Here is a 115343-nt window from a genome sequence, read left to right as displayed (position 1 = left end):
TTTCGCTTCGGGCACCGCCTGACCAGGCTAGAAGAGGCCCCCCACACGGTCAATGCCGCACGGGAAAGGGCGACAGCATGGCGCAATCCCTACGGTGGAAGACGGATGGATCCGGGCACGAGTTCCCGGCCGCCGACCTGCTCGCGGAAACCGCAGCGGTCACACAAAACGCTTCGCGCGCTACGCAAGTGACACCGGCAAAGAAATGATGCCGCGATTGACGGCCCACGATGGCCGGGAAGTCTGCTTCAATACCTGGCATGGTATGGCCACCTCGTCTCGTCATGGCTGATTCGACCGGTGCCGCACTGGCCGACTTCAGTTCGGCCTGGCGGACAGATGAGCTGAAGAGCGAGCACACCCAGCAGGCGGCTCTTCGCCGTGCCCGCACGGAAATTCCCGAACTGCGCGGCCTGCTGGACGAGGCCGTCGCCGCGCTCCACGCATCGCTCGCCCTGGTCATCGAAGGCTTCCCGCTCGACACCGCCGCGCTGGCCATCGCCGCCGGCGCTCTCGGCAGGGTCGATCCGAGCCACAACGGCCCGAACCCGGACACGCTCGTGCACGACGTGGTCGACAGCGAAGCCCGGCCCTACCGGGACCCGGATCCGTTCCACACCGACTCCCCCCTGCTGGCACACCCGCATGCCTACCTCGGGCTGCTGTGCGTCCGCCCGAGCCCCGCGGGCGACGGACACACCGTCCTGGTGAGCGCGGCGGATATCGCTGCCGAAATCGCCGACCGCAGCCACCTGCGCGCACTCCAGGACCCCTATCCCTTCGCACTTCCCCGCACGCCCGGGAATGACGAGCCATCCATCACGGCCCACCCGATCCTCACGATGTCCGACGGAGACGTCACCGTGCGGTACTGCCCCGTACGGGTCGCCGCAGGCGCAGAGCTGGCCGGGCATACCCTGGATGCAGAACACGCCGACGCACTCGGCGCATTCGAGCGCGCACTGGATACGCAGCACCTGCCCACGACTTTTCTGCTGCGAGCAGGCGAACTCCTCTTGCTCGACAATCGACGTTTGCTGCACGGTCGCACCGATGTCGGGCCGGCAGGCGTCGGCAGACACCTCAAGCGCGTCAAGGTGCACCACGCGCATGTACAGGCACCGGCCTGTTGATTGCGCTCCCGGCCTGGCCAGCTCAGGAGTGGTGTGGCCCCGCCCACGCGGCACCGGAGAAATCTCGCGCGCGGCGATCCGACTTGGTGGCTCTCGCCCGTGTGGTGCTGTTTCTCTCAGCACCTCCGCCGGCAGGCTCTCCGCCCCAGGCGCCCCGGGTCGGCCTTCGGCCAGCTCGGCGACGTGCGACCGCCCGCCGTCCGGCCAGCGCTCCGTCGCCCGTCTCCTCCTCACTGCCGGCGCCCCCGGCGCGAGCACGTTTCGTGCGAGAACCGCTCCAACCCGCCGCGGCAGAACTGGGCCTCGAAGCCCCTGACCGCCTTGCGCACCAGCCCCCGGCTTGCCCCGGCGCCGGCGGCTCGATGCACTCGTTACGGCACCGGGCCACCGCCGCCACCGGCCGAAACCCTCACCTGCCGGGCCACGTGCTCCACCACCGCCACGGGCATCTGTGCTTGACCCACGGGCACGCGGCCGGGTCACAAGAAGGAGTGAAGGCGCAGTGTGGGATCCCGTCGTGCGCCGCCATCGCCCGGACCATCCAGTGCGAGGGCGGCCCCTGACCGCGGGGACAGCCCTGGGCGCTGCTCGCGTCCCCGATGCCGACCAGGAAGAGCCATGACACGCCGACACACCTGGGCGTCGTCTTCTTCCTGCGGTAGGGCACGAGACGGTGCTCGCGCCGGTCAGTTCTGCCGCAGGAGGCGTCCGCCGAACCTCGATGCACCGTTCCGGTTGGGCGCCGCGCCACCGGCATCGGCGTACAGACCGAAAGAGAGAGAACATGGCCAAGATCGCCAAGCTCGTTGCCGGACTCAGCGGAGAAGCGAAGGAAAGGGCGCTGTTCACCCTGGGCAGTCTCCAAAAGCTCGGCAACGCGCATCTGGATGAGTTCACGACCGAGATGAACACGCTCCCGGACGGGCCGATCGGCACGGTAAAAGTAAAGGCTCACACGCTGAACACCGTGCAGCGGTGCTACTTCGCCGTGAAGGAGCAGCCCGACGACACACTCAACAACATCATCAATGGCCTTCTCGGCGAGAGCGATGACGGCTTCAAGAAGGTCATCGGAAACCTTCTCAAGGGCGCCCTCAACTCGCTTCTCGGCAACGTCGCCGTGGCAGACAACAAGGACCGGGAGAGCTATGTAACCATCGGCGGGCCCGGAATCATCCTGCGCATCGACGTACTGCTGTGGAGATACCAGTTCGATTCCCACGGGCTGACCGCGGAAGCACAGAACGCGTTCGTTTACGGCTTCAACAGCGCCGTCGTCGATCCGGCCGAGGTGCCCGAGTACATGCTCCGGTACCTGGTCTGGAAAATGATCTCCGCCGACACGACGATCCCGGCCGACAAGAAGAAAGAGGAATTCGACAAACTGTGGAAGAAGTTCAAGCCCGAGGGAAGAGACGGTGAAGGGGAGCTGCAGCGCGCCCGTGAGCGGCACAAGCGCCTCAACACGCTGACTGCAAAAGTCAACGCGAAGGTCCATGACCCCAGCGGCATGGCTGTGGGAAACGAATTCATCTACTTCGCCTGCCCCACCGAGGGCAAGATCTGGCGGGTGGACCCTTCCCTCTACGAGCCGGAAGTCGCAGCCGGCGGCGGGACGAGCACGGAAGACGACGTGGAGCCGACCCAGGCCAAGCTGGCCAAGCCCACCGATGTCGCAGTCGACGATCGGGGAGACTATCTCATCGCGGACTACGGCGCCGCACGGGTCCGCCTGGTCAAGGTCGGCGAAAACAAGATCACTACGGTCTTCGACGGAACCAAGAGCCCGGGAAGCGAGGACGACCCGATCCGCCCGGCCCACATCAACGGCCAGCCCTCACGCGGTTTCCACGTGGTGGCCTACCAAGAAGGCGACAAAGCCGCACCGCTGCGTTTCGTGGACATCGACAAGCAGTACAACGCCATCGTCGTGAAGCAGAGCGACCTCAAGCTGCCGAACGGTATCGCCAAGCTCTCCCCCGAGGTCCACGGCGTCGTCACCCTGGACGACAGCTTGACGAAACTTGTGGCGTTCTCCGGCAACGGCTTCGTCGGCTCCATCCCCTGGGGCGGCACCGAGGTAACGCGGGTGTACGGAGGCGGCGAGGAGATCAGCGACAACGTGCCGGCGAAGGACCTCAAGCTCCGTTACCCGTGCGGGCTGACCTACGACAGCAGTACGGGCTACTTGTACATCGCCGAAGGGCACGGCGGGGTGCCGCCGTATCACTCACGGGTACGCAGGATCAACACCAAGACCGGCTCTGCGACGTCCGTCGCTTCCGGTCCCAACGTGCATGCCGCGGACTACCACGGGGGCCATGAGCAGATCTACACGCTCTCCGACAGCCGGGACAGCGACGCACGCGTCTTCCGCGCCCACATCCAGCCGGTTCACCTGAAGTAGACCGCTTCCACCGGCACACGGTCGTGGGCCTGGCCTCAGCCCTACCCACGACCGTGCACCGCGCAGGACCACGTAATCGGCTCAACGGCAAGGACGGACCAGCAGTGGCCACGATCAAGGACATCCTTGACAACTTCCAGGGCCCGCCCGACGAAAAACAGCGGCTGACGTTCGTGCTGGACGTCCTCGGACGCCTCGCCCGGGCCACCACCGACGTATTCCAGACCTCCTTGCGTGCGCTCCCCACCGCCCCGCTCGGCCTCAACCGGATCAAGGCGGACCCCTACCGGATACACACCGGCACATTCGTCAAGGTGGACACGGTCAGCCCGGAACACATCACCAAGACCCTTCAGGCAGCGCTCGCCGACACCGATCCGGAACTACGCAAGACGATCGGGCACGTCCTCGGCGCAAGCCTCGCCGATTTCCTCGGCAACACCGCTCCGGACGAGCACCGCCGGGACGAGACAGTGGTGACCTTCGACCGCGAGAACATCATCCGCGTGGACGTGATGCTGTGGCGCTACGTCTTCGACAGCCACAAACTGACCGCCGGCATCACCAATGTCTTCGCCTACGGCATCGGCCTGTCCTCGGTCAGAACCGACGAGACCAGCGACGCCATACTGTGGCTGTGGGTCTACCAGATGGTCAACAAGATGACCTGGCTGACCGAGGCCGAGAAGGACAGCAAGCGCAAAGAAATCTACGGCAGGCTCAATAAACGCAAGGACCCGAACGAGAGGAAAAGAAAACAACTGGCCGCCCTGACCAAAGAGGTCAATACACAGGTCACCTCCCCGTACGGGATCTCTGTCACCGCCGACGGCACTCTCTACCTCGCCTCCCCGCGCGGCGGCACCGTCTGGAGGGCACGGCCCGGGACCCGGGTTGCCCGGGTCGCCGGCGGCGGCACCGGCTACACCGACGGCATCCCGGCCACCGAGGCCAAACTCGACTGTCCCACCGATGTCGCGGTCAACCACACCACCGGGGAATACTTCATCGCCGACATCGGCGATGACACACATGGCCGCCGCGGGCGGCTGCTCCGGGTGACAGTCGACGGAACCATCCACACCCTCGCCGACGGGGCCACGCTGCCCGGCGGCAGCAAGGACAGCCCCGTCATCCCCGCCCGCCTGGCCGTGGACGACGACGGCAACCTGCACGTCATCGCCTTCCAGTACGACACGCCCCAGCACCCCCTGCGCCTGCTGCGCCTCGCGCCGGACGGCCACGGCTCGGCCATCCGCCAGGACGACCTCCAGACGCCCTGCTCCAACTACTGGCGAGACCTCTCGTTCGGCGTGACCGCCCGTCACAAGGACCAGACGCTGTTCAGCCTCACCGGGTGTGGCACCGTCAACGTCCTGCCGACGGGCAGCACCGAGCTGACCATCGTGGCCGGCGGCGGCGAACGGACCGATGACGGCGTACCGGCGGACCAGGCCAAGCTGTTCTGGCCGTGCGGCCTCGACCTCGACGACGTTGGCAACCTGTACATCGCGGACTCCTCCAGCTCCTACAGCCGGGTCCGCAAGGTCACCCCCGGAAAACAGATCACCACCGTCTTCTGGGGCCGCGCCCTGTACGCCGTCGCCGCGGACAGCAACCACAACGTTCTGTACACCGTGGATATCAGCGACAACTCCGATACCCGAATGCTGACCGCCTCCATCCTCCCTGCCGACCCCGCATGAGCCACCGCCGCGCCTCGCAGGCTTGCCGTACCCGGACGTCCCGCAGGCATCCGTATGGCCGGCCCAGGCAACCGCCTGGCCGGGCGGCTAAGGCTCCTTCGATCACTGGCCGGACGACCACGTCAGCCCGAGGAGACCGGCCGGGCAGGTCCGGGCGGGGGAAGAGGCGCCCGTCATCGTGCGCCGCCCTGCTCGTGCTGGTGCCCGCTGTATGCGTGACGTTTCGGGCCGGGCACAGGACCAGGTTCTGGCTCGCCGCGTTACTGGGAAGCACGAACGAGGCACGACGGGCCCGGGCCGGCGATGACCAGAGGCCGGTGACAACCCGGCCCGGCCCGCCCACGCCTCGAAACCGTCCTCGCAGCGGCCATCCCCTCCCGGAGGATCTCCACGACCCGGCGCGCGGCACGGACGACGGCCCGGTCCGGTAGCGGCGTCGCTAGCTGATGAATTCGATGCTGGCGAAGCGGCTGTGGAAGACCTGCCGGCCGGCTTCGATCCTGGCGTTCGGTGTGCCGGTGCAGCCGGGACGGCTGAACAGCAGCACGGTCTTGTCGGTGCGGTTGGCGGCATGGCCCTCGCCCCGGACGTCGATGCAGTGGTCGGCCTGCGGATTCTCCAAGTACTCCGCGGGAGCGAGGAAGGTGTAGGAGAAGTATCCGGTGGCCGGGCCGTGGCCGAGGAAGCGGGCGCTGCGGAAAACCGCGTTGGGGTGGCTCTGGCCTGGTTGCAGGGGCAGCACCGTGCCGGAGCAGTTGGGGGCGCTGAAGAGCTGCGCGGTGTGGTTGGTGCGGTTTTCGGCGGAGCCGTTGCCGTCCAGGTAGGTGTAGCAGCGTGGTTCGGGGTTGCGCAGGGCTTGCTGGATGGGCGGGGGCGTGTAGGTGAAGATGCCCTGGGCGGCCCGGGCGGTGGCCGGCTGCAGGGCCAGGGCGGCGGCCGCGGCCGCGCTCATGGCGAGGGAGTAGCGGTTCATGCGGTGCCTTTCCGGGCGCCGGGCTCCCGGCAGGGACAGGGCTGGTCAGGCCGGGAGGCGGGTGCCGGGTCGCTGGCCGGTGCTGAAGGGTGCGGACGAACAGGGGTGGTGGACCCCGGGGCGGGGCCCACCACTGCCGGGTCAGCTAATGAATTCCACGCTGTCGAAGGCGATGTCGAAGGCGTGGTCGCCCGCCTTGATCTTCTGCGGGTTGCCGACGCATCCGGCGCGCTTGAAGACCAAGACGACCTTGTTGGTGCGGTTCACGGCGTGTCCGTCACCGGAGATGTTGAAGCAGTAGTTCGCCAGAGGGTTGTCCAGGGTCTCCTGTTCACCGCCCACGGCGGTGTAGAGGAAGACGCCGGTGGCGGCGTAGGAGCTGCCGGTCGAGCCCAGGGCCAGGGCGAGTGCGGTACCGGCCGAGGCCAGGGCCATCGTGATGCGCTTCATCGGTTCTCCTCGATCGAGAGTGGAACGGCCGCACGGCTTGAGCACGTGCGGGGAACAGGCCGGCGTCTTGCCCGCCGGGGCTGGTGTGCGGCACCGGCGACGCCGGTGATGCGCAGTCAGGTAAGGAGTGGGGTTGGATGCCGGGCCGCCGGTGCCCGGGGACGGGCGGTGGACATTTCGCAGAGGTCTCCGAGCGGCCGGTAAGACCAGCTTGCCCACCCCGAAAAAGAGTGATCGTTTCCGCACGTGCCGAGATCGGAGCACCGGGGGCACACCACCCCGCCGCCTCCGCTTCCCACGCCCCGCGCGCACTCCAGCGGATGCCAGGATTCCGGTCTCATCGTGAGAAGGAGCGAATGACGGCGTCGACAGTCAGATCCGCGCAGACACCACGAGCACGGCCGCTCCGGAAAGCCCACTGCCGTCATGACAGCCACAGTGAGAGCAAAGCGGCGTTGGGCTGATTGCTCCGCCAAGAAACGCCTGCCGCCCCGATGGCTGCTGTAGCTACGACTTCTTCGCGAAGTGCCCACCACCAGGCGTACCAACCGGTTTCCCGATGCGTGGACAACCTCATTGGATTTGCCGCAGTACCGGGCCGGCGGCCATCGCCCCCCCCGTTTGATGAGCCATCGCGCCATGCTCACACCACACTGGCCGGCCTCGCGGTGTTTCCTTTTGAAACAGCCGTCGTTGACAGACCGGCGTCGTGGCATGGGATTTCCCGCCCCATCGGCAGGCATCAGGAGGAGCAGCGTGGCAGAGCAGCGGATCAGCGTCACGGCGCAGGGTGAGAAGGAGACAGGCGGCAGTGTGTGGGGCCGCCGGGGCCGCTACCTGCGCAGGCGGGTGCTGTGCGTGGTCATTGCCGCCGGAGGCGCGGTGCTCGGAGCGCCAGGTTCGGCGTACGCCGCCAACGTGATCGCGGTCGGCAATGCCGCCTTCGGCAACACGTGCGCTTCCCCGTCGGCGAACGCACAGGCCAGGAGCGCAACGACGCATGGCGGCGGTCTCTTGGGCGGCAACGCGCTACAGGCCCCGCTGGAACTTCAGCGGCAGACCTGTGGCAACAGCGGCATCATCTGTCCCTGGTGAGAAATCCTGTGCAAACCGAACTCGACGGGGCCGTACTACGGGCTGTGCTGGCCGACACCGGCCAGGCCCACACCCTGCTGCAAGAAACCGTGGCACGCGATCCGCAGGACGGGCTGGCACGTGCCCTGCTGGCCTGGCACACCGGTGACCAGCTCTGCGACGCCCGGTTGCGGGAGCAGATGGTGCGGGCGCAGACCGACGCCGCGCAGGCCGCGTCGCGCGTGCGCAGCATCGTCCATGGGCTGAACCTGTTCGCACACCGGCACTACACGAACGCGGCCTCGCATCTGGTGGTGCACCTGGCCCAGTTTCCGGCCGACGCTCTGGTCACGCCGATGATCTGGGCTTTCACCCTGACCGAGGACAGCGACTACATCAAGCACGGCTACCTCCTGGCCGAGCGGCAGTACGCCCTCGCGGGCCCCGAAAGCTGGCCCTGGGCCGCTGCCTTGGCTGCGGCCTGCGCCGAACAGGACCGCACCGTCGAAGCCGACCGGCTGGCCCGCCATGCCCTCACGCTGGAACCGCGCTCGGCCCCCGCCGCCCACGCACTGGCCCATGCCGCGCACGAACAAGGTAGCGGGACGCAGTACCTGAACTTCGTCGACGGGTGGCTGGCCGCCGACCCCCAGGTGCCCCAGCGCAGCCACCTTCAGTGGCATGCCGCCTTGCAGTGCCTGGCCGCCGGGGACCTGGACGGCGCCCGCCGCCGGGCCGATACCGAACTGGCCCATAAGGACGTCGGGGCGCGCTCTGCGGTCAACTGGCGTCTGCTGCTGGCCGGACAGGCCCCCGCTCGCCTCGTCGAAGCCGACCATGCCCGTGCCCTGCTGGCCGAGCCCGGCGGTATGGTCAGCATCTTCCACACCTTCCAGCTCGCCCTCGCCCTCACCGTCGTCGGCGACACCCCCGCACTCGAAGATCTCGCCCGCGCCGCCGCCTCCGACTCCCGCCCCGCCTACGCCGAGGTGCTCGCCCCCGTGGTGCGGGCCCTGGCCCACGTCACCGACGGCCGGCCGGGCCCGGCGATCGACCTGCTGGAGAAGACCGGCACACAGCTCACGCGCCTGGGAGGCGTCGGCGTGGAGCGAGAGATCATCCAGGACACCCTCGCCCGCGCCCTCATCGACGCCGACCAGCCCGACAAGGCCGCTCACCTGCTCCACCATCGCCGCACCACCCGCCGTCACCACGCCTACGAGGACCTCCTTCTCGCCACCGCACAGGCTGCCCCGCTCTTCCCGCCCCGCGGGCAAGCCGCCTCCGGCCCATGTGTTGCCCAGCGCTGCGAGACCCAGGGGTTCTTCAGAGAGCTGGGAGCTTGTGGGTGAGGATCATTCGGTGAGCGAGCTGGGCCGTCGCACGGTCGCGGTATACCCCGTGGACACGGCCGGCTCCGTGGCCATGAGGTCAACGGCCGTCAAGTGCCCGATCCCCTCCCAGGTCACCACCCACCCCCGCGACAGCCGGGGCTCGGCCTTCTTCGTCTCCGCGGGCATGTGCAGCCAGGTCCGTGGCGCGGTCACCGCGACGGCGGCGCTGCGGACCAACGGTTCATCGGCTTCCGGCAGAACATGGCGTCCGGCTTCACGTGCGGCATCGGGAGCGATTCCGGGCGACACCGCCATCAGGTGCCCTCAAGCCGAGCGGGATGGGCTCTGGGTGCCTGGCGGAATCCAGATACCGGTGTCCGGCCGGCCTGGGTAGGCGGACGTGAGATGGCCGGTCAGGGCGGCGAGGGCGGGGTGGGGGTTGTCGGTGCGTCGGATGAGGGAGTGGGGGTAGAGCGGGGTGGGGTTGCGCAGGGGGATGCGGCGTAGGTCGTGGCCGGCGGGCCAGACGAGTGGGGTCTGTTCGCTCAGGAAGGTGGCCAGTGTCGAGGAGTCCGCGATGGTGTCGAGCAGGGGCTCGATGCCGAAGTCGGGCCCGATGGCGTCGATGGTGAGGCCGAACGCGGCGGCGAGGGCGTCGTAGTAGGCGGCCCACTCGGTCCCGGGGGCGTTGCCGGGCATCCAGATCCGGCGTCCGGCGAGCTGTGCGGGGGCGATGGAGCGGGCGGCCGCGAACTCGTGCGCGGGCCCGGTGAACAGGTGGAGGGGTTCGTCGAAGACCGGGGTGGCTTCGACGCCGTCCGGCAGGTGCCCGCCCGGCGTGATCAAGGCGCGGAAGGTGGCGTCGATCGTGCCGGCCTGAACGGCGGCGATGGCTTCGTCGCAGGTGAACAGGGTCACGACGTCGAGTTCGGTCGCGGGGTGCGCCTGGTGGAAGGTGCGGAGCAGGCCCGCCGTGGCGAGACGCCGGCCGACCACGTCGACGCGCAGTGCCCGGTGCCCGGGACGTACGGATGCGGCCGCCCGCTCCTCGGCCCGCAGCAGTGCCCTGGCGTAGGGCAGGAAGGCCTGCCCGTCGATGGTGAGCCCGGCCCCCCGGACCGGCCGGCCGAACAGCCGTACGCCGAGGTCCTTCTCCAGCGTGGCGACGCGCTTGGACACCGCCTGCTGGGTGACCGAGAGCGCGGCGGCTGCTTCCTGGAACTGTCCCGTGTCGACGACGGCGACGAAGGTACGTACGGCGGTGAGGTCCACGCCGCCATCCTACGAGGTGCACACACAACCATTCGTTGTCCGGAGTGGCGGGTTGGTTGTTTGATCGCGCAGCGTACCGGCCGCTTTCATGTCCAGGGTCAACGAACGGTTGTACGCAGCCGTCGAGCGCCCCGTCGCATCGGGGCTTTCCCCGCCCTCTGGAGGTGGCCTCGCCCGTGCCGGATTCCTTCGTCCACCTGCACAACCACACCGAGTACTCGATGCTCGACGGCGCCCAGAAGCTGAAGCCGATGTTCGCCGAGGCGGCGCGCCAGGGCATGCCCGCGATCGCCATGAGTGATCACGGCAACATGTTCGGCGCGTACGAGTTCGCACAGGTCGCGAAGGGCTTCGACGGCCTCAGGCCGATCATCGGCATCGAGGCGTATGTGGCGCCGTCCTCCCGCTTCGCCCGGAAGCAGGAGTTCTGGGGGCCGGGCGGCCGGCGCGCCGTGAGCGAGGACGGCGAGGGCTCCAAGGACGTCTCCGGTGGCGGCCGCTTCACTCACATGACCATGTGGGCGCGGAACGTCCAGGGGCTGCGGAACCTGTTCCGGCTCGGTACGCGGGCCAGCTACGAGGGCCAGTTCCCGGCCGGCAAGCCGCGTATGGACCGGGAGCTGATCGCCGAGCGGCCGGACGGCATCATCGCCACCACCGGCTGCCCCTCGGGGGAGATCCAGACCCGGCTGCGGCTGAACCAGTACGACGAGGCGAAGGCGGCCGCGGCGGCGTACCAGGACATCTTCGGCCGGGAGAACTACTTCCTGGAGCTGATGGACCACGGCCTGGACATCGAGCGCGACGTCCGTCAGGGGCTGCTGCGGCTGGCCAAGGATCTCGGCATCCCGCTGCTGGCCACCAACGACGCGCACTACGTCACCGAGGACCAGGCCGACGCCCACGACAGCCTGCTGTGCATCGGCGTCGGCAAGAGCAAGGACGCCCCGAACCGCTTCCGCTTCAACGGGTCCGGCTACTACCTCAAGACCGCCGCGCAGATGCGCGGCCTCTTCTCCGAGCTGCCGCAAGCCTGTGACAACACCCTGCTGATCGCCGAGCGCGTCGAGTCCTACGACGAGGTCTTCGACCACGTCGACGAGATGCCGCGGTTTCCGGACGTGCCCGAGGGCGAGACCCAGGAGTCGTGGCTGCGCCGGGAGGTGCTCAGGGGGCTGGCCCTGCGCTACGGCGATCCGGTGCCCCCGCACATCCTGGAGCGCTTCGAGACCGAGATGTCGGTGATCGGTCCCATGGGCTTCAGCTCGTACTTCCTCGTCGTGGCGGACATCTGCCGCCACGCCCGGGAGAACAGGGTCCCGCTCGGCCCCGGGCGCGGCTCGGCGACCGGCTCGATCGTCGCCTACGCCACGCGGATCACCGAACTGTGCCCGCTGGAGCACGGCCTGCTCTTCGAACGGTTCCTGAATCCCGAGCGCATCAACCCGCCCGACGTGGACCTCGACTTCGACGACCGGCAGCGCGACCGGATGGTCCGCTATGTCACCGAGAAGTACGGCGAGGAGTACACCGCCATGGTGAACACCTTCGGCAGGATCAAGGCCAAGAACGCGATCAAGGACTCCTCGCGCATCCTCGGCTATCCGTTCTCCCACGGAGAGCGGATCACCAAGGCGCTCCCGCCGGACCAGAACGGGAAGCCCGCTCCCCTGGCCGTCCTCTTCGACTCCTCCCACGAACGGTACGGGGAGGCCGCGGAAATCCGGCAGATGTACGAGAGCGAGCGGGACGTGCGGCGCGTCATCGACACCGCCCGCGGGGTGGAGGGCCTCACCCGCGGGACCGGTGTGCACGCCGCCGCGGTGATCCTGTCCAAGACGCCCCTCACGGACCGGATCCCGCTGCACATGCGCGCGTCGGACGGCGTGAAGATCACCGGCTTCGACTACCCGTCCTGCGAGGCCATGGGCCTGGTCAAGATGGACTTCCTCGGGCTGCGCAACCTCGGCGTCATCGACCAGGCCATCGAGAACATCCGCGAGAACCGCGGCATCAGCCTGACCACCGTCGCTCCCCGGGACGGGGACTCCTCCGCCACCGTCATCCCGCTCGACGACGCCAGGACCTACCGGCTGCTGGCCGAAGGCAACACCTTCGGTGTCTTCCAGCTCGACGGCGGCGGCATGCGGGTCCTGCTCCGGCAGATGGAACCCACCCGGTTCGAGGACATCGCCGCGGTCAACGCCCTCTACCGCCCCGGCCCGATGGCGGCCAACGCGCACACCGACTACGCCCACCGCAAGACCGGCCGCCAGGCGATCACCCCCATCCACCCCGAGCTGAAGGACGCTCTGGAGCCCATCCTCGGCACCACCTTCCACCTGCTCGTCTACCAGGAGCAGATCATGGCCATCGCCCGGGAGCTGGCCGGTTACACCCTCGGCGGTGCCGACCTGCTGCGCCGCGCGATGGGCAAGAAGAAGCCGGAGGTGCTGGCCGCCGAGTGGGACACGTTCCACGCCGGTATGCGGGGCAACGGCTACAGCGAGGAGGCCGTCAAGGCGCTGTGGGACGTCATGCTCCCGTTCTCCGGCTACGCGTTCAACAAGTCCCACACCGCCGGTTACGGCCTGGTCTCGTACTGGACCGCCTACCTGAAGGCCAACTACCCGGCCGAGTACATGGCCGCCCTGCTCACCTCCGTCGGCGACGACAAGGACAAGGCCGCCGTCTACCTCGCCGACGCCCGCAGGAACGGTGTACGGGTCCTCCAGCCCGACGTGAACGCATCCGTCGCCGCGTTCACCGCCGTCGGCGACGACGTGCGCTTCGGGCTGCGGTCCGTGCGCAACGTCGGTGACAGCGTCATCGACGCGATCGTCGACGCCCGCCGCAGGAAGGGCACGTTCCGCTCCTTCGCCGACTTCCTCGACAAGGCCGACCTGCCCGCGCTGAACAAGCGGGCCGTGGAGTCCCTGATCAAGGCCGGCACCTTCGACTCCCTGCACCACACCCGCAAGGGCCTCACCGCCGTCCACGAAGCAGCCATCGACGCGATCACCCCGGTGAAGAAGGCGGCGGGCTTCGGGCAGGACGACCTCTTCGCCGGGCCGGCAGCGCAAGACGGCACACCCGCCTTCGGGCTCGACTTCCCCATCGACACGACGGAGTGGCCCCGCCGGCAACTTCTGGCCACCGAACGCGAGATGCTCGGCCTCTACGTCTCCGCGCATCCGCTGGACGGCGCCGAGCACGTCCTCTCCGGCGCGCGCGACTGCGCCATCGCCGACCTGCTCGCCTCCGGCCGCACCACCGGAGACGTACGGCTCTCCGGCCTGATCACCGGCATCCAGCGCAAGATGACCAGACAGGGCAACGTCTGGGCCGTCGTCAGCCTCGCGGACCGCGACGCCGCCATCGAGGTCCTGTTCTTCCCCGCCGCCTACCAGCTCGTCCAGCACGCCCTGGCCGAGGACGACGTCGTCTCCGTCAAGGGCAAGATCGAGGACCGGGACGGAACGATGAACCTCTTCGGCCGCGAACTGGCCGTCCTCGACGTGTCCTCCGCCGAACACGGCGGCAGGCCCCCCGTACGGCTCGCGCTGCCCGCGTACCGCGTCACCGAACAGTCCGTCAAAGAGCTCCAGCGCATCCTCGCGGACCACCCGGGCGACAGCCCCGTACACCTCAGCGTGCGTGGCACCCGCAAGACCACCGTCTACGCCCTCCGCGCCACGGTGAACCCCGCGACCATCGCCTCCGACGTCAAAGGCGCCTTCGGCGCCGACGCCTGGGAGGGGACCGCATGAGGCCGAGAGCGCCCCGGGGAGTCGGGGTGGCCGGACCGCAAGCACAGCGGGACGAACGGCCGGACGTTCAGCCGGGCCGATTCGGAAGCCAGAAAGGCGGTGCCGGGCAGACCGTGGTCAGCACCATCGGCAGGGCAACGAATACCCGCGTGACTTGGCGATGAGGCCGACCGGAACGGCCGGCAGGACGGCGATGGTCACGAACGCCGGAACGGGGCCGGGCACCGCACCGACCGATGCTTCAATCACCGATGACGTCTTTCGTCGGGACGGGTGATGGGAAATCAGCCCGTGCTCGTGCACCGGAATTCCGTGGGGTGCGCGAAGTGTCGCTACCGGGCGAGGTTTTCGGTGGTGCGGCGTGGGGCCATCGAGCCGGAAGTGGGGTCAATGCGCCAGGCGCTGGTACAGAGCCATGGGGGTCACATAGCCGGGCCAGCGGCCGTCGTCGAAGAGGTGGGTACCGGCGTCCAGGTAGCTCTGGTCGACGAGTTGGGAGCAGATCATGTGGCCGGTGGCGGCGACGTACCGCCGCAGTCCCGGGAAGGGCAGGCGGAGCCGGTGTACGGCGATGGCCAGGTAGTCGAGGAAGCTGTACGGGACCCCCTCGTAACGGCGGCCCGCGGCACATATCGCGTCGCGCCGGTCGTCGGTGAGTCCTTCCGGGCAGACGTACAGGACGTGCACGCCGTCGTAGGCCGACAGGGAACGGATCGCCGCGCCGCCGGGTTCGGCTTCGATGAGCATGTCGCCGGGGAGTACGAGGAAGGCGTGCTGATATTCGCCGAATCCGTTTCCGTTCAGCCACTGGCCGATACGGATCAAGCGGCCGACATTGCCGTTGATCCGGGTGAGACCTATGTCTCCGGGCATGGGCAGGGCATGTCGCATCCGCGGCTCCGAGGCACACAGTGGGGTGGGTTTTCTGTGTGATACCCGTTTCGGAGCCGTTGAAAGAAGGCGGGGCGGGGAATTACCCGGACTTCCGTCCGGGCCGGAGTCCGGGGCGTTTCAGCGCAGTTCGTAGTGCCAACTGCCGTCGGAGGGTTCGTACCGCATGTGTACGCGGGCGACGGCGCGCAGGCGGTCGCGGTCCTGCCGGGTGATGGTCACCGCGCCGCCCGCCTTGTCGAGCACGTACTTCAGCGCGGATTCGAGTTCGTCACCCCTGCGGGCGAGTTGTGCGAACTCGAACTGCAGGTGCTGCAACCGCGCGCGCAGCAGAGCGGCCTGCTGCTCGGGAGTGTCGTCGTCGTTCGCCATGACATCGGCGTCCTTGGCCGCGGATCGGCGGGCGAGGCGGGAGAGGCGCCTCGCCCGGACCTTTCGCGGGCCGGCAGGCACACCCGGTGGGATGCCGGATGTGCCCGCCATCAAGGAGCTGGGGCAATCAGTCCTGCTCCAGGTCCCCGAATCGGGCGGCCGAGTTCCAGTTGCCGCTGCCCCAGTTGTGCGAGGCGTGGCTCGGCGCGTTGGTGTACTTGCTGATGTTGACCTCGTCGTCGTCGTGACCGTGAGCCTGGGCCGCGACGACGCCGGCGGCGGACAGGCCGACCACCGCGAGGCCGACGAAGAGCGGACGCATGACAGAACGCATACCAACATCCTCCTTTTGAGGCGTGCTGAGAGTGACTGACGCTTCGATTCAACCCTCGACGTTCGGTCATATGAAAGGAGAAACGCGCCTTTTCCCCCGATTTACCCGGTTGGCCTAAGGGTGGCCGGGGGGGGCGGAGACGCGCGCGTGGCGGTCGCTCAGGAGTGGAGAGGCGGACAGGAGTTGCCGGATGCTGCCGGGTGGTCGCGAACGGGCTCCGGAGGCCGCCCGGGGCTCGGGTGACGGAATCGGCCGTGCCGCCGGGGCCGTTGAGGCCATCCGAGCGGAATTCGTGTGGTGCGGGACGTGGACGAAGGGCGGGCAGAGGGTGTGGGTCTGGACACATATGGAGCTTCCCGCACCCCGGGCACGTAACGGTCATAGCAGGTCAGCCGCGTGTGGGCGGCGCACGTGGCCGCGCCCGCGCACCGGTGCGGCGGCCAGGGCCACTTCGGCACGGGCGCGTTGTCAGTGGCCGCCCCTAGCATGGACGGCATGCCCCCAACCCCTCCCCCATCCATGGGTGCGCCCCTCACCGCCGCCGACGCGAACGAAGCGATCCGGCGGTTCGTGCGCGCCCGCCGCGGCCGGTCGTGGACGGCTGAGGACCGCGCGGAGTACGCGCGCCTGTTGGAGATATGGACGCTCGCGGTGCGCGGGGCCGTCGCCGAGACCGTCTGAGCGGCCGCGCGGGCGCAGGAGGACGCGACGGAGAGCCGCGACGGCGGGTGATCGGACGCCGCCGGCGGTAAGTGCTCGACAAACCGCTGGCGGTGAGCGGCGCACCACTGCTTGTATGCGCGCGTGAACGCTGCCGAGACTGACCACGACCAGCACGCCGACCTGCTGCTGGAGCAGTTGCTCGACCGGATCGAGGAGTACTACGACGCCGTGCCCCGCAGTGCCGCCCGGGCCGAGGGCTTCGGGGCACTGACCCTTTTCGTACGCGACGGCCGCGGCTGGCCGTACTACGCGCGGCCCACCCGGGGATGGGCCGGTGACGCGGCGAGCGCCGCCGAGGTGACGAGGGTGCGGGACCGGCAGCGGGAGCTGGGCGCACCCGAGAGCTTCGAGTGGGTCGCCGAGAACACCCCACGCCTGCGCGCCGCGATCGAGGAATCGGGGCTGGTGGTGCATGAGCACCCGCTGCTCGCCCTGGACCTGGACGGGAGCCGGGCGGAGGGGGACGGTACGGACGCCGGAGCGGGAGCGGCAGCCGGGGCAGGAGCGGCAGCCGGGGCCGGCGCCGGCGCGACGGTGCGGGTCCGGTTGGTGGAGGACGGCGACCCGGCGTTGCCGTACGCCGTCGCCGTACCGCACGTCGCCTTCGGGCAGCCCGACACCCAGGTCGGCCCGGCGGGGGCCCGCGAGCTGGCGGAGGCGGTGCGGCAGCTCGTCGAGGACGGGTCGGTGGACGCCGTGGCGGACCGCGTACGGAACGGGTACACCGCCGTGGCCGTCGCGGAGGCGGACGGCGCCGCGCTGTGCGCCGGTCAGCATCAGCCGGTCGGCACGGTCAGCGAGGTCGTCGGCGTGGGAACGCTGCCCAGCGCCCGCCGCCGTGGCCTGGGGCTCGCGGTCACCGCCGCGCTGGTGGCCGACGCCCGCGAGCGGGGCGTCCGTACGGTGTTCCTGTCGGCGAACAACGACGACGTGGCACGGATCTATGAACGGCTCGGCTTCCGGCGGGTCGCCACCGCGCTGATCGCGGAGCCGGCGGAGTAGCCGAAAGCGCAGGTGGGGGGAAGATGGAGCGGTAAGGGGTGGCGGTGCGCACGCCCTGCCGCCCGCGGGCGACCCGGACCGGGAGTGAGGTTGTTGTGAGCATGCCCCTGCCCGGCTTCGGCGGCCCGGAGCGCGTACGGTCCCGGCCCGCGCCGGGCGCGGTGCACGTGCCCGGCTGGCTGTCCCTGGAGCGGCAGCGGGAACTGGTCGCCGCCTGCCGCGACTGGGCACGGGGGCCGGTCCCGATCCGGCACACCCGGCTGCCGCGCGGCGGCGTCATGTCCGTACAGACGGTGTGCCTCGGCTGGCACTGGCAGCCGTACACCTACCTGCGCACCGCGGACGACGTGAACGGTGCCCGCGTCGCCGCCTTTCCCGACTGGCTGGTGGAGCTGGGGCGGGCGGCGCTGGCCGACGCGTACGAGGACGCGGCCGCCGGAGACGGCTACACACCGGACACCGCCCTGATCAACTTCTACGACGGCCGGGCCACCATGGGAATGCACCAGGACAAGGACGAACGGTCCAGCGACCCGGTCGTCTCGCTCAGCGTCGGTGACACCTGTGTCTTCCGCTTCGGGAACACCGAGTCCCGCGGCCGCCCCTACACCGACATCGAGCTGGCCTCCGGCGACCTGTTCGTCTTCGGCGGGCCGTCGCGGTTCGCCTACCACGGGGTGACGAAGGTGCGTCCGGGGACCGGCGACCCGGCGACGGGGCTGGCGAGCGGGCGCCTCAACATCACGCTCCGGGTCACCGGACTGGAGTAGGGCCGGACTGCGGGGGCGGGAAACCGAGGGGCGGGACGCCGGGGCGTCGCTACTGGGCCGTGCCCGCCAGCAGCCAGCGGCCGACCGGGACCTCGAAGAGCACCCGGCCCGCCGCCGGCGGAGACGTGGCGGTGACGTCCCAGTCGTACTTCGTGAGGAAGGCGGCGACGACGTCGGGCGGCACGTCGAGGGCGGGCGGCGCACCGGTGCCCGGCGGTATGTGCCACACCCTGGCGCGCCCCTCGGCGACGACGGGCGCCTCGCCGCCCTCCAGGGCCAGCGAGACCCGCGGGTCGTTCTCGATGTTGCGCCGCTTCACCGAGGCGCGCTCCGCGCCGATCCACCAGGTGCCGCGTACGAAGACGAACCAGACGGGTGTGACGTGCGGCGAGCCGTCCGGGCGCAGCGTGCACAGCCAGGCGATCCGCTCGTCGGCCAGCCGGTCACGGAGGTGCGCGTATTCCTGATCATTCATGTCGGCATTTCAACAGAGGAGGAGAGGAGCATGGACAACGCGGCCACCATTCGAGCGCATGTTTGATTGGGTGCGGTGAAACGCCTGCCACGGCCCGAACGGCGAGGCACACTGGAGATATGTGCCGCAGCATCAAGACGCTCAGGCCCCCTGCCACGCCCGCCGTGACCGAGGACGACATACGGGCCGCCGCCCTGCAGTACGTCCGCAAGGTCTCCGGATTCCGCGCGCCGGCCGCGCACAACCGAGAGGTGTTCGAGCAGGCCGTGGACGCGGTGGCGGCCGCGACGCACGACCTGCTGGCCGGACTCCGGGTGCGGGGCGGGGGCGGTACCGCTCAGGACCCGGGTGTCCCGGGCAGCTCCAGCAGCGCGCGCACCGGCAGGTGATCGCTGGGGAACTGCCCGTTCTCGGAGTATGTGTCGATCACGGCGCGGTGGGTCCGGACCGTCGGTGACGTGAGGATCCAGTCGATCCGTTCGCCGTCCCGTACCAGCGGCCGGTAGCCGTGGTACGTGGCGTACAGGGTGCTGCGCGAGTCCGCCGTGTCCCAACTGTCCACGAGTGTGCCCCGGTTGAGCATGGTGTCGTACACGGGGTTGTTGTGGGCGGGGACGTTGAAGTCGCCGGTGACGATGCGCGGGAGCGCCGGGTCGAGCGCGCGCAGCCGGTCGGTGATCAGGGCCGCGGAGCGCTCGCGCGAGTACTGGTTGAGGTGGTCGAGGTGGGTGTTGAGGGCGTAGAACTCACCGCCCGTGCGCAGGTCCCGGAAGCGCACCCAGGTCACCATCCGGATGACCGTGTTACCCCACGTCGCCGAACCGATCAGATACGGGGTGTCGGAGAGCCAGAAGTGGTCGTACTCGACCGGGGCCAGTCGGCGGATGTCGTAGAAGAGGGTGGCGAACTCGTCGCGGCTGCCCCCGGCCCGGCCGGTGCCCAGCCAGGCGTAGTCGTCGCCGAGGTCGTCCGCGATGTCCTGGAGCTGGCGGTAGAGGCCCTCCTGGGTGCCGAGCAGGTGCGGTGCGGCCCGGCCCAGCAACTCCCGCATGACCGGGCGGCGTTCGGCCCAGGAATGGGGCCGCTGGTCCGAGGCGTAGCGGAGGTTGAACGTCATGGTGCGCAGCCGGCGGTCGCCCCGGGCGGCGTGCGCGGTGCCGCCTCCGTAGGCCAGGGCAGGCGTACCGGCCGCCGTCGCCGCGACGGCCCGCAGTGCGGTACGGCGGCTGAACGGCCCCGCGGAGGCGCGAGCGGCGCCGGTGGGGTCCGGCGCCGACGCCGCGGCGGAGCAGCTCGTCGGTCTCGTCATCGCATCTCCAGTGGCCGGGGCCCGCTACGCCTGCGGGCCGGGTCACTGAAGAGTCCCGGAGACCGGGGTGATGCGGAAGTGGACACGAGAGGGAGGGGACCGAAATGCGCTGCCCCCCGGCGCCCGCGCGTCCCCGCTCAGACGCCCGTTGCCGGTCCCTGCCAGTCCGCGTACCGGATGCGGGAGATCTCCCGTACGTCGCCGGTCGTCCCCCACTCGTCCTTGCCCAGACGGGACAGCGGCCGCAGCTTCCGGATCTCCGGGTGGCCGTCGGTCATGACCTCCTCCGACACGGCGGCGTGCACCACCCGGCCGAAGACGACGGTCGAGTCGCCGAACCGCGTCGTGCTGTGCAGTTCGCATTCGAAGGCCACCGGTGAGGCGGCGACCCGCGGCGGCTTGACCCGCAGACTCGGTTCGGCGGCCACCCCCACCTCGTCGAACTCGCTCACTCCGGGCGGGAAGTCGGTCGCCGTCTCGTTGATCTGTGCGGCGAGTTCCTCCGGCGCGAAGTTCACCACGAACTGGCCGGTCTCCTCGATGTTGCGGAGGGAGTCCTTCCGCCCGACAGCCGAGAACTGCAGGACGGGCGGCGCGACGCAGGCGATGTTGAAGAACGAGTGCGGGGCCAGGTTGGCCACCCCCGCGCCGGATATGGTGGACACCCAGGCGATGGGCCGCGGGACCACACTCGCCGTGAGCAGCCGGTAGAAGCCTTGCCGGTCGAACTGTCCGGGATCGAAGTCGATACGCATGAAGATCAGTATCCATCCCTGCCCGAACGGCCCCCGCCGGGGTACGGCCCGGGAGGGTGGACGCGTGGTGGGCGCGCCGGGCGCGGTGTGGCATGGAGCGGCCCGGTGCGTGTCAGGTACCCGGCCGCTCGTTCGGCGACCGTCGAGGGGGCACGCCGGGCCGTGACGATGATCGTCAGCGGCTGCTCGCCCTACTCGCTTGCCAGGTGGAACGTGCAGGTCAGGCCGCGCGCAGTGCCTGCGAGAGCGCGTCAACGGTCACGTCCACCACGGCCAGGAGCTGTGCCGGGCCCGCCCCGGCTCTGCTCATCACAGCGAGCGACTGGTTCACGGCCGCCGCGTGTACAGCGAAGTCCTCGGCGTCCCGGTCGGCCATCCGGCCGGCCTTCAGCGCGGCGCGCAGGCGCAGGCGCTGGAAGCCGAGCGCCTGCCTGGCGTGCGCCGCGACGGCCGGGCTCAGCACGGGAATCGCCATGGCCGTCTGGGTGATCAGGCATCCGTCGGGCACTTCGGGGTCGGCGATGCGCTTGAGGGTGACGTCGAAGAACGCGCGGACCGAGGCAAGGGGATCGGAGGCCGCACCCGACAGGGCGGCGTCGTACTTGTGCCCGTAGCGCGCCGCGTAGCGATCCAGGCAGCGCAGGAACAGCGCGTCCTTGTCGCCGAGCGAGGAGTAGATCGAGCTGCGGTTCAGGCCGGTGACCCGGGACAAGTCGCCGACCGAGGTGTCGGCGTAGCCGACGCGCCAGAACTGGATCATCGCGGCGTCGAGCGCCGCGTCCATGTCGAACTGCTTCTTGCCTGCCACGTGGACTTCCTTGCCGGTGTGTCGGTGTTCCGGATGCTGTCCGTCACCCTATCTTGAACCGACCGGTTCAAGATGTGCTAGCCTCCGGACATGATCGCGACTGGGCGCCCCCCGAACCGAAACAGCGCGGAAGGCACACCACGCAACCCGGGCACCGGCGCGCTGCCCGACACGCTCGGGCGCCGTCCCGCCCTCGCGCTCGCAGCACTCGACACCCTCGGACCGCGATCCCCGCAACCGGGCTGAACTCAGCTCGACGTCTTGCCTGTTCACCCATTCCGGGCACGCCGTCCCCGTCCTGCTGCCGGCCTTGTCGAGCAGGCCGCCGGGACCCGGATGTCGAGCACCACGCCGACCGCCCGCGTCATCTGCATCGCCCTCGGGGGCCCGGCCCCCGGGCGCACCGCCGGACCAGCGCACCCCGACACCGATGGAGGATCCCATGACCGTCTCCGAACGCAACCCCGTCCGCGACCTGCCCCTGCACGACCTGGCCGGATTCACCCACCGCTGGGTCGACGCGGACGGCATCCGCCTCCACGCCGTCGAAGGCGGCCGGCCGGCCGGTCCTGCTGTCGTCCTGCTCGCCGGGTTCCCGCAAACCTGGCGGGCCTGGCGAAAGGTCATGCCCAGCCTCGCCGACCGGTTCCGCGTCATCGCGATCGACCTGCCGGGCCAGGGCCACTCCGAGCGCCCGGAGCGCAGCTACGACACCCACACGGTCGCCGCCCACGTCCACGCCGCCGTCCAGGCACTCGGAGCGCCGGACTACTGGCTGGCCGCCCACGACATCGGCGCCTGGGTCGCCTTCTCCCTCGCCCTCAACCACGGGAGCCAACTGCGCGGGGTCGCGCTGCTCGACGCCGGAATCCCCGGCATCACCCTCCCGGAAACAATTTCCACCGACCCGGACCGGGCGTGGAAGACCTGGCACTTCGCGTTCCACCTCGTACCCGACCTGCCCGAGACCCTGCTCGCCGGCCGCGAACGGGAGTACGTCGGCTGGTTCCTGAAGACGAAGGCCCTCGCTCCCGGCACATTCGACGCCGCCGACCTCGACCACTACGCGGCGGCCCTCGCCGCCGACGGCGGCCTCCGCGCCTCCCTCGCCTACTACCGAGACGCCGCCGAGTCGGCGCGCAAGAACCACCAGGCGCTCGACCGGCAGCACCTGACCGTGCCCGTCCTCGGAATATCCAGCAGCCACGGCTCCATCCCGGACATGGCGGCCTCCATCAGCCCATGGGCCGACAACACCACCGGCGTCATCGTGCCCGACGCCGGGCACTTCATCCCCGATGAGCAGCCCGAAGCCGTCGCTGCCGCGATAGCCGACTTCATCGCCGGCGGCAACTGACGCCGCTCAGACCTGCCCGGCTGGGCGCCCGCCCAGGCGCACCGCCGCCAGGGACGCCCTTGCCCCGGCCGTCCTCAGGGCTGAAACGGCTGTCCTGCCGTCGGCCGCATCGTTCGAACTGCCCGGGTCCCTGGCCGCGCCTGCCCCGGATGCGCCTGCCGCTGCGGCGGGTCCATGACTGCCGGTCCCTGAGCCCGCTCCGGGCGGAGGCAAGGCGCTTGACCGCGGGAAGGGCCTGGCTCGCCGGCCCGGCCGGCGAGCACGCACCCGCGGACGCGCTCCCGGAAGCGGGAGCGACGTCCGTGCCGGGTGGCAGCCGCCCGCTGGTCACACCCCGACCATCGCGAGCTTCTCCGGATTGCGGACGCAGTAGACGGCCGTCACGAGGCCGTCGCGGATCTCGACCGAGGTCACCTGGTCGAGTACGCCGTCGATGAGCGCCACGACGGAGGGCATTCCGTTGTGGGTGCCGGTGCGGATGTCGAGTTCGCCCATGTGGGCGGTCTTGGCCAGGAGTCCGAGCAGCAGCCTGGCCACCTTGTCGGGCCCGGTCACGGGGCGCCGCGCCGCGTTCACGACCCCGCCGCCGTCCGCCAGGAACACCACGTCGGGCGCGAGCAGGTCCATGAGACCTTGGACGTCGCCGGTCGCGGCCGCCGTCAGGAACCGTTCGGCGACCGGCCGAGCCTCCGCGGGGGTGGCGACCGCGGCGTGCCGCCTCGCGCGCACGCTGGTACGGGCGCGCTGGTTCAACTGCCGCACCGCGGCCTCGGACTTGTCCACGGCGGCGGCGATCTCCCCGTAGTCGAAGCCGAACACCTCGCGCAGCACGAACACCGCGCGCTGGGCCGGGGACAGGGCCTCCAGGACCAGCAGCATCGCGGTGGTCACGGCCTCGCCGGTGAGCACGTGGTCGATGCCGTCGGGTGCGGCGGCGTCGGTCTCCAGCGGCTCGGGCAGCCACGGCCCGACGTACCGCTCCCGGCGGCGGACCGCCGACCGCAGGACACCGAGCGCCTGCCGGGTGACGATCTGCGCCAGATAGGCCCGCACGTTCTCCACCGAGGCGTGGTCCACCGACCGCCAGCGCAGGTAGCTGTCCTGCAGGACGTCCTCGGCGTCGGCCACCGAGCCGAGGATCTCGTAGGCGATCGAGAACAGCAGGGCCCGGTGTGCGGTGAACTCGTCCGCGGAGTCCGGCCGGTCGGTCACTTCGAGCCCCGCGGCCAGGTGTAGGTGGCGGTGCGGACGCTGAACTTCGCGTAGCGGCAGACCCGCTCCTTGCCCACGGCCGCGGCGCCCCCGGCGACGTAGAACCGTCGCACGGTGTCGTCCCTGCGGCCGGCCTGGAGCAGCCCGTCGCGCCGGCCCAGGCTCAGCCCCTGTCCGACGTACCCCATGGAGTAGGGCGTGAGCTCGCGTCCGCGCATCATGCGCGCCAGCGTATCCGCCGCGTGGGCGCCCTGCGGCATGGCCGTCGCGCAGGCCGCCCGGGAGCCGGGAACCGCCGCGCAGTCACCGACCACGAAGATCCGCGGGTCCGTCACGCTGCGCAGATACGCGTCGACCACCGCCCGCCCGTCGGGATCCACCTCAAGTCCGCTGCGCGCGGCCAGGTCGGGCACGCTCCCGATGACCGCCCACAGCGTGAGGTCGGAGCTGAACCCCGCACCGGAGCCGAGACGCACCAGGTCACCGCTTCCTTCCCCGGCGCCGGGGTCGATCTGCGTGACGGAGTCCGTCACGACCTCCACCCGCAGCCGGTCCAGACCGGTCCGTACGCGCTCCCGCGCTCCGGCCGACAGGCTCGCGGCGATCGTCTGCCCCACGAGCCGTACGCGGAGGTCGGGCCGGCCGTAGGCGATCTCGGACGCCGTCTCGATGCCCGTCAGCCCGCCCCCGATGACGGTGACCGCTCCCCCGCCGGGCAGCCCGGCCAGCGCGGCCCGGGCCTCCTCCGCGCCCTCCCAGGTCCCCGCCGCGACGGTGCCCGGCAGCGGTACGGCCGTACTGCCCACCGCGAGGAGCAGGTGGTCGAAGTCGAGGCCGGTGCCGTCGCCGAGGGTGACCTGGCCGTCGCCGATCTTGTCGACGGTGCCGGTCCGGGTGGCGATTCCCGGGCGCAGCATCGACGTCAGCGGGGTCGTCGCGGTTCCGGTGCCCGCGATCCGCTCGTGCAGCCGCACCCGCTCGACGAAGTCCGGACGGGGATTGATCACTGTGATGTCCGCCGTCTTCACCCTCTTGGCCAGCCGGTTCGCCGCGATCGTCCCCGCGTAGCCGGCTCCCACCACCAGGACCTTCATGTGTGCCTCCCGTTGTGCGATCGGTTCGCCCATGGGATGGAGGCCGCCTCGCGTCTGTGACGGGCGGGCCGAGTGAGCTGCGTCACGCACGGATTTCGAGGTTCCGCCGCCCCTGATCCCTGACTCCCGGGCCCGGCCCCGGCACCCGGCACCCGGCACCCGGCACCCGGCACCGAGGCGTTAGCCGCCCGTTAGTCGATCAGCAGCGCGCACGCGCAGGGTGGAGGCACGGAAACGGGCAAGGCCGTACCGGCCCGCCACCGCGCCGACGCACGTGTCGAGTTGCGTGTACGGGGCAGGCGGGTGGGTGCATCACGAACGTGTTCCCCGGGGCGCCGGGGAAGAGGGAGTTGATCGACCATGCGTGGTCTGCGTACCGCTGCCGCTGTCGCCGCCCTGGCCGCCGGGGCGAGTACGGGTGTCGCCTCCGCCGCCGACTCGGGGGCGGCCGGCGCCGGGGCGTGTCAGCCGGGGACGCTGAAGGTCACGACGACGGACGCGGGCGGCAGCCAGGCCGGGATGAACCACGCGGGCACGTACCTGCGGATGGAGAACACCGGCAAGAGCACCTGCACGGTCTCCGGTTACCCGGGCCTGGCGCTGGAAGGCGCCGGACACACGGGGCTCAGGACCCGGGCGCGGCACGGTGACACGTACTTCGCCCAGGACCCGGGCGCACACCCGGTCACGCTCGCACCGGGCAAGAGCGCCTACGCCGACCTGGTGTGGACGCACACCGGCGCGAACACCGCCCACGCCAAGTACCTACAGGTCTCGCCGACGGGCGGCAACGGTCACGATGTCCTCCCGTTCGACCAGGAAGTGGACAACGGCACCCTGTCCGTGACCGCTTGGTCGGCGAAGCTGCCCACCTCCTGAGGCAGCGTCCGAGGAACAGCAGCACGGAGGCCCGGCGCCCGATGGCGGTGCCGGGCCTCCGGCACGGGGCCACGGAGGGGCGGCGGCGTACGCCGCGTCGGGCCCGGCTGCGGGCCGTCGGCATCCGATCCGTACGCAACAGGCTGTTCACAAAAGCGGTCCCCTACCGACCAGAAATCGGCGACAAACAACCGCATTTCGGCAAACCCCCTGTGAAATCCTTGTTGAAGCCCTGACAAACACGGTCGGGTGATGGCACTCTCCTCTCGATTCACTCCTGCACCACCGGGCGGCCCGACAGGGCTCGCCCTCCCCCTCATTCGGGCCGCATCCGTACGGCCCGCGCTAGGAGACTGAGTTGAGACGCATGACCTCCACCCCCCGCACGTACACCCTCCGGACCGCCGCCCTGGTCGCCTCCGCCGCGATGGTGGCCGTCGCCGTCCAGGCCGGGTCGGCGACCGCGCAGCCCGACGCCGCGACCGGCGCCTCCGCCGTCGCGCTGTCCGCCCAGCAGCGCGTGACCGCGATCAAGAGCGCCCAGGCGGAAGCCGCCGGCACCGCGCGGGAGATCGGCCTCGGCGGTCAGGAGAAGCTCGTCGCCCGCGATGTCATCAAGGACGCGGACGGCACGGTGCACACGCGCTACGAGCGCACGTACGAGGGCCTGCCGGTCCTCGGCGGGGACCTGGTCGTCCACGAGAAGAAGAACGGCACGCGTACGGTCGACAAGGCGACGCAGGCCCGGATAGCCGTGCCCACCACGGACGCCGCGCAGCCGGCCAGGGCCGCCGAGAAGAGCGCGCTGTCCGCCTCCGCCGCCGAGAAGAACAGCAAGGCCGCGGCCAAGGACGCGCCGCGCAAGGTGATCTGGGCCGCCTCCGGCAAGCCGGTCCTGGCGTACGAGACCGTGGTCACCGGCGTCCAGAAGGACGGCACGCCGAGCGAACTGCACGTCGTCACCGACGCGAAGACCGGGAAGAAGCTCTTCCAGGACGAGACGATCGAGACCGGTACGGGCACCAGCACGTACAGCGGCACCGTCCCGCTCACCACGACGAAGAGCGGCAGCACCTACAACCTGACCGACGGCGCCCGGGGCGGCCACAAGACGTACGACCTGCGCCAGGGCACATCCGGCACCGGCACGCTGTTCACCGACGCCGACGACAAGTGGGGCGGCGGCCGGCAGACCGCGGCCGTCGACGCGCACTACGGCGCGGCGGTCACCTGGGACTTCTACAAGAACGTCCTCGGCCGCAACGGCATCCGCAACGACGGCAAGGGCGCCTACTCCCGCGTCCACTACGGCAACAGCTACGTCAACGCCTTCTGGCAGGACTCCTGCTTCTGCATGACGTACGGCGACGGCCAGAACAACAGCAACCCGCTGACCTCCCTGGACGTGGCCGCCCACGAGATGAGCCACGGCGTCACCGCCGCCACCGCCAAGCTCAACTACAGCGGCGAGTCCGGCGGCCTGAACGAGGCGACGTCCGACATCTTCGGCACGGCGACCGAGTTCTACGCCAACAACGCCACCGACAAGGGCGACTACCTCATCGGTGAGAAGATCGACATCAACGGTGACGGCACGCCGCTGCGCTACATGGACAAGCCCTCCAAGGACGGCGCGTCCAAGGACTACTGGTCCTCGTCGCTGGGCGGCGTCGACGTGCACTACTCCTCGGGCCCGGCCAACCACTGGTTCTACCTGCTCTCCGAGGGCAGCGGCACCAAGACGATCAACGGCGTGACCTACAACAGCCCGACCTACGACAACTCGAAGGTCACCGGCATCGGCCGCGACAAGGCCGAGAAGATCTGGTACCGCGCGCTGACCACGTACTTCACCTCCACCACGAAGTACGCGGGCGCCCGTACCGGCACGCTGAAGGCCGCCGCCGACCTGTACGGCGCCAGCAGCACCGAGTACAAGACGGTCGCGGCCGCGTGGACCGCGATCAACGTGAAGTAAGCGTCATCCGACGCCGGCCACCGGCGCGCCCGTCGTCGACGGCGCGCCGGGCCACCGTACGGCTCCGTCCCGCCGGGGTTCCCGGCGGGACGGAACGCGTTGCGGCACCGCGGCCATGGGGGCTCAGGTCACCACACCGGCATGCGGTCCCGGGTCTCGCCGGCCGGACGCGGGCCGACGATGCGCCGTTCCGCCGCGCCGATCCGCACGTCGTTGACGCTCGCCTCGCGGCGCCGCATCAGCCCCTCGGCGGTGAACTCCCACAGCTCGTTGCCGTAGCCGCGCCACCACTGGCCCGCGGCGTCGTGGAACTCGTACTGGAAACGCACCGCGATCCGGTCGTCCTGGAAGGACCACAGCTCCTTGCGCAGGGCGTAGTCGAGCTCCCGCGACCACTTCTCGCGGAGGAAGGCCGTGATCTCGGCACGGCCGGTGAGGAACGTGTCCCGGTTACGCCAGACCGAGTCCTCGGTGTAGGCGAGGGCGACGTGTTCGGGGTCGCGGGTGTTCCAGGCGTCCTCGGCGGCCCGGACCTTCTTCAGCGCGCCCTCCCGGTCGAACGGCGGCAGTGGGGGACGTGGCGTCATGACGGACTCCTTGCAGGAGGAACCACACGGAGAACGGTCGTTCTCCATGCTGTCCGCTACTGTAGAGAACGATCGTTCTCAGCGACAGCGGGAGGCCCTTGTGCATCAGGAAGAAGCCCGGGTACGGCTCCTCGACGCCGCCGAGGACCTGTTCTACGCACGCGGCATCCAGGCCGTGGGCATGGACGAGATCCGCGCCGCGTCCGGAGTGTCCCTGAAGCGGCTGTACCAGTCCTTCCCCTCCAAGCACGAACTGGTGGCGGCCTACCTGCGGCACCGCGACGAGCGCTGGCGGGCAGCCCTGGCCGACCACGTGAAGGAGCACGCCGGCACGCCCGAGGAGGCGCCGGCGGCCGTCTTCGACTGGCTGCACACGTGGTTCACCACGCCGGGCTTCCGGGGCTGCGCCTTCATCAACGCCTTCGGCGAGCTGAGCGCCGTCTCGGAGGGCGTGGCCCGCGCCGCGCGCGACCACAAGGACGCCGTGTACGCGTACCTCACCGGACTCGTGCGGGAGCTGCCCGTCAGTGATCCGGCGGCGCTCGCCGAGCAGTTGGCGCTGCTGATCGACGGCGCCATCACTACGGCCACGATCAACGGCGCCCCGGACACGGCGCTGCGCGCCCGCGCTGCCGCCGTAACGCTGGTGAAGGCGGCGGCCGCGGCCGGGACGGAACGCGCCTGAGACGACGCGGCCCCGGAGGCAGCGTCCCGGGCCACGCTTTGCGCGCCGCACAGGAGCGGCCAGTGCGGGCAGGACACCCGGGCGGCCACTACGGACAGTAACGACGCCGCTCACTCTCTTATGGGCGTTTGTTACGCCATCGCCGGATTGCCGCAACGGAGGGGAGCCAACATCATGTTCGACGTAAGGTTCCCTTCTGGCCCGCGCCTCCGTGACCACCGACTGGAAACACTGTGTACCTCCCCCGCTCCCGGCCGTTCCCAGGGCAGACGCAGGCCCGGCCGCCGGCGCTCGCGAGGGCTCCGGTGGCCGCCGCGCCGCCGTCCGCTTCCCCTCGGGCCGTACGGTGAGCGCCGGTTCGGCGGGGGCGCGCACGCACCGGTGGCGGCGCCTGCCGTCGTGGACGGCGACGCTGCGATGGAAGGCGGCCCTGTTCATCATGGTCATGTGCTGCTTCCTGGCCTCGGTGCTCGGCGTGCTGGTGCACGTCCTGGTCAGCCGGCAGACCGAGGAGCAGGCCCGGAACGCGGCGCTGGACCGGCTGGACGCGGTGGTCGAGACGTATGTCGCCGGTGAGCCGCTCGGCCGCGACGCGCGACTGGACCCGCCCGACCTGCCGCCCGCGCTGCGGGACATGGCGCGGCGGGGCGAGCGCGGCACCCAGCTCGGCGGGCACGGCGGCCGTCCGACGATGTGGGCGGTGACACCGGCCGACGGAAAGGCCCTGGCCGTCGGCCAGGACTACAGCCAGCGGGCGGCCGTCATCAGCGCCCTGGACCGGGCCATCATCGGGTCGGCGGCCGTCGCCATCACCCTGACCCTCGTCGTCGGCCTCTACGCCACCAGGGGCGTCACCCGGCGTCTGCACCGCACCGCGCAGGTGGCGCGCCGTATCAGCGACGGCGACCTCGACGCGCGGGTGGACGACCCCCGCGCGCGCTGCCCCGGGTACGCCCGGGACGAGACCGCCGCCGTGGCCGCCGCGCTCGACGCGATGGCCGCGAGCCTGCAGAGCAAGCTGCACAGCGAGCAGCGATTCACCGCCGATGTCGCTCACGAGCTGCGCACCCCGCTGACCGGCCTGCACGCGGCTGCCGAGCTGCTGCCTGCCGGGCGGCCCACCGAGATGGTCCAGGAACGGGTCCGGGCCATGCGCCGGCTCACCGAGGACCTGCTGGAGATCTCCCGGCTGGACGCCGAGGTGGAACGCGCCGACCTCGATGTGCACCGGCTCGGGCCGCTGGCCGGGCGCGCGGTACGGGCCACCGGACTGGCGGCGGAGGTCCGGGTGGTGCGGGACTGCCGGGTGGAGACCGACCAGCGGCGGCTGGAGCGCGTCCTGGGCAATCTCGTCGCCAACGCGCACAAGCACGGCCGCGAGCCGGTGGTCCTGACCGTGGACGGGCCGGTCGTCACGGTGCGCGACCACGGCGACGGCTACCCCGACGAACTGCTCGCCGAGGGACCGCAGCGCTTCCGCTCCCGCCCCCGGAACGGCAGGAAGAGCGGCGGGCACGGCCTCGGGCTGACGATCGCCGTGGGCCAGGCACGCGTCCTCGGTGCGACCCTGCGCTTCTCCAACGCCCCCGACGGCGGCGCCGTCGCCGAACTGACCGTCGGCCCGCCGGCGACCGACCGGCGGGGCGCGGCGGACGGTTCCGCGCCTGCGGACGACGGCTCGACGCCCGCGGACGACGATTCCGACGGCTCGGCGCCGCGGGGCACCGACACTCCGTAGCAGCCCGCCGACGGATTCACGTGGGACGACCGGGACGACCGCGCGGCGCCGGGGCGTTGTCCGGAATCACGCGTCGTCCGCCCCGCTGAGCTGCGCGGTCAGCTCCCGGACAAAGGCCGGCCGCCCGCCCCTCTTGCCCGTCCCGGGACAGCGGACCACCATCGGCACGGACGGCGCCTTCGCCCACCGGGGCCGAGCACGGCGGGCCCGCACGCGCACCCCGGCCGGTGCGGCCCGCCCCCGGCCATCACGTGCGGGGCCCCACGGGCACGGGACGTCGCGCCACATACCGTCCCCGCCCGTACTCCGCGACCAGGAGGCCCTGCTCCGCCATGTCCGCGCCCACGCCCCCGCCGCCCGCCTCCGCCGCCGCGACGCCCGCACCCCGCCACGGCGCCGCCCGTCAACGACCGCGCCGTCGCTGGGAGTTATGGCGCTCACCCGAAGGCCAGCCCCCTTGGGCGCGGCCCGCCCTGCTCGGCATCGCCGCGCTCGCCGGGCTGCTGTACGCGTGGAACATCACCAGCAGCGGCCTGGCCCCGTACTACTCGACCGCCGCCCGCAGCATGGCCGAGAGCTGGAAAGCCTTTCTGTTCACCACACTCGACCCGGCCGCCACGATCACCCTCGACAAGATCGGCGGCTTCCTGTGGCCGCAGGCCCTCTCCGCCCGCCTCTTCGGCTTCCACGCCTGGGCCCTGACCCTGCCGCAGTGCGTCGAGGGCGTCATCTCCGTCCTGGTCATGTACCGCGTCGTACGCCGCTGGCAGGGCCCGGCAGCCGGACTCCTGGCCGCCGGCATGTTCGTCCTGACGCCGATCGGCGCGTCCATGTTCGGCCATGCGATTCCCGACGCGTCCCTGATCATGTGCCTGGTCCTGGCGGCGGACCGGTACCAGTGGGCCGTGCGAGGCGGCCGGCTCGGGTCGCTGCTGCTCGCCGGGGTCTGGGTGGGGCTGGGCTTCCAGGCCAAGATGATGCAGGCGTGGCTGATCGTGCCCGCGCTCGCCGTGGGGTACCTGCTCGCGGCGCCGGTCACGCTCCGCCGGCGGCTCGGCCATCTGCTGACCGCGGGCGCGGTGCTGGGCGCGGTGTCGCTGTCCTGGGTGCTGATGATGACGTTCACGCCCAAGGACGTCCGCCCGTACGTGGCCGGCACCTCGGACAACAGCGCCTTCTCCATGGTCTTCGACTACAACGGGTTCGGCCGGTTCGGGCAGCCGGGCAACGGTTCCGGGCAGTCGGACGTCCCGATCGGCGCGGCTCCGGGCACCGGGCCGGACGCGAAGTCCGGCAGCGGCGGCATCACCGCCTCGGACCCGGAGAACAACGCCCCGGACAAGCTGGTCGGCACCCGGCTGGTGGGGCAGATCGGCTGGCTCTACCCGCTCGCCCTGCTCGGCCTCGCCTTCGGCCTGGCCCGGAGCCGCCACCGCCCCCGTACGGACCGGACGCGCGCCGGATATGTGATGTGGGGCGGCTGGCTGCTGACCACGGCGGCGGTGCTGAGCGTCTTCCCCGTACCGCACACGGCGTACGTGGCGGGGCTGGCTCCCGCGCTCGCGGCCCTGGGCGCGGCCGGACTCCTCGCGATGTGGCGCGTCCACCGTACGGACCGGGCCGGCCGGGCCGCCCGCGCCGCCCTGCCCGCCGCCGTCGCCCTGCAGGCGGCCTGGGCCGGGTATCTCGCGGTCGGCCACACCGGCTTCGCGCCGTGGCTGACGCCGCTCGTCGCGGCGGCCGGGCTGCTCGGCACCGCGGCGCTCGTCCTCCGGCTGCGGTCGGGCCGTCGCCTGCTCGGCCGGCTCGGCCTGGCCGCCGGCTGTCTGGCCGCGCTCGCCGCCCCGGCCACCTGGTCGCTGTCCGTACTGGACACGCGGTACGCGGGGTCGTCGTTCGACGCCCACGCGGGGCCGGGCGCCACCCCGTCCCAGGGCCGCCTGGTGCCGTCCCCGCGCTCGGCGGCCCAGGAGTCCTCGACCACCGCTGAGCCGGCCGGCCCGGGGCCGTCTTCCGGTGCCCGCCCCCACCCCTGACATAGCGTCACCTTGTACGCTGGTCCCCTGTCCGACGCCGGTACGGAGTCCCCCGCGAGGGGCCCACCCAGGGGGCGATGTGCAGCACCTCGGACCGCTCACCGGCCAGGAGCGGCTGCGCGACCGGGCCGCGCACGCCCTGCGCGCCGCGCTGATCGCCGGTGAACTGCGCCCCGGCACCGTGCACTCCGCCCCCGCGCTCGCCGCCGGCTTCGGCATCTCGGCGACGCCCGTACGGGAGGCGATGCTCGACCTGGCGCGCGAGGGGCTGGTCGAGCCGGTGCGCAACAAGGGATTCCGGGTCACCGAGGTCAGCGAGCGCGACCTCGACCAGTTCGCGGAGATCCGCGCCCTGATCGAGGTGCCGACCGTGGGCCGGGTGGTCCGACAGGCCTCCCGCGACGCTCTGGCCGCGCTGCGACCGCTCGCCGAGGAGATCGTCCGCGCCGCGCGCGACCATGACCTCATCGGCTACCTGGAGGCGGACCGCCGCTTCCACCTGGGTCTCCTGGCGCTCTCGGGCAACGCGCGGCTCGTGGAGACCGTCGGCGACCTGCGCAAGCGGTCCCGGCTGTACGGGCTGACCGGCCTCGACGAACGCGGTGAGCTGCTGCCTTCGGCGCAGGAACACCTGGAACTGCTGGACCTCGCGCTGGCGGGGGACGCCGTGGGGGCGGAGGCGTGCATGGCGCGCCATCTGGGGCACGTGCGGTCGCTGTGGGCGCGGTCCGGGGCGGAGCCCGCCGCGCGGCGGGCCGGACGGGGCGGCCGGAAGGCGGTCCCGGCCCAGGCCCGGCTCCGGGGCGCTGAAGGCGGCAGCACCGCGGGGCGCTGAGCAGTCGCGGGACCGAAAGGCGTAGCCAACGGGTTGTCAGTGCAATGTCACATTACTAGGTTACGGGGCGCGCGACGGCCCGACGCGACGTCAACTCTCCCTTTGGAAGGGCGAGTTGGGCTGGCGCGCCCGTCCCGTGCCCGATACGCCTCTACCCAGGAGCAGCCGGTGTTTCCGTTACGCACTGTGCGCAAGGGCCTGCTCAGCGCCGCCCTGTCGGTGGGTCTCGTACTCCCCGCGGCTCAGACCGCCCACGGAGCGGCCCCCGGCCGGCCGCCTGCCGCCCCGTCGGCGGCGGCCCGCACCCCCGAGGCGGGCGGCACCGACCGGGCCGAACGGTTCGCCGACGCCCCCGAGCCGGCGGCGCGGGACCTGCCACCCGGCAACGGCCTGGTCCCCCGGGGCCGCATCCCCGGCGACCTGGTGCGAAACACCTCCGACACGCCCCGCTCCCCGAGCACCACGGCTCCCTGCACCCTGGACGCGCTGACCCGCCTCGCCCCGGAGGCCCTCGCTGACTTCCTCACCGACCCGGCCGTCACCGCCGAAGGCTGCCTGCGCGGCCTGCTATGGACCTGGGACGCCCGGCTCGCCCCCGTGATGTCGCGCGCGCACGTACAGGCCCTGTCCCGCCGGATCAGCGCGCTCGCGCCGGGCCACGACGGGACGGACGCCACCCACCTGTACGAGCTCTTCACCTACCTGCACGCCGTCGTCTACCACGACTTCTCGCGCGCCGAGATCGACGTGACGGACGCACCCACGGTCGAGGCGATGCGGACGGCCGTCGCCGCGTACGGCACCGCGGCCCGCACCTTCGAACCCACCCGGCACAACGCCGAGACGCTGCGCGAAGCTCTCACCACGGCGAGCGCGCCCGGGCTGCGCCGGCACCAACTGCCGCTGATACGCCGGGTGCTGGGCACCATGGGGCCCGGCGCGCCGACCGCCACCGACCCGACGTGGGGCGGCGCCGCCCTCGCCGCCCTCACCGTCAACTACCTCGGTGTGTACCCCGGCAACAACGACACCGCCTTCCGCGCCGCCGTCACCGCCGACGCCCCGTACCGCGCCGCCTTCCGCGCCTTCTCCGGACACACCCACCTGAAGGGGACGGTGAACGCCTGGGCGGTGCGCGACGCCCTCGGCGAGTACGGCCGCTTCGGGCAGATCGACGCCCTCAAGCCCGCCGTCGTCAGCGACCTCGGCACCCTGCTGGCCGTCGCGGAGACCAACTTCGGGCGGCGCGGCGCCCCGTGGGCCGCGGTGGCGGGCTGGCTGAACCACTACGGCGTCTGCGCGCGCCACGGCGTCTGCCGCCCGCAGATCGAGAAGGAGATCTTCCCCCACACGTACACCTACGACCGGGGCGCCCTCGAAGTCCGCACCGCGCTCGACCGGACCACCGTCGACCAGCTCTACTACGCGAGCAAGAAGGTCAGGGCGCAGTTCTTCCGGGTGCTCGGAACCGACACGCCGCTGGCCGGCGACACCAACGCCACACTGCACGTCCACCTGTACGCGTCCCGCGCCGAGTACGAGATCATGCACCCGCTGCTGACCGGCATGGGCACCGACAACGGCGGCGTCTACATCGAGAACGGGGCGACGTTCTACACCTACCAGCGGCGCGTGCCGCAGGACTCCACACTCACCCTCGAAGAGCTGTTCCGGCACGAGTACACCCACTACCTCAACGGCCGCTGGGCGGTACCGGGCAGCTTCGGCGAGGCGCCCTGGTACACCGGCGACCTCACCACGGCCATGGACGAGGGCACCGCCGAGTTCTTCGCCGGCGGCACCCGCGACGACGGGGTGAAGGTACGCAAGTCGCTGGTCAAGGGCATCATCGCGGACACGGCGGGCGGCGGCCCGCGGATGAGCGTCGACCGGCTGCTGCACGCCACGTACGCGGGCGACGGCTTCCGCTTCTACGACTACGCCGGCACCTTCTTCGCGTTCCTGTGGCAGCGGCACCCGTCGCTGATCCGGGAGATGTACGGCTACCAGCGCGCCGACGACCCGAAGGGGTTCGACGCGTGGCGGAGCCGGCTGGGCGCGGACGCCGCGCTGCAGCGGGCCTACGACGCGTTCCTCGACGCGCAGCTCGCCCAGGCCGACGACCTGTACGTGCCCCGTACCACCTTCACCCCGGTCGTCGCACTGCGCTTCGCCGAGGCGTCCGAGGTCCGGGCGGCCCTCGCCACGGCCACGTACCTCACGCCGGCCTGCACGGGCAGCGGCGAGACGGGCGGCCGGGCGCGGTTCACCTGCACCGGCCGGATCACCGCCAACCTCTCGGACGCCCGCGACGCGGACCGGGTCTTCGCCGACATGGCGGAGACCGTCGACCACTTCCTGCTGGACCGGGCCGGTGCCGCCGCCGACAACCTCGCCGACATGGACTGCTTCTTCGGGGCCGTGGACGTCTGGTCCGACGGGCGGGCCGGAAGCGCGTCCTACACGTGCGAGGGGCCGTTGCGTAGCTGACCTGCGGGCGCTCCGCGGACGGCGGGCGCGGTGCCGGCGGCCGCGCCCCGCCGCCCTTCGGCCGCCCTTCCGCCGTGACCGAGCGGCGAGGAGCGCGGCAGATCGCGCGACGGATCGAGCATCGAATCGAACACCCGCCCGCAGATTTCATACAGCCTTAATCTCCCTCCCTCCCGGCAGGCGTGCCACCGCGGTTGCCGCCGAAGGCCCGTTCCCTTAACCGGCAATTCGGACACCTGCCGCCCGGCCGCGCGTGGTGACGTGCGACTTCACCTCGGCGGAGCGGCAGAATCCGCATGTGCACGTCCGGCATCGGCGGCGGACGGTACGACGGTCGGTGAGGGACATCAGGGAGGAAGTTCGGTGTCGGAACGTCAGGTGACGGGTGAGGTCGACGAGGCCGGTGCGCCCGTGGTGGCGCAGGAGCGCCGATTGCGCCGGGACCTGGGGTTCTGGGGGCTCACCGCGATCGGATTCTCGAACATCGTGGGGTCCGGCTGGCTGTTCGCCGCCCTGTACGCGGCCCAGACGGCGGGCCCCGCCTCGCTGCTGTCGTGGATCGGGGCGGGGCTGCTGTGCGGCCTGGTCGCCCTGGTCATGATCGAGCTGGGCGCGTCCCGGCCCGAGGGCGGCGGAACGGTCCGCTGGCCGCTGTTCGCCAGCGGCCGGCTGGTCGGCACCCTGGTGGGCTGGTCGGTGCTGCTCTCGGTGGGCGGCACCGCGGCCGAGATCAGCGCGATCATGCAGTACGCCGCGCACTACGTACCCGGTCTCTACAGCGGCCACACCCTGACCCTGGCCGGTGTGGGCGTCGCCGCCGCGCTCAGCGTCGTGCTGACGGCGCTGAACTGGTACGCGGTGCGGATGTTCGCGCGGCTGAACAACCTCGTCTCGGTGTTCAAGATCGCGGTACCGGTGGTCACCGTGATCGCGCTCATCGCCTCCGGCTGGCACCACGGCCGCCTGACCGACCACGGCGGGTTCGCGCCGTACGGGTACGCCGCCTGCCTGACCGCGCTGGCCGGCGGCGGCATCGTCTACTCGGTCAACGGCTTCCAGGCGCCACTGGACTTCTCCGGCGAGGCCCGCAACCCCCGCAAGACCATCCCCGCCGCCGTCCTCACCGGCATCGCCCTGGCGGTCGCCATGTATCTGGCCCTCCAGGTGGCGTTCTTGTTCACCGTCCCCGAGAGCGTGCTCGGCGGCGGCTGGAAGGGTGTCTCCTTCGAGTCCCCGTTCGGGCAGCTCGCGCTGATTCTCAATCTGCACTGGCTGTCCAGCCTGCTGTACGCGGACGCGGTGATCTCCCCCGGCGGCTCGGCGTACGTGGGCGTGGCCATCAACGCCCGGCACACCTACGCGCTCGCCAAGAACCGTACGATCCCCCGCTTCTTCATGAAGGTGAACGAGCGCTTCGGCGTGCCGCGCCGGGCGCTGGCGATCAACCTCGCGGTGATCGTGATCTTCCTGCTGCCGTTCGGCGGCTGGCAGGACATCGTCGCCGTCATGGGCAACATGTACCTGCTGATCTACGGGGCCTCCGCGGTCGCCGCGGCGGTCTTCCTCGCCGACCCCGGGAGCGGCACGACCGGCTGGGTGCCCGGCCTGCGCTGGATCGCGCCCGTCAGCTTCGTGGTGGCGAGCGAGTTCGTGTACTGGTCGGGCTGGCACACCCTGCGCCTGGCGCTGCCGCTGGTCCTCGCCGGACTGCTGGTCTTCCTGGCCATGCGGCGCTCCGGCGGCGCGGCGGACGCCGTCGGCGACCGGGACGGCGCCGGCCGCCGCCTGCCGCTGCGCGCCGAACTGCGCACCGGCGCCTGGCTGGTGACGTACCTGGCGGTGCTGACCGTGCTGTCCTGGCTGGGCAGCTTCGAGGGCTCCGCCCGGCTGCCGGCGCCCTACGATTCGCTGGTCGTGGCGGCCTTCGCGCTCGCGGTCTTCTTCTGGGCCGTACGGTCCGGCGTCCGGCACCTGACGGAGTCCCGCACCGCAGCCGGGTGACGGGCCGTGGACCGGCCGGGCCGCGGCCGGTCCGTCCCGGCCGGTTCCGCGGATGAGGTGGCCTGGGGTCCGTACCGGGGGAAGTATTGCGTATGGACGTTCCCTTGTACCTCGAACCGCGGTTGGAGTCCCGGCTGGCTTCCCTGCTGCGCGCAAGGACGTTTCTCCATACACTCGCCGGCGGGCTCGGATCGCCGCTGAACGTGGTGCTGCCGGACCGCGTCGCCGAGAACCTGGCCGCCTTCCGGGCCGTCTACCGCAAGCACCACCTCAGCGGCGGCATCTTCTTCGCCCACAAGGCGAACCGCTCCAGCGCCCTGATCCGCCGGCTCGCCGCCACGGAAGCGGCCGTGGACGTCGCCTCCCTCGGCGAACTCCAGCACGCCCTGGGGGCCGGGTTCGTACCGGACCGCGTCATGGCGACCGGGCCGAAGAACCCGGAGTTCCTGTGGCTGGCGGCCCGTTCGGGCACCACCGTGAACATCGACAGCCCGCTGGAGCTGGCCGAACTGGCCGCGCTGGTACGCGATCACGGCCTCCCCCGCGTCCGCGTCCTGCTGCGGCTCTCCGGCTTCTGCGCCCCCGGCGTCAAGCTGCTGACCCGGCAGAGCCGCTTCGGTACGGCGGAAGCCGAGCTGGACGGGCTGCTGAAGTCGGTGGAACGGCACAGCGACGCGGTGGCGCTGACCGGCGTGGGCTACCACCTCGACACGACCAGCCCGGCCGAGAAGGCGGTGGCGCTCGAAGGGTGCGTCAAGGCCCTGGACATCTGCCGGGCCCGGGGCCTGTCCCCGCGCGCCGTCGACATCGGCGGCGGCTTCGGCACCGACTACCTCGCCGACGGCGCCCAGTGGCAGCGGTACACGACGGAACTGACCAATGCCGCGCTGGGTACCCGCCCACCCATGACCTGGCGTCGGCACACCTACGGCCTGCGCAACGAGAACGGCACCCTGCGCGGCGCGCTGGCGCTGTACCCGGCCCACCGCCCGACCGCCGGTGCCCGGTACCTGGACGCGCTGCTGTCGCTCCCCGCGCCCTCCCTGGGGCGCCCACTGGCCACCCTGCTGCTGGAGAATCTGTACGAGCTGCACACCGAGCCCGGGCGCGCGCTGGTGGACCAGTGCGGGGTCACCCTGGCGCGGGTGCTGGAGGTGCGCCGTACGGAAGCCACGGACCGCGCGGAAGCGGCCGACCGTACGGCTTCCGGCGCCGGTACGGACCCCGGTCACCTCCTGGTGCGGCTGGACGCGAACGCCGACGACATCGGGCTGGAGGAACACGGCGTCCTCGTCGACCCGGTCCTCGTCCCGCGTGCCGCGCCGGGCGGCGCTCCGGACGCCGGACCGGTGGCGTGCTACCTCGCGGGCAACCTCTGCCTGGAGGCTGACATGATCACCCGCCGCGCGGTCCACCTGCCCGAAGCACCGCGCCCCGGGGACCTGCTGGCCTTCGCGAACACCGCCGGCTACTGCATGGACTTCAGCGCCGACGAGGCCCAGCAGCAGCCCGTCGCCCGCAAGGTCGCCGTATGGCAGGAAGGGCCGGCGGACGCCGCGGGCCAGGAGGACGCCTCCTGGCACTGGTGCCTGGACGAACAGTACTGGCCGTACGTGAACCGCCGGACGAAAGGGTCTGCATGAGGTTCGAGCGCATCACCGACGCCATCGGAAACACCCCGCTCGTACGCATCGATCCGTCCGTGCACGGCCTGCGCAGCATCGATCTGTACGCCAAGCTGGAGATGCTCAACCCGTTCGGCTCGATCAAGGACCGGGCCGCCTGGAACATGGTCCGGCCCGGGCTGGCCGCCGCCGCGGACGAGAACCGCACCGTCGTCGAACTGTCCAGCGGCAACACGGCCAAGGCGCTGGCCGTCCTCGCCGGCATGCACGGAGTGCCGTTCAAGACCGTCACGAACCGGATGCGCATACCGGAGATCAAGGACCTGCTCCTGCTGCTGGGCGCGGAGGTCGAGGAGCTGCCGGGGCAGACCGAGTGTCTGGATCCGACCAACACCGACGACCCGCTGACCCACTTCCACCAGACGCTCACCGAGCCGGGAAGCGCGTACCTGTACACGGACCAGTACTACAACGACCGCAATACCCAGGCCCATGTGGAGGGCACCGGCCCGGAGATCATCAAGGATCTGGACGGCCGGGCGCCGGACTGGTTCATCGCCTGTGTGGGCACGGCCGGCTCGTCGACCGGGGTGGCCCGGGTGCTGCGGGAGCACGATCCCGGGGTGGACGTGGTCGGGCTGGTCTCGCACAAGGCGGACTTCGTGCCCGGCATCCGCACCATCGACGAGGTGCAGGAGGTCGGCCTGTTCGACCCGGGGACGTACGACACGATCGCCTCCGTCACCGCCGACGAGGCGATCGACGGGATGCTGACCCTGGCCCGGCGGTGCGGCATCCTGGCCGGTCCGACCAGCGGGGCCGCGTACTTCGGCGCCGTGCGGCACCTGCGTGAGCTGGACACCGGGCCGGTGCCGGAACCGGACCGCCCGGCCGGGCGCCGGACCGCCGTGTTCATCGTGTGCGACCGCATCGAGAGCTATCTCGGTTACGTACGGCAGCGGCGGCCCGAGCTGCTGGGCCGGCCGCCGCAGCCGAACTCCGTCGCCACCCTGTCCGACGCCGAGGTGGGCGGGGCACCGGACATCGACGTCGAGGGGGCCCTCCGGTGGATCGAGCGCGACCGGCCGCTCGTCGTGGACCTGCGCAGCCCGTTCGCCTACACCGCGCTGCACATCGCCGGTTCGGTCAACATCGTCGACGAGCTCTTCGGTGAACTGGTGCGCGGCGGGCTGCCGTTCAGCAAGAGCCGCCCCGTCCTGCTGGCCTGTCCGGTCGGCGAGCAGTCCGCCAAGTACGCCGCGCTGCTGGCGCGGATGGGCCACCCCGATGTCCGCAGTCTGCGCGGCGGGATCATCGCCTGGCGCGACGCGGACGCCCCGCTGGTACGGGAGTGACGGCTGATGACCACGACGAAGGCGCTCGCCACCGCGGCCCTGGACGAACTGCACGCCTGGCACACCGGCGTACGCGCCCAGTTCCCGATCATCACCGGTTCCCCGCAGCTCGCCTATCTGGACAGCGCCGCCACGACCCAGAAGCCGCAGGCCGTCCTGGACGCCGTGCAGCACTACCTCACCACCGGCAACGCCAACGCCGGACGCGGCACCTACACCTGGGCCAACCGGACCACCGTACTGATCGAGGAGACCCGCCGGCGGATCAAGGAGTTCCTGGGCGACCCGGAACCGGAGCGCTCCGGCGTGCACTTCGTCAGCGGGGCGACGGCGGGGCTGCGCGCCGTCGCGCGCGACTGGCTGGCCGGCCACCTGTCCGACGGCGACGAGATCGTGGTGCCGCTCGCCGACCACCAGGCCAACATCGTCCCGTGGCTGGAGGTGCGGGACCTGCTCGCCCGGCAGGGCCTGCGGATCAGGGTCCGCCCGATGCCGTACCAGGCGGGGTCCGGCGACTACGACCCGGCGGCCCTGGCCTCACTGGCCGGGCCGCGGACCCGCTTCGTGGCGGTCACCCACGTCCATCACGTCTACGGCGGTGACATGAACGTGCACCGCATCCGGCAGGCGGTGGGGCCGGACGTGCCGATCTGCCTGGACGCGGCGCAGAGTGTGGGGCACATCCCCGTGTCGCTGGCGGAGCTGGACGTGGACTTCGCCGTCTTCTCCGGGCACAAGACGCTGGCGCTGCCCGGCTCGGGTGCCGTGTGGGCCCGTAACGCGCGAGGGCCGGCCTTCGTGCCCGGCGGGTGGGACGGCAGTCCCAACACCACCGGCGTCCGGAGTCTGCTGGCCGCGTTCGAATGGCTCGACACCGTGGGCACCGGCCGCGTCGGGCGGTGGACCAGCGCCCTGGCCGCCCGTCTGACCGAGGGCCTGCGGCACCTGCCCGCGTACGAGGTCCTGGGCTGCCGGCGCAGCCTGGCGGCCGACGCGGACGTCCAGCGGCGGCAGGGCATCGTGACCTTCCGGCACCACGGCATCGACTCGGGCGACCTGGGCTTCGGGCTGTTCGACCACGGCTTCATGGTCCGGTCCGACAGTCTCTGCCAGGGCAGCGGGGGCGAGCGGCAGCACTCGGTCCGGGTGAGCCTGCACGCGTACAACTCCCCGGCGGAGATCGACCGGCTGCTGGAGGTGCTGGGGGCGTACGCCTGAGCGGGGCGCCGCCCGGCCCGGACGTGCGCCTGACCCCTTTGGAGTGACAGCACGCCATTGGAAACCGTTTTCACCTGTAGGTTGAGAGCCACCGGGCGGACAGGTGCGAGACGGCTGAGGTGGCGCGAGCGGATGGGACTGAGCACGGCCACGGCCGCGCTGTGGGTGCGGCGGTGGGAACGGCAGCAGCAGCGGTACGCGATCGACCGTGAGGAGCGCTTCACGGTCGTCGCCGACGCCGTCGAGAAGGTGACCGGCCGGCAGACGCGGTCGCTGGTCCTGGACCTGGGGTGCGGGCCCGGTTCGCTGGCCGCGCGGCTGGCCCGGCGGCTGCCCGGCGCGGACCTCGTGGCCGTCGACAAGGACCCCGTCCTGCTGGCCCTGGGCCGGGCCCACCACGGTGACGCCGTGCGGTTCGTCGAGGCGCCGGTCGGCGCGGCCGGCTGGACCGGCGCCCTGGGCCTGGACCGCCCACTGGACGCGGCGGTCTCGTCGACGGCCCTGCACTGCCTCGCGCCGGACGCGCTGCGCCGGGCGTACGAGGATCTGGCCGGCCTGGTCCGGCCCGGCGGGGTGCTCGTCAACAGCGACCGGTTCCGCAGCCCGCGGGGGGACCGGGCGGCGGAGGTGGCCGCGCAGGTGGGGCTGCGGCGGGCCGAACGGCAGCGGCCGCCCGGCCGCGAGGACTGGGCGTCCTGGTGGGCCGCGGCCGCCGCCGACCCGGAGCTGGCCGACCCGTTCACCGCCCGCCGCGCCCGGCACACCCCGCACCGCGTCCACAACGGCCTGCCGCTGTCCCACCACGTACGGCTGCTGCGCCGGGCCGGTTTCCGGCACGCCGCGCCGGTCTGGCAGTTCGGCGAGGACGCGGTGCTGGTGGCGGTGCGGTAGGCCCGGCGGACGGTCTCAGGAGGTGGCGCCGATGATGTGGAAGAGGGTGCCCTCCGGGTCGCGCAGCTCGGCCACGGGGCCGTGCGAGGTGCGTTCGGCCTGGGACTCCACCTGGCCGCCGAGCTTCTTCGCGGTCGCCACGGCCTCCTCGACGCTCGGCACCTGGAAGTGGATGTTCCAGCGTGGGCGCACCTGCGGGTCGGCCGCCGCCTCGATCGCGCCGCCGTACAGGCCCACCGCGTCCCGGTCCTCGACGCTGACCACCACCCGCTCGTCCTCCCAGCGCACGTCGAAGGGGGTGCCCTCCTCTTCGCTGTACCAGTCGAAGAGGTCGCCGTAGAACCGCGCGGCGTCGAACGCGTCCCGGGTGCGCAGTTCCACCCAGACCGGCGCGCCGGTGCCGACCGCCTGCCGGTGCGGCTGCGGGGTGCTCTCGCGGCACTCCCAGAGGCCGAAGTTCGCCCCGGCCGGGTCGGCGGCCAGCGCCAGCCGGCCCGCGTCGAAGTCCAGCGGGCCGATGGCGACCGTGCCGCCGCGCTCCCGGACCCCGTTCGCCGCGTCGTCGGCGTTGCGCGTCCCGAAGTACGTCGTCCACGCGTTGGGCAGTTCGGTGTGGCGGGCGGCCGCGCTCAGCCCCGCCACCGCCGTGTCCCCGGCCATCGCCCGTACGTACGGGCCCCACCGGTCCGGTCCGGCCTCGAACCGCCAGCCCAGCAGCGGTCCGTAGAAACGCGTCGCGACGTCGAGGTCCCCCGTCAGGAGGGTGGCCCACGACGGCACCCCGGGAACGAACGTCATCTGGCAGTCGCCCATGTAAAGCCGGCCCTTCTCCACCATTGTGTCCAGCACTGCTACTGCGGTCCTACCAGGAAAGGCAGGACCGCATGTCATTTCACCGGCTCATGCCGCGACCGAACTGGCGGGCGCCTCGGGGCCGGTCCCGTCGGCCTGCTCGCGAATGCGCGCGCAGGTCCGCTTGATGAGACGGCACACATGCATCTGGGACAGCCCCAGTTCCTCGCCGATCCGGCTCTGTGTCATATCGCAGAAGAACCGCATGTACAGGATGCGGCGTTCCCGCTCCGGAAGTCCGCGCAGACCGTCGCGCACCGTTTCCCTGGCCAACACCAGCTCGTACTGCGACTCGGTGAAGCCGATACTGTCACGGAGAGCGAAGTCGTCGTCGGCGCCGGGCCGCTCGGCGTCCAGCGAAAGGGTCTTGTAGCTTTCGATGGCTTCCAGGCCGAGAACGACGTCGTCGGCGGTGAGCCGGGTGCGTTCGGCGATCTCCGCGACGGTCGGGAAACGGCTGTCGGAGGCCGTCGCCAGTTCGCGTACGGCGAGCCGCACGGTGTTGCGGAGTTCCTGGACGCGACGGGGTACGTGCACGCCCCAGGTGCAGTCCCGGAAATGCCGCTTGACCTCGCCGACGATGGTGGGGATGGCGTAACTCTCGAATGCGCTGCCACGCTCGGGCCGGTACCCGCCGATGGCCTTCACCAAGCCCAGAGCGGCCACCTGTTTCAGATCGTCCATACTTTCGCCGCGGTCCCGGAAACGCAGCGCGAGACGGACGGCCATCGGCAGCCAGGCCCGTGTCAGTTCGTCGCGCAGCCGCCTCTTCTCCGGTCCTTCGGGCAGTTCTGCCAAGCGTGTGAATACGGCGTTCGTCTCGGCCGCGTCTGGTGTGTCCGGAAAGGCTCGTCGGCGGCGTGACGGAGCCGTGGCGGCTGTGCTCACGGGATCCACTCTCCCAACGGACGCGGGGTCTGGGCGTCGTCACCGAGACGGCGGAGGCACGCCCACCAGACAGCCTCCGGCTGGCCGAAACCGGGTCCGACCAGGTACGCGGCATACGCCCACCGTCTGCACTCCCGAGCATAGGACGGTCAGCACCGACTCGCCTGCGGAGCGCTTCCGCCTAGCTGCACCCCGTCATCCGAGCGGCCCGAAAGACATGTTTGACGCAGCGGTCCAGCGGATACCCAGCCCGGCGGAGTGCCGTCGCGACGGACCGCCGGACGCGGCGCGCATTCGGCGTGCGGACGCCCGCGCACACGTGTGGACAGGGCAGAGAAGGAGCGAGATTTCGATGGCCGACCCGAAGCAAGAACAGCGTGACCGCTTCCGCGCCGAGGACCCGGCTTCCGGGCCGATGACGACCGACCAGGGCGTGAGCGTCGACCATACCGACGATTCCCTCCAGGCCGGTGAGCGCGGCCCCACGTTGATGGAGGACTTCCACTTCCGGGAGAAGATCACCCGCTTCGATCACGAGCGGATACCGGAGCGGGTGGTGCACGCGCGCGGTGCGGGCGCGTACGGCTATTTCCAGCCGTACCGGTCGTGCGCGGAATTCACCCGGGCGGCCTTTCTCCAGGACCCGGCCGTGAAGACCCCGGTGTTCGTCCGGTTCTCCACCGTGCAGGGCCCGCGCGGCTCCGCCGACACGGTGCGTGACGTACGCGGATTCGCGACGAAGTTCTACACCTCGGAGGGCAATTACGACCTGGTGGGGAACAATTTCCCGGTCTTCTTCATCCAGGACGGCATCAAATTTCCGGACTTCGTGCACGCGGTGAAACCGGAGCCGCACAACGACATCCCGACGGGTGCCTCGGCGCACGACACCCTGTGGGACTTCGTCTCCCTCCAGCCCGAGACACTGCACACGATCATGTGGCTGATGTCCGACCGGGCCATCCCGCGCAGCTACCGGATGATGCAGGGCTTCGGCGTGCACACCTTCCGGTTCGTCAACGCGCAGGGTCAAGGCACCTTCGTGAAATTCCACTGGAAGCCGAAGCTGGGCGTGCACTCCCTGACCTGGGACGAGGCCCAGGAGGCCCAGGGCCGGGACCCCGACTTCAACCGCCGGGACCTGTGGGACACCATCGAGGCCGGCGTGTACCCCGAGTGGGAGCTGGGCGTACAGCTCGTACCGGAGTCCGACGAGCACGCCTTCGACTTCGACCTGCTGGACGCCACCAAGATCATCCCGGAGGAGCAGGTCCCGGTCGAACCCATCGGCCGGATGGTGCTCAACCGCAACCCCGACAACTTCTTCGCCGAGACCGAGCAGGTCGCGTTCCACACGGCGAACGTCGTACCGGGCATCGACTTCACCAACGACCCACTGCTCCAGGCCCGCAACTTCTCCTACCTGGACACCCAGCTCATCCGCCTCGGCGGGCCGAACTTCGCCCAGATCCCGGTCAACCGGCCGGTCGCCCCGGTCCGCAACAACCAGCGCGACGGCTACCACCAGAACGAGATCCACCGGGGCACCAACTACTTCCCGAACTCGCTCGGCGGCGGCTGCCCGGCGCTCGCCGACCCGGACGACCCCGCCTTCCGGCACTACACCGAGCGCGTGGACGGCCGCAAGATCCGCCGCCGCAGCCCCAGCTTCGAGGACCACTACACGCAGGCGGCGATGTTCTGGCACAGCATGGCCGACTGGGAGCAGCAGCACATCGTCGACGCGTTCCGCTTCGAGCTGGGCAAGGTGGGCGCCAAGGAGGTCCGTGCCCGTACGGTCGAGCAGCTCTCGTACGTGGACCACGCGCTGGCCGTCGCGGTCGCCGAGGGCATCGGCGTGCCCGCGCCGCCGGAGCGCCCGAACACGCCGCAGCCGGCCCCCTCCCCCGCGCTGAGCTTCGAGAACAACCGCGGCGACGGCTCGATCAGCACCCGGCAGATCGCCGTGCTGGTCTCCGACGGTGTGGACGCCGCCCAGACGATCGCGGTCCGCGACGCGCTGACCGAGCGGGGCGCGATCGTGGAACTGCTCGCCCCGCAGGACGGCACCGTTCAGGACAAGGACGGCAGCACGCTCGCCGTGGACCGGGCGCTGCCCACCGTCGCCTCGGTGCTCTACGACGCGGTGCTGCTGCCGCCGGGCGGCCTGGACTCCGGCAACGCGGCGGCCGACGACGCCGCCCTGCGCTTCGTCCGCAGCGCCTACCGCCACGGCAAGCCGATCGGCGCCCTGGGCGCGAGCGTCGACAAGCTGACCGGCCTGCTGCCGGGCGAGCTGCGCACGGCCGCCGACGGGGACCCGACGGTCTCCGAGGCGGGCATCGTCACGGACCGGCTCTCGGGTGGCGCGACGGCCCGGGACTTCACGGGCGCGTTCGCCGACGCGGTCGCGGCCCACCGGCACTGGAACCGGCCGGCGCTGCCCGGCTGAGCCCCGGACCACCGCGACGCCCTGGACCACCGCGACGAAGGCGGACGGCCGTCACCCGGCCGTCCGCCTTCGCGCCGTCCCGGCCGCCCTGCGCCTGTTCCGGACCTGTTCCGGCGGACCTGTTGCGGCCGGTTCAAGGCCGCCGCCGTGCCGCAGGCGGGCCCGGCGGTGTCACGACGGGTCCGCCCGGCGAGCCGGGGTCAGCGGGCCGAACGCGAGGCGCCGCCGAACAGCCGGGCCAGTGCCCTGAACGGCAGGGTGACGACTGCCGCGAGCGTGCTGCCCACGGCCCTCAGCACGTCCGCGATGGCTCGGAACATCCCACGCACCTCCTGGTCTCGGTGGCGCGGCGGAACCGGGACCGGCCGGACGCCCGTCCCCGGTCCGCCGCGAACGGCCGCAGCACCGGGTAGCCCCCGTACCGCGCGGGAAACCCGTACGGCCGGGCGGGCAGCCGCCGCTCCGGGCATGATCACCGCACGTCAGGGAACCCGGTGGGGCGTGAGGCACCCGGTGCGCACCGGGTGCCCGCCGACCGCACCGCCCCACGGGCCCGGGCCACGGAACCGGCCGAACGGCCGGCCCGCACGGCCGCCGGCCCACAGGAAGGACCGCTCCATGGGAAACGACCGCAAGCACACCGACTCCGCCGCCGACGAGCTGGTCAAGGAGTTCGAGGACGCGGAACTGGACGTCACGGACGCCGAGGACGAGGACGAGCGGGTCGGCAAGGAAGGCGACACGTTCTCCACCAACCTGGAGGAGCAGCAGAACGCGGCGGGTCACCCGAGGGGCGAACCGGCCGACGAACACCGCTGACGTGCCTCCACCTGACCGGCCCGGGCACGGTGCGCCGCCGTGACCCGGGCCCGCTGCCGCGGGTCGGCGGCCAGGTCGGCGGCCGTCAGGGCCATGGCCAGGGCCCCGTCCAGCACCGCGCGGTCGGCGTGCTCACCGGTGGCCGCCTCGGCGAACTCGGAGGTGTGCGGCCGGGCGCGGCAGGACAGGCCGATGGTGGGGTGGATGGCCGGCAGGAACCGGCTGATGTTGCCCATGTCGGTGGAGGCCCCGATGGAGCCGGCGGGCTCGGGATCCCGGCCCAGCGCCCGTACGTGCCGTGCGTAGGTGTCGCCGAGCCAGGCGTCCTGGCGCAGGTCGGCGTAGGCGGGGGCCGGTTCGGTCAGCGTCAGCTCGCAGCCGGTGGCCACGGCGCCCGCCTCGAAGCAGGCCCGTACGCGGGGCCACAGCGTCTCCAGCTCGTCCAGGGTGTCGGCACGCAACTGCCAGTGCATCCGGGCCCGGGCCGGAATGATGTTGGTGCGGTCGCCGCCGTGCGTGACGATGCCGTGCATCCGTACGCCGTCCGGCAGTTGCTGGCGCAGCAGGGCCAGCGCGGTCTGCGCGATCACGCACGCGTCGGCGGCGTTCAGGCCGTCGTGCGGGGCGATGGCGGCGTGCGCGGCGCGGCCCAGGTACTCCGCCCGCACGCCGCGGGAGGCCCGGGACGTGCCGCCGAAGTCGTCCGACGGGCCCGGGTGGACCATCATCGCGCACGACACGTCGTCGAAGGCCCCCGCGTCGAGCATGAGGACCTTGCCACCGCCGCTCTCCTCCGCGGGCGTGCCCAGCGCCTTCACCCGCAGCCCGAGATCGTCCGCGGCCGCCGCCAGCGCGATGGCGGCGCCCGCCCCGGCGGCGGCGATCAGGTGGTGCCCGCAGGCATGGCCGAGGTCCGGCAGCGCGTCGTATTCCAGGCACAGCCCCACGGTCAGGTCGGCGTCGGCCGGTCCCGCGGTGGCCGTGAAGGCGGTCGGCAGCCCGGCCGTACCGCGTTCCACGGCGAACCCCGCGTCCGCCAGCAGGCGGGTGAGGGCGTCGGCCGCGTGGTGTTCGGCGAAGGCCGTCTCGGGGTGCGCGTGAAGGTCGCGGGCGAGCGACAGCAGCGGGTCCCGGACGGCGTCGAGCCGGGCGCGGATCGCGGCGGCGGGGGCGGGGGTGGTACGGGCCAAGGTGACCTCCTCGTCGGTGCGCGTCCCGCGGGGGCCGGTACGGCCTGCGTTCGGCGCTGCACGGTCATGGACCGTAACCCGGCGGCCCACGGGCGGCCCAGGGGTACCCCCGCCCCGTCCCCGCCCCCGACCGGCCCCGGCCTGAGGCGCCGCGCACCGCGTGGGGCGGACGCGCCGCACCGCCCGGCGTGCGCCCGAATTCCGCGACCGGGCGCGGAACGTGCGCCCTGTCCGGCCGCCACGCCCTTTCCTAGCCTGCGGGCGTGGGCCACAGGAGGAATCGCGAAAGGAAGGTCGAGTCGACGTGACGGTCCGCCCGGCCGGAAGCAAGCCGGTCAGCGCGCCTTCAGCCGCTTCGCACGGCCCCGCCTGACCAGCTCGGCCCTGTCTGCCGGGGCGGCCCGAACCTGACGGCCGCCCCGGCGGAAGGAGCTTCCGGGCCCCGGCCTGCCGAACGTGCAGCCCCCGGAACCGCTCGGCGGGAAGCCGAGCGCGACATCGACGCGCACCGGCTCCTGCAGGTGCGGGCGGATGACGATCGACGCCATCCCATGGCCCTGCACCGGCCTTGGCCGGATCACAGCCGCTCACAGCCGCTCAAGGCCGGTTCCGGTCGGTAGCCGGTCTGCTGCTGTGCTGGGCTTCGCGCTGCCGGCTCCGCGTACGGAAAAGACCGGCGTCCGGGCAGTGTGGAGGCTGCCCGGGCACCGGTCTCGGTGTGGCTGTGGACCTACTCGTGCCGGGGTGGTGTGCTCCAGCGGAGGAGGGCGCCGAGGCCGCCGGTCGGGGCCTCGGAGGGGTCGCGGACGACCACGGCGTCGGCTCCGTTCGCGGCGGCCGAGCGGAGCAGGGCGTCGTCCGCACGGGCCGCGGACGGATTGGTCTCGCCCAGGTACTGGAGTTCGGAGTTGCGGACCGCCAGTTGGTCGGCGCCGGGGCCCACCCAGACCTCGCGGCCGGCGTCGGCGCCGCCGGGGGTGATGATCAGGGTGTCGATGCGGTGTTCGCGTGCGGCCTCGATGAGGGCCGGTACACCGGTCGCGGCGTACGCGGGGTCGGTGCCGCCCACTCCGGCGCCCGCCCGGAAGCGGTCGAGGACGTCGGCCACGTGGTCGCGCTCGTGGGCGGCGCGCACCTGGGCGATGTCGCGTACCAGCGCGGTGCTGTCGGAGCCCGCGGCCCGGCCGCCGTGGTCGGTCTCGTAGGTCACCGAGCGCAGTTGTTCGGGGAGCTTGTCGTGGACCGCGCGGCGTTCGCGGGGGTCGCCCGCCAGGAGCATGACCTTGGCGCCGCAGGCCTCGAAGGTCCGCTGCGCGGCCTCGGCGATCTCGCCGGCGTTCTGCTCCCAGGTGTTCTCGACCGCGGTCTGGAAGTGCCGTTCGGACCAGTCCGCCGTCGCGGTGCGGTGGATCGGCCAGTCCAGGCCGTCGACCTCGCCGGCTTCCTCGCCGCCCCGGTCGTCGTGCAGTTCGAAGTTGGCGCCGGTGCGGTCCACGTACACCACGAGGCACCCGGCGTCGTCCGCGGCCGCCTCGGCCCACGGGGTGATCCTGGGCAGCGGCGACCAGGTCGCGAACGACTTGGCGGGGCGGCCGGAGAGCGGCGCGTTCAGGACGACCTCGCCGTCCGTGGCGAAGACCGCCCGTCCGGAGAGGGCCGTGGTCTCCCCGTCGGCGTGGACGCCGGTCAGGGCCTCGCGCACGGCGTCGCACGTGGCACGGTCCGCCCCTTGCTCCGCGAGCTGTCGGGCCGCCGCGTCCGCCGACAGTTCCCGCTGCTTGGCCGCGTCCTCGGTGCTGTGCGGCACCTCGGCGTACACGGAAGCCCAGGGGCCCGGCCGGTCGATGATCGGTTGAAGGAGCGAAAGGTGCATGGCGCTTCCTCCTCAGGTTCGCGGGTCACCGACTGACAGGCGTGACAGCCTTGACGGTGATGTCTTTACGGTGTTCCGAGTGCCCGGTTTTTGACGTTTGCAACGTGTGCGGACGGTTCCGGTGCGGCTCTCGCGGCCGATGGGCTACGTGTGCCGTGCGCCGGGCCCCCGGCCGTGCGCCGTCCGGCGTGTCCGCACGCGTGCCCGTTCACCGCGCCGCCATGCCTCTCCGCCACCGGGCCGGTTGTCCCTTCACCCTTCCGCACGGTCTTCTCACGCGGGCTCCGTCTCCACTCTCGGCCCTCGACGCGGCGGGCGCACCCGGAGTACGCCCGCCGCCCCCGGTTCAGCGGTTCCTCGCGAAGCGCTCGCGCTCCTCCACCGCCCGGCCGCCGTCGAGCTCCAGCTCACGCCCGCGGAACCCGTCGCGGAAACGCCGGTCGTGGGAGACCACGACCACCGCACCGCGATGGGCGGACAGCGCCTCCTCCAGCTCCTCGACCAGGGCGAGGGAGACGTGGTTGGTCGGCTCGTCCAGAACCAGCAGGTCGGCGGGCCTGGTCACCAGGCGGGCCAGCTCCAGCCGTCGCCGCTGGCCGATGGAGAGGGCCGCCACGGGCACCCTCAGGTCCTCCTCCCGGAACAGGCCGAGAGCCAGCAGCTCCGGCGCGTGCTCCTCCGGCGGGCCGGGGAGCCCGGCGGCGAAGGCGGCGAGCAGGGGCTGCCGGGGCGGCGTGGCGGACAGTTCCTGCGCGAGGTATCCGGTACGGGCCGGCCGACGCACGGTGCCCGTGTCGGGGCGCAGGTCACCGGCGAGGACGCGCAGCAGGGTCGTCTTGCCCGCGCCATTGGGGCCGGTCACCAGGAGGCGGTCGCCCGGCAGCACGGTCAGCTCCGCGATGCGCAGCCGGTCACCGACGGTGATGTCGGTCAGGGCGGCGACGGGCGGGCGGACCGTGGCGGCGACGGGATGGTGGTCCGTGGCGGCCGCCGCGGCGGGCCCGTCCGCCACCGGGTCCGCCCCGTCCGCGTACGTACGCAGTTCCGCCGTGAACCGGAGCGGTACGGGAGGCGGCGGCACCGGGTGGCGCCGGAGCCGGTCCAGTCGCTGCCTGGCCGCCCTGACCTGGCCGGAGAGCTTGGCCTCGTGCGAGCGGCGGTGTTTGCCGAAGCCCTCGTGCGGGTCCTTGCCGGTATCGGCGAGCCGCCGGCCGGCCGAGTCCGCCAGCCCGGCGGTGCGGACGACCTCCGCCCGCCACTCCTCGTGGTCCTGCGCCCAGCGGCGGCGGGCCGCGGCCTTGGCCGTCCGGTAGCCCTGCCAGCCGTCGCCGTACCGCGTGACGGTCCGCAGGTCGCGGTCGACCTCCAGGATGCCGGTGGCGACCGCGTCGAGCAGTACGCGGTCGTGGGTGACGACGACCACCGTGCCGCGGTGTGCCTTGAGGCGGGCCTCCAGCCAGGTGGTGGCCTGGTGGTCGAGGTGGTTGGTGGGCTCGTCCAGCAGGAGCAGTTCGGGCGCGGCGGCCAGCAGACAGGCGAGTGCCAGCCGCGACTGTTCGCCACCGGAGAGCGAGCCGAGGACCCGGTCGCGGGTGAGGTGGCCCAGGCCGAGGCCGTGCAGGGCCGCGTCCACGCGGGCGTCCGCCCGGTAGCCGCCGCGCTCCTCGTACGTGGTCAACAGCTCGCCGTACGCGTCGAGTTCGTCCGGTGTCGCGGTGGCCAGGGCGGCTTCCGCGGCGCGTATCCGGGCTTCGAGGGCGCGCAGATCGGCGAGGGCGGCGTCGACGGCGTCCTGCACGGTGCCGCGCGGGTCGAGGTCCGAGGTCTGGCCGAGGTGGCCGGTGCCGCCGGGGAAGGACACGGTGATCTCGCCCGCGTCCGGTTTCTCCGCCCCGGCCAGCAGCCGGAGCAGCGTGGATTTGCCGGCGCCGTTCTCTCCGATGACGCCGGCCTTCTCGCCGGGGCGCACGGTCAGCGACACCTGCTCCAGCACGGTGCGGTCGCCGTAGGTACGGGAGACGTCTTTCATGGTCAGTTGGGCGCGATGGCGCACGGTAATTCCCTGGGTACGTCGAGGGCGCACCGTGCGCCGTGCGCACGGGGGCCGGATTCCGTCAGAGGCCGGGAGGGCAGCGCGCGGTGGAATGCGGCTGCGAAAAGGAAGGTGACCGCGGAATGGACGCGGCGGCCCGGCGGCGGATATCCCCGCGCGGGCGGCGGCGCTGCCGGTCGTACGGCGGGGCGGCGGAAAGTCAGCCGGCCGCGGTCACGCCCGGTCTCAGATGAAGTAGTACCAGGAAGCCATGCCTTCCACTCTAGCCGACGAGCCCGGCGCGTGAAGGGGGTTCACCGGCCGTCGCGACACGCCCGCGCCGGGCCGTGGCGGTCGGCTCTTTCGCGGGTTGCGGTGCGCCGCGTCCCGGCGCCGGTCCCAGTATTTGAGACGCCGGAGCGTTACGTTGCGAGGACGCGGACGCCTGAAGGAGACTCCGACCGGGAACGCGTACGACCGTTTCCCGTGCCCCTGAGAGAGTTCGGAATACCCACCGTGAGTCTGCTGCGCAAAAAGCCTTTGGAGCGAGCCGTCAAGGAGGCTCGCGGAGAGGGCGAACAACAACTTCGCCGGGACCTTTCCGCGTTCGATCTGACCATCCTCGGGGTCGGTGTCATTCTCGGCACCGGAATCTTCGTCCTCACCGGTACCGTGGCCCGGAACATGGCCGGACCCGCCGTGGCGCTCTCCTTCGTCGTGGCCGCCGCGGTCTGTGCCTGCGCCGCGCTGTGTTACGCCGAATTCGCCTCGTCGGTACCGGTCGCGGGCTCCGCGTACTCGTATTCGTACACCTCACTGGGCGAGCTGCCGGCCTGGATCATCGGCTGGGCGCTGAGCCTGGAACTGACCCTGGCCACCGCGGTGGTGGCGGTCGGCTGGTCCGGATATCTCCAGTCGATGCTGAACGGCGTCGGACTGCATCTGCCCGCCGCGCTGAGCGGGGGCGACGACGCCGTGGTGAATCTCCCGGCGGCGCTGCTCGTGCTCGTCCTGGGCGCGGTGCTCGTCGTCGGCGGAAAGCTGTCCAAGGGCGTCACCAATGTGCTGGTCGGCGTCAAGCTGGCGATTGTGCTGCTGGTGATCGTCGCGGGGCTGTTCTTCATCGACACCGCGAATTACAGCCCCTTCGTGCCCGAGGCCCGGCACACCGCCGAGGTGTCCGGGCTACAGGCCCCGCTCTTGCAGATCTTCACGGGCATCACCCCGACGGCTTTCGGTATCAGCGGAATTCTCAGCGCCGCCGCCATGGTCTTCTTCGCCTACATCGGTTTCGACATGGTGGCGACCTCGGCCGAGGAGACCCGTCGGCCGCAGCGCGATCTGCCCATCGGCATCATCGCCTCCCTGATCGTCGTCACCGTGCTGTACGTGGCGGTGTGCCTGGTGGTCACCGGAATGCAGCACTATTCGCAACTGTCGGTCAAAGCTCCGCTGGCCGACGCGTTCACCGCCAAGGGCCATCCCTTCTTCGCCACGGTCATCAGTCTCGGCGCGGTGGTCGGCCTCGCCGCGGTGAGTCTGATCTGCTTCCGGTCGCAGAGCCGGGTGATCTTCGCGATGGCCCGGGACGGGCTCCTGCCGAAGGCGCTGTACAAGGTCGACCCGAAGCACGGCACCCCGAAGACCAACTTGCTGGTGCTCGCCGTGATCATGGCGGGACTGGCGGCCTTCCTGAAGTTCGACCTGCTCGCCGAAATGGTCAACATCGGCACGCTGTTCGCCTTCGCGGCGGTCTCGGCCAGCGTGCTGATCATGCGACGGACGGCCCCTGACCTGCCCCGCGCGTTCCGTACCCCATGGGTGCCGGTCGTCCCGCTGGTCTCGCTGCTGTGCTGCCTGTACCTGATGCTCAACCTCCAGTTGATCACCTGGGTCGGCTTCCTCGTCTGGCTCGCGGTCGGCCTCGCGCTGTACTTCGGTTACGGCCGGCGGCACAGCAAGCTCAACGAGCCCGCCCGGGACACGGCGGAAGAGGCCGAGGCCACGGTGTAGCGGGCCGGCGCCCGCCCGACAGGGGCGAGCCGGCCGGGCACGCGCCGGGCAGGAGCGAGCGGACCGGCGCGTGCCCGGAACGAGCGGGCGCCGGTCCGCTCCGCCCTCACCTCACCGTGGGCAGCTCCGCCAGGAACTCCAGCAGCGCGGCGTTGACCTCGTCCGGCCGCTCCTGCTGCGTCCAGTGGCCGCAGCCGGGCAGGGCCGGGGCCTGGCGCAGGTTCGGCATCGCCCGCTCCAGGGCGGGCATCAGCTCGTCGACGCCGGGGAAGGCCCGGACCAGGTCGCGTTCGCCCGCCAGATACAGCGCGGGGACATCGATGCCCCGGCCCTGGAACGGCGCGAGCAGCTCCCAGCTACGGTCGATGTTGCGGTACCAGTTCAGGCCGCCGGTGAACGCGCGGGCGCCGTGCCGGGCGTACTCGCCGACGAAGGTCTCGATGTCCTCCTCGGTCAGCCAGCCGGGCAGCTCCTCCGGCTGCGCCATGGTGTCCAGCAGTCGGCCGCCCTCCGGGACGACCCACGGGCGGGGCGGGTCGGTGAACGGGCTGTCGCCGGAGCCGTTGACCAGCATGGCGCGGAAGGTGGCGGTCAGGTCCTGGGCCAGCTCGGCGTCGGCGACGCCCGGTTCCTGGAAGTAGACCTGGTAGAAGCCGTCCCCGAGGATCTCCCGCAGGCGGGCGAGCGGCGCCGCGGGAGAGCGCGGCGCCGGCGGCACGCTCAGCCCGACGACGCCGCGCACCACGTCCGGCCGGAGCTGCGCCGTCGTCCAGGCCACCGGCGCGCCCCAGTCGTGGCCGACGACGACCGCCTGCTCCTCCCCCAGCGCGTGGATCAGGCCGATCACATCGCCGGTCAGGTGCAGCATGGTGTACGAGGCGATGTCGGCCGGCTGATCGCTGCGCGCGTAGCCGCGCTGGTCCGGTGCCACGACCCGGTACCCGGCTTCGGCCAGCGGCGCGAACTGGTGGCGCCAGGAGTACCAGCATTCCGGGAAGCCGTGCAGGAGCAGGACCAGTGGCCCCTGCCCCTGTGCGGCGATGTGCAGCCGGACGCCGTTCACCTCGACGGAGCTGTGCTCGACTGCGCTGGTCACATGTCCTCCTGCGGTCGTCTGCCGGGCGCACCCGTTCGGTGCGGGCTCAGGTATCGCACCGAACGGTACGGCCAACGGGCGCGCGGCGAAACGCCCTTGCCCGGCCGACCGACCGCCCGCCGCGTCCGGCGCAGCCGGTGTGCGCGGCCGTGACCGGCGCGGCGTTGTCCCGCCGGCCCGGGTCGGCCGCCGGGCCGACGGCGGCGTGCACCGCCGAGGCGGGCAAGGGGGAGGGGCCGGCGCGGCCCCTGGCCGCGCCGGCCCCTCGGCGACCTTCCAGCCGCTAGTCCAGGTAGTCGCGCAGCAGTTGGGAGCGGGACGGGTGGCGGAGCTTCGACATGGTCTTGTTCTCGATCTGGCGGATCCGCTCGCGCGTGACGCCGTAGACCTTGCCGATCTCGTCGAGCGTCTTGGGCTGCCCGTCTGTGAGGCCGTAGCGCATGGACACGACGCCGGCCTCGCGGTCGGCCAGGGTCTCCAGGATGGAGCGGAGCTGCTGCTGGAGGAAGGAGAACCCGACCGCCTCGGCGGGGACGACGGCTTCGGTGTCCTCGATCAGGTCGCCGAACTCGCTGTCGCCCTCCTCCCCCAGCGGGGTGTGCAGGGATATCGGTTCACGGCCGTATTTCTGTACCTCGATGACCTTTTCCGGGGCCATGTCGAGTTCCTTGGCCAGTTCTTCCGGGGTGGGTTCGCGGCCGGTGTCCTGGAGGATCTGGCGCTGAATCCGCGCCACCTTGTTGATGATCTCGACCATGTGGACGGGAATGCGGATCGTCCGGGCCTGGTCGGCCATCGCACGGGTGATGGCCTGGCGAATCCACCAGGTCGCGTACGTCGAGAATTTGAATCCCTTGACGTAGTCGAACTTCTCGACCGCGCGGATCAGACCGAGGTTGCCCTCCTGGATCAGGTCCAGGAAGAGCATCCCGCGTCCGGTGTAGCGCTTGGCGAGCGAGACGACGAGCCGGAGGTTGGCCTCGACCAGGTGCTCCTTGGCCCGTGCGCCGTCCGCGACCAGGATCTCCAGCTCGCGCCGGAGCGTCCCGGCGGGCTCGCCGGTGTCCAGCTTCTCCTGGGCGAACAGTCCGGCCTCGACGCGCTTGGCCAGCTCCACCTCCTGCTCGGCGTTGAGCAGCGGGACCTTGCCGATCAGCTTCAGATAGTCCTTGACCGGGTCGGCGGAGGCTCCGGCGCCGGCGACCTGCTGGGCCGGCGCGTCCCCCTCGTCACCGTGGGACAGGGTGAATCCGCCGGCCGCCTCGATCGCCGTACCGTCGGACGGTACGGCTTCCGGGGGCGGGGATTCGGCTGTTTCCTGCGGTCGCATGACGGGCGAGGTGAGTGACACGAGGGAACCTCTCGATACACATAGGCACGGTGCACGGCGAGCACCTCTTTATTCATCGCGCACTTACCGGTGGTTTGTTACACCATAATTCCCGTGATCTGAATCACGGCGGTCCGGCGGAGTGTCCGTGCCCGGCCCTTCCGGCGGCTTCAGCGTGATCACGTGCGTGGTGTGCCGCTCGACCGCGGCGCGGCCGTACAGGAGCGGGAAGGCGCCGTCCGCCGCCCAGTCCGCGAAGAGATCGCCGTAGTGCGGACCGGCCGGGTCGCCGGACTGGCCGGGCGCGTTCATGGCCACCGAGGCGTCCCAGCCGCCGACGTCGATCACCAGCCGGAAGGTCGCACCGGAGGTCTGCCGGAAGTCCGCGCCGTACGCGGTGGCGTCGACCGTGTCACCGCTGCCGCCGCGCGGCGCGGGCCCGATCCGGGTCCAGTGCGGGGCCCGCTCCCCCAGCCACGCGGCGAGCGGATGGCGGGGTTCCGCCTGGTGCAGCGCCCCCCAGGTCCAGCGGTCGCGGTCCGGTCCCAGCAGCCGCCCGAGTTCGGCGAGCGCGGCGGGCAGGGTTTCGAGGACGGCCGTACGCAGGGCGCCGTCCGGGTCGGGGCCGAGCCGGCCGCCCGGGGTGAGCAGCAGGTCCAGGTCCACCCGGGGGTCGCTGGTGGCGGCCTCGTCCGCGGGCAGGACACGGGCCAGCGCGGCGGCGCACCGGTCCGGGGGCAGCAGCCGGGACAGCGCTCGCCCCAGGACGGCCGGACGCAGGTGCCGCCGGTACCAGACCTCGAAGAGCGCGGCGGGCACGGAGTCGGACGTCAGCCCGGCGTCCCAGGTACGGAGCCGCTCCAGTGCCCACGCCACGTCCGGGTCGTCGCTGCTGACCCCGGCCAGCAGCGGCTGGACGCGGCGGGCGGTCAGGCTGGTGTGGTCGGTCTGGAGGCGTACGCAGTCCGCGACGGTCCAGCCGGTGCGCGCGGCCAGTTCCGCGGCGATCCGGTCGTGGCGGGTGGGCGCGTGCCAGTCGTAGGTGACGGTCCGGTCGGCGTTCGGGTAGTCGGGCGGGAGGTTCATCTGGTTGGCGGTGGCGAACCAGCCCTGGGCGGGGTCGCGTACCGACGGCAGGGTCTCGACGGGGTGGCAGCCCGCCCACTCGTAGCGCCCGTCGCCGGGCACCGGCAGCGTGCCGTCCCAGTTCGGGCGGTCGGGGACCCGGCCGGCGGGCTGCCAGCCGATGGTCCCGTCGGGGGCCGCGTAGACCTGGTTCTCGCCGGGCGCGCCCCACCGGCGCAGCGCGCTGACGAAGGCGTCCGGCCCGTCCGCCGTCAGGTATCCGGTGCTGCCCAGGTACGGGGCCATGCCGGGGCCGAGCCAGGCCGCCCGTACCGCGAACGCCGTGCCGCGCTCCGGGTCGTCGTGGATCACCGGGCCGTGCCGGGTGAACCACAGGTCGACGGTGACCGGCTGCGCGCCGCGCACCGGGACCGTCTCGGTCACGTGGCGCATGGGCTCCCAGTGGCCGTCGTACCAGTACTGCCGGGGGTCGGCGGGGCTGGTGCGGTAGACGTACAGGTCCTCCTGGTCGACGGGGAAGATCGTCAGGCCGAAGGCGATCCGGCCGTTGTGGCCGACGGAGATGCCGGGCAGCGCGGGTTCCCCGGCACCGATGGCATCGATGCCGGGGGCCGACAGATGGGCGAGGTAGCGCAGCGCGGGCAGGGTGACGGCGCGGTGCGGGTCGTTGGCGAGCAGCGGCCGGCCGGTGGCGGTACGGGACGGGGCGATCACCCAGTTGTTGCTGCCGTCCGGCCCCCGGGCCGGCCCGCCGCTCTCCCACGGCGGGGTGGTGGCCAGCCGGTAGACGCGCAGCACGTCGTCCGGAATGACGGACAGATCCAGCCCTTCCGGTACGCGGAGGTCGTGCGCGGGCTCCCGTACCCGGCGCAGGTCCTCGACGTCGGGGCCGTGGTCGCGCAGGGTCAGCGCGCGGGCGACCTCCTGCTCCAGATTGTGGAAGAGGCCGTGGCTGCGGATACGGGCGACGTCGGCGGGCTCCCAGTAGGCGGGCCGGTGGCCCAGCAGCGTGAACTCGGGCGGCAGGTGCGCGGGGTCGGCCCGGCAGAGCGCGACGTACGCGTTGACGCCGCGCACGAAGGCTTCGGTGTCGCGCTCCGTGCCGGGCTCGTAGGCGGACCATTCGTCGGCCATGCCGCCGCGGTACAGGAAGAGCCGGGCCGCCCGGTCGTGTTCGAGGCAGCTCTCCCCGAACACCTCGGACAGCAGGCCGAGTCCGCGGCGCCGCCACAGATCGATCTGGAAGAGCCGGTCCCGGGCGGCGTTGAAGCCCTGGGCGAGGAAGAGATCGTCCCGGGAGGCGGCGTACAGGTGGGGCACGCCCCAGCGGTCGACGCGGATCTCCACGGGGGCGGCCAGGCCGGGGACGGTGAAGGTGGTGGTCGTGGTGGTGTCGGCGGGGTGCGGGGGCATGGGGCTCCGGGGGCTGCGTTGTCTGGGGGGGGCCGGGGGCGCTGTCCGGTGGCCGGTGGGGCGGCAGTCGGCTGGATCGGGTCCGCCGCGCGGAGTCTCAGACGGACGGCTCGTACCGGCCGTCGACCGCCGTCCAGCCGCCGTCGACCGTCAGGACGCTCCCGGTGACGAACGTGGACGCGTCCGAGACGAGGTACGTGACGGCGCCCGCGACCTCGTCGGCACGGGCCCAGCGCCGCAGCGCGGACGCCTGCGCGTAGGCGTCGTACCACTGCGGGTCGGCGGCGATCTGATCGGTGAGCGGCGTACGGACCACCCCGGGTGCCACCGCGTTGAACCGGACGCCGCGCGGCCCCCACTCCGCCGCGGCCGTCCGCAGGAACTGCACCAGCCCGGCCTTGGAGGCCGCGTACGCGCTCTGCCCCGGCTCGACCTGGAAGGCGCGCATCGAGGCCAGGCCGACCACACTGCCCTGGCCGCGCTCCGCCATGGCGGGCGCGACGGCCTGCACGAGCGTGAAGACCGCCCGCAGGTTGAGGGCGAGCACCCGGTCGAACTCGGCGGCGGTGTAGTCGGCGATCCGCTTGCGCACGTTGACGCCGACGGTGACGACCAGCCCGTCCAGCGCGCCCCACCGGTCCGCCGCGTCCCGTACCGCGTCCGCGTCCAGGACGTCGAGGGGGAAGGCGGTCGCGGTGCCGGTCCGGCTGCCGGGGGCCGGTGTCTCGGCCGACGCGGCCGCCGCGGCCCGGGTGGCGCCGGCCGCGTCCAGGTCGGCGACGGTCACCTCGGCGCCGTGGGCGGCCAGCGCGCGCACCACCTCCCGGCCGATGCCGCCGGCTCCGCCGACGACCGCGATCCGCCTCCCGTCCAGGCGGAACAGTTGCGCGTACTCGACCGGCGCACCGGCGGTGTCGTCCATGGCCTGCTCCTTGTCTGTGGTGGGCTTCTCTGCGGTGGGCTTGTCTGCGGTGGGCCTGTCTGTGGCGGGCTCGTCTGTGGTGGGCTTGTCCGTGGTGGGCCTGTCCGTGGTGGGCCTGTCCGTGGTGGGCTTGTCCGTTGCGCCGTCGCCTTCGGGGCGGGCGGGTACGGGGCGGCCGGCTCCGGGGCCGCTTCCGTGACCGGTGCCGTGACCGGTGCCGCTCCCGGCCCCCGTGAGGAAGTGCCGGGCCGCCACGGCGTACACCCGCGCGTACTCCGCGATCTCCCGTACCGCCACGAATTCGTCCTTCTGGTGGGCGATCCACTTGCCGCCCGGCCCGTAGACGACCGTCGGCAGGCCCGCGTCACGGGTCAGGATCGTCCCGTCGGTCGTGCCGGGGACCGCGCCGAAGGACGGTGCGACGCCGTGCACCTGCCGGTGGGCGGCCGCCAGGCCCACGACGAGCGGGTGACCGGCGGCGATCTCGACGGCCGGCCGGTCGTCGACGACGGTCAGTTCGGCCCTGACGCCCACCTCGGCCGCGGCGGCCACGGCCGTCCGCCGCAGATGTTCGATGAGATGCGCGTGATCGGTGCCGGGGACGGTCCGTACGTCGATGCCGAGCACGCCGTGGCCGGGGATGACGTTGAGCTGGTCGGGGTCGCCGGCGCGCAGCACCGTCGGGGTGACGGTCACCGTCCCGGCGTGCGGATGGGTACCGTACCGCCGGACCGCCCACGCCTCGGCCGCCGCGAGCGCGGCGACGACGCGCGCACCCGCCACGAGGGCGTTACGGCCCTCTTTCGGCATCGCGCCGTGCGCCATCATCCCTTGGAGGCCGAGCCGCAGGCGGATGCCGCCGCGGGCCGAAGTGCAGATCTCGTACCCTTCCGGCTCACAGACGACGACGCCGTCCACCTCGGCGGCGAGCGGCGAAGCCGCGAACGCCTTGGCGCCGAGCATCAGCCCTTCCTCGTCGCACAACATGCCGACGACGACCCGGCCGGGGAACGGACCGGCCTCCTGGAGCGCCCGCACCCCGTAGATCATGGCCGCCACCCCGGACTTCATGTCGGCGGCGCCACGGCCCCACAGCCGCCCGTCGCGGATCTCCGCGCCGTACGGGTCGACGCTCCATGCAGCCGCGTCGCCCTCCGTCACGACATCCGTGTGCCCCTCGAACATCAGGGTGCGGCCCGGTCCGCCGCCGCCTTCGATCACCGCCACGACGTTGGGGCGCCCGGGGGCGACCTCGATCACCTCGTGGGTCCAGCCGAACGCGGTGAAGAGCCGGGAGACGAGGTCGGCGGCTGGCTGCTCGACGGTGGTGGCGCCCGCGACGTTGACGGTCCGCAGCCGGACCAGGTCCCGCGTGAACGCCACGGCGGCCGCTTCGTCGACGGGCGGCACGGCGCTCGACGGCACGGCCGCCTCGGGTACGGCGGTGTCCGGGCCCGACGGCACGGCGCTCGACGGCACGGCGCTCGACGGCACGGCCGCCTCGGGTACGGCGGTGTCCGGGCCCGACGGCACGACGCTCGGGCTGCTGTGCACGGCACCCTCCACCTTCCCTGACGCGGGGTCAGGAGACCGGTCGGACCAAGCGGTCCTCCGTACTGTGCTGGCCCGTTCGCTCACGGGTCAAGAGGGGCACGACGGGCCAAGAGGGTCAAAGGGATGCCGGTCAGCCGCGGGCGTCCGCCGTCAGCCACGCGTCGCGCGGACCCTCGGTCAGCCGCCCGGGCCCCGGTCAGCCGCGTGTGTCCTCGGGGGAGCAGCGGTAGAGGTCCTGGCGAGCCCCGGACCCGGCCTGCGGTCCGTTCCCGGCGCCGGCCCCGGACGCGCGCTGCTTTCCGGTCGGGGCCCCGGACGCGCCGCCGCTCCCGTCCCCCGCCTCAGCGTCGTACGCCGACGGATCGACCTTCTCGCACGCCGACCGCACCCACCGGCTGATCCGCGCCGTCTGCGACGTACCGGCGTCGTCCCCCTTGCCGACGAGCGCGAAGCGCAGTTTCCCGGCCGCCACCAGCCGCTGGTACTCGCTGAGGGTGACCGGTTCGGTCCCGGCCGCGAAGCCGCCGAGCGGCAGGACGGAAGCGCCGCCGAGGCGGATGTACGGCTCCGCGGTGAGCAGCCCGGCCGAGAAGGCGTAGTCGGCTGCTCCGCGGCGCCGTTCGACATAGTCGAGGATCTTGCGCTGCGTGTCCGTCAGCCGGGTGGGCGTGCCCAGCGTGGCGTCCTGCGGGCCCGCGGACGCCGAGTGCGCGGAGCCGGTGTAGCGCGGGTCCAGGACGGACAGCGACCAGGTCGCGGGGGCCGCCACCATCGTGACGCAGCCGGCGACCAGACCGGCGACGGCGATCCGCCGGGCGCGGGTGGACCGCCGGGCGCGGGCGCGCGCCGGAGAGCCGTACGCGTCCGAGCCCTCGTGAGCGGCCGGTCCGCCGGCGCCGCCCGCCCCGCCGGCGGCGCCCGGCCCGTCGTCCGCACGCCGCCCACGGAGGACGCCGTGGGCAAGCAGGCCGAGAGCGGCGAGTGCCGTCACGATGATGACGGGGATCAGCCACGGCACCCAGTCGGAGTGGCCGGAGACCAAGTGCACCGCCCAGGCCGCCTGGGCCGCGACGACGGCCGGCAGCGCCCAGGGACGCAGGGCTTTGACGCCCTTTCCGGCGCGATGCACGGCCACCCGGCGGTGGGCGCGCCACAGCGTGACGACTCCGGCGGCGGACAGCGCGGCGAGGCCGGGCGCCAGGGCGGACATGTACGTGGCGTGCGGGACGTTGATGGCGCTCATGACCGCCACCGCCGTCAGCAGCCAGCCGCCCCACAGGAGGTAGCCGCCGCGTACCGGGTCCGTACGGGGCCGCCTGCGGCGGGTGACGAAGCCGAGGACGAGCGCGGACAGGGCGAGCGGGAAGAGCCAGCCGATCTGCTGGGCCAGGGGCGCGCGGAAGAGCTTGAGCCAACCGCTGATGGGGTCGCCCACCGCCACCTGCGACCCGCCGCCCTGGGCCGGCCGGGCGCCCTGCGCCAGGCCGGTACCGGACGCGCCCTTGGCGCCGGGGCCGGCGTCCTTCCCGGGCGCGTGCCGCCCGGAACCGGCCCCCGGCGGGCGCTCGGCCGTCTTGGCGCCGGCCTTGTCGCCGGACGCGGCACCGTTCTTGGCGTCGTGCCCGCCGCCCGCTCCCGCCGCGCCCGGCGTCGTACTGTTGGCGGCGTCCATGCTCCAGCCGGAGCCGAGCCGGTCGAAGCCGTTGTAGCCGAACACCATCGACAGGGCGCTGTTGTCGCGCGATCCGTCCACGTACGGCCGTGCGTCCTTCGGGACGACGGTCATCAGCAGGACCCAGGAGAACGAGACGGCGAACAGCACCGCGCCCGCGGCCAGCAGGTGGCCGAGCCGTTTGCGCGAGGTGGCCGGCGCGACCACGAAGTACGCGACGGCCAGCGCCGGCACGATGACCCACGCCTGCATCATCGCCGCCTGGAAGGCCAGCCCCACCCACACGGCCGCCAGCAGCAGGGGCCGCAGCCGCCCGTCGGTCATCGCCTTGGCGCACTGATCGGCGGCCAGCACCAGACACATGGTCAGCGGCGCCTCCAGCAGTGCGTGCCCGAACATCGACGCCGCCACCGGCGTGAGCGTCAGCACCCCGGCGGCGAGCAGGCCGGCCTCCGGACCGCGCCAGCGCCGTACCGTGCGGTGGATCACCAGGACGCAGACGACGCCCTCGACGCACTGCGGGAGCGTCAGGGCCCAGTTGCTGAACCCGAAGAGCCGCGCGGACAGCGCCTGCGGCCACAGGAACCCGCCGATCTTGTCGAGGGTGACGGTGGACGCCGGGTCGAAGGACGTGAAGAGAAACGCCTTCCAGCTCTCCGACATGCTGCGTACGGCGGCGGCGTAGTAACCGGCGTAGTCGCTGCTGGTGATGTTCCAGGCGTACAGCACCGCGGCGAGCGCGGCGATGCCCAGGAGCGCGGGCCGGTCCCAGCGCGGCCGGCCCGCTGGGGTGTGCCAGAACTGCCAGCGGCCACGCGGCCGTTCGGTGCTGAGGGGCCGGTCCACGAAAGTGGTGGCGGACATGGTGGTTGCTCCCGGATGCGGAGGGGGTCGGGGCACCGCAGGGCGACGGTGGTTTCCCGGCGCGGGCACGACCGTGCCGGGCGCCGCCGCGGACGGCGCCTTCAGGGGGCGACGGCCGTGCGCCGAGGCCGTATTTCGGGGGAACAGTGCATTACCGGCGGGACGGCACCGGAATAGCGGACTGTCCCACCACAGAAAAAGGGCACGTCCGTACGTGAGACCCGATGCCGCCTCGCACACGCAACCTCACCGTGCCACGCGAACATGAGAGATACATGAGCCACGGAAGCGGAATGGCGAATCCTGCTGCGTCCAGCACCTTTCCGGTCAATCCCCCGGAAGGAAACCGCCGGTCGGCGCCGCCGGTAATTCCCTCCTGGCAGGAACGCTTCCCCCGAAGGCTCCGGCGCCTACGGCCGCCCACGCCGACCTGCACGTCCGCGCGGGCTCCATCCTCCGCGCCTGTGGCGGCACTTGAGCGATCGGCTCGCAACCTGCTGCTTCCCCGATACTCTCACTCCGCCCTCACCCATGAATGCGGTACAAAGCATGGCCGATACCGGCCCCTCACAGAAAGGAGATAGTGTCCGCACAGCAATTGCACAGCCGAGTTATTACCCGTCACCTGTCGCAACGCGCGGCCGGTAGCCGCCGCGTCCGCTCAGCGCGCCGCCGGGGGAACGCGCGTGCGGGCACTGTTGTTCTTGAGGGAGACCGTCTGTTCCTGAGCGAGTCCGCCGGCAACGGCGGTCGCTCAGCGGGCGCCGAAAAGATCGCCTCACGGGACTCATCCGCGCCGAGGGTGGCGGCGGTCGAGGGGGGCACTGCCTGCCTGACGTGATGTGACGTCAGGCGACGGCGTTGCCGGTGGGGGCGTCCACGGGGGCGTCCCCAGGCGCGTTCGTGGAAGTGCCTGTGCGGGTCTCGGTACGGGCCCCGGCTCGGGTTTCGCGGGCGATCCGGGGCATCGTGTCCGGACACGGGGCGAGGCAGAGGTCGAAGACGGCCAGCAGACCGGTCAGCCGCAGCAGCCGCAGCACGCTCTTGCTGTCGGCGACGCCGGCCAGCCGCAGACGGCCCGCCTTGGCCTCGGCCCGGCGCCGGGTGCGGCACAGCATCGACACGCCGCAGCAGTCGATGAAGGTCACGTGCCGCACGTCGAGGACGAGATCGGGGTGGCGCGCACCGGTGATCTCGTCGAGCCGCGCGGTCAGCGCGGTTGCCGCCAGAATGTCCACTTCCCCACTCAGTTCCACCACCGTGGTCGCGCCCACCACGCGCTCCCGGCTCGCGTAACTCCGCCCCTGATCCACCATGCCTGTCCCCACCTCCGTGCCTGTGCGGGTGATGCCGCCGCACGCCGACCGTGGGGACGTACGGAAGTTGGGGGACTCGCCCGTCGCGATCCGGGCGGGAATGACCACCGTCGGCGTTCGGCATCCGCGTGGTGCCAGCCTCCGGCGGGGTCCGGGTCGTCGGCTGCGCCCTACGTGTCTACGGCATACCCGCTGGTCCCACCGTCAGTCCGGACGGCACATACGTAATGGAGTTGTCTCAAACCCATGCCATGGGCCTGCTCGATGGACGCCCGGGGCGGCGCGCTCGGCCCTACGTACCGATGACCCGCAAGGCGCCCCACAGGCCCAGTGTCGACAGGACCAGGCCCGCCGGAACGGTCAGCAGGCCGAGCCGGGTGAAGGTGCCCAGGTCCGGCGCGTCGCCCCGGCCCTGGAGTATGCGCCGCCACAGGAGCGTGGCCAGCGAGCCCACGTACGTCAGATTCGGACCGAGGTTGACGCCTATCAGTACCGCCAGGACGGGACCGGCACCGCCGTGTGCCGCCACCGGCAGCAGCGCCAGCACCGCCGGCAGATTGTTGATGACGTTGGCGAGGAGCGCGGCGAACACGGCCACACCGAGGAGCGCGGGCAGCGAAGCGCCCTCGGGCAGCAGCCGGTCGACGGCCCCGCCGAGACCGTTGGCGACGACCGCCTCCACCACGACCCCCAGGGCCAGCACGAAGAGGCAGAACAACGGGTTGGCGGCCCGCACGATCCCGGGCACGGTCGTCTCCCGGCGCGCCAGCGCCCGCGCCCCGAGGACCAGCACCCCGGCCAGCGCCGCCCAGGCCGGGTTCAGCCCGGCGAAGGAGGTCACGACGAACCCGGCGAGCGTCAGCGTGAGGGTCACGAGCGCGAAGACCGGGAACGGCGGAGCGGTCCGGTGCTCGTGCTCACCCCCTGGGCGCGCATCCGCAGTGGCGGCGCCGTTCCCACCGTGCCCTTCGTTGCCGCGCCCGCCGCGCCTTTCGTCGCCCCGCCCACCATGCCTTCCGTCACCGCGCTCTTCGGCGCCGTCCGCCAGCTCCCGTCCGAAGAACCGCCGGAACACCAGGTACTCCGAGCCCACCGCGACGGCCCACGGCAGTGCCATCAGGGCCGCGAAGCGTGTGAAGGACAGTCCGGCCGCGCCGAGTGCCAGCAGGTTGGTCAGGTTGGAGACGGGCAGCAGCAGCGAGGCGGAGTTCGACAGGTGGGCGCAGGCGTACAGGTGGGGCCGGGCGCGGACGCCGGCGTGCGCGGCGGTGGCCACGATCACCGGCGTCAGCAGCACCACCGTCGCGTCCAGACTGAGCACCGCCGTGACTGCGGCCGCGAGCACGAAGACCCCGGCCAGCAGGGGCCGCGGCCGCCCCGCGCAGCGCCGGGCCAGCGCCGCGCCCGCCGCCTCGAACAGCCCCTCCCGCGCGCACAGGTACGCCAGGACCAGCACGGCGGCCAGGAATCCGACGACCGGCAGCAGCGTGTGCACCTGCTCCCACGCGGCGGTCGGCGACACCGCACCGGCCAGGACGAGCACGCCCGCCGCCGGTACGGCCGCCACCGCCTCGGGGGCGCCGCCCGGCCTCCGTACGGCGAAGACCAGGACGCAGACCAGCAGCAGGAGGGAGAGGATCTCGGCGACGGTGGTGCTCATCCCCGCAAACTACAGGGGCCCATCCGCAAACTGAGATGGCGCCGATTAGGGTGGATTTGCGCCTGTGCGTCCCGGTGGGCGCGCCCCGGGCGTGTCCTCGTGAGGGCGCCCTCACCGGTCGTGTCCTCATGGGCCGGGCCCTCATGACCGTTGCCGTTGCCGTCCCGACGAAAGGAGCGCCGGCCATGCCGACACCGGCCGCGCACGACCCCGAGATCGCCCTGCACCCCCTGCGGCCCGAGCACCTCCCGGCCGTCCTGGAGCTGGGGGAACGGGTCTACGACACCGACTCCATGCCGTACACCGGCTGGTCGCTGACCGCCGTCGCCACCCACCTCGACGCCTCCGTGCCGGCCTGCCGGGTCGCCCTGGCCGGAGAGCGGCTCGCCGGGTTCGTGCTCGGTTCGATGACCTTCGAGCAGCGCGAGGACTGGGGCTACCTGGAGTGGATCGCGGTGGACCCGGACTTCCAGGGGCGCGGCGTGGCCGGGCGTCTGGTGCAGGACTGCTGCGCCGCGCTGACGGAGGCCGGCGCCGCGTCCGTGGTGACCGATGTCGAGGTGGGCAACACGGCGTCGGCGACGCTGATGCGCCGCAACGGGTTCACCGAGGGCGTCACCGTCACGCTGTTCGTACGGCCCGGCACCGGCGAGGCGGCGCACCGTGGCGGCATCTCCCTGCCGCACTTCGCCCGCACCGGCCGCCCCCGGCCCACCCACCGCGACGGCCGCTGAGCCGGGAGACGCCGTACGCCCGGGCCGCGCCGCACTCCCGGGGCGCGCCGCACCGCCCGGAACGCGCCTCGGTGCACCGCCCGGAATACACCACGCCGCACCGCCCGGAACGCATCGCGCTTCCCGGGACGCGCCGCGGCAGTCGGGACGCGTGTTTCTCACCCGGTCGCAGGAGGTACCCGGTGGGCGCGGTGGCGGGCCCCGCCGCCCCGTGCCAGCGTGGCCGGGAGCCGACAAAGCTGCTGACAGAGGCGAGGACGCGTCATGGAACGACCCAGAGTCCTGATCGTGGGCGGCGGCTTCGCCGGGGTGGAGTGCGCCCGGGGCCTGGAGCACGGGCTGTCCGCCGAGACCGCCGAGATCGTGCTGGTCACGCCCAACAACTACGAGCTGTATCTGCCGCTGCTGCCGCACGTCGCCGCCGGAGTGGTCACCCCGCAGTCGATCGCGCCCTCCCTGCGGCGGATCCTGCGCCGGACGCGGCTGGTGCCCGGTGGAGTGATCGGCATCGACACCGCGGCGAAGGTCTGTGTCGTACGGCTGATCACGGGCGAGACCACCGACATCCGCTACGACCGTCTGGTGCTGACCCCCGGCAGCATCACCCGGACGTTCGACATCCCCGGCCTGACGACGTACGCGCGGGGCATGAAGACGCTGGCCGAAGCCGCGTACATCCGGGACCACGTCATCGCTCAGCTCGACATCGCCGCGGCCTCGACGAACCCGGAAGAGCGCGCGGCGCGGCTCCAGTTCGTCGTCGTCGGCGGCGGTTACGCCGGTACGGAGACGGTCGCCTACCTCCAGCGGCTCACCAACGCGGCCGCCCGGCGCTACCCACGGCTGGACCCCACCCAGATCAAGTGGCACCTCATCGACATCGCCCCGAAGCTGATGCCCGAACTGGGCGACCGGCTCGGCCGGAAGGCGCTGGAGCTGATGCGGCAGCGCGGTACGGAGGTGTCGCTCGGCGTCTCGGTCGCCGAAGTGACCCAGGATTGCGTGCAGTTCACGGACGGGCGGGTCTTGCCGTGCCGGACGCTGATCTGGACGGCGGGCGTGGCGGCCAGCCCCCTCATCGGCACCCTGGGGGCGGAGACCGTGCGCGGCCGCCTCGTCGTCGACGCGGACCTGACCGTGCCGGGCATGCCGGACGTGCTGGCCTGCGGCGACGCGGCGGCCGTCCCGGACCTGACAAAGGGCGCCGGCGCGGTCTGCCCGCCCACCGCACAACACGCCCAGCGGCAGGGCAAGCACGCCGCGCGCAACATCATCGCCGGGCTGCGCGGGGCGCCGCGCTCGCCGTACCGGCACAAGGACCTCGGCCTGGTCGTGGACCTCGGCGGCATCGACGCGGTGTCCAAGCCGCTGGGGTACGAGCTGACCGGGCTGCCCGCCCAGGTGGCGGCGCGCGGCTACCACCTGCTGGCGCTGCGCACCGGCGTCGCCAGGTTCCGTACCGTGGCGAACTGGCTGATCAACGCCACCGCCGGGGACGACTTCGTGCGGACCGGCTTCCAGGCCGAGAAGCCCGCGACCCTGCGCGACTTCGAGCGCACCGATGTCTACCTCTCGGCGGAGGACGTACGGGAGCGGCTGGCGGCGCACGGGACCGGGTGAGCGCGGAAGCGCACGCGGGGGGAACCGGACCGCGTGCGCGGGGGCGCACGCCGGATGTCGGCGGTCCGGGAGCGCTGGGGCGCACGCCGGGGACGGGAGCACTGGGGCGCATGCCGGGTGCGGGAGCACTGGGGCGCATGCCGGGTGCGGGCGGCCCGGAGCGAGGCCGGTCCGTAGCGCAACCCGTCCGTAGCGCGGGCCGCCCCGGCGCGCAGCCGGTCCGTGACGCGGCCGGTCCGGCGCGAGTCAGTGACCGAGAGGCCGCCGCCCGGTGCCACCGGCTCCTTTCCCGGCTCCGGCCCTCTCTCCGGCTCCGGCCCTGCCGGTTTCGTCGTTCTCCGCCATGTCGGGCAGGTCGCGCGCGCCGAGCCGCAGATGCTCGATGTGATAGACGGCCTCGTCGAGGAGCTGGGCGACGTGCGTGTCGTACAGGCTGTAGACGATCCGGCGGCCCTGCCGGGAGCCGGTGACCAGGCCGAGCGCCCGGAGCAGCCGTAGCTGGTGGGAGACCGCGGACTGCTCCATGCCGACCGCCTCGGCGAGTTCGCCCACCGGGCAGGGCCCCTGGCGCAGGCGGGTGAGGATCATCAGCCGCGATGGGGTGGCCAGCGCCTGAAGAGTGGCGGCGATGGTCGCGGCGGCATCCGCGTCCAGGTGTGCTGCCGGTGTGGTCCTGCCGTCGACTCCGTGTCCCATATGCCTCATCGTATATTCGGCCATACTTGAAGACGTCTTCATGTGTTCGGTTATGGTGTCCGGGTTCCGCCCCGCCCTTCTCCCCGCACCGAGGTACCGATGACGTCCACGTCCAGCCATGGCCGTACGCAGCAGCCCCCGGCCACCGCGGCGCCACCGGCCGGCGCGCTTCGCTCCGCTGCACCGGCAGCGGCGGCCGCGGCGCCGGTGTCGGCCGCTCCCCCGCCGCAGCCGCGCCGCACCCGCCTCTTCGCCCTCCCCGAGACGCGCTGGGCAGCCGTCTCCGCGCTCGCGTTCCTGCTCGCCCTCCCCCTCGACCTGGCGGGCGCCCCGGCGTGGGCGTGGGGGCCGCTGTACGCGGTGTGTTACGCGGCCGGCGGCTGGGAACCGGGCCTCGCGGGCCTGCGGGCGCTGCGCGAACGCACCCTCGACGTCGACCTGCTGATGGTCGTCGCGGCGGTCGGCGCGGCGGCGATCGGGCAGTTCCTGGACGGCGGCCTGCTGATCGTGATCTTCGCGGTCTCCGGCGCCCTGGAGGCCGTGGCCACCCGGCGCACCGAGGACTCGGTGCGCGGTCTGCTCGACCTCGCGCCCTCCACCGCCGTACGGCTGACGACGGACGGCCGGGAAGAGACCGTCGAGGCGGCCGCGCTGCAAGTGGGCGACACGGTGCTCGTACGCCCCGGGGAGCGGCTGCCCGCCGACGGCACGGTGCTGGACGGCGCGAGCGAGGTGGACCAGGCCACCATCACCGGCGAGCCGCTGCCGGTGGACAAGGGCCCGGCCGACGAGGTCTTCGCGGGGACGCTGAACGGCACCGGGGCGCTGCGGGTACGGGTCGGCAAGGACGCCTCCGAGTCGGCGATCGCCCGCATCGTCGCCATGGTCGAGGAGGCGGGCCGCACGAAGGCACCCACCCAGGTGTTCATCGAGAAGGTCGAGCAGCGGTACTCCACCGCGGTGGTGGCCGTGACCCTCGCCCTGTTCGCGCTGCCGCTGCTCCTCGGCGCGGAATTCACCACGACCCTGCTGCGGGCCATGACCTTCATGATCGTGGCGTCGCCGTGCGCGGTCGTGCTGGCCACCATGCCGCCGCTGCTGTCCGCGATCGCCACCGCCGGGCGGCACGGCGTCCTGGTCAAGTCGGCGGTGGCGATGGAGGGGCTGGGGGCGGTGACGCGGGTCGCGATGGACAAGACCGGCACGCTCACCGAGGGCGCGCCGCGGATCACCGAGGTACGTGCACTGGGTGGCGCGGACGGGGCGCGGGTCCTCGCGCTCGCCGCCGCGGCGGAGCGTCCCAGCGAACACCCGCTCGCCCGGGCCGTGGTCGCCGCCGCCAGGGAGCGGGGCCCGCGGGTGCCCGGCGCGGACGGTTTCTCGTCCGCGCCGGGCCGGGGCGTGCGCGCCGTTGTCGAGGGGCGCACGGTACGGGTCGGGAGCCCGGCTGCGCTGCTGAGCGCGGAGGCATCAGGGAGCTGTGCGGAGCGTGCGGAGGAACGGCTGCGCGAGGCGCGCGCCGCCGTGGCGGAAGGTGAGGCCGCCGGTCACACCGCGGTGGCCGTCCTGGTGGACGGCACACCCGCCGCCGTACTGACCGTCACCGACCGGCTGCGCCCGGGCGCCCCCGAGGCCGTGGCCCGGCTGCACCGCCTTACCGGAGCCGGAGCCAGGACCGGAGCCGGAGCCAGGACCGGAGGCCGAGCCGGGACCGGAGGCCGAGCCGGGGCCGGACCTGCGACCGGGGTGACGCTGCTGACCGGCGACAACGCCCGCGCCGCCCGCCGCACGGCCGAGGAGTGCGGCATCACGGACGTACGCGCCGGGCTGCTGCCCCAGGACAAGGTGGCCGTGGTCCGGACCTGGCAGGACGGCGGGGCGAAGGTGCTCATGGTCGGTGACGGGGTGAACGACGCTCCTGCCCTGGCCGCCGCGCACAGCGGCGTCGCCATGGGCCGGGCGGGATCCGACCTGGCACTGGAGACGGCCGACGCGGTGGTGGTGCGCGACGAGGCCGGCGCGGTGCCGACGGTCGTCGCGCTCTCCCGCCGGGCGCGCCGGCTGGTGGTGCAGAACCTGGTCATCGCGTCCGTGTGCATCGGCGCGCTGGTCACCTGGGACCTGGCCGGGCACCTCCCGCTGCCGCTGGGCGTGCTCGGGCACGAGGGGTCGACCGTCCTGGTCGGACTCAACGGGCTGCGCCTGCTGCGCACCACGGCGTGGCGACGGGCGGCGACCGGAACTTGAGAGTCGTTGCGGCAGCCGCTCCGCACGCCCGCAGGCACTCCGGACTCCCGCACCTCTCAGCACTCCCGTCAGCACCTGCGCACCTCCGTACGCCCGTGAGCACCTCTGCACCTCCGTACGCCCGTACGCACTCCCGCTCGCCACCGCACGCCCAGCGCACCGGCCCGGTGCGCGCCCCCGGCACACCCCTCCCCCACCGGCTCCCGGCGCGCCGACAAAGGAATCCCTTGACCTCAACATTGGTTGAGGTCATAGCTTCTGGCATGTCGCCGGTCATCACGGCCCGCGATCGATCCCGTGCCGCCCACGCCGCCCCGGAGGACCGCGATGGACATGGAAGTAACCGCCTGGCACTCGCTGCACAGTGCCCTGAACGCGCAGCAGGACAGGCGCCCGTTCTCCCGCTCCACCCTGCGGCGCATCGTCGCCTTCGCCCGGCCGCACCGGCGTTCACTGGCCTGGTTCCTGGTGCTGAGCACGGTGACCGCCGTACTGGCGGTCGCCACTCCGCTGCTCGCCGGCCGGGTGGTCGACGCCATCGACGGCGGCGGGGCGGCCGGTACCGTCCTGGGCCTCGCCGGGCTGATCGCCACCATCGCGGTGGCGGAGGCGGGGCTCGGCCTGCTGACCCGGCGGCTGTCGGCGGGGCTGGGCGAGGGGCTGATCCTCGACCTGCGGACCACCGTCTACGACCACGTACAGCGGATGCCGGTCGCCTTTTTCACCCGTACCCGGACGGGCGCCCTGGTCAGTCGCCTGAACAACGATGTGATCGGCGCGCAGCGGGCGTTCAGCGACACGCTGTCCAGCGTGGTCGGCAACGTCGTGACACTCCTGCTGACGCTCGTGGTGATGCTGAGCCTGTCGTGGCAGATCACGCTGATCGCGCTGGTGCTGCTGCCGGTGTTCGTGCTGCCCGCGCGCCGCGTCGGCCGGCGGCTGGCCGGGCTGCGCCGGGAGGCGTCCGACCACAACGCCGCGATGGGCACCCAGATGACCGAGCGGTTCTCCGCGCCGGGCGCCACCCTCGTCAAGCTCTTCGGCCGCCCGGCCCGGGAGTCCGCCGAGTTCGCCGCGCGGGCCCGGCGGGTACGGGACATCGGGGTCCGTACCGCGATGGTCCAGACGTACTTCGTCACCGCGCTCACCCTGGTCTCCGCCCTCGCCCTCGCCGTCGTCTACGGCCTCGGCGGCTTCCTGGCGCTGCGCGGCCACCTCGAAACGGGCGCGATCGTCTCACTGGCCCTGCTGCTCACCCGCCTGTACGCGCCGCTGACGGCCCTGTCCGGGGCACACACCGAGGTGATGAGCGCGCTGGTCAGCTTCGAGCGGGTCTTCGAAGTACTCGACCTCAAGCCGCTGATCGAGCAGAAGCCGGACGCCCGCGCGGTGCCGGACGGTCCGGTCGCGGTGGAGTTCGACTCCGTACGCTTCGGCTACCCGTCCGCCGACAAGGTCTCCCTCGCCTCCCTCGAAGAGGTGGCGGCCCTGGACCCCCGGGGCGGCGCCGAGGTGCTGCACGACATCTCCTTCCGCGCGGAACCGGGCCAGATGGTCGCCCTGGTCGGCTCCTCGGGCGCCGGCAAGTCGACGATCGCGCAGTTGCTGCCGCGGCTGTACGACGCGGACACCGGCGCGGTACGGATCGGCGGCGTGGACGTCCGCGACCTGACGGCCGACTCGATCCGCGACACCCTCGGCATGGTGACCCAGGACGGGCACCTCTTCCACGACACGATCCGCGAGAACCTGCTGCTGGCCAGGCCGGAGGCGGCAGAGGAGGAACTGTGGGACGCGCTGCGCCGCTCCCGCCTGGACGGCCTGATCGCCTCGCTGCCCGACGGCCTGGACACGGTGGTCGGTGAGCGCGGCTACCGGCTCTCCGGCGGTGAACGGCAGCGGCTGACCATCGCCCGCCTGCTGCTGGCCAGGCCGCGCGTGGTGATCCTGGACGAGGCCACCGCCCACCTGGACAACACCTCCGAGGCGGCGGTGCAGGAGGCGCTGGCCGAGGCCCTGGAAGGCCGTACGTCCGTGGTCATCGCACACCGGCTGTCGACCGTACGGGCCGCCGACCTGATCCTGGTGGTCGAGGACGGACGGATCGTGGAGCGCGGCACCCACGACGCGCTGCTCGCGGCGGGCGGTCGCTACGAGGAGCTGTACCGCACCCAGTTCGTACAGGCACGGACCTCCGCCGAACGGGCGGCCCGCGCAGCCACGGAACCGGCCTCGGCGCACTGACCACCGGTGCTCCGGGCCACCGGGCCACCGGAGGGCCTGAGCACCGGGCCACCGGAGGGCCGGAGCACCGGAGGGCCTGAGCACCGGGCCACCGGAGGGTCGAGGCACCGCCCGCTCCCGAGACGCCAGGCCACCGAACCGCCAGGCCCCCCAGGCCCCGGACCGCCGTTCCCCCGTAGGCTCCCACCTCAGGGTGGGGGCCTACGGCCGTACCACCGGTGCGGCCCGGCCCTTGGCGGAGGCGCCGCCATGCCGAACACTGAGGCGATGACCCAGCGTGTGGAACACACCACTGTCATGGACCGCCTCGCCATCGATGATCTGATCACCGGCTACGCGATCGCCGTGGACGACGGCGACTGGGCCGCCTACCGGGGCCTGTTCGTCCCCGAGGGGCGCGCCGACTACCGCTCGGCGGGCGGCATCGCGGGCAGCGTCACCGACATCGCGGACTGGCTCGCCGAGATGATGCGACGTTTCCCGGTACGTCAGCACCTGATCGTCAACCGGCGGATCGGCATCGCGCTGCGCGACGGCGGCGCGCCCGGCGACACGGCCACCGTGCAGGCGGACTACCTCAACCCGATGCACCTCACGGGCCCGCACGACACACCGCCCGACCACGACGCGCCGCCCGACACGGCCACCGGCCCGCACGGCCGGCACCCGGGCAAGGGCGCGGGCGCGTCGGCCGTGCCGAACTACACGTGCGCGGGCCGCTACGTCTTCACCGCCCGCCGCGCCACCGACGGCTGGCGGCTGAGCGAGGTCGTCGTCCACGAGAAGTGGCGGCAGATCCTCCCGGCGCGGACCTGACGGGCCGCACCCCGCCTTCTGTCCATGATCGGCCGACGCGCGCACACTGGACGCAGCGATCCGATGGAGGGAGCGGTATGCGGGAGTCGGCCGACCGGTGGGACAAAGCGCTCGCGTCGCCCTGGGGGCGTGGAGCCGCCGCGGTCGTGGCCGGGGCGCTGCCCGCACTGGCCTTCCCGGCGCCCGCCCTGTGGTGGCTGGCCTACGTCGCCCTCGTCCCGTGGGTCCTGCTGGCGCGTTCGGCTTGTACGAAGCGCCGCGCGGCGCTGGACGGCTGGCTCGGCGGCGCCGGCTTCATGCTGGCGGTGCACCACTGGCTGCTGCCGAGCCTGCATGTCTTCATCCTCGTGCTGGCGGCGCTGCTCGGCCTGTTGTGGGCGCCCTGGGGCCTGCTCGTACGGACCTTGCTGCATGGGGCGCCGAGCGCACGCCGGTGTGCGGCATCCCTCGTCCTCGTGCCGTCCGGCTGGCTGATGGTCGAACTGGTCAGGTCGTGGGAGTACTTGGGCGGCCCCTGGGGGCTGCTGGGTGCCAGCCAGTGGCAGGTGCCGCCCGCCCTGCGGCTCGCCTCCCTCGGCGGCGTGTGGCTGCTGAGCCTGGTCATCGTGGCGGTCAACACCGCGCTCGCCGTCCTCGTCGCCCTGCCGCGCGCCCGGGTCCCGGCCGTGGCGGGGCTCCTCGTCGGCGCGGTGGGCGGCGCCGCGGCCTGGCTGTGGGCGCCGGTGCCGCGGGCGGCGGGCACGGTCCGCGTCGGCGTCGTCCAACCGGGCGAGGTCGCGGGCGCCGAGGCGCGGATAGCGCGCGGCGAGGCGCTGACCCGCTCGCTGGCGGGGCGCGGCGCCGAGCTGGTGGTCTGGGGCGAGAGCAGCGTCAACCGCGACCTGGCCCGCAGCCCGGCCATGGCGGCCCGGCTCGCCGCGCTCTCCCGGGAGGTGGGCGCCGACCTCCTGGTGAACGTCGACGGGCGGCACGCCGGTCAGCCCGGCATCTACAAGAGTTCCGTCCTGGTCGGCCCGCGGGGCACGACCGGCCACCGCTACGACAAGATGCGGCTGGTCCCCTTCGGCGAGTACATCCCGCTCCGCTCCGTACTGGGCTGGGCGACGCACGTCGGCAAGGCCGCCGACCAGAACCGGATGCGCGGCACCCGGCAGGTGCTGATGCCGGTCGGCTCGGCGGGCGGGCTGCGCGTGGGGCCGCTGGTCTGCTTCGAGTCGGCGTTCCCCGACATGAGCCGCCAACTGGTGCGCGACGGCGCGGAGCTGCTCGTCGCGCAGTCCTCCACGTCGACCTTCCAGGAGAGCTGGGCGCCGGCCCAGCACGCCTCGCTGGCCGCGCTGCGCGCCGCCGAGACCTGGCGCCCGATGACACACGCCACCCTGACCGGGGTCAGCGCGGTGTACGGGCCGCGGGGCGAGCCGGTGGGCGGCCGGCTCGGCACCGACCGGGGCGCGGCGGCCGTGTACGACGTGCCGCTGGCCGAGGGCACCAGCCCGTACGTACGCCTCGGCGACTGGGCGCTGTACGGCGGGATGCTGGCGCTCGGCGCGTACGCGGTGGTGACGGGAGCGCGTGCGCTCCGGTCACGCCGGGGAGCACACGAGGCGGAACGGAACCGTTAGTGCTGCGGCGCGCCTGGCGAGTTCATCCGTTCGCCGCCGCCCGGCGCGTCGCGTGGGCACGAGTTCGGCCTCCGGTGAGCGGAGCGGTTGCCGAAGCGGGTCGTGGTATGCGGAGTTGACTAGGCTCTCCAGCAGGCCGTGCCCGATGGAGTGGTTCACCTCACGTCGTTCACCCTGCGTCGCGCGTCGCGCGAACTGCCGGCTGAGGCACCTGGACCGGTCCGTTTCAACGCCGTACTGATTTCGTTCCTTCGTACCTCGGTACCTTCGTTCCCGGAGACGACATGAGCAGCGCCCTTCTCGTGATGGACGTCCAACAGGCCATCGTGGACATCGCCGACGACGGCTCCGGCTACCTGCCACGCCTGCGCAGGGCGATCGACGGGGCCCGGGCGGCGGACATACCCGTGATCTACGTGGTCATCGCGCTACGTCCCGGCTTCCCGGAAGTCGGCACCCGCAACAGGGCGCTGGCCGGCATCGCACGGGCCGGCCTCTACATCGAGGGCGCCCCCGGCACCGAGATCCACCCCGAGGTCGCGCCCCGGCCCGGCGACGTGGTGGTCACCAAGAGACGGGCGAGCGCGTTCTCGGGCAGCGATCTCGACGTGGTGCTCAGGGCGCGCGGCATCGACCATCTCGTGCTCACCGGCATCGCCACCAGCGCCGTGGTGCTGTCCACCCTGTGCCAGGCGAACGACCTGGACTTCGGCCTCACCGTCCTGTCCGACGCGTGTCTGGACACCGATCCGGAGCTGCACCGCGTCCTCATCGAGCGGCTGTTCCCGCAGTGGGCGGACGTCGTCACCGTCGACAACTGGCGCGAGACGCTCGCGCCTCGATAGCGGCGGACCAGGAGGGCGACGACAGGGGCCGCTCCGGACGGGCCACTGTGGACAGCCCACTCCGCACGGACGGCTCCGGGCGGACGGCTCCGCACGGACGGCTGTGGACGGACGGCTGTGGATGGGGTCCGGCCGGATCGGGGGCCGACTCGCAGGCGGGCGGCCTCACGCCCCCTGGGCCAGCGCCTCGCGGACCACCCGCTCGCACAGCTCGTGCGTCCGCAGCGCGTCCTCGGCCGAGACGAACCTGCCGGCTCGGACGTCGTCCAGGAAGGCGGGCACGATCTGTTCGATGCCGCGCTGCCGGGCCACCGGCACCCAGTCGCCGCGCCTCCGTACGCTCGGCTGCCCCTTGTGGTCGATGACCTCGGCGAGGTTGACGACCTGGCGCTTGGTGTCCTGTCCCGACACGTCGAGGATCTCCTCCGCGGAACCGCTGAGCCGGTTCATGCTGCCGATGGCGCTGAACCCGTCGCCGGAGAGGTGCAGCACCACATGGTGCAGCAGACCGTCCCGGACCTTCGCCCGCACGTCCACATGATCGACGGTCCCGGGCGCCAGGAAGCGCAGCGTGTCCACCACGTGGATGAAGTCGTCCAGCACCAGCGAGCGCGGTTCCTCCGGCAGGCCGACCCGGTTCTTCTGCATCAGGATCAGGTCGCGGGGGTGTTCCAGGCACTGCGCGTAGCCCGGCGCGAAGCGGCGGTTGAAGCCGACCGCCAGGCTGACGCCGCGCTCTTCGGCGAGCCGCACGATGCGCTCGCTCTCGGCCAGCTCGTACGCGATCGGTTTGTCGACATAGGTCGGCACCCCGGCCTCGACGAGGCGGGTGACGATCTCCGGGTGTGCGGTGGTGGGCGCGTGCACGAACGCCGCGTCCAGGCCCTCGGCGAGCAGCCCGTCCAGGTCGGTGTGGCACTGGCCGGCGGGCAGGCGATACGTTCCCGCGACCCGCTCCAGGGTGGCCGGGGTACGGGTCTGGAGGTGCAGCTCGACATCGGGCAGCGCGCCGAGCACCGGCAGATACGCCTTCTGTGCGATGTCGCCGAGTCCGATGCAGCCGACCTTCACGCGTACTCCCTGGGTTGCGCCGTCGCCGCGGGCCGCCTGCGCGGACCGGCGCGCCGGGCGTGCCGTTGGTGCCGCCCACCCCGATGCCGTGCGGTCATCGTGCCGGGCGCGCCGGCCGTGTGCCCGGCGCCCCGGAAGCATACGTGGCGCCCGGCGGCCGCCAGTCGGCGATGCCGTCGAGAGCCCGCAGCGCGAGGTCCGGGGCGAACCGCGCGGTGCAGGCGACGGCGGCCCCGCGCAGCAGCGCGCCCGGTACGGACCGCCAGGTGGTGAGGCGGCCGACGCGCTCCGCCCGGCGCACGACCTCCGTGGTCCGCGGCAGCCGGTCCCGCGTGTATGCGTCGAGGGCGCCCGGCAGTTCCCGGCCCGCCCCGACGTGGTGGGCCAGCACGATCGCGTCCTCGACCGCTTGACACCCGCCCTGGCCGATGTTCGGCGTCATCGGGTGCGCCGCGTCGCCGAGCAGCGCGACCCGGCCCCGGTGGCAGGCGGGCAGCGGGCGGGCCGCCGTATGAACGTCGTTGCGCAGGATGCCGGCCGGGTCGGCGGCTTCGAGGATCTCGGGTACGGGGTGGTGCCAGCCGCCGAAGCGCCGCAGCAGCTCGGACCGTTCGTCGTCGGGCGCGCGGCCCCCGGGTGGCACGACCGCGGTGGCGTACGCGTACACCCGGCCGCCGTGCAGCGGCACGCTCCCCCACGTCTCGCCGCGCCCCCATGTCTCGTGCCCCGCGTACGGACGGCTGGGGGCCGGGACCACGAGACGCCAGCTCGTGAAACCGGCGTAGCGGGGCCCGGGGTGGCCGGGGAACAGCGTGCGGCGGGCGGCGGAGTGGATGCCGTCGGCGGCTATGACGAGGTCGGCGGTGAGGGTGGTGGGGGTGGTGGTGGGGGCGGAGGGGGTTTCGGCGGGAGTTCCGGTGGGGTGGCCGACGGGGCTCCTTGTCAGGCGCCGGTCTACGGTGGAGAGCCGGTTCCCAGGGGAACTCCGGCTCCCCGTGGGGGCCCGGCCTCCGTTGGGCGGGAGTACGTGTACGTGGGCCGGGCGGTCCGGCCGTGCGGGGTCACCCGGGTCGGCCACCTCGGCGGGCGCTCCGGTCCGTACGGCTCCCTCGGGCAGCCGCGCGGTGAGCAGGCCGACCAGCTCCGCGCGGTGCGTGATCACGACGGGGCCGCCGAAGCGCCGTACGGAGGCGGCGTTGTCCGTACAGGCCAGCCGACGGCCGCGTGGCGTCCTGAGCTGTCCTTCGGTCTGCCAGGCGGCCATGGCCCGTACGGCGTCGCCCATCTCGATCGTGTCCAGCGCGCGCTGGGCGTTGGGCGCGAGAGCGATGCCGGCGCCGACGGGTTCGAGTGAGGGGGCCCGTTCCAGGACCGTGACCTGCCACCCCTGCCGGCGCAGGGCGACGGCGGCGGTCAGGCCGCCGATCCCGCCACCGATGACGATCGCTGTGCGCTGCCGCATGAGTCCTCCCCGAGGAACGTGCCATCTGCCACCGTGAGCCGCCACAGCCGACGCGTCCGGGGGCCGACGCGCGATGAACCGTCCGCCGCCACGCGTCGCCCCTTCCGGCCCACCCGCTCCAGCCCGACCGCCCCGATGACTACACCTGTAGTTCCACGCTACTACACCCGTAGTCCAGGCGATAGGCTCACCTGCCATGACCGGTAACGCCGCCCCCCGCACCGACAACCCCGTCCCCCACTCCGAGGCCGCCGCACCCCGCCATGAACGCATCGCCGACGCGGCCCTGGCCCTGCTCGCCGAACGCGGACTGCGCGGACTCACCCACCGGGCCGTCGACGAGGCCGCCGGACTGCCACAGGGGTCCACCTCGAACCTCGCGCGCACCCGCGCGGCCCTGCTGGAAGCGGTGGTACGGCGACTGGCCGAGCGCGAGGCGGCCGTCCTCACGCCCCGGGAGATGCCGGATGCGGCGGGCGGCGGCGCCGACGCGCTGGCCGAGGCCCTCTCCCTCACCCTGCACCGTTCGCTGACCCACCACCGGGAACTCGTCGTCGCCCGCTACGAACTGGCCCTGGAGGCCACTCGCCGCCCCGAACTGCGCGCGCTCTACGACCGGGCCGGACAGCAGTTCCGCGAGGCGCTGGTGGCGATGCTGGCGGCAGCCGGGTCGGCGGCTCCCGAACGGCACGCGCTGAACATGATCGCCTGGAGCGACGGCGTCCTCTTCTCCTGCGTCGCCGGGCAGTGCCACGCGACGCCGCCGACCCGGCGGGAACTCCGCGCCGGCTTCCAGGAACTGCTCGCCGGGATGCTCGGCCGTAGCTGACACATGAGCCGACACGCCGCAGCTTCCGCTTCCGCTTCCGCAGCCACGGCCACGGCCACGGCCACGGCCACGGCTTCACGGCACAGTCGACACGTGGCGCCCCGCAGCCACAGCCGACGTCACCCCCCACCCGGTCATGCCCCCACCCGGTCACGGCCCCTCGGCCCCACTCCCTCGCGGCCCCCGATCTCCTCGCGGTCGCGATCCCGTTCGGTCGCGTCCCTACTCGGCCCCGACTCCGTCAGTCGCTCCCCTCGGCCCCAGAATCTCCTCAACCCCCCCTCGGCCCCAGCCCCCTCGATCACGCCCCCTCGCCCTCACCCCCCTCAGCCCCAACTGACACCGCGTCAACCCACCCCTGGAACCTTCACTCCTGCGGAGCCTTCACAAGAGCCGCCCCGATCGGCAGAGTTGGCCGGTGCTCCGTATTCCCGCAGCGGCGGTCCTCGTGATGACGACGGCGGTCGTCACCACCGGCTGTGTCACCGTCGCCCCCCGCCCGGCCCCCGAGAGCCTCCTGCCGCGCCCCGCGCTGCCCGCCCCCTCCGTCGAGCCCAACGGCCCGGAGGTCAGCCGGCCCCCTGCGCGCGAGCGGCGGACGACACCGCCCGGAGCCGCCGCGCAGCAGCCGGCGCCCGCGCGGCCTCCCGCGTCCGGAGCCCAGGCGCCGCGGCCCCAGCAACCGGAGCCCGCGGCGACGGGCAAGAAGAAGCGAACGGGCGTGGACGGGGACGTACGGGGCAAGCCCAAGGCCCCCGGATCCCGCCGGTACGGACCGCCGTGGCGGCGCGCCGAGAACCGCCGCCCGGCCGCCCCGGCCCCCGGCCTGTGCAAGCTCGCGCGCGAGTACGGGCGCTGGCAGGACCACGACCGGGCCGACACCCTCTGCCGCCACGTCTACGGCGACTGACACCCCGCGCCGCCTCACCCCATACCACCTCCCCCACCACCTGCCTCCCGCACCGCCTCACTCCCCGGCGCGCCCGGCGCCCCCTCCGCCGCCCGGGTCGCCCTCACCGTCCGTACCGCCCGGCCCGGCGATCCGGGCCCCGAGCCGTTCGATCGCCTGCCGCACACCCCGGCCGTACTCGTCATCGCCCAGCGCCGCCGCCGACTCCCGGGCCCGGTCGAGCTGGGCGCGGGCCTCGGCGGGCCGGTCCAGGGCGGCGTAGTCGGCGGCGAGGCGCAGATGGAGGGACGGCAGCAGGGCCGCCACCGCGGGCACGGACCCGCGCGCCGGAGGCTGCCGCTCCCGGTCCCGCCCCGCCGCCGGTGCGGCCTCGGCCTCCCGCGCCGTTTCGAGTGCGGTGAGGTCCCAGTCCAGTTCGTCGGCCGGGTCGTCCTGCGTGTCGGCGAGATAGTGCGCGAGGGTGCAGCGGTGGAACGGGTCACCGTCCGGCCCGACCTCGGCCCACAGCCGCGCGAGTCGGTTGCGCGCCTCTTCCCGGTCGCCGCCCCGGTGCAGCATGACCGCCTGCCCGATGCGGGTCAGGACGACGTCACCGCCGGCCTTCGCACGCTGATCGTCCACCGCCGCACCCTCCGGCCCTCGTCCGCCGCCACGCACGGCCTGCCTTCCCCGACGCTAACCGCCGCCCGGCCGTACCGCGCGGTGTGCGCGGCACGCCGCGGCTCCCCGGCTCAGCCCAGGTCGGGGATGCGCCAGTCGATCGGGGTGTGGCCCTGCGCGGCGACGGCCTCGTTTATCCGGGTGAAGGGCCGGGACCCGAAGAACTTCTTCGCGGACAGCGGGGAGGGGTGGGCGCCCTCCACGACCGCGTGCCGCTCCGTGTCGATCAGCGGGAGCTTCTTCTTCGCGTAATTGCCCCAGAGGACGAACACCGCCGGGTCCGGCCGGGAGACGACGGCCTTTATGACCGCGTCGGTGAACTTCTCCCAGCCCTTGCCCTTGTGGGAGTTGGCCTCACCGGCCCGCACGGTCAGCACCGCGTTCAGCAACAGGACGCCCTGCTGGGCCCAGGGCATCAAATACCCGTTGTCCGGCACCGGGTGGCCCAGCTCCTCCTTCATCTCCTTGTAGATGTTGCGCAGCGACGGCGGAGTCTTGACGCCGGGCCGCACGGAGAAGCACAGGCCGTGCCCCTGCCCCTCGCCGTGGTACGGGTCCTGCCCCAGGATCAGCACCTTCACCTGGTCGTACGGGGTCGCGTCGAGGGCCGCGAAGACCTCCTCGCGGGGCGGGTAGACCGGCCCCTCGGCCCGCTCCCGCTCGACGAACTCGGTGAGCTCCTTGAAGTACGGCTTCTCCAACTCCTCGCCGAGGACGCCGCGCCAGGACTCGGGCAGCATGTCGGTCATCACTGAGCAACCTCCGGTGTGCGATCCGTTCTCGGCAACGAACTTACCGGCGACCACTGACAACGCCCGCACGCCCGCCCACCGCCCGGCCCGCACCCGCTCAGGCCGTGTCGAGCCGCGCCCGCTGCACCGCGTCCAGTTGCAGGTCCAGCGCCGCCAGACACTCGTCCAACTGTGTCACCGAACTCACACCGAGGACGGGCACGACCGGCACCCGGCCGCCCATCAGCCAGGCCAGCACCACCTGGTTCACGGTGGCACCGGCCTCCGCCGCGACCTCGTGAAGGACCCGCAGCCGCGCCACCGTCCCCGGGTGGTCGTACCGCTCGGGCAAGGGCCGTTCCGGCCGCGCGTACCCACCGTGCATCAGGGTCGAATACCCGAGCAGTGTCAGGTCCTCGTGCGCGGCGGCGTAGTCGAGCAGTTCCTCGTCGGTCTCCCTCTGGAGGCCGGAGTCCGCGTCGTGCCGCGGCCGCAGGTAGGTGTGCCGCTGCTGTACTGCGCGGTAGCCGGGCAGGCCCCGCGCCCCGGCGAGGTACCGGGCCTCGGCGAGCCGCCACGTGGCGTGGTTGCTCGCCCCGAGGACGCCCACGGTGCCGTCCCGCACCAGGCCCGCGAGCGCTCCCACGGTCTCCTCCAGCGGCACGTCCCGGTCGTCGACGTGCGCGTAGTACAGGTCCACCCGGTCGGTGCCGAGGCGCCGCAGACTGCCGTCGACCCCGTCCCGTACGGCCTTCTCCCCCAGCCCCTCCCGGTTGGCGGGCCACTCGGGGCCACGCGACGGGTCGGGACGCGCTCCGACCTTCGTGGCCAGCACCGTACGGTCCCTGGCGCCCCTGCTGCGCAGCCAGCGCCCGAGCAGCAGCTCGCTCTCGTCACCGGTGGCGCCCGGCACCCAGCAGGCGTAGTTGTTCGCGGTGTCCACGAAGGTGCCGCCCGCCTCGGCGAAGCGGTCCAGGATGGCGAACGAGGCCGGTTCGCCGACGGTGGTGCCGAACGGCAGGGCCCCCAGGCACAGGGCGCTGACCTCGGGCCCCCGGCCGCCGTCGAGAGTGCGGTACCGCATGGCGGTCCCCTTCGCGAAGTCGCGTCACCGGCTCCGTCCCGGGCCGTGACAGGTGTGATGCCGGCCCCTTGCGGACCGGCACCACAGACCTTGCCTCTTGGAGTGCACGCGAGCGCAAGCCGCTACGCGGTCCCGCGCGTACGCCGCTCCTCAGACACCCGCGTTGAGGAACAGCCCGCCGTCCACCTGGAGCGTCTGCCCGGTGACCCAGCCCGCGGCGTCGGACAGCAGGAACGCCGCCGCGCCCCCGATGTCCTCCGGAACACCGAGGCGTCCCATCGGGTAGCCCGCCGCTGCCTCCTCCTCGCGGTTCTCGTACAGCGCGGCCGCGAACTTGGTCTTGATCACCGCTGGGGCGATGGAGTTGACCCGTACCACCGGCGCGAACTCGTGCGCGAGCTGGAACGTCAGGTTGATCATCGCGGCCTTGCTCATGCCGTACGCGCCGATGAAGGGCGAGGCGGAGACGCCGGCGATGGACGCGATGTTGACGATCGCGCCGCCGTTGTCCTTCTGCCACGCGTGCCAGGTGCGCTGCGCGAAGCCCAGCGCGGAGACGACGTTGGTCTCGAACACCTTGCGGGCGACGTTCAGGTCGAGGTCGGCGATCGGGCCGAACACCGGGTTCGTACCGGCGTTGTTGACGAGGTGGTCGACGCGGCCGAACGCCTCCATGGCGCGCTCGACGGCGACGCGCTGGTGGGCCTCGTCGTGCGCCTTGCCCGCGACACCGATGACCCGGTCGGCGCCCAGCGACTCGACGGCCTCCTTGAGGGCGTCCTCGTTGCGGCCGGTGATGCAGACCTTGTCACCGCGTGCCACGAGGGCCTTGGCGATGCCGTACCCGATGCCCCGGCTGGCGCCGGTCACCAGCGCCGCCTTGCCGGAGAGCTCGGGCAGCCGGTTGTCCTGTGCGGTCATGTTCCCTGCTTCCGGAGTCAGTTGAGCGGGCCGCCGGCCACGTACATGATCTGGCCGGAGACGAAGCCGGCCGCGTCGCCCGTGAAGAAGGCGATGGCGTTGGCGATGTCCTCCGGCTTGCCGACGCGCTGTACGGGGATCTGGGTGGCGGCCGCGGCCTGGAAGTCCTCGAAGCCCATGCCGACGCGCTCGGCGGTGGCGGCGGTCATGTCGGTGACGATGAATCCGGGCGCGACGGCGTTGGCGGTGACACCGAACTTGCCGAGCTCGATGGCGAGGGTCTTGGTGAAGCCCTGCAGGCCGGCCTTGGCAGCGGAGTAGTTGACCTGCCCGCGGTTGCCGAGCGCCGAGCTGGAGGAGAGGTTGACGATCCGGCCGAACTTGGCGTCGACCATGTGCTTCTGACAGGCACGCGACATCAGGAACGCACCCCGCAGATGCACGTTCATGACCGTGTCCCAGTCGCTCTCGCTCATCTTGAACAGCAGGTTGTCCCGGAGGACGCCCGCGTTGTTGACGAGGACGGTCGGCGCGCCCAGCTCCGCGGCGACCCGTGCGACCGCCGCCTCCACCTGCTCCGCGTCCGAGACGTCACAGCCCACGGCCAGCGCCCTGCCGCCGGCCGCGGTGATCTTCTCGACGGTGTCCTTGCAGGCCGCCTCGTCCAGGTCGAGGACGGCGACGGCGCGGCCCTCGGCGGCCAGACGTACGGCGGTGGCCGCGCCGATGCCGCGGGCCGCGCCCGTGACGACGGCTACGCGCTGCTCGGTGGTGGACATGCGGGGTTCTCCTCACCCTCGAAACCTCGACGAGCGGTCCGCCGCACCGCAACCACAGGTGAGCAACCGCTTAGTAGCTTCAGCAGGGCTGACGCTAGAAGCCCGGCCACCCCCTGTCAACGCCTTCCCGGCACGCCCTCGCACTTCAGGGCGGCTGCCGGACCCCGCACGGGCCGGCGGCCGCTCCCGCTCACCTCACCAGCAGGCCGAGCAGCCGCTCGGCCTCGACGGACGGGTCCGCGGTCAGCCCGGTGTGCACCGGGCCGGGCTGCACGACGGTGCTGCGCGGCGCGATCAGCCACCGGAAGCGCCGCCCCGCGTCGTCCCCCGCAGCCTGCCCGGCCCGCTCACCGCCCACGCAGATCCCCTCGACGGCACGCAGGGCCGCCTTGACGCCCTCGACGTCGACGGTCGCGTCCAGGGCCCGCAGCCGCCCCTCGTCCAGATGCGTACGCGCCTCGACGAAGCGCCGGGCGCGGCAGTACACCACCACCCCCGCGTTGATCATTTCGCCGCGTTCGACCCGGGGTACGACCTTGAGCAGGGCGTACTCGAACACGTCACGTCCGTTGTGCAGGCCGCTCACTTCACTGTCCTCCGCGGCAACTCGCTCGCCAGCCAGCCCGGTACCCGGGAGGGCCCGTCCGTCGTCCGTTCCCCGATGTCGATCCGCTCGCCGATCACCGGGGCGCGGCCCAGCAGCGCCCGCACATAGGCGCGGCGCAGGTCGTCCGGCGAGTCGAAGCCGGGCTCGTCCACCAGCCACTCGTCCGGCACCGCGGCGGCGACCTCGGTCAGCAGCTCCTCGGTGACACGCGGCGCCAGCTCGGCCGCCGCGGCCTCGATGTCCGGCCCGAAACTCGCCAGCACATGGTCGGAGGCGTCGTACGACTTGGCCGCCGACTTCTCGGCGGTGGGCCAGTTGTGCTGCCAGATCATCGTGGCGCCGTGGTCGATCAGCCACAGCTCACCATGCCAGACCAGCAGGTTCGGGTTGCGCCACGAGCGGTCCACGTTGTTGATCAGCGCGTCGAACCACACGACCCGGCCCGCCTCGCGCGCGGACACCTCGAAGGCCAGCGGATCGAACCCGAGCGACCCCGGCAGATAGTCCATCCCGAGGTTCAGCCCGCCACTGGCCTTCAGCAGCCCCTGCACCTCCTGGTCGGGCTCGCTCAGCCCGATCACCGGATCGAGCCACATCCGCACCAGCTCAGGCACCCGCAACCCCAGCCGCCGCCCCAGCTCCCCACAGATGACCTCGGCGACCAGAGTCTTACGCCCCTGCCCCGCCCCGGTGAACTTCATGACATACGTACCGAGATCGTCACCCTCGACGATCCCCGGAAGCGACCCACCCTCACGCAAGGGCGTGACATAGCGGGTCGCAGTGACTTCGGACAACATGCGGATCAGGCTACTTCCTGGGCTTCGTCGCAGGTCAGCGACGTGCGGTCGATTGGGTCCACAGATAATGATGCAAGCATACCGATACGACCGCATCGAATCCCGCCCCGGTCACCCCCTTCGCCCGAAAGCCCACCGGAGGACCTTGGGGAGAATTTGGGAAGTTTCAACTTTCAACCACAGTGTCCACCGGATCACCGAGCAACCCATCGATGGCCCGACGCCCTCGCCCCCCGGCCTCCGGCATGGAGTGAGCATAGTGACTGAGCGTGATCACCGAGGACGAGTGGCCCAGCCACCTGGCCAAGGTCACCACCGACTCGCCGGCTTCAAGGACCAGCGACGCGTACGTATGTCGCAGCACATGAAAACCGTCCCGGTGCGCGGCCTTCCACTACCACGGCTTCGCGCCCGCAGGCCACGGAGGGATGATTCCAACGCGAGCCAGCGCAGGCTTCCAGATGTAGGTGTTGTACGTGTTCACCGCGACGGCATTGCCGAACCTGGTCGTGAGCAGCAGCACCTTCCTCGTCGGCTTACCGGGCTCACCCCGTGGCAGCTCCACCTCCACCGCCGGGTACTTCTCGGAGTGCTCCCTCAACTCGCGGGCGACGGATACAGGCATATCTGCGACACGCGTCTTACCGCCCTTCGGGAGAGTGAAGTAGAGGCGTCCACAAAATGCCTGAACCTGCCTCCTCACATAGATGACACCTTTTTCATAGTCGATGTCATCTGGGCTCAGCCCGAAGACTTCGCCCTGCCGCAGACCACACCCCACGCCGAGAACCACCGTTATCCGGTAGCGATCGCTTATGCTGTCCCGCATCTGGCGAGCCGTCTCCGGGGGCCATGCTTCACGTCTCCCTTCGTCAGCTTTGGGCCAGCGAACCGATTTTGCCCGCATGGGGTTGCGGATCAATCGCTTGTCATCGATGGCCGTCTCGAAGATGTTGGACAGAGCCCCGAGGATGGCTCGCGCGTACTGTGGCGAGCAGGATTTCTCCAGATCGGCAATATAGGCGCGTAGTCGAGCAGCGGTGACGTCCCTCAGCGGAACTTGGCCCAGGTGTGGAAGGACGTGAAGCAACACCTTGCGGCTCTGGTTCTGCCTGGTCTTGATGGAGCCAGACATGCCGGGGAACCAGAAGCACTGTACATAATCCGCAAGGAGAAACGATCCGTCACGGGGGTCAACAAACTCTCCGCGCTCTTGATCGGCGCTGGACCGTCGAAGCCATGCCTTCGCGCACTCCAGCGTTTCGAACGACCTGCCCCGCACACCCGGAACCCCTGAAACCCTGTAGCGAGATCCCTTGCCGTAACGACTGGTGCGCTCCCGCTTACCGGTAACAGGGTCTTTCTTTTTCTTGATCCAGCGGCCTTCTACGTACCCAGCCAATAAAAACTTTCCTCGATTCGATCGGCGAAGAAGTCAGCGTCAATGAGCTTCTTCGAGGTGGCCACCGATCGGGTGATGAGCCGTGAAGCGCAACGAGCGAGGCCCCTGGGCTGTTGATCGAGATGTCTGACGTCTCCATCACGCTGCTCGGGGGCCTCGTTGGCCATCCATCCTGCCGCACTCGACCTGCCGCACGCACTCGTGGAGTGGGTCACCATGCTCATCGTCACCCGTGAGGGCGACCGGCGCTGCAAGCTCCGCCCGTCCCAGCGCGCGATGACGGCACTGGTGTACCTGCGTGAACACACCACTCTGGCAAAGATCGCCGCCGGATTCGGGGTCAGCGAGTCCACCGCCCACGCCTACACCAGCGCGGTTGTCGACCTGCTCGCCGCACGTGCCCCGGGCCTACTGAAGACGCCACGCGACCACGAACCCGACTTCGTCCTGCTCGACGGCACCCTCGCCGAGTGCGACCGGGTCGGCGACGGCCGGGCCGACTACTCCCACAAACACCGGCGCCACGGCGTGAACGTACAGGTGGTTACCGATCCCGGTGGCAGGCTGCTGTGGCTCTCGCCCGCCCTGCCGGGCCGCACCCACGACCTGGCCGCCGCCCGGACCCACCGAATCATTCGGATCTGCGAGCGCCAGGGCGTTCCCATCGTGGCCGATCTCGACTACCAGGGCGCCGGCCCTTGGCTGACCACAGGCATCAAACGCAGGCCCCTGCAAGAACTCACCCCCACCGACAAGACACGCAACCGGGCCCTGGCTGCGACACGGGCACCCGCCGAACGCGGCGTCGCCCGCCTCAAGTCCTGGCGCATCTTCCGCAGGTCCCGCTGCAGCCCCAACCGCATGACGTCAATCGCCAAGGCCATCCTCACCCTGGAGCTGCAACGCTGAAGAAGCTCAGTGGTCCGGGGCCTGGTCCAGAGCGCGTCTTCGGCGGCGCCGATATCGTCGTAGGCGGTCGTCATTGTGGCGGTCCTCCTCTGAGGGTGCGGGTTCATCCTGCCGGGTCGGCACCCAACCCGGCTGCTAGCGACGGATGTTCACGCCCGAACCGCTACGGTGCATGGTCATGAAGCCGTTCGTATTCCAGCATGCCCAGGCCGCGTGGCCCGAGGGCGAGAGTCTGCTTCACGTGTACATCACCCCGCGGGATCAAGATCGGGAGCTGGCCGCGCTCGTCAACCGAGGACGAGCGGTACTGCGGGACTTTCCGATCACGTGCGTGGAAGGCGACTGGCTGCACGACACGCTCGATCAGGTCACGGACCTCTACGCCGCCTTCATCCCGCAGCACGAGCGTGCCGAACTCGACGCCGCCCTCATGGACCAGCTCGCCCACATCGAGCCCTTCGAAGTCCTGGTGGGCCCGATGCTCTCGTATCATTCCGGCGTGATCGCCGATCTCCATCCGGACGAGCAGGTGGCCCGTCTCCACGAGGTCGTCCGCAAGACGATCCGCTCCGTACGCGGTGACGACGCGGTGCGCCACCGCTGGTCATCCCCGCACCTCACGCTCGCTTATGCGCACGGCGACGCCGAGTCCGACCAGGCTCAACGGCTACTGCGGCAAGTGCGGCCCCGCCACGCGCCGCTGCACATCGACGCCGTACATCTGGTCGACGTCACCGCCAACAGCACAGCCAAAACCATCTCCTGGGATCACATCGCCACCATCCCCCTGGGCTCGCCTTCCTGAACACATCACACGCCCAACTGCCCCGACCTCGGCGGGAGCCGCATGGACAATGAGAATGCCACGAAGCTGGCGGTGTTCTCGATGCCGACAACGCCCCGCCGGCGATCATTGAGCGCCGTGGTGATCCGGCCTTCGTGATGCGACCGCCGTCGAGCTGCGTTGCGGGCACGGCACTCCGCCTAGTGCTGTGGTCGGAAAGGTTCGCCGGGTTTGGTCGTGCCGATGGTGCCCGCACCAGTTGGGTCCCTGATCTGCCACCGGCGCATCGTCCGCTGAGGAGAAACGTCCAACAGCGGGTACAGTCCCGGCGAGCCCATCGGGGCCGGGGGGGCAGGTTGAACAGCTCAATCAGCCAGATCGCGATCGCGGTTCTGGGCATTGGCGGCACGCTCGCAGCCGCCGTGATCACACAGCGCGGTGCCGACCGTGCCAGGGTCCGCGAGCTGGAACACAACAGGCAACTCCAACAAGATGAACGCGAGTACGCCACGCGCCAGGCCCAGCTCGAGGCACGGCGCACGTGCTATGCCACTCTCAGCGCGGGTACTCGCGACCTGGCCAACGTGATGACGAAGGTCCTTCACGCCTTGGAACGAGGTGAGGTGCCCGAGGAGCTGCGGTCAGACCTGGACCGGGCACGCCGTGAGCACCGCCTGCGTCACGCCGAGGCCCAGATGGTGCTGCCCGACACCGTGGCGGAGGCGGCCAGCACGGCAAACCGTCATCTTGGCGATCTCTATGGCCTGCTGATGCGACTCGATGGAGGCGCTACCCAGCAGGGAGAGAACCTGGAAGCCGCCTGGGAGAGCATGGACCAGCTATGGGACCCCTTGTGGAGATTGCGCCACGTCATGCGTGTCGACCTCAGGATCACGGCACCCGACCAGGACCTTTAGGGGCCCATACACATCACCCAGTTCACCAACCAAGACATCGTCTAAGGAGACGCCACGTCGACGGTCCGTCTCTCCCATCGTGATCGGAGAGACAGAACCAAGGCGTTTTCCTTCAGAGCATCGGTCCGCCCCGTCGAGCGGTACATGGCTGTCGCCTGGCAGCGCGCGAAGGGCGGGGACTGGATGGGGTACGCCGCTGACGTTGCCGCCCGGGTCGCCATCCGCGGCGGCTCACAGGCGAAGGACACCCGCGGCACTCAGCCGAGCGGGACCTCTTCGACGACGTCCCAGGTGTAGTAGCCGCGGTCAGGGTGCTGGTACTGGTTGACGAGGTGGACGCGGTCGATCGTGACATCCACGCGTGGGGGCCGCAGCGCCCGCAGCGCGCGGTTAAGGTCGCGGTCCGGGAAGTCGGCACGTGCATACGCTACCGATGTGTGTGCCCAGAATTCGGCCTCCCTGGCACGGAGGGAAATTCCGGGCACCTCCTCCATGGCTGTGCGAACGTGGTCGTTGAGCGCGGCCATCCCGTCTTCCGGGCAGACCACGACGGTCACGGCAGTGAGCTTTTTCCGACCTCAGGTTGAGGCGTGACGAGGGGCGGGGAGGGTCTTCATGGTGGCGGTGACCCGGTTGGTGCTACAGCGGAGTTTCCGCGGGAGGCGCCAGTCCTTCAGGGTGGTCATGGCTTGCTCGCCGAGGCGGCGGATCCTGGCGTGGGTGCTGTTGTGCCGACGTTGCCGCAGCTTGAGATGCAGGCTGTGGAAGGGCACCGGGGTGATGCCGTCGCCGCCTTGATACGCCTTGTCCGCCCAGCACTTCTTTTCCGCGTCGCGGGGTGTAGTCGCCGGCAGTCCCCATGTCGTGGCGAGCGCCGGGAACGGTGGGTGAGGCCCACAGCAGTCGACCGGCCGCATCGGCGATGACCTGCCACTCCGGGCCGGGCTCGTCGGACATGGCGGCGCCGGCCCGGCTGAGAGCTACCGCGGAGCTGCGCATCGACCGGTGACCGGTCGGTGCGGACCCGGTCTACCGGTTCGCGGCTTCGCGGGAGGCGATCCGGTTCGTGCGACCGACCGCGCGGCCCACCGTGTTGCGCACCGCGAGGCCCGGCCGGGTGCGGGGCACCATGAGCCTGGAGAGCAGGCCGACGCGTCGCTGCCGCGGGCCTATCTCACGGCGGAGCCGCGACTCGTAGGCGGCGAAGGCGCGGGCGTGATCACCGGGATGGGCGGCGAGCTCTTCTGCGAGGGCGTACGCGCCCGCCATCGCCATGCTGGACCCGTCACCCAGCAGGGCCGTCGCCGCCGCCGCGTCCCCGAGCAGGACGACCCGTCCGCGGGACCACGAGGGCATCCGGAGGGTGGCCAGGGGGTCGAAGAACGGAGCCGGGTGGTCGAGGAAGGCTGCCACGAGTTCCGGTGCCCGCCACCGCACGCCGGCGTAGGCGTCGGCCACGGTCTGCTTGTGAAGGGCGATGTTCTTGCGGTCGTGGGGCGCCGGCTGTGCGGCCCGGAAGGTGAAGATCGCGAGCGGGGTGGTCCGCGAGGGGTGGAGGACCAGCATCCGGTTCGGCACGGTCAGCATCGTCATCTCACTCGGGTCCTCGATGGCGTCGGGTTCCAGCGGGACGGTCGCGCCGTACAGGCCCAGGTCGCTCGCGAACTGCCGCTCGGGGCCGAATACCAGGCGCCGTACGGTGGAGTGCATTCCGTCGGCACCGACTACCAAGTCGAAGCGCCGTGGCGTGGACCGCCGGAAGGTGACGTCCACCCCGCCTTCATCCTGGTCGAGAGCGGTGACCGTGTCGTCGAACAAGAACTCGGCCTCGGTCTGCGCCGACCGGTGGAGCACCTCGGACAGGTCGGCTCGGGTCACCTCGGCCGTCGGCGCCTTGTCCGAGGTGAGCGGGAGTTGCAGGATTCGCCTGCCGCCGGGGTCGAGCAGGGTCAGCGACCGATTGCGGGTGGCGAGCTCGCGGAGCTGCGGGAGGATGCCCATGCGCTCGGCGACCGGGATCGCGGGCCCCTTCACGACGATCGCGCTACCACCGGAGCGCAGTTGCCGGGCGTGTTCGACGACCGTCGGCCGGTATCCATTCCGGGAGAGCCAGTATGCGAGTGCGGGCCCTGCGATTCCGGCACCGACTATCAGCACCTCGGGCTTCTTCATGACGATGACCTCTCGGAATGTCGATGACCAGGTCCCCGGCGAGTGCCGGGCCGGGGCTGAGGGAGTGGCGGCACGGGGCGGCGCAACCGGACCAAGGTACGATCAATTTCGTACCTCAGGGAAGCACGCCCTTCAGGTACGATGCAAGTCGTACTTGAAGGAGGTGCCGCGTGGCCGGGAGGAACCTGGACGGCCCGGAGGCCGATGCGCTCGATCTGGGTGCGGTGTTCCGTGCCCTCGCCGACGAGCACCGTCGTTCGGTGATGACGGAGTTGGCCACCGACCGCAGCGACAGCGAGCGGGGCTGCAACTCGTTCGATCTTCCGATCTCGAAGCAGACCCAGACCCACCACTTCCGGGTCCTGCGCGAGGCAGGTCTCATTGACGAGATCGACTACGGCAACCGCAAGGGCATCCGACTACGACGCGCGGACATCGAGAAGAGATTCCCCGGGCTCCTCGCGCTCCTGGGAGCAGGGCCCCCGGCCGATACCGCTCCTCGCTGAGCACAGATGAGCACACCAAAAGGGAGTCCGATTCGGCCCTGAGCCGCGAGCTCGACCGAATCCAGCTCGCTCCCGGCTCGCAGGTAGCCGGACACGACGCGGGCACGAAGGGGACCGGTGTCGCTTCGACCACCGTCCCGCGCTCGTGCTCGGCGCCGAGCACTTCCGCGCGCGCTCCCTCACGCCAGCACCCACCGAGGTTTCCTCAACCTGCGTGCGGAGCGGCGCCACTGGGGTGAGGACGGAGTCCGGGCGCAGAAAAGCTCCTGGTAGACGGGTGGGTGTCGAGTCCAAGCCATCCTGCCAGGAGCTTCCGCATGCTCGTCTACCCAGCCGGGGTCGATCTGTCCACCTCCGCTCTGCGCTTCCTCGCCCGCGAGCCGACCGCACGTCGTCTTGCGCAAGGGACACGATGGCGCCGGCTGGCCGCCGGACGGCAGGCGCTGCTCGTGCTGGCTCATCTGCGATGCGGCCATACCCCCCAGCCTCCGGCCGGGGTACCCCCAACGCCCGGCTCGCCGCCGGATTCGGCGTGGGCACCACCAACGCCTACCGGTACATCGCCGAGGCCGTCGACATCCTGGCCGCTCTGGCTCCAACCCTCACCGAGGCGGTGAGGACAGCCTCCGGCAAGGCGTTCGTGATCCTGGACGGCACGCTGCTGTCGACCGACCGGATCGCCGCCGACCGACCCTTCTACTCCGGGAAACACAAGAAGCACGGCATGAACGTGCAGGTGATCGCCGATCCGGCGGGACGGTTACTGTGGGCGTCGCCCGCGCTGCCGGGATCCGTCCACGACATCAAGGCCGCGCGAACCCACGGCATCATCGGCGCCCTGGCGGGAGCTGGGGTGGAATGCTGGGCCGACAAGGACTACCGGGGCGCCGGCGGCACCGTGCGAGTTCCCTGCTGGGGGCGCTGGAAGACTCTCTCCCCTGGCCAGCGGGCCGTCAACTGCTCACACGCGAAGATCCGCGCAGGCGTCGAACAGGCCATGGCCACCCTCAAAACCTGGCGGCTCATGCGCAAACGGCGATGCTCTACCAGCCGTATCACCAGCCTCGTCCAGGCCGTCCTCACCCTGCACCTGGCATGCTCAAACTGAGGTTGGAAAAGGATCACTGTCCGATGAGTCGTGGGACCAGTCCAACGCTTGCATCGTTCCGGCTGGTATGGGGCGGGGCGCTATCGGATCAGGAGTGGGCTCGGCTGGAGCCGCACTTGCCGAAGCACGTCGGACGAGGAGGGCGCTGGAGGAGTCATCGCAAGGTGATCAACGGCATTCTCTTCCGGCAGCGGACCAGTGTCCCCTGCCGTGATCTGCCAGCACGGTCCGGGAAGTGGAAGACAGTGCACGACAGGCATCGCAGATGGTCAGCCCACGGGACGTGGAAAGGAACCCTGCGAGCCGTCCAGGCCGATGCCGACGCTGAAGACCGGATCGACTGGAGCAGGGTGAGCGTCGACTCGGCCTCCAGTCGTGCCCATCAGCACGCCACAGGCGCCCGTACCGCCGCACCGTGTATCCCTGAACGACGTAGCCAACCCGTTCAACACGATCCGGATGAAGCTCTGGGCCGCTCGCGCGGTGGGCTGACTTGCAAGATCCATGTGGCTGGTGAGGGCGGCCGCCGTCCGCTCGCGTTCGTCATTACACCAGGCCAGTGGGGCAATGCTCAGCAGTTGATTCCGGTCCTCGAACGCATCCGTGTTCCACGTCCGGCTGGCGGTCAGACGCAAACGCGCCCCGATCACCTGGGCGGCGACAAAGCGTACTCGTCCCGCCGGAACAGCCGGTATCTGCGGCGTCGTCAGGTCAAGCGCACGATTCCTGAGCGCAAGGACCAGCGGGCCAACCGCCGACGCCGCGGTAGTGCGGGCGGTCGGCCCGTAGGATTCGACAAGGCGGTCTACGAACGCCGCGATGAAGTCGAGCGAACGGTCAATGCGCTCAAGGGCTTCCCTGCCGTGGCAACCCGCTTCGACAAGCGGGCGTACGGCTTCTACGGCACCGTGACCGTGGCCGCCATTCGACTCTGGCTCCGCTCATGACCCGCTGGCCAGCCCTTAGGAGGGCGGACCGCAGCCTGGCCCCCACGGCACAGGAGGTCGACCGCCCCGGCGACGGGGTGTTGCGCGTCGGCCTGTGAGCCGGCACATACGGTACGGGTGAGCAGATGCAGGCCCGTTCGCTGAAGCGACGGGCTCGGCCCCGCTCACGCGCGGGGCCGAGCGACATGACTGTCGCTGCTCGCCCGGGAATCGGAATACCCCGCCACGGTCACCCGGTCCCCGGGCGGTTACAGGCGGCAGGAAGCTCACTGCCACGTCTGTACGGTGAGCACGCTGGCCGTCCGCGCACACGCCCTGTCCCTCACCACTGGCCTACCCCGCCGCGCACCATGACCCGCGGGCCTGAACAGCGGCGAGCCGGTGCCGTCGGCGTCAGTCCCACCAGAGCACGACGAGAAGCTGCCGTTGGGATGCACCACGGTAGAACTCGCGCATGGCGTTGAAGTGCTCCAGCAGGTACTTCTTGGGGCCGCCGACGATTTTGTCCGCGCCGTTGCCGATCAAGGAGGCGGCCTCTGCCTCGTCTGCGGGCAAGGCGGCCAGGAGAGCCGGAAAGTCGATCTGCCCGAGCAGTTCCGCGGCGCGGGCCACTTGAGCCGCGGAGAGGACCGTGGGGTCTGGCCCGAAGGGTCCAATGGCATGCGGATGCGTGTTAAGGAAGGCGAGGTCGATGGCGGTGTCACCGTCGAGAGCCTGTCGGAGAGCATTGCGATGGACGTCATCGAGACCTCCCAGCTCACAGACCCGTACGAGCAGGAACGGGGCCCAGTCCAGGTCGAGGACGTCCGCCGACGGTGGATCCCAGAGGGGATCTCCGTCCGCCGATGCGTCGGCTGCCTGGCGGCAGGAGGCGAGATACTCCCCCGATATGCGGGCAAGCTGCCGAGTGACGGCCATGATGACAGTATCGCGCAGGCGCCCAGGCGCTGAGGTTGGCGCGCAGCGTCTGGCAAGGGGGCACGGGCACCACGAAGTCGGCGCCCGACGCGGCCTTCGCCGGATCGGTCGTCGCCGTGATCCCCGTCGGGAGTTCGACGCCTGGGAAGTACTCCGGGTTGGCCGGTGGTGTTATGGCGTTGACCAGCTCGAAGCGTCACCCCCAGAGGGAGACCTCGCATCCCGCGTCGGCCAGGACCACGGCGAACGCCGAGCCCCAGGAGCCGGCGCCGGACACGGCGAATCGGGTCGTCACCGACCGGCCTCCCTCTGATCACACTGCTGGTACGACGTGCACGTCGGCGGCCCCGCGTAGTCACTGCGGCCTGGCCGGTACCGGTACACGAAAGAGCCGTATGCGACTGGAGACGTTCAGTGAAACCCCGCCATCTTGAAGGCGCAGGCCATCGGGACGGTGTGATCGTTGGCGAGAATGCTCGTACTGGTCGCGGGCGGCAGTCTGCGCCCTCGATCGTCCGTCAGCGTGCGAGCTCGAGGCTGGAGAGGACGAGCAGGGCGCGAGGTCGGTGGCGGGGCTTCCATGAACGAATGAAATATCGACACGCCACTCCGTCAGACGCGTGACCAGTTACAGCAGTTCAGCTCGTCTCTTCGCGGACGTCCTTTCCCTGCTCGGCAAAAGCCTTGAAATCCTGCATGTGCTGTAGCGACTGCTTGCGGAAGGCGCCGGGCATCAGAAGTCCCACCAGTCTCATCGTCAAGCTGCCGAATCGGTATTCGTTCTCGCTCTCCCAGAGCGTCGTTTGCGGGCCGGCATCGGTCAGTCGCTCGCGTGCGGCGCTCCACATGCGCTCGCCGACGATCTCACGGTCATAGTGAACGACGCTCGTTTTCGGGATCTCGTGCAGGTCTGCCGGTTCCCGGCGTGTAATGGTCTCGGTGCACTCGACCTTCCGCTGGCCCACCTGCAGCACAACCCGCGACTTGGTGCCGAGCTGCCCGTGCTCACCGCTCAGCGGCTCGTGCAGCACCAGGCCCCGCAGCCATTTCGGCAGGTGCGCCGGGTCGGCGAGCAGTTGGACCACTTTCTCCCGTGGCAGGGCAACCTCGATGGAGACGGTGTACTTCATGGGGCGCATCGTCCTTTCCCTTCCAGGTGTGGGGCAATGCTGTTGTCCTTGTTCGTCGTGCTCCTCGACAGAGGGGCACTGCATTCTGTGTCAGTAACGGGCAGACGTGTGATCTGCGGTTGGGTTCTAGAGGTTGCGTTCCACTGTGCCATCTCGGTACACGTTGAAGTCCCGTCACCTAGAAGGCGGAGCTTCAGTGGTACGTGCTTCCCGCGCCCAGTGGTGCGTAAGCGGCACAGCGTGGGCGTCTGGGGGCCGCGAGGGGCACCTGGGTCCGCGTCGAGCTTCGCCCAGCACCCAGGTGCGCGGGCAGGAGTGCGACGGCATCGAGGCCGCCGCGTTCCGTGGGGTAGCCGTGCCCAGCGGTTCTCGCCAGATGGGACGGCCGCAGTATTTCCGCTGCCGTCAGCCGCAGGGGCATCGCATTCGCCGGTCCCATGGCCATGTGCGGCGGGCTGCTGGCTCTCGTCGTCGCGCGGTAGGCACTCGGTACGGGCCGGGGCCCAAAGCGATCGTTGGTTACGGCTTTCGGGCCAGTGCGCAGGAGATCATCTGGTCCCACACCGTCAGTCCGGGCCCCGTCCACGCCGGCTGTGGCGTCCTCGTCGGCCGGTGCGGGTGCCGGACGCCACAGTGGGCAGTTCACCAGCCCAGATTCGAGCAGTTCTCGGGTGCCGAACCGGTGAGCGATCTCCTCGTCGGTGCGCCAGCCGCCGCGGCCGAAGGTGGCCTGCACCTTCTGTTCCGCGTTGCGGGTCGCCTCGCTCTCGCCACGGCGCAAGTGCGAGAAGCAGACCTGGGTTCGCCTGCCGGAACGGCTGCTGCCGCGGGGACATCCGCCCGGACGGCAGCGCACGGCCAAGACCGTCGGCGGGAGCGGTCATCGGGCCCCTGCCGCACGAACGCGTGGGCGGGCAGCGAACACCCGGCTGGCACACAGCGTGGCCGACCGGGCGGATTGCAGGGGAAATGTCATGGTGAGGCCGTCAGTTGCCGTGGGCTTTCGGGTGCGTTGCACCGGGAGCCCGCCGCCGGGCTCGCACCGGTCTGATCCTGACGGCGATACGTGGGCTCTCAGTCGACGTGTCACGGGCCGCCGGAGGACTCTGACATACATACTCCGGCGGCCCCGACGCGTCGGATGAACCGGGGGCGCGGGATGCACGTTGTGCTGCCGGTACCGGGCAAGGGTGGCCGGCTCCGACGCCTCCTGTACGCGCTGCTGGCCGACCGGGACTCAGATGCCGTGCTTCAGCGGACAGCGCGTCGAGGGTCCACTTCAGTGGCCCGGCCTCGTCCGCCGCGGCACGGTCGCCGCCCGCCTGCACCGTCAGCCGGCCCGGTGCAGACTCTTGGACCAGGCCGGTGATCCGGGAGCGTTCCGCCTCGCAGATCCGTCTCCTGCGGCCCTGGCCACCCAGGTCTTCCAGCCCGTCCAGGCCCAGACGGTTGAAGCGGTGCAGCCACCGGCGAACCGTCTTGGGACTGCGCCTCAACTCGTCCGCGATGGCAGGCACTCGCTGTCCGAACCAGCTCAACCATCCGTGCCCGTACCACCAGATCACGAGGCGCCTTGCGCGCTCGCGCCAGCCGATGCACGAACTGTTCCTCGTTCTCGTCACGGCTCGGCCGCGCCCGTAACACCACCGACCAGCACCCCCGCCCCGAGCAGCCAAACCACCCCGCCACCGGGTCATATACCGAGTGAAAGAGTAATTCAGCACCAGCCCCTGTTCCATCGATATCTCGGATGGACCTCATTGGGGCCGTGGGTGAGCCGGGGGCGAGGACGCGGGGACGGTGATCCGCCCGGCCGTCTCGCGGAGCCAGATGTGGGCGGCGTCGTGCGTGTGCACGGGATGCCACCACAGGGCCTCCTGGACGGGTACGGCTTCGTAGGGGCACTCCATGACGCGTACGGGAGCCATGCCACGCAGCCGGTCGGCGAGGAGTTCCTGGATGAGGGCGATGCGGCGGGTTCCGGCGACGAGCCAGGGCAGCGCCTGGAAGCTGTCGACGGAAACCTCCGTCCTGGGTTCGATGCCCAGCATGCCGAGCTGCCGGGCCGCGGGCGCGTCGTAGGTGCGCTGGTAGGTCACCCACGGCAGGCGGCGCAGGTCGTCGAGCGTGAGGCGTTCGCCCACGTCGGGATGGTCGTCGGAGACGAGGAAGACCCAGCGGTCGCGGTACAGCTCGACCGTGGGGAAGCCACTGATGACGCCGTGCGGCATGAGCAGCCCGTCGGCTGTGCTCAGCAGCGTCCCGGTGTTCTCGGTGACGTCCGTGGACGTCTGCTGGAAGCGCAGCCGGATGCCCGGGGCCTCGGCGTGGACCGTGCGGGCCAGCTCGGCGCCGAAGACCGCCACGGCGTAGTCGGAGGCGATGAGGGTGAACGTGTGGGTTTCCTGGGCCGGATCGAAGTCGGCCTGACTGGTGAAGACGCGTTCCAGCAGATCGCAGGCGGTGGCGGTGCGGTCGAGGAGAACCTGCCCCAGGGCGGTCAGTTCGTACCGGTTGCCGACGCGGGAGAGCAGGTCGTCGTCGAAGTGACGGCGCAGCCGGGCCAGGGCGGCGCTCATGGCGGGCTGGCTCAGCCCGATGCGCTGCCCGGCGCGCGTGACGCTGCGCTCCTCGAGGAGGGCTCTCAGGGCAATGACGAGGTTGAGGTCCAGGCTGGCCAGGTTCATGGTGCTTCCTCGGGTGCGATGGCAGCAGCTTCATTCGCCGCATGGATGGAAGGCATCCAGAGAATCGATTTCCCTTATCCGTGGTGCTCGGGCCAGATTAGTTCCCATCGCAATCGGGAGGACAACGTCGTGAAACCCGCAGCATCTTCCGCCCTCTTCTCCGGGCCTTTCGCCCTCGGCACGTTCTCCGTCCGTGGATCCGGCATCCCTGCCTACCCGGGCCTGGTGGCGCCCGAGGGTGAGGTGCTCGACCTGCGCGCGGCGCTGGATGACCCGGACCTGACCGTAGTCACGCTCTTGGAGCGCTGGGACACCCTGCTGCCGCGTCTGCGTGATCTCGCCGCCTTCCGGGCAGGGGGCCGGCGACCGCTGGACGAGTTGAACGTGCACGCTCCGGTCGAGCCGCGCCAGGTCTTCCAGTCCGGCGCCAACTACCGGCAGCACGTCATCGATCTGGAGTTGGCGCACCGTTCGCCCGACGACCCGCGCACGGAGGGCGAGGCACGGGCGGAGATCGCGGAGATCATGGACCGGCGTGCCGCGGAGGACCTGCCGTACGTGTTCACCGGGCTGCCCAGCGCGATCACCGGTCCGTACGACGACGTGGTCCTGCCCGACTGGTGTGAGAAGCCGGACTGGGAACTGGAGCTGGCCGTGGTCATCGGCAAGCCGGCCCACCGGGTGCCGGTCGAGGAGGCCCTGTCGTACGTGGCGGGTTACACCATCGCCAACGACCTGACCGACCGCGCCTGCGTCTTCCGCCGGGACATGCCCGCCATCGGCACCGACTGGCTGCGTTCCAAGAACGCGCCCGGCTTCACCCCGCTCGGCCCCTACCTGGTCCCGGCCGAGTTCCTCGCCGACCCGTCCGACCTCCAGGTCACGCTGAAGCTGAACGGCGAGACCATGCAGGACGAGTCCACCAAGGACATGATCTTCGATGTCGCGCGCCTGATTTCGTACGCCTCCCAGACGGCTCGACTCCTGCCCGGCGACCTGGTGCTGACGGGCAGCCCGGCCGGCAACGGCATGCACTGGGGCCGGCTGCTGCGCGACGGTGACGTCATGGAAGGCTCGATCACCGCGCTCGGCGCCCAGCGCACGCGCTGTATCGCGGAGCAGGCATGAACCTCGACCATTCGGATCCAGAGGGCGCGATAGCCGAGGCCGCCAAGGCGTGCTCGAACTGGGGGCGTTGGGGCGCGGACGACGTGCTCGGCACGCTCAACTTCCTGGATGCCGCCAAGCGGCGCGAGGGCGCTGCGCTCGTACGCAGGGGTGTGAGCTTCTCTCTTTCGCAGAGCTTCGACATGAACGGCCCGCAGAAGGGCTGGCGCAGGCGTACCAACCCGGTCCACACCATGCTGGACACCGGAACCGACGCGGCCCTGGGCAACCAGGGCTTCCCGCACGGCATCGGCGGCGCCGACGACGTGATCGCCATGCCCCTGCAGTGCTCCACCCAGTGGGACGGGCTCGGGCACATCTTCGACCACGGCCAGGCGTGGAACGACCGGGACGCTGCCGAGACCGTCACATCCGACGGCGACCGGGTCACCGGCATCGAGCACATGGCCCCGCACGTCGCCGGGCGCGGCGTACTCCTCGACGTCGGCCGGGTCATCGGCGAGAACGGCGAACTGCCCGACGGCTTCGCCATCACCGAGGAGCACCTCACCGCCACGGCCGCGGCGCACGGCGTCACCGTCGGCCGCGGCGACATCGTCGTCGTACGCACCGGCCAGCTCGCCCGCACCAGGCGCGACGGGTGGGGTGACTACGCGGGAGGACCGGCGCCCGGCCTCTCGTTCACCACCGCGGGCTGGCTGCACGGCAGCGAAATCGCCGCGATCGCCACCGACACCTGGGGCTTCGAGGTCCGGCCAGGCGAGTTCGACCACGCCTTCCAGCCGCTGCACCAGGTCGCCATCCCCCACATCGGCCTGCTCATCGGCGAGATGTGGGACCCGGACGCGCTCGCCGAGGACTGCGCGGACGACGGGGCGTACGAGTTCTGGCTCACCGCCGCGCCCCTGCCCATCACCGGAGCCGTCGGCTCCCCGGTCAACCCGATCGCCGTGAAGTAGCCCGAAACGTGCCAGGTGCGGCGCGTCCCGGACAGCCGTACCGCACCTGGTCCTTGACAGCACTGAGCCGGCCTCCAGTCGCCGCCCGAGGACCCGCGGCCCCCTCACACGGGAGGAACCCCGAACATGACCCACACCCGTACCGTCCTGGTAGTCGGCGGAGGCACCGCAGGCAGCGCACTCGCCGTCCTGCTCCGCAGAGCCGGTGTCGCCGTCGACCTCGTCGAGGCCAAGGCCGACTGGAACGTCACGACAGGCTCCGGCATCACCCTTCAGGGCAACGCCCTGCGCGTCCTGCGTGAGGTCGGCGTCCTGGAGCAGGTGAGCGCCCACGGTTTCAGCAGCGACGGTGTCACCATCGTCGCCCCCGACGGCACCGAGGTCTTCACGCAGGAGGACGCGCGCACCGGAGGCGACGGCCTCCCGGCCACGGTCGGGATGCGGCGCCCGGCGTTGCAGAGGATCCTCATCGAGGCCGTACGGGCATCGGGCACCCGGGTCCGGCTCGGCTGCACCATCGACACGCTGACGCAGGATGCCGCGGGTGTCGACGTGTCCTTCACGGACGGCACGGCCGGCCGGTACGACCTGGTGGTGGCCGCCGACGGTCTGAACTCCCGCACGCGCGAGCTCATCGGTGTCACCGACAAACCCGCCCCGACCGGCATGGCGATCTGGCGCGCTCCCGCGCCGCGCCCGGCGAGCGTCGTCCGTACCCACCTCGCGTATGGCGGTCCGGCCTACATCGCCGGGTTCTGCCCGACCAGCGACACCACCGTCTATGCCTACCTCGTCGAGGCGAACCGCGACCGGGCATCCATCGACCCGACGTCGTACGCCGACGAGATGCGCCGTCTTGCCGAAGGCTACGGCGGCCACTGGGATGAGATCCGGGCGTTCATCACCGACCCGGCGCAGGTCAACTACACCTGGTTCGATCGGCATCTGGTCGAAGGTGCCTGGCATCGCGGCCGTGTCGTGCTCGTGGGTGACGCCGCCCATGTCTGCCCGCCCACCCTCGCCCAGGGCGCCGCCATGTCGCTGGAGGACGTGTCTGTGCTCGCCGAACTGCTCAGCCCCGACGACGTCTGGGGTGCCTCTCCGGAGAGCACGCTCACCGCCTACCGCGACCGCCGCATGCCGCGCGTGCGGATGGTCGTCGACGCCTCCGTGCAGATCGGCCAGTGGCAGCTCGACGGGGCCCGCGCCGCGGACGTACCCGGACTGATGGGCCGCACCCTCGACGCACTGAAGGAACTCCCATGAACGCTCCGACGACGAGCGTCCCCACGGTGGACGTCCACGCCCACCTCCTGCTTCCACAGGTGGAAGAGGCCGTGGCCGGGCACCCCGCGCTGGCCGAGGCCCGCAAGCTCGACGCCCGCCGCAACGGGCCCGAGGCACTGGCCGTCAACGGCCCGATGGTCCGCGACCGTCTCCCGCTGCTGACGTACGTCGACGAGCGACTCACCGCCATGGACGCGGCGGGCGTCGACATCCAGATGGTGTCCCCGTCGCCGTCCCACTACCACTACTGGGCCGACGAGGAACTCGCCCGCACGCTCTACGAGCTGGCGAACACCGGCACCGCCGCCCACTGCGCCGGGGCCCCCGACCGCCTGTACGGACTGGGTCTGGCACCCCTCCAGCACCCTGAGCTCGCCGTCGAAGCCCTCGACCACGCCCTGGAGCAGGGCCTGCTGGGCGTCGAGATCTCCTCGCACGCGCCCGGCCGGGTAGGGGCCTCCCCGGCGCAGCCAGGGGAACTGTCCCATCCGGCGTACGAACCGCTGTGGGCCCGCGCCGCCGACACCGGAGCGGTGCTCTTCCTGCACCCCTTCGGCTGCACCTTCGACGGGCGCCTCGACCGCTGGTACCTGTCCAACACCGTCGGCCAGCCCACCGAGAACGCCGTCGCCCTCTCCCACCTGATCTTCTCCGGCGTCCTCGACCGGCACCCCGGACTGAAGCTGGTAGCCGCACACGGGGGCGGCTACCTCCCCACCCACATCGGCCGCTCCGACCACGCCTGGCGGGCCCGCCCCGACGCCCGCGGCTGCGCGCGGGAGCCGAGCAGCTATCTGAAGCGCCTTTGGTTCGACTCACTGGTGCACGACCCGGCCGTCCTGCGGGAACTGATCCGCGCCGCCGGGCCGGACCGTGTCCTGCTCGGCTCCGACTTCCCCTTCGACATGGGTACCGACGACCCGGTGGCCGCCCTGCGCGCCGCCGGACTGCCCGATGCCGACTTCCACGCCGTACGCGGAGCCAACGCGACGGCTCTCCTCCTCCGGAAGGACTGACATGCGTCTGCTCACCCATCTGCGGCACGTCGACCTCGCCGTGCCCGACTACGACAAGCAGCTCGACTTCTACGCGGGGGTCTGGGGACTGACCGAGGTCGCCGAGGACTCCGGCATCTCCTTCCTCGCCGCCGAAGGCTCCCCGGAGCAGTACGTCGTACGACTGCGCAAGGCCGACGAGAAGCGCCTCGACCTGGTTTCGTACGGCGCCGCCGACGCGGCCGCCGTCGACACCCTCGCCGAACGGCTCCTCGCCGGCGGCGTCCAGATGATCTCCCGGCCGGGACGCGTCGACACCCCGGGCGGCGGTTACGGCTTCCGCTTCTTCGACGTGGACGGCCGCACCATCGAGGTCTCCGCCGATGTCGAGGCCCGGCACCACCGCCGGATCGAGGAGAAGGAGGCCATCCCGGTCCGCCTCTCCCACGTCGTGCTCAACTCCCCGGACCTGAACCGCACCAGGGCCTGGTACGAGCAGTTCCTCGGCTTCGCGCTGAGCGACACCCTCAGCTCCCCGCACATGGGCGAGGTCATGCACTTCATGCGGATCAGCAACCAGCACCACTCCATGGCCATCGCCCAGGGCCCGCACACCTCGCTCCACCACGTCTCCTTCGAAATGCGCGGCCTGGACGAATACATGCGCGGCTCCGGCCGTGTCATGCGTGCCGGATTCCACAAGATCTGGGGGCCCGGCCGGCACCTGGCCGGCGACAACACCTTCACCTACTTCCTCGACCCGCACGGCAACACCGTCGAGTACACCACCGAGCTCGAAGAGCTCGACGAGGACACCTGGCACCCGCACGTCTACGACTTCTCGAAGCCGGAAGTCACCGACCAGTGGGGCACCGCCAATGCCATGAACGAACTGGTGGCCAAGGAGTCCTTCAACGACGTCGACCGCGGCGTTTTCACCGCCCCGCCGGTCTGACCGTCCCCGAGACCCGGAGGCGCGGCACCTTTGCCTATGCCCTGACTGCCTGTCGCGCCCCCGGCCTTCCACCCCTGGAGCCCTCCCATGCGCTTCGCCAGTTATGGACATCTCGGCCGTCGGCGTCTGGGCGTCGTCGAGGACGACGGTCGTCTGTATCCCGTTCCCGGCCACGACTCACTCCTCGGCCTGCTCCGCACCGGCAGGCTCCGCGAGGCGGGCGCCGCCACCCTCGACGTACCCGCCGGGCCGCGGCTGAGGGACGTGACGCTGCTGCCGCCGCTGCGACCGCCGACCGTGCGGGACTTCGTCACCTTCGAGGAACACGTCGAAGGCGTATGCCGCTCCGTCGACAACATCACCGGCGTGCCGGACCAGTGGTACGAGGCCCCCACCTTCTACTTCACCAATCCCTACGCCATTGCCGGCCCCCACGACGATGTGCCGATGCCCCCGGGTTCCTCAGTCCTCGACTTCGAACTGGAAGTGGCTGCCGTCATCGGCCGCGAAGGTCGCGACCTCACCCCCGAGCAGGCCCGCGACCACATCATCGGCTACACGATCTTCAACGACTGGTCGGCCCGCGACCTGCAGTCCGCCGAGACGAAGGTCGGCCTGGGCCCCTGCAAGGGCAAGGACACCGTCACCACACTCGGCCCCGTACTCGTCACCGCCGACGAACTGGAGCCCTACCGCGACGCCGACGGCTTCCTGCGCCTGGCGCTGACCGCCGAGGTCAACGGTGAGGTCGTCGGCCAGGACCTGCTGTCCAACATGAGCTGGACCTTCGAGGAGATGGTCGCCTACGCCTCGCGCGGCACGTACGTCATGCCCGGCGACGTCCTGGGCTCCGGCACCTGCGGCAACGGCGGCTGCCTCGCCGAACTCTGGGGCGTACGAGGCGAACAGTCGCCACCGCCGCTGAAGCCCGGCGACACCGTCACCCTCACCATCGAAGGCATCGGCACCGTGTCCAACACCGTGGCCGCCGGGGCGGACCCCGCCCCGGTGCCCGCCGCCCGCAAGCGTTCGCGGGCCCGGCCGTGACGCGGCTTGCCGGATTGGCCGTGGTCGTCACCGGCCGCTCCTTGGCATCCAGTACCTCACCCCTGACGCGACCGGGCTCGTCGGTCGTGAACGTCGGCTCTCCGCGGCCCTCACGAGGCACTACCCGGTCGCGTCCACCGCCTCCAAATGGGCCCTGCGGGGATTGTCGAAGACGGCCTGCGCGGAACTCGGCCGACGCGGCATCCGTGTCAACACCGTCCACCCCGGTTTCGGCGAAACCGCGATGACCGCCTCGGCCGCCTCCGCCTTCCGCGAGGCGCAGATACGCGAGACGCCGCTCTGCCGCACTGGCACCGTCAACGAGATCACGCCCCTCGTGGTGTTCCTCCTGTCGGACGCGGCGTCGTTCATCACCGGCGCCGGGATTCCCGTCAATGGCGGCTATACCGCCCACGGTGGCGCCACATCCGTTTCCGACGTGCTTCGGCAACCCTGAAAAGGACACTGCGAGCGCCCATGGCGACGGTCTGCGCGAGCGCCGCCGCGGCGGTCACCGACGCCCGGGACGGCGCGTCGCCGGCGGTCGGCGGCTTCGGCCTCAGCGGCGTACCGGAGGTGCTGATCCAGGCACTGCACGCTCAGGGCGCCACCGCTCTGAAGATCGTGTCCACAACTGCGGGATCGATGGCCGGGGCCTGGGAGCACTGCTGGCCGACGGGTGCATCGCGCGCGTGACCGGCTCGTACGTGGGGAGAACAAGGAGTTCGCCCGCCAGTACTTGTCCGGCGGGCGCCACGCTTCGAAAACGGCTATGAGGATCGTGGGCCGGTCTCCCGGTCACGGTTCGACGCTGAGGACGATTTTGCCCTGGAGGTGTCCGTTCTCGCTGTGCCGGTGGGCCTCGGCGGCCTTCTGGAGCGGGTAGACGGAGGCGATGGGCATGTGGATCTTGTCCTGTTCGATGAGGGGCAGGACGGCTTCCAGGGCGGGGGCTGCGGGGCCGGGCCGGCCGGAGAAGCGGACGCCCTGTTCCGCGGCGGTGGGATCGGCGATGGTCAGGACCTTCTCCGGGACGCCGGTCAGGGCGATCGAGTCGGGCAGGACGCCGCGGCCGGACGCGTCGAGGACGGCGTCGATGCCCTGGGGGGCTGTGGTGCGAACGCGGTCGGTCAGGCCCTCGCCATGGGTGACGGGGGCTGCGCCGATCTCGCGGAGGATGGCGTGGTTGGTTTCACTGGCGGTGCCGATGACGGTCACCCCCCAGGCGCGGGCGAGCTGGGTGGCGATCAGGCCGACGCCGCCGGCGGCGGCGTGCACCAACAGAGTCTGGCCTTCGCGCACGCCCAGTTCGCGCAGGGTGCGGTAGGCGGTCTCGACCGCGACCGGCAGGGTGGCGGCCTGCTCGAAGGACAGCCACTCGGGCTTGGCGAAGATTTCGTCCGCGCCGGCGAGGTCGTGGGTTGCTGCCGCGCCACCGGTGGCCGAACGGCCGAAGACGGCCTGGCCCACCTGCCACTGCGATACGCCGTGGCCGACGGAGTCGATGATGCCGGCCAGCTCGATGCCCGTGCCCGCCGGGCCGGGGAGGCGCTTGCCTTCGGAGAAGAAGCCCCTGCGGATCTTCCAGTCCAAGGCGTTGACGCCGGCGGCCTTCACAGCGATGCGGACCTGGACGCGACGGGCTGATCGAGCGGACCTACCACCCCGACATCCCACCACGGGTGGAGTACGCGCTCAGCGACCTGGGCCGCACTCTCACGCCCGTCTTTCAGACCCTGACGGCGTGGGGTGAAGAGCACCTTGCCGGCGTCGAGGCCGCCCGGCGCCATACGGTTGGCCGCCGACGAAGAGCCTGCGAGTCCGCAAGCGAGAGCAGCCAGAATTCGGCAGGTATACCAGGCGTCGGGATGCGATGAGGCACGGGAACGGCTGATTCTCACAGCAACCCAGGAGGTGTGACGGCGATCGACGCCTCGTACATCTCGCTTCGAAAGATCCGCGAGGTACTTGCCTCCGGCGCGACCGTGCCGACACCGGACTACCAAGCAGCCAGGCAAGCACATACAGAGGCGACCGAAGCGGCTCGCAACGTTCTCCGTCGAGGTCTGAGTTCCCTGGACATCTGAGCAGATGTGTCCCTGGACGGCTGCTTGAGGCCCGACGACGAACCTGCCTACTGCAACTGCGGCTGCAATTGAGGCCGGGGCTGCACAAAGTGCGGTTCCGGGCCGAGGGCGGCGGTCATCAACAAGGCCTCCGGGGGCTGGACGTAGGCATATGCCCTTCGATGCCGGCCGGACTCCCGGCACACCATGCACCCGTACACGCGCCGTGGCCACGGCAATCGGCGGCACGGCCCGAAGACGCCGGTGCCCGCCATGGCGACCGCCGCACGGCCGATCCCTGTGCCGCCGCACACCAGCGCAGGGCCCGGGCGTTTTCCACCACTGCCTCCGCCCTCCCGTTCCCCCACAGCAGGCGGGAGAAGGCCAGGAGGACGAGAAACAGGTTCTTCACAGCAGCGCCGGCCCGGGCCGTGCAAGGCCGGGACTACGGGGTACTGAGGAAGGACGGCAGGGCGGGTGCCGCCGCGGCTGCCACGTCCGGGACCGGCTCCTCTCCGGCCCCGGACGAGCGCCTCACCGACCGTCGCTGAGGCCGCGGGAGCCCCGAGGCAACGGGCGGCGGGCGGGCCGGATCCGTGCGTCCGCTGCTGGAAGGCGGATCCGGCGGCCCGCTCTGTCGACTTGACCGCTGGTCGAACGGACTGCCGGCACCGACCGGCCAGGGCTGGTGCAGGCGTTCACCAGAGTAGAACCGCCGGTGATATCCCTCAATGGATCTCAATACCGACAGCAGGCCAGGCCGGCAGGCAACATACTCCGGTCGCCCGACCTTGGGTACGTCGGGCGACCACAAGCATCACCAGCAGGACCTTCTTATACATCCGCCACAGGACGGCGCGCGGCCCAGCCAAGGGCATGCTCACCGTCCGGGCTCATGGCGCCGACTTTGTGAAAGCCCTCACCGAGTCTCCCGTATCCGGCCAGGGTGCCCGGAGCGACATGCTGAGCCTGCTGCTCAGTGCAGCTCGTTGCAGCGGTCGCACCTCGGTTACGGCTGGTCAGCCCGGGCCACCATGCTCGCAACTGCCCGACCGAGCCAGCGGGTTCACGCTGCATCCACTTCAGGTTCGCAGGTTCTCCGTCGGCTGGAAACATCAAGGTAACCTCGCAAGCAGCCTTGCCGGACTACCATATTTTTACCGGGCCTTGACCATCTGTTGGTGTGTGCAAGAGGTAGTGGACTTCCTGGAGGGGTGTATGGCCCGAGTCAGAAAGGTCCGGACCGAGCAGAGCATGTCGGCACCTCCTGCTCACCCTCCCGTTCGTTGTACCCCCGGTGTCCTTCGCCTCCCCACGCGTCCTGTCACGCCACGACCAACACCCTGCCCGACAACAAGCCCTGCGGGATGGCCTCGCGCGACAGGCCCGCCGGCTACCGGGACTCCGGCGCCCGGAGCTTTCGACGGCCCGCTCACCAGGCCCCGGGTCTTGGACCGGTACGGATCGGCCGGACCCGATGTCGCGTAGGACCGCACCGCGAGCGGACCCCAGCCCCACTCGCCGACCCCACCACAGCGTATTGCTGCGCGCCAGCAGAGCAACCCCCACCTCTGTGTCCTGTCAGCCCGACACGCCCCACGGCGGGGCCAGGAGGAGCGACCGCCATGAAATCTCTCATCGATAACGCCCGCGTGTTCGGACAGCGCCCCGAGGCGTTCGCCAAGTTGGCCGGGGGCCAGTCGCCCGAGGTGCTGTTCATCACCTGCTCCGACTCCCGGGTCGTTCCGGCTCTGATCACGGGCGCCGGGCCGGGCGAGCTCTTCGAACTGCGCACCGCGGGCAACATCGTCCCTGCGTACGCCTCCACCGCCCCCACCGGTGAGGCGGCCACGATCGAGTACGCCGTGCAGGTACTCGGCGTCCAGCACATCGTGGTGTGCGGCCACTCCCACTGCGGCGCGGTCGGTGCGGTGGTCCGCCACGAAGACCTGTCCGCCGCGCCCGCCGTGCGCAACTGGCTCGCGCATGCCGCGGACGAACCCGTCTGCTCCGACAAGACCGACCCGACGGTCGCCGAGGCCGTGCACCACCACGTGCGGACGCAGCTTGAGCGGCTGCGTTCCTACCCGGGCATCCAACGGCGCCTCAGGGCCGGGCAACTTGCGCTGCACGGCTGGTACTACGAGGTGCACACCGGAACCGTGCTCGCACACCGCGCCGAGTCCGACACCTTCGAGACGCTCTGAGAAGACGGGAGGCCATGGTGTCGAAGTACCCCTACCTGCGGCAGGACTTCACCGCATCCATCGTCGTCTTTCTGGTCGCCGTCCCGCTGTGCGTCGGTGTGGCGGTCGCCTCCGGCGTGCCGGCGGAGCTCGGGCTCGTCACCGGCATCGTGGGCGGCCTGGTCACCGGATGCATGCCCGGCAGCAGCCTGCAGGTGTCCGGGCCCGCAGCGGGCCTGACCGTGCTGGTCTTCGAGGCCGTCAGCAAGTTCGGGGTGTCCACGCTGGGCGTGATCGTGCTGGTCGCCGGGCTGCTCCAACTCGCCATGGGCATCTTCAAGGTAGGCCGCTGGTTTCGGGCGATCTCCGTTTCCGTCGTCGAGGGCATGCTCTGCGGCATCGGCCTGGTGATCATCGCCGGCCAGCTCTACGCGGCGGCGGGCCTGACCGCTCCGGGCTCCGGGGTCGGCAAACTCGCAGGGCTCCCGAAGGCCCTGGTCGACGCCCTGGGCAACAGCCAGGCACTGGCCTCGCTCGCGATCGGCGCGGGCACCATCGCCGTGGTCGTGCTGTGGAAGCAGGTGCCGAAGAAGGCGCAGGCGGTGCCCGGCGCCCTCGTGGCGGTGCTGCTCGCCACCACCGCCACTCTCGCCTTCGGCCTGCCGGCCGCCACCGTCCAGGTGGAGGGGCTGCTCGGCGTCCTCCAGCCGCCCGGCTTCGATGCCTTCGGCGAGCTGGCCGGCCCCGCCATCTGGGGCACCATCATCGCGTTCGCGCTGATCGCCTCCGCGGAGAGCCTGTTCAGTGCGGCGGCCGTGGACCGGCTGCACGACGGCCCGCGCACCCGCTACGACCAGGAGATGATCGCCCAGGGCACGGGCAATACCGTGTGCGGCCTGCTCGGCGCCCTGCCGATGACCGCGGTGATCGTACGCAGCTCCGCCAACGTCAACGCGGGTGCGAAAACCAAGGCGTCACGGGTGCTGCATGGTGTGTGGCTGCTGCTGTTCGCCGCCGCGCTGCCGTCCGCCCTGGCGCTGATTCCGATCCCCGCCCTGGCCGGCATCCTTGTGCACGCGGGCTGGAAACTGATCCCGTTCCGCCAGATCGCGGCACTGTGGCGAGGCCACCGCAGCGAGGCGCTGATCCTCGTGGTCACGGCCGTGGCGATCGTCGCGGTGAACATGTTCGAGGGCGTGCTCATCGGCTTGGCCCTGGCGGTGATCAAGAGTGCTTGGGAGTCTTCGCACACCAAGCTGAAGATCGTCGACCAGGGCGCCGGGCCGGTCCGGGTGCATCTGTCGGGTTACGCGACCTTCCTGCGGCTGCCGAAGCTCCTCGACAGCCTGGAGGCACTGCCCCGCCAGCGACCGGTCGAACTGGACCTGACCGGACTGCACCACCTGGACCACGCCTGCCGCACAATCCTGGAGAACTGGGCCGAAGGACACAGCACGGTCGATACGCAACCGGTCAAGATCACCGCACCGGCGACCGCCGCAACGGGCGACAAAGCCCCGGCAGCTCAGTAAGGTCCTAACAAAGGTGTCGGACGTGTCGGTGGGTGATGAGGCAGGTGGCGAGGCCGAGGAAGGCTTCGTGGATGTCGTCGCGTCGTTCCCAGCGGACCCGTAGCCGGCGGAAGCCGTGGAGCCATGCGATGGTCCGCTCCACGACCCACCGGTAAACGCCGAGGCCGGAGCCGTGGGGGACGCCACGGCGGGCGATCACGGCGAATGGGATGCCCTGGCCGTCGACGATGAGGTGGTGCCTGCTGCCCGGACGTGCTCGGTCGACCGGGCTGGGCCCGCTTTCGGGCCCCGGCGAGCGGCCCTGACGTGGGAGGAGTCGATCACCGCCCGCGACCAGTCCAGCTTCTTCGCGACCCGCAGCTTCTTCAGCAGCACCAAGTGCAGTTCGTCCCAGACGCCGGCATCGTTCCACGCGGCCAGACGCCGCCAGCAGGTCATCCCGGAGCCGAAGCCCAGCTC

93 protein-coding genes and 6 pseudogenes are annotated in these 115343 nt (G+C 71.4%); 52 read left to right on the top strand and 47 right to left on the bottom strand.

Annotated elements, in window-relative coordinates; translation table 11 throughout:
* The first annotated feature begins 284 nt into the window (after window positions 1-284).
* The 3 genes from ACH4EB_RS21930 (at window position 285) to ACH4EB_RS21920 (ending at window position 5246) form a co-directional block, all read left to right on the top strand.
* The gene (locus tag ACH4EB_RS21930; protein WP_398349225.1) at window positions 285-1133 is read left to right on the top strand and encodes a TauD/TfdA family dioxygenase; all 849 of its coding nucleotides are present in this window, start codon (window positions 285-287) and stop codon (window positions 1131-1133) included.
* A gap of 784 nt (window positions 1134-1917) precedes the next feature.
* Window positions 1918-3540 carry a hypothetical protein gene (locus ACH4EB_RS21925; protein WP_398349224.1) on the top strand — a complete coding sequence of 541 codons (1623 nt, stop codon included), beginning with the start codon at window positions 1918-1920 and terminating at the stop codon, window positions 3538-3540.
* A 104-nt stretch (window positions 3541-3644) separates the two neighbouring features.
* On the top strand, window positions 3645-5246 hold the full coding sequence (locus ACH4EB_RS21920; RefSeq protein WP_398349223.1) for a hypothetical protein: 1602 nt from the start codon (window positions 3645-3647) through the stop codon (window positions 5244-5246).
* Window positions 5247-5685: 439 nt separating this feature from the next.
* Here the strand turns inward: ACH4EB_RS21920 and ACH4EB_RS21915 are convergent, their stop codons facing one another.
* Complete coding sequence (locus ACH4EB_RS21915) at window positions 5686-6219, bottom strand: hypothetical protein (RefSeq protein WP_398349222.1); 534 nt, start codon at window positions 6217-6219, stop codon at window positions 5686-5688.
* A gap of 141 nt (window positions 6220-6360) precedes the next feature.
* A complete protein-coding gene (locus ACH4EB_RS21910) occupies window positions 6361-6669 on the bottom strand; it encodes a hypothetical protein (protein WP_398349221.1) in 309 nt (102 codons plus the stop codon).
* Window positions 6670-7425: 756 nt separating this feature from the next.
* Here ACH4EB_RS21910 and ACH4EB_RS21905 point away from each other — a divergent pair.
* Together ACH4EB_RS21905 and ACH4EB_RS21900 are read left to right on the top strand one after the other, a co-directional pair.
* A complete protein-coding gene (locus ACH4EB_RS21905; RefSeq protein ID WP_398349220.1) occupies window positions 7426-7764 on the top strand; it encodes a chaplin family protein in 339 nt (112 codons plus the stop codon).
* Window positions 7765-7772: 8 nt separating this feature from the next.
* The gene (locus ACH4EB_RS21900; RefSeq protein WP_398349219.1) at window positions 7773-9095 is read left to right on the top strand and encodes a hypothetical protein; all 1323 of its coding nucleotides are present in this window, start codon (window positions 7773-7775) and stop codon (window positions 9093-9095) included.
* Between the two features lie 306 nt (window positions 9096-9401).
* Here ACH4EB_RS21900 and ACH4EB_RS21895 read toward each other — a convergent pair whose 3' ends face one another.
* Window positions 9402-10349, bottom strand: coding sequence for a LysR family transcriptional regulator (locus ACH4EB_RS21895; protein ID WP_398349218.1), 948 nt, complete (start codon window positions 10347-10349; stop codon window positions 9402-9404).
* Window positions 10350-10525: 176 nt separating this feature from the next.
* Between ACH4EB_RS21895 and dnaE the strand changes: the two genes are divergently transcribed.
* Entirely contained in the window at window positions 10526-14119 is a 3594-nt protein-coding gene (dnaE, locus tag ACH4EB_RS21890; protein WP_398349217.1) for a DNA polymerase III subunit alpha, read from the top strand.
* Window positions 14120-14506: 387 nt separating this feature from the next.
* On the opposite strand, the gene ACH4EB_RS21885 is transcribed toward dnaE, so the two are convergent.
* The 3 genes from ACH4EB_RS21885 to ACH4EB_RS21875 form a co-directional block, all read right to left on the bottom strand.
* Window positions 14507-15010 (bottom strand): hypothetical protein, encoded by a 504-nt coding sequence (locus tag ACH4EB_RS21885; RefSeq protein WP_398349216.1) that lies wholly within the window; start codon window positions 15008-15010, stop codon window positions 14507-14509.
* 120 nt (window positions 15011-15130) lie between these two features.
* Complete coding sequence (locus tag ACH4EB_RS21880) at window positions 15131-15382, bottom strand: hypothetical protein (protein ID WP_398349215.1); 252 nt, start codon at window positions 15380-15382, stop codon at window positions 15131-15133.
* A gap of 127 nt (window positions 15383-15509) precedes the next feature.
* Window positions 15510-15716, bottom strand: coding sequence for a hypothetical protein (locus tag ACH4EB_RS21875; protein WP_159058142.1), 207 nt, complete (start codon window positions 15714-15716; stop codon window positions 15510-15512).
* 495 nt (window positions 15717-16211) lie between these two features.
* Here ACH4EB_RS21875 and ACH4EB_RS21870 point away from each other — a divergent pair, with 495 nt between their 5' ends.
* From ACH4EB_RS21870 to ACH4EB_RS21860, 3 genes are all read left to right on the top strand, one after another.
* A complete protein-coding gene (locus tag ACH4EB_RS21870) occupies window positions 16212-16397 on the top strand; it encodes a hypothetical protein (protein WP_398349214.1) in 186 nt (61 codons plus the stop codon).
* Window positions 16398-16520: 123 nt separating this feature from the next.
* Complete coding sequence (locus ACH4EB_RS21865) at window positions 16521-17441, top strand: GNAT family N-acetyltransferase (protein ID WP_398349213.1); 921 nt, start codon at window positions 16521-16523, stop codon at window positions 17439-17441.
* A 101-nt stretch (window positions 17442-17542) separates the two neighbouring features.
* Complete coding sequence (locus tag ACH4EB_RS21860; protein ID WP_398349387.1) at window positions 17543-18211, top strand: alpha-ketoglutarate-dependent dioxygenase AlkB family protein; 669 nt, start codon at window positions 17543-17545, stop codon at window positions 18209-18211.
* 49 nt (window positions 18212-18260) lie between these two features.
* On the opposite strand, the gene ACH4EB_RS21855 is transcribed toward ACH4EB_RS21860, so the two are convergent.
* A complete protein-coding gene (locus ACH4EB_RS21855; protein WP_398349212.1) occupies window positions 18261-18686 on the bottom strand; it encodes a pyridoxamine 5'-phosphate oxidase family protein in 426 nt (141 codons plus the stop codon).
* Window positions 18687-18805: 119 nt separating this feature from the next.
* Here ACH4EB_RS21855 and ACH4EB_RS21850 point away from each other — a divergent pair, with 119 nt between their 5' ends.
* The gene (locus tag ACH4EB_RS21850) at window positions 18806-19075 is read left to right on the top strand and encodes a DUF2277 domain-containing protein (protein WP_398349211.1); all 270 of its coding nucleotides are present in this window, start codon (window positions 18806-18808) and stop codon (window positions 19073-19075) included.
* Here the strand turns inward: ACH4EB_RS21850 and ACH4EB_RS21845 are convergent.
* The 3 genes from ACH4EB_RS21845 to ACH4EB_RS21835 all read right to left on the bottom strand — a co-directional run bounded on the left by ACH4EB_RS21845 (window position 19024) and on the right by ACH4EB_RS21835 (window position 21558).
* Window positions 19024-19995: an endonuclease/exonuclease/phosphatase family protein gene (locus tag ACH4EB_RS21845; RefSeq protein ID WP_398349210.1), complete on the bottom strand. Its 972-nt coding sequence runs from the start codon at window positions 19993-19995 to the stop codon at window positions 19024-19026. The genes ACH4EB_RS21850 and ACH4EB_RS21845 overlap by 52 nt on opposite strands.
* Before the next feature lie 137 nt (window positions 19996-20132).
* Window positions 20133-20750, bottom strand: coding sequence for a flavin reductase family protein (locus ACH4EB_RS21840; protein ID WP_398349209.1), 618 nt, complete (start codon window positions 20748-20750; stop codon window positions 20133-20135).
* A gap of 220 nt (window positions 20751-20970) precedes the next feature.
* Window positions 20971-21558 (bottom strand): TetR/AcrR family transcriptional regulator, encoded by a 588-nt coding sequence (locus tag ACH4EB_RS21835; protein WP_398349208.1) that lies wholly within the window; start codon window positions 21556-21558, stop codon window positions 20971-20973.
* A gap of 430 nt (window positions 21559-21988) precedes the next feature.
* Here ACH4EB_RS21835 and ACH4EB_RS21830 point away from each other — a divergent pair, with 430 nt between their 5' ends.
* Window positions 21989-22915, top strand: a complete 927-nt coding sequence (locus ACH4EB_RS21830; protein ID WP_398349207.1) for an alpha/beta fold hydrolase — start codon at window positions 21989-21991, stop codon at window positions 22913-22915.
* 327 nt (window positions 22916-23242) lie between these two features.
* On the opposite strand, the gene ACH4EB_RS21825 is transcribed toward ACH4EB_RS21830, so the two are convergent.
* Together ACH4EB_RS21825 and ACH4EB_RS21820 are read right to left on the bottom strand one after the other, a co-directional pair.
* Window positions 23243-24127, bottom strand: a complete 885-nt coding sequence (locus ACH4EB_RS21825) for an RNA polymerase sigma-70 factor (protein ID WP_398349206.1) — start codon at window positions 24125-24127, stop codon at window positions 23243-23245.
* The gene (locus tag ACH4EB_RS21820; protein ID WP_398349205.1) at window positions 24124-25254 is read right to left on the bottom strand and encodes an NAD(P)/FAD-dependent oxidoreductase; all 1131 of its coding nucleotides are present in this window, start codon (window positions 25252-25254) and stop codon (window positions 24124-24126) included. The genes ACH4EB_RS21825 and ACH4EB_RS21820 overlap by 4 nt, the downstream gene beginning before the upstream one ends.
* A 327-nt stretch (window positions 25255-25581) precedes the next feature.
* Between ACH4EB_RS21820 and ACH4EB_RS21815 the strand changes: the two genes are divergently transcribed.
* Window positions 25582-26100: a DUF4232 domain-containing protein gene (locus ACH4EB_RS21815; RefSeq protein WP_398349204.1), complete on the top strand. Its 519-nt coding sequence runs from the start codon at window positions 25582-25584 to the stop codon at window positions 26098-26100.
* 367 nt (window positions 26101-26467) lie between these two features.
* Window positions 26468-28078 carry a M4 family metallopeptidase gene (locus ACH4EB_RS21810; RefSeq protein ID WP_398349203.1) on the top strand — a complete coding sequence of 537 codons (1611 nt, stop codon included), beginning with the start codon at window positions 26468-26470 and terminating at the stop codon, window positions 28076-28078.
* 128 nt (window positions 28079-28206) lie between these two features.
* Here the strand turns inward: ACH4EB_RS21810 and ACH4EB_RS21805 are convergent, their stop codons facing one another.
* Entirely contained in the window at window positions 28207-28665 is a 459-nt protein-coding gene (locus ACH4EB_RS21805) for a nuclear transport factor 2 family protein (protein WP_398349202.1), read from the bottom strand.
* A gap of 100 nt (window positions 28666-28765) precedes the next feature.
* On the opposite strand from ACH4EB_RS21805, the gene ACH4EB_RS21800 reads away from it, so the two are divergent.
* The 10 genes from ACH4EB_RS21800 to ACH4EB_RS21755 all read left to right on the top strand — a co-directional run bounded on the left by ACH4EB_RS21800 (window position 28766) and on the right by ACH4EB_RS21755 (window position 43539).
* A complete protein-coding gene (locus ACH4EB_RS21800) occupies window positions 28766-29350 on the top strand; it encodes a TetR/AcrR family transcriptional regulator (RefSeq protein WP_398349201.1) in 585 nt (194 codons plus the stop codon).
* 346 nt (window positions 29351-29696) lie between these two features.
* Entirely contained in the window at window positions 29697-31088 is a 1392-nt protein-coding gene (locus ACH4EB_RS21795) for an ATP-binding protein (RefSeq protein ID WP_398349200.1), read from the top strand.
* A gap of 332 nt (window positions 31089-31420) precedes the next feature.
* Window positions 31421-33124: an ArnT family glycosyltransferase gene (locus ACH4EB_RS21790; protein WP_398349199.1), complete on the top strand. Its 1704-nt coding sequence runs from the start codon at window positions 31421-31423 to the stop codon at window positions 33122-33124.
* Between the two features lie 79 nt (window positions 33125-33203).
* Window positions 33204-33959, top strand: coding sequence for a GntR family transcriptional regulator (locus ACH4EB_RS21785; RefSeq protein ID WP_398349198.1), 756 nt, complete (start codon window positions 33204-33206; stop codon window positions 33957-33959).
* A 168-nt stretch (window positions 33960-34127) separates the two neighbouring features.
* Complete coding sequence (locus tag ACH4EB_RS21780) at window positions 34128-36449, top strand: collagenase (protein WP_398349197.1); 2322 nt, start codon at window positions 34128-34130, stop codon at window positions 36447-36449.
* A gap of 363 nt (window positions 36450-36812) precedes the next feature.
* Window positions 36813-38450 carry an APC family permease gene (locus ACH4EB_RS21775; RefSeq protein ID WP_398349196.1) on the top strand — a complete coding sequence of 546 codons (1638 nt, stop codon included), beginning with the start codon at window positions 36813-36815 and terminating at the stop codon, window positions 38448-38450.
* A 92-nt stretch (window positions 38451-38542) separates the two neighbouring features.
* Entirely contained in the window at window positions 38543-40093 is a 1551-nt protein-coding gene (locus tag ACH4EB_RS21770; RefSeq protein WP_398349195.1) for a Y4yA family PLP-dependent enzyme, read from the top strand.
* On the top strand, window positions 40090-41430 hold the full coding sequence (locus tag ACH4EB_RS21765; RefSeq protein WP_398349194.1) for a pyridoxal-phosphate dependent enzyme: 1341 nt from the start codon (window positions 40090-40092) through the stop codon (window positions 41428-41430). The genes ACH4EB_RS21770 and ACH4EB_RS21765 overlap by 4 nt, the downstream gene beginning before the upstream one ends.
* Window positions 41431-41436: 6 nt before the next feature.
* Window positions 41437-42648: an aminotransferase class V-fold PLP-dependent enzyme gene (locus tag ACH4EB_RS21760; RefSeq protein WP_398349193.1), complete on the top strand. Its 1212-nt coding sequence runs from the start codon at window positions 41437-41439 to the stop codon at window positions 42646-42648.
* A gap of 132 nt (window positions 42649-42780) precedes the next feature.
* Entirely contained in the window at window positions 42781-43539 is a 759-nt protein-coding gene (locus tag ACH4EB_RS21755) for a class I SAM-dependent methyltransferase (protein ID WP_398349192.1), read from the top strand.
* A gap of 15 nt (window positions 43540-43554) precedes the next feature.
* On the opposite strand, the gene ACH4EB_RS21750 is transcribed toward ACH4EB_RS21755, so the two are convergent.
* Both ACH4EB_RS21750 and ACH4EB_RS21745 read right to left on the bottom strand, forming a co-directional pair.
* A complete protein-coding gene (locus ACH4EB_RS21750; RefSeq protein WP_398349191.1) occupies window positions 43555-44388 on the bottom strand; it encodes a VOC family protein in 834 nt (277 codons plus the stop codon).
* 51 nt (window positions 44389-44439) lie between these two features.
* On the bottom strand, window positions 44440-45189 hold the full coding sequence (locus tag ACH4EB_RS21745) for a SigB/SigF/SigG family RNA polymerase sigma factor (protein ID WP_398349190.1): 750 nt from the start codon (window positions 45187-45189) through the stop codon (window positions 44440-44442).
* 442 nt (window positions 45190-45631) lie between these two features.
* Between ACH4EB_RS21745 and ACH4EB_RS21740 the strand changes: the two genes are divergently transcribed.
* Window positions 45632-47731, top strand: coding sequence for a catalase (locus ACH4EB_RS21740; protein WP_398349189.1), 2100 nt, complete (start codon window positions 45632-45634; stop codon window positions 47729-47731).
* A 200-nt stretch (window positions 47732-47931) separates the two neighbouring features.
* Here ACH4EB_RS21740 and ACH4EB_RS21735 read toward each other — a convergent pair whose 3' ends face one another.
* The gene (locus ACH4EB_RS21735; RefSeq protein WP_280526800.1) at window positions 47932-48051 is read right to left on the bottom strand and encodes an LPFR motif small protein; all 120 of its coding nucleotides are present in this window, start codon (window positions 48049-48051) and stop codon (window positions 47932-47934) included.
* A 298-nt stretch (window positions 48052-48349) separates the two neighbouring features.
* On the opposite strand from ACH4EB_RS21735, the gene ACH4EB_RS21730 reads away from it, so the two are divergent.
* Window positions 48350-48550: a hypothetical protein gene (locus ACH4EB_RS21730; protein ID WP_398349188.1), complete on the top strand. Its 201-nt coding sequence runs from the start codon at window positions 48350-48352 to the stop codon at window positions 48548-48550.
* On the opposite strand, the gene ACH4EB_RS21725 is transcribed toward ACH4EB_RS21730, so the two are convergent.
* The 3 genes from ACH4EB_RS21725 to abc-f all read right to left on the bottom strand — a co-directional run bounded on the left by ACH4EB_RS21725 (window position 48514) and on the right by abc-f (window position 53642).
* Window positions 48514-49740, bottom strand: coding sequence for an amidohydrolase (locus tag ACH4EB_RS21725; protein WP_398349187.1), 1227 nt, complete (start codon window positions 49738-49740; stop codon window positions 48514-48516). The genes ACH4EB_RS21730 and ACH4EB_RS21725 overlap by 37 nt on opposite strands.
* Before the next feature lie 730 nt (window positions 49741-50470).
* Window positions 50471-51613 carry a Vms1/Ankzf1 family peptidyl-tRNA hydrolase gene (locus ACH4EB_RS21720; RefSeq protein ID WP_398349186.1) on the bottom strand — a complete coding sequence of 381 codons (1143 nt, stop codon included), beginning with the start codon at window positions 51611-51613 and terminating at the stop codon, window positions 50471-50473.
* Between the two features lie 346 nt (window positions 51614-51959).
* Window positions 51960-53642: a ribosomal protection-like ABC-F family protein gene (abc-f, locus tag ACH4EB_RS21715; protein ID WP_398349386.1), complete on the bottom strand. Its 1683-nt coding sequence runs from the start codon at window positions 53640-53642 to the stop codon at window positions 51960-51962.
* Window positions 53643-54161: 519 nt separating this feature from the next.
* Here abc-f and ACH4EB_RS21710 point away from each other — a divergent pair.
* Window positions 54162-55658 (top strand): amino acid permease, encoded by a 1497-nt coding sequence (locus ACH4EB_RS21710; protein ID WP_398349185.1) that lies wholly within the window; start codon window positions 54162-54164, stop codon window positions 55656-55658.
* A gap of 106 nt (window positions 55659-55764) precedes the next feature.
* Here the strand turns inward: ACH4EB_RS21710 and ACH4EB_RS21705 are convergent, their stop codons facing one another.
* The 7 genes and pseudogenes from ACH4EB_RS21705 to ACH4EB_RS21675 form a co-directional block, all read right to left on the bottom strand.
* Complete coding sequence (locus tag ACH4EB_RS21705) at window positions 55765-56754, bottom strand: alpha/beta fold hydrolase (protein ID WP_398349184.1); 990 nt, start codon at window positions 56752-56754, stop codon at window positions 55765-55767.
* Window positions 56755-57037: 283 nt separating this feature from the next.
* Window positions 57038-58006: pseudogene (locus tag ACH4EB_RS21700) on the bottom strand (RNA polymerase sigma factor); the annotation flags it as partial.
* A 162-nt stretch (window positions 58007-58168) separates the two neighbouring features.
* Window positions 58169-60583: a penicillin acylase family protein gene (locus tag ACH4EB_RS21695; protein ID WP_398349183.1), complete on the bottom strand. Its 2415-nt coding sequence runs from the start codon at window positions 60581-60583 to the stop codon at window positions 58169-58171.
* A gap of 97 nt (window positions 60584-60680) precedes the next feature.
* Window positions 60681-63059 (bottom strand): ArgE/DapE family deacylase, encoded by a 2379-nt coding sequence (locus ACH4EB_RS21690; RefSeq protein WP_398349182.1) that lies wholly within the window; start codon window positions 63057-63059, stop codon window positions 60681-60683.
* A gap of 196 nt (window positions 63060-63255) precedes the next feature.
* Window positions 63256-65595 (bottom strand): ArnT family glycosyltransferase, encoded by a 2340-nt coding sequence (locus ACH4EB_RS21685; RefSeq protein WP_398349181.1) that lies wholly within the window; start codon window positions 65593-65595, stop codon window positions 63256-63258.
* An 848-nt stretch (window positions 65596-66443) separates the two neighbouring features.
* Window positions 66444-66911, bottom strand: a complete 468-nt coding sequence (locus ACH4EB_RS21680; protein WP_398349180.1) for an STAS domain-containing protein — start codon at window positions 66909-66911, stop codon at window positions 66444-66446.
* Window positions 66912-67203: 292 nt separating this feature from the next.
* Window positions 67204-68571, bottom strand: coding sequence for an SLC13 family permease (locus ACH4EB_RS21675; RefSeq protein ID WP_398349179.1), 1368 nt, complete (start codon window positions 68569-68571; stop codon window positions 67204-67206).
* Between the two features lie 185 nt (window positions 68572-68756).
* Between ACH4EB_RS21675 and ACH4EB_RS21670 the strand changes: the two genes are divergently transcribed.
* Together ACH4EB_RS21670 and ACH4EB_RS21665 are read left to right on the top strand one after the other, a co-directional pair.
* The gene (locus ACH4EB_RS21670; RefSeq protein ID WP_398349178.1) at window positions 68757-69305 is read left to right on the top strand and encodes a GNAT family N-acetyltransferase; all 549 of its coding nucleotides are present in this window, start codon (window positions 68757-68759) and stop codon (window positions 69303-69305) included.
* A gap of 264 nt (window positions 69306-69569) precedes the next feature.
* Window positions 69570-70925, top strand: a complete 1356-nt coding sequence (locus ACH4EB_RS21665; RefSeq protein ID WP_398349177.1) for an NAD(P)/FAD-dependent oxidoreductase — start codon at window positions 69570-69572, stop codon at window positions 70923-70925.
* Window positions 70926-71171: 246 nt separating this feature from the next.
* On the opposite strand, the gene ACH4EB_RS21660 is transcribed toward ACH4EB_RS21665, so the two are convergent.
* A complete protein-coding gene (locus ACH4EB_RS21660; protein WP_398349176.1) occupies window positions 71172-71621 on the bottom strand; it encodes an ArsR/SmtB family transcription factor in 450 nt (149 codons plus the stop codon).
* 99 nt (window positions 71622-71720) lie between these two features.
* Here ACH4EB_RS21660 and ACH4EB_RS21655 point away from each other — a divergent pair, with 99 nt between their 5' ends.
* The 5 genes from ACH4EB_RS21655 to ACH4EB_RS21635 all read left to right on the top strand — a co-directional run bounded on the left by ACH4EB_RS21655 (window position 71721) and on the right by ACH4EB_RS21635 (window position 79395).
* Entirely contained in the window at window positions 71721-73868 is a 2148-nt protein-coding gene (locus ACH4EB_RS21655; RefSeq protein ID WP_398349175.1) for a heavy metal translocating P-type ATPase, read from the top strand.
* A 327-nt stretch (window positions 73869-74195) separates the two neighbouring features.
* Window positions 74196-76112, top strand: a complete 1917-nt coding sequence (locus tag ACH4EB_RS21650; protein ID WP_398349174.1) for an ABC transporter ATP-binding protein — start codon at window positions 74196-74198, stop codon at window positions 76110-76112.
* A gap of 267 nt (window positions 76113-76379) precedes the next feature.
* Window positions 76380-76928, top strand: a complete 549-nt coding sequence (locus ACH4EB_RS21645; protein WP_398349173.1) for a nuclear transport factor 2 family protein — start codon at window positions 76380-76382, stop codon at window positions 76926-76928.
* Window positions 76929-77005: 77 nt separating this feature from the next.
* Window positions 77006-78550 (top strand): apolipoprotein N-acyltransferase, encoded by a 1545-nt coding sequence (gene lnt / locus ACH4EB_RS21640; protein ID WP_398349172.1) that lies wholly within the window; start codon window positions 77006-77008, stop codon window positions 78548-78550.
* Between the two features lie 284 nt (window positions 78551-78834).
* Window positions 78835-79395 (top strand): cysteine hydrolase family protein, encoded by a 561-nt coding sequence (locus ACH4EB_RS21635; RefSeq protein ID WP_398349171.1) that lies wholly within the window; start codon window positions 78835-78837, stop codon window positions 79393-79395.
* 165 nt (window positions 79396-79560) lie between these two features.
* Here ACH4EB_RS21635 and ACH4EB_RS21630 read toward each other — a convergent pair whose 3' ends face one another.
* A complete protein-coding gene (locus ACH4EB_RS21630; RefSeq protein ID WP_398349170.1) occupies window positions 79561-80466 on the bottom strand; it encodes a Gfo/Idh/MocA family protein in 906 nt (301 codons plus the stop codon).
* Window positions 80467-80560: 94 nt separating this feature from the next.
* On the bottom strand, window positions 80561-81928 hold the full coding sequence (locus tag ACH4EB_RS21625) for an FAD-dependent monooxygenase (protein ID WP_398349169.1): 1368 nt from the start codon (window positions 81926-81928) through the stop codon (window positions 80561-80563).
* Window positions 81929-82124: 196 nt separating this feature from the next.
* On the opposite strand from ACH4EB_RS21625, the gene ACH4EB_RS21620 reads away from it, so the two are divergent.
* Together ACH4EB_RS21620 and ACH4EB_RS21615 are read left to right on the top strand one after the other, a co-directional pair.
* Entirely contained in the window at window positions 82125-82757 is a 633-nt protein-coding gene (locus ACH4EB_RS21620; RefSeq protein WP_398349168.1) for a TetR/AcrR family transcriptional regulator, read from the top strand.
* A gap of 418 nt (window positions 82758-83175) precedes the next feature.
* Window positions 83176-83667, top strand: a complete 492-nt coding sequence (locus tag ACH4EB_RS21615; protein WP_398349167.1) for a hypothetical protein — start codon at window positions 83176-83178, stop codon at window positions 83665-83667.
* A 57-nt stretch (window positions 83668-83724) separates the two neighbouring features.
* On the opposite strand, the gene ACH4EB_RS21610 is transcribed toward ACH4EB_RS21615, so the two are convergent.
* From ACH4EB_RS21610 to ACH4EB_RS21570, 9 genes are all read right to left on the bottom strand, one after another.
* Window positions 83725-84288: a hypothetical protein gene (locus ACH4EB_RS21610; RefSeq protein WP_398349166.1), complete on the bottom strand. Its 564-nt coding sequence runs from the start codon at window positions 84286-84288 to the stop codon at window positions 83725-83727.
* 110 nt (window positions 84289-84398) lie between these two features.
* The gene (locus tag ACH4EB_RS21605; RefSeq protein WP_398349165.1) at window positions 84399-85076 is read right to left on the bottom strand and encodes a uracil-DNA glycosylase; all 678 of its coding nucleotides are present in this window, start codon (window positions 85074-85076) and stop codon (window positions 84399-84401) included.
* A 100-nt stretch (window positions 85077-85176) separates the two neighbouring features.
* Window positions 85177-86142, bottom strand: coding sequence for an aldo/keto reductase (locus ACH4EB_RS21600; protein WP_398349164.1), 966 nt, complete (start codon window positions 86140-86142; stop codon window positions 85177-85179).
* Window positions 86143-86292: 150 nt separating this feature from the next.
* Window positions 86293-87063 carry an SDR family oxidoreductase gene (locus ACH4EB_RS21595; protein ID WP_398349163.1) on the bottom strand — a complete coding sequence of 257 codons (771 nt, stop codon included), beginning with the start codon at window positions 87061-87063 and terminating at the stop codon, window positions 86293-86295.
* A gap of 17 nt (window positions 87064-87080) precedes the next feature.
* On the bottom strand, window positions 87081-87842 hold the full coding sequence (fabG, locus tag ACH4EB_RS21590) for a 3-oxoacyl-ACP reductase FabG (protein ID WP_398349162.1): 762 nt from the start codon (window positions 87840-87842) through the stop codon (window positions 87081-87083).
* Window positions 87843-88032: 190 nt separating this feature from the next.
* Window positions 88033-88428, bottom strand: a complete 396-nt coding sequence (locus ACH4EB_RS21585; protein ID WP_398349161.1) for a DUF3037 domain-containing protein — start codon at window positions 88426-88428, stop codon at window positions 88033-88035.
* The gene (locus tag ACH4EB_RS21580; RefSeq protein WP_398349160.1) at window positions 88425-89249 is read right to left on the bottom strand and encodes a HipA family kinase; all 825 of its coding nucleotides are present in this window, start codon (window positions 89247-89249) and stop codon (window positions 88425-88427) included. Before ACH4EB_RS21580 ends, ACH4EB_RS21585 begins: the two co-directional genes overlap by 4 nt.
* A gap of 166 nt (window positions 89250-89415) precedes the next feature.
* Window positions 89416-89562: a hypothetical protein gene (locus ACH4EB_RS21575; protein ID WP_398349385.1), complete on the bottom strand. Its 147-nt coding sequence runs from the start codon at window positions 89560-89562 to the stop codon at window positions 89416-89418.
* An 81-nt stretch (window positions 89563-89643) separates the two neighbouring features.
* On the bottom strand, window positions 89644-90384 hold the full coding sequence (locus ACH4EB_RS21570) for a tyrosine-type recombinase/integrase (RefSeq protein ID WP_398349159.1): 741 nt from the start codon (window positions 90382-90384) through the stop codon (window positions 89644-89646).
* Window positions 90385-90810: 426 nt separating this feature from the next.
* Between ACH4EB_RS21570 and ACH4EB_RS21565 the strand changes: the two genes are divergently transcribed.
* From ACH4EB_RS21565 to ACH4EB_RS21555, 3 genes are all read left to right on the top strand, one after another.
* A complete protein-coding gene (locus ACH4EB_RS21565; RefSeq protein WP_398349158.1) occupies window positions 90811-91560 on the top strand; it encodes a transposase family protein in 750 nt (249 codons plus the stop codon).
* 178 nt (window positions 91561-91738) lie between these two features.
* Window positions 91739-92365 carry a 2'-5' RNA ligase family protein gene (locus ACH4EB_RS21560; protein WP_398349157.1) on the top strand — a complete coding sequence of 209 codons (627 nt, stop codon included), beginning with the start codon at window positions 91739-91741 and terminating at the stop codon, window positions 92363-92365.
* A 335-nt stretch (window positions 92366-92700) separates the two neighbouring features.
* On the top strand, window positions 92701-93261 hold the full coding sequence (locus tag ACH4EB_RS21555; protein WP_398349156.1) for a hypothetical protein: 561 nt from the start codon (window positions 92701-92703) through the stop codon (window positions 93259-93261).
* Between the two features lie 257 nt (window positions 93262-93518).
* Here ACH4EB_RS21555 and ACH4EB_RS21550 read toward each other — a convergent pair whose 3' ends face one another.
* Both ACH4EB_RS21550 and ACH4EB_RS21545 read right to left on the bottom strand, forming a co-directional pair.
* Entirely contained in the window at window positions 93519-93818 is a 300-nt protein-coding gene (locus tag ACH4EB_RS21550) for a hypothetical protein (protein ID WP_398349155.1), read from the bottom strand.
* Between the two features lie 472 nt (window positions 93819-94290).
* Window positions 94291-95433, bottom strand: a complete 1143-nt coding sequence (locus ACH4EB_RS21545) for an FAD-dependent monooxygenase (RefSeq protein WP_398349154.1) — start codon at window positions 95431-95433, stop codon at window positions 94291-94293.
* Between the two features lie 170 nt (window positions 95434-95603).
* On the opposite strand from ACH4EB_RS21545, the gene ACH4EB_RS21540 reads away from it, so the two are divergent.
* The 3 genes and pseudogenes from ACH4EB_RS21540 (at window position 95604) to ACH4EB_RS21530 (ending at window position 97994) form a co-directional block, all read left to right on the top strand.
* The gene (locus tag ACH4EB_RS21540) at window positions 95604-95939 is read left to right on the top strand and encodes a helix-turn-helix transcriptional regulator (RefSeq protein ID WP_030023269.1); all 336 of its coding nucleotides are present in this window, start codon (window positions 95604-95606) and stop codon (window positions 95937-95939) included.
* Window positions 95940-96256: 317 nt separating this feature from the next.
* Window positions 96257-97047: pseudogene (locus tag ACH4EB_RS21535) on the top strand (transposase family protein).
* Window positions 97048-97070: 23 nt separating this feature from the next.
* Window positions 97071-97994, top strand: coding sequence for an IS5 family transposase (locus tag ACH4EB_RS21530; protein WP_398349153.1), 924 nt, complete (start codon window positions 97071-97073; stop codon window positions 97992-97994).
* A 393-nt stretch (window positions 97995-98387) separates the two neighbouring features.
* Here ACH4EB_RS21530 and ACH4EB_RS21525 read toward each other — a convergent pair whose 3' ends face one another.
* From ACH4EB_RS21525 to ACH4EB_RS21505, 5 genes and pseudogenes are all read right to left on the bottom strand, one after another.
* Window positions 98388-98912 (bottom strand): DUF1877 family protein, encoded by a 525-nt coding sequence (locus tag ACH4EB_RS21525; RefSeq protein WP_398349152.1) that lies wholly within the window; start codon window positions 98910-98912, stop codon window positions 98388-98390.
* 16 nt (window positions 98913-98928) lie between these two features.
* Window positions 98929-99207 (bottom strand): annotated as a pseudogene (locus ACH4EB_RS21520) (glycerol-3-phosphate dehydrogenase); the annotation flags it as partial.
* A 343-nt stretch (window positions 99208-99550) separates the two neighbouring features.
* Window positions 99551-100042, bottom strand: a complete 492-nt coding sequence (locus ACH4EB_RS21515; RefSeq protein WP_398349151.1) for an SRPBCC family protein — start codon at window positions 100040-100042, stop codon at window positions 99551-99553.
* A 986-nt stretch (window positions 100043-101028) separates the two neighbouring features.
* Window positions 101029-101739 carry a helix-turn-helix domain-containing protein gene (locus ACH4EB_RS21510; RefSeq protein WP_398349384.1) on the bottom strand — a complete coding sequence of 237 codons (711 nt, stop codon included), beginning with the start codon at window positions 101737-101739 and terminating at the stop codon, window positions 101029-101031.
* A gap of 60 nt (window positions 101740-101799) precedes the next feature.
* On the bottom strand, window positions 101800-102729 hold the full coding sequence (locus ACH4EB_RS21505; protein WP_398349150.1) for a LysR family transcriptional regulator: 930 nt from the start codon (window positions 102727-102729) through the stop codon (window positions 101800-101802).
* A gap of 129 nt (window positions 102730-102858) precedes the next feature.
* On the opposite strand from ACH4EB_RS21505, the gene ACH4EB_RS21500 reads away from it, so the two are divergent.
* The 8 genes and pseudogenes from ACH4EB_RS21500 to ACH4EB_RS21465 form a co-directional block, all read left to right on the top strand.
* A complete protein-coding gene (locus tag ACH4EB_RS21500) occupies window positions 102859-103857 on the top strand; it encodes a fumarylacetoacetate hydrolase family protein (RefSeq protein WP_398349149.1) in 999 nt (332 codons plus the stop codon).
* A complete protein-coding gene (locus tag ACH4EB_RS21495; RefSeq protein WP_398349148.1) occupies window positions 103854-104816 on the top strand; it encodes a cyclase family protein in 963 nt (320 codons plus the stop codon). Before ACH4EB_RS21500 ends, ACH4EB_RS21495 begins: the two co-directional genes overlap by 4 nt.
* 126 nt (window positions 104817-104942) lie before the next feature.
* Window positions 104943-106082 (top strand): FAD-dependent oxidoreductase, encoded by a 1140-nt coding sequence (locus ACH4EB_RS21490; protein ID WP_398349147.1) that lies wholly within the window; start codon window positions 104943-104945, stop codon window positions 106080-106082.
* On the top strand, window positions 106079-107119 hold the full coding sequence (locus tag ACH4EB_RS21485; protein WP_398349146.1) for an amidohydrolase family protein: 1041 nt from the start codon (window positions 106079-106081) through the stop codon (window positions 107117-107119). The genes ACH4EB_RS21490 and ACH4EB_RS21485 overlap by 4 nt, the downstream gene beginning before the upstream one ends.
* Before the next feature lies 1 nt (window position 107120).
* Entirely contained in the window at window positions 107121-108053 is a 933-nt protein-coding gene (locus ACH4EB_RS21480; protein WP_398349145.1) for a VOC family protein, read from the top strand.
* Window positions 108054-108140: 87 nt separating this feature from the next.
* Complete coding sequence (locus ACH4EB_RS21475) at window positions 108141-109100, top strand: fumarylacetoacetate hydrolase family protein (protein ID WP_398349144.1); 960 nt, start codon at window positions 108141-108143, stop codon at window positions 109098-109100.
* A 34-nt stretch (window positions 109101-109134) separates the two neighbouring features.
* A pseudogene (locus ACH4EB_RS21470) lies at window positions 109135-109557 on the top strand (SDR family NAD(P)-dependent oxidoreductase); the annotation flags it as partial.
* Window positions 109558-109577: 20 nt separating this feature from the next.
* A pseudogene (locus ACH4EB_RS21465) lies at window positions 109578-109848 on the top strand (CoA-transferase); the annotation flags it as partial.
* Between the two features lie 50 nt (window positions 109849-109898).
* Here the strand turns inward: ACH4EB_RS21465 and ACH4EB_RS21460 are convergent.
* Window positions 109899-110777 carry an NADP-dependent oxidoreductase gene (locus ACH4EB_RS21460; RefSeq protein WP_398349143.1) on the bottom strand — a complete coding sequence of 293 codons (879 nt, stop codon included), beginning with the start codon at window positions 110775-110777 and terminating at the stop codon, window positions 109899-109901.
* Here ACH4EB_RS21460 and ACH4EB_RS21455 point away from each other — a divergent pair.
* The 3 genes from ACH4EB_RS21455 (at window position 110744) to ACH4EB_RS21445 (ending at window position 114884) form a co-directional block, all read left to right on the top strand.
* A complete protein-coding gene (locus ACH4EB_RS21455) occupies window positions 110744-110977 on the top strand; it encodes a winged helix-turn-helix transcriptional regulator (RefSeq protein WP_398349383.1) in 234 nt (77 codons plus the stop codon). The two genes, ACH4EB_RS21460 and ACH4EB_RS21455, sit on opposite strands and share 34 nt — an antisense overlap.
* Before the next feature lie 1814 nt (window positions 110978-112791).
* On the top strand, window positions 112792-113373 hold the full coding sequence (locus ACH4EB_RS21450; RefSeq protein ID WP_398349142.1) for a carbonic anhydrase: 582 nt from the start codon (window positions 112792-112794) through the stop codon (window positions 113371-113373).
* A 14-nt stretch (window positions 113374-113387) separates the two neighbouring features.
* The gene (locus ACH4EB_RS21445; protein ID WP_398349141.1) at window positions 113388-114884 is read left to right on the top strand and encodes a SulP family inorganic anion transporter; all 1497 of its coding nucleotides are present in this window, start codon (window positions 113388-113390) and stop codon (window positions 114882-114884) included.
* Between the two features lie 4 nt (window positions 114885-114888).
* On the opposite strand, the pseudogene ACH4EB_RS21440 reads toward ACH4EB_RS21445, so the two are convergent.
* Window positions 114889-115343 (bottom strand): annotated as a pseudogene (locus tag ACH4EB_RS21440) (transposase); the annotation flags it as partial.

The organism is Streptomyces sp. NPDC018045, from assembly GCF_044327445.1.
Lineage (GTDB): Bacteria > Actinomycetota > Actinomycetes > Streptomycetales > Streptomycetaceae > Streptomyces.
This window is presented reverse-complemented; position numbering and strand designations above follow the sequence as displayed.

Coding starts and splice junctions, on each gene's coding strand:
- ACH4EB_RS21875 (WP_159058142.1), bottom strand. CDS start 15,716: ATGCGTTCTGTCATGCGTCCGCTCTTCGTCGGCCTCGCGGTGGTCGGC.
- ACH4EB_RS21930 (WP_398349225.1), top strand. CDS start 285: ATGGCTGATTCGACCGGTGCCGCACTGGCCGACTTCAGTTCGGCCTGG.
- ACH4EB_RS21445 (WP_398349141.1), top strand. CDS start 113,388: ATGGTGTCGAAGTACCCCTACCTGCGGCAGGACTTCACCGCATCCATC.
- ACH4EB_RS21650 (WP_398349174.1), top strand. CDS start 74,196: ATGGACATGGAAGTAACCGCCTGGCACTCGCTGCACAGTGCCCTGAAC.
- ACH4EB_RS21605 (WP_398349165.1), bottom strand. CDS start 85,076: ATGACCGACATGCTGCCCGAGTCCTGGCGCGGCGTCCTCGGCGAGGAG.
- ACH4EB_RS21635 (WP_398349171.1), top strand. CDS start 78,835: ATGAGCAGCGCCCTTCTCGTGATGGACGTCCAACAGGCCATCGTGGAC.
- ACH4EB_RS21915 (WP_398349222.1), bottom strand. CDS start 6,219: ATGAACCGCTACTCCCTCGCCATGAGCGCGGCCGCGGCCGCCGCCCTG.
- ACH4EB_RS21595 (WP_398349163.1), bottom strand. CDS start 87,063: ATGACCGCACAGGACAACCGGCTGCCCGAGCTCTCCGGCAAGGCGGCG.
- ACH4EB_RS21740 (WP_398349189.1), top strand. CDS start 45,632: ATGGCCGACCCGAAGCAAGAACAGCGTGACCGCTTCCGCGCCGAGGAC.
- abc-f (WP_398349386.1), bottom strand. CDS start 53,642: ATGAAAGACGTCTCCCGTACCTACGGCGACCGCACCGTGCTGGAGCAG.
- ACH4EB_RS21910 (WP_398349221.1), bottom strand. CDS start 6,669: ATGAAGCGCATCACGATGGCCCTGGCCTCGGCCGGTACCGCACTCGCC.
- ACH4EB_RS21815 (WP_398349204.1), top strand. CDS start 25,582: ATGCGTGGTCTGCGTACCGCTGCCGCTGTCGCCGCCCTGGCCGCCGGG.
- ACH4EB_RS21570 (WP_398349159.1), bottom strand. CDS start 90,384: ATGTCTGGCTCCATCAAGACCAGGCAGAACCAGAGCCGCAAGGTGTTG.
- ACH4EB_RS21485 (WP_398349146.1), top strand. CDS start 106,079: ATGAACGCTCCGACGACGAGCGTCCCCACGGTGGACGTCCACGCCCAC.
- ACH4EB_RS21480 (WP_398349145.1), top strand. CDS start 107,121: ATGCGTCTGCTCACCCATCTGCGGCACGTCGACCTCGCCGTGCCCGAC.
- fabG (WP_398349162.1), bottom strand. CDS start 87,842: ATGTCCACCACCGAGCAGCGCGTAGCCGTCGTCACGGGCGCGGCCCGC.
- ACH4EB_RS21670 (WP_398349178.1), top strand. CDS start 68,757: ATGCCGACACCGGCCGCGCACGACCCCGAGATCGCCCTGCACCCCCTG.
- ACH4EB_RS21625 (WP_398349169.1), bottom strand. CDS start 81,928: ATGCGGCAGCGCACAGCGATCGTCATCGGTGGCGGGATCGGCGGCCTG.
- ACH4EB_RS21450 (WP_398349142.1), top strand. CDS start 112,792: ATGAAATCTCTCATCGATAACGCCCGCGTGTTCGGACAGCGCCCCGAG.
- ACH4EB_RS21735 (WP_280526800.1), bottom strand. CDS start 48,051: ATGTTCCGAGCCATCGCGGACGTGCTGAGGGCCGTGGGCAGCACGCTC.
- ACH4EB_RS21870 (WP_398349214.1), top strand. CDS start 16,212: ATGCCCCCAACCCCTCCCCCATCCATGGGTGCGCCCCTCACCGCCGCC.
- ACH4EB_RS21525 (WP_398349152.1), bottom strand. CDS start 98,912: ATGGCCGTCACTCGGCAGCTTGCCCGCATATCGGGGGAGTATCTCGCC.
- ACH4EB_RS21925 (WP_398349224.1), top strand. CDS start 1,918: ATGGCCAAGATCGCCAAGCTCGTTGCCGGACTCAGCGGAGAAGCGAAG.
- ACH4EB_RS21490 (WP_398349147.1), top strand. CDS start 104,943: ATGACCCACACCCGTACCGTCCTGGTAGTCGGCGGAGGCACCGCAGGC.
- ACH4EB_RS21660 (WP_398349176.1), bottom strand. CDS start 71,621: ATGGGACACGGAGTCGACGGCAGGACCACACCGGCAGCACACCTGGAC.
- ACH4EB_RS21560 (WP_398349157.1), top strand. CDS start 91,739: ATGAAGCCGTTCGTATTCCAGCATGCCCAGGCCGCGTGGCCCGAGGGC.
- ACH4EB_RS21755 (WP_398349192.1), top strand. CDS start 42,781: ATGGGACTGAGCACGGCCACGGCCGCGCTGTGGGTGCGGCGGTGGGAA.
- ACH4EB_RS21765 (WP_398349194.1), top strand. CDS start 40,090: ATGAGGTTCGAGCGCATCACCGACGCCATCGGAAACACCCCGCTCGTA.
- ACH4EB_RS21840 (WP_398349209.1), bottom strand. CDS start 20,750: ATGCGTATCGACTTCGATCCCGGACAGTTCGACCGGCAAGGCTTCTAC.
- ACH4EB_RS21680 (WP_398349180.1), bottom strand. CDS start 66,911: ATGGTGGATCAGGGGCGGAGTTACGCGAGCCGGGAGCGCGTGGTGGGC.
- ACH4EB_RS21790 (WP_398349199.1), top strand. CDS start 31,421: ATGTCCGCGCCCACGCCCCCGCCGCCCGCCTCCGCCGCCGCGACGCCC.
- ACH4EB_RS21720 (WP_398349186.1), bottom strand. CDS start 51,613: ATGCACCTTTCGCTCCTTCAACCGATCATCGACCGGCCGGGCCCCTGG.
- ACH4EB_RS21880 (WP_398349215.1), bottom strand. CDS start 15,382: ATGGCGAACGACGACGACACTCCCGAGCAGCAGGCCGCTCTGCTGCGC.
- ACH4EB_RS21860 (WP_398349387.1), top strand. CDS start 17,543: ATGCCCCTGCCCGGCTTCGGCGGCCCGGAGCGCGTACGGTCCCGGCCC.
- ACH4EB_RS21885 (WP_398349216.1), bottom strand. CDS start 15,010: ATGCGACATGCCCTGCCCATGCCCGGAGACATAGGTCTCACCCGGATC.
- ACH4EB_RS21620 (WP_398349168.1), top strand. CDS start 82,125: ATGACCGGTAACGCCGCCCCCCGCACCGACAACCCCGTCCCCCACTCC.
- ACH4EB_RS21505 (WP_398349150.1), bottom strand. CDS start 102,729: ATGAACCTGGCCAGCCTGGACCTCAACCTCGTCATTGCCCTGAGAGCC.
- ACH4EB_RS21770 (WP_398349195.1), top strand. CDS start 38,543: ATGGACGTTCCCTTGTACCTCGAACCGCGGTTGGAGTCCCGGCTGGCT.
- ACH4EB_RS21685 (WP_398349181.1), bottom strand. CDS start 65,595: ATGTCCGCCACCACTTTCGTGGACCGGCCCCTCAGCACCGAACGGCCG.
- ACH4EB_RS21760 (WP_398349193.1), top strand. CDS start 41,437: ATGACCACGACGAAGGCGCTCGCCACCGCGGCCCTGGACGAACTGCAC.
- ACH4EB_RS21515 (WP_398349151.1), bottom strand. CDS start 100,042: ATGAAGTACACCGTCTCCATCGAGGTTGCCCTGCCACGGGAGAAAGTG.
- ACH4EB_RS21600 (WP_398349164.1), bottom strand. CDS start 86,142: ATGCGGTACCGCACTCTCGACGGCGGCCGGGGGCCCGAGGTCAGCGCC.
- ACH4EB_RS21695 (WP_398349183.1), bottom strand. CDS start 60,583: ATGCCCCCGCACCCCGCCGACACCACCACGACCACCACCTTCACCGTC.
- ACH4EB_RS21820 (WP_398349205.1), bottom strand. CDS start 25,254: ATGGGCGAACCGATCGCACAACGGGAGGCACACATGAAGGTCCTGGTG.
- ACH4EB_RS21810 (WP_398349203.1), top strand. CDS start 26,468: ATGACCTCCACCCCCCGCACGTACACCCTCCGGACCGCCGCCCTGGTC.
- ACH4EB_RS21845 (WP_398349210.1), bottom strand. CDS start 19,995: ATGACGAGACCGACGAGCTGCTCCGCCGCGGCGTCGGCGCCGGACCCC.
- ACH4EB_RS21730 (WP_398349188.1), top strand. CDS start 48,350: ATGGGAAACGACCGCAAGCACACCGACTCCGCCGCCGACGAGCTGGTC.
- ACH4EB_RS21645 (WP_398349173.1), top strand. CDS start 76,380: ATGACCCAGCGTGTGGAACACACCACTGTCATGGACCGCCTCGCCATC.
- ACH4EB_RS21850 (WP_398349211.1), top strand. CDS start 18,806: ATGTGCCGCAGCATCAAGACGCTCAGGCCCCCTGCCACGCCCGCCGTG.
- ACH4EB_RS21495 (WP_398349148.1), top strand. CDS start 103,854: ATGAACCTCGACCATTCGGATCCAGAGGGCGCGATAGCCGAGGCCGCC.
- ACH4EB_RS21675 (WP_398349179.1), bottom strand. CDS start 68,571: ATGAGCACCACCGTCGCCGAGATCCTCTCCCTCCTGCTGCTGGTCTGC.
- ACH4EB_RS21580 (WP_398349160.1), bottom strand. CDS start 89,249: ATGTTGTCCGAAGTCACTGCGACCCGCTATGTCACGCCCTTGCGTGAG.
- ACH4EB_RS21805 (WP_398349202.1), bottom strand. CDS start 28,665: ATGACGCCACGTCCCCCACTGCCGCCGTTCGACCGGGAGGGCGCGCTG.
- ACH4EB_RS21510 (WP_398349384.1), bottom strand. CDS start 101,739: ATGACCCGGTGGCGGGGTGGTTTGGCTGCTCGGGGCGGGGGTGCTGGT.
- ACH4EB_RS21830 (WP_398349207.1), top strand. CDS start 21,989: ATGGAGGATCCCATGACCGTCTCCGAACGCAACCCCGTCCGCGACCTG.
- ACH4EB_RS21655 (WP_398349175.1), top strand. CDS start 71,721: ATGACGTCCACGTCCAGCCATGGCCGTACGCAGCAGCCCCCGGCCACC.
- lnt (WP_398349172.1), top strand. CDS start 77,006: ATGCGGGAGTCGGCCGACCGGTGGGACAAAGCGCTCGCGTCGCCCTGG.
- ACH4EB_RS21855 (WP_398349212.1), bottom strand. CDS start 18,686: ATGAATGATCAGGAATACGCGCACCTCCGTGACCGGCTGGCCGACGAG.
- ACH4EB_RS21530 (WP_398349153.1), top strand. CDS start 97,071: ATGAGTCGTGGGACCAGTCCAACGCTTGCATCGTTCCGGCTGGTATGG.
- ACH4EB_RS21545 (WP_398349154.1), bottom strand. CDS start 95,433: ATGAAGAAGCCCGAGGTGCTGATAGTCGGTGCCGGAATCGCAGGGCCC.
- ACH4EB_RS21475 (WP_398349144.1), top strand. CDS start 108,141: ATGCGCTTCGCCAGTTATGGACATCTCGGCCGTCGGCGTCTGGGCGTC.
- ACH4EB_RS21665 (WP_398349177.1), top strand. CDS start 69,570: ATGGAACGACCCAGAGTCCTGATCGTGGGCGGCGGCTTCGCCGGGGTG.